Origin of the sequence: Cryobacterium suzukii, assembly GCF_004403185.1 — a bacterium.
Classification (GTDB): Bacteria; Actinomycetota; Actinomycetes; order Actinomycetales; family Microbacteriaceae; genus Cryobacterium; species Cryobacterium suzukii.
The window spans coordinates 1-115,343 of record NZ_SOHJ01000007.1; the positions used below are offsets into that span (position 1 = coordinate 1).

Here is a 115,343-nt window from a genome sequence, read left to right on the forward strand (position 1 = left end):
ATCGTCCTTCCGGTGGTAATGACCGCGCTCCGTACCGGGGTAACTCTGATCGTCCTTCGCAGGGTGAGCGTCCCCCGTACCGGGGTAACTCCGATCGTCCAGCGCAGGGCGGGGAACGCAAGCCGTGGGCTAAGGATGGCGCACGTCCCGAGCGCAGCGATCGGCCCAGCAGCGATCGACCGCGCTCCGACAACGACAGCAAGCCGTGGACCCAGCGCGGCGGTTCGCCGAACCGTGCCGGCGCCCCGCGCGTGGATGCCGGCAAGAAATTGTGGACCCGCGACGGCGCCCCGGCCCGTAACGACCGCGATGCCCGCGTCGTCGAAGAGGAGATGACCGAGGAGCAGCGCATGCAGCGTGAGCTGCGTTCGGTGCGGCCGCGCCACGACGACCCGGAACTTCCCGACGACGTGTCGGCTAACGACCTGGACCGCATTGCCCGCAACGAGCTCAAGACCCTGACCAAGGAGAATGCCGAAACCGTCGGACGCCACCTAGCCATGGCTGCTCGCGTCATCGACGAGAACCCCCAGCTCGCCCACCTACACGTGATGAGTGCTGCCCGCCGGGCTGGGCGCATCGGTGTGGTGCGCGAAAGCCTGGCGATTACCGCCTACGCCACGGGTGACTTCGCTCTGGCCTTGCGCGAACTGCGCACCTACCGTCGCATCTCGGGCTTGAACGATCAGCTCCCCCTTATGGTCGACAGCGAACGCGGCGTCGGCCGTCCCGACCGTGCCCTCGAGCTGGGCCGTTCGGTTGACCGCGCCACACTGTCCCCATCCGTCCAGGTGGGCCTGGCCATCGCCATGTCTGGCGCACGCCTCGACCTCGGTGAAACAGATGCCGCACTCGTCGAGCTCGAAATTCCGCAGCTTAATCCCAACACGGCCTTCTCTTACAGCCCCGAACTGTTTGCCGCCTACGCAGAGGTGTTGACCGAACTCGGCAGGGAGAGCGAGGCCGATGAGTGGCTCGAACGCGCTTCGCGCGCCGATGCTGCCCTCGGAGCCTCCGGTGACGATGACGAAACCATCGAAATCGAAGAAATGGAAGAGGATGACGATGCTGCCCTCGCGTACTTCGCCGCTGACGCCGGGGATGACGACGATGCTGATGACGCCGTTACCGAAACTATGGACACCGCAGACGCAGAGGCCGACGTTGAGATCAACGTGACCGACGCCGAGGCCGACACCGCGGCAACCGCTACGCAAGACGATGAAACGGAGCCGGATGCTGCATCGCCGAAAGCCTGAGTCGGCGACGCCGCTGGCCGGTGTAGACGTACTTCTGGCAGACCTTGACGGTGTGGTGTACGCCGGCCCGGCGGCGATTCCCCTCGCCGTCGAGAGCCTGAACCGTGCCGCCGAGACCATCCGCGTGGGCTACATCACCAATAACGCCGCGCGCACCGACCAGTCGGTTGCCGACCACCTCACCCAGCTCGGGTTGAGCGTGGCGGCAGCGGATGTTGTCACGTCGCCCCAGGCGGCTGTGCGGCTACTGGCCGAGCAGGTGGAACCCGGCGCGAGCATCCTCGTCATTGGTGGTGACGGGCTCGTCGACGAGGTTCTCAAGGCCGGATTCGTCGTCACTCGGTCGGCCGACGACAAGCCCGCCGCCGTGATTCAGGGCTTCGCGCCAGAGCTCGGCTGGGTGCACCTCGCCGAGGCGGCTTTCGCGCTCAACGCCGACGGTGTCGGCACGGGCATTCCGTGGATCGCCACCAACACCGACTGGACCATTCCGGTCGCCCGCGGTATCGCCCCCGGCAACGGCACGCTCGTTTCCGCCGTGCATGCCGCCGTCGGTCGACTTCCACTCGTAGCTGGGAAACCCGAAGCGGCTATCTTTCTGGAGGCCACGCGGCGCTTCAGCGCGCAGAATGCGCTCTTCATCGGTGACCGACTCGACACGGATATTCTGGGCGCCAATCGGGCCGGAATCCCCGCCGTGCTTGTGCTCACCGGCATCGACCGGGCCAAACAGGCCCTCGCCGCCGACAAAGACTCCCGGCCGACGTTCATCATCGAAAACCTGCAACAGTTGCACGAGCCGTACCCGGAGACTGTGTTCTCCAAGGACGGCTCGACCGCCACGGTGAATGGAGCGAGCGTGCGCATCAACGGCAACGACGTGCAAATCGTCAAAGAGGGCGACGGCGGAATCAACCTGCTGCGCGCCGCGTGCGCCGCGATCTACCGATCCGGGCGCGCGATCTACGGGCTCAACGTTCCGGAGCGACTGTATCTCGCGCAGTAGCCTAGACAGTGTGAACCCCGAGCCTGTCATGCCCGAAGAAGAATCGCTTGATCTCGCGCCGCAGCTGGCCGACATCGAGACCCGGCCGCTCGAGATGCGCGCCGAAGCGTTCAAAGCGCTGCATGAGCAGCTGCGCGAACAGCTCGAGGACGCTGATATTGACGCGGCAGGCCGGGCATGACCGGCGCTGATACCCCCCACGACCATGAAACAGACACACCCATGCCTGAGTACCACGCTGATTCTGAACTGAACGACGCCGACCCGCTTGACGGGCTTCCAGAACGGATGCCCGACTCCCGTCTCGACGCCGCCCTGGCCGATCGTGGGCTGGTTCGCTCCCGCACCGCAGCGGCCAAACTCATCGCCGACGGCCTCGTCACGGTGAACGGTGTCCCGGTCGTGAAGGCCAGCACCAAAGTCTCAGCGGACGCCGTTCTCGAGGTGGCCGCGACCGACCACTACGTCAGCCGGGGCGCCCACAAACTCAACGCCGCGCTCGATGCCTTCAACCTCAGCGTCACCGGCCGTACGGCGCTCGACGCTGGGGCGAGTACCGGCGGTTTCAGCCAGGTACTGCTCGAACGTGGCGCCGCTCAGGTCATTGCTGCCGATGTCGGCCACGGCCAGCTTGCCGCGCAACTGCAGACCGAGCCGCGGCTGAAGCTGGTCGAGGGGTACAACATCCGCTATGCCACCCCGGAAACCCTCGCCGGAGCATCCGGAATCGACACCAGACCCGACCTCGTCGTGGCCGACCTGTCGTTCATCTCACTCACCACCGTCTTGCCGGCCCTCGTAGCCACGGCCGCACCGGGCGCCGACTTCGTGCTTTTGATCAAACCGCAGTTCGAGGTAGGCCGCGGTGGTATTCGTGAGGGCATCGTGCACGACAAGGGCCTCCGAAGCGACTCCGTGGCCGGTGTACTCTGGGCCGGCTGGGACCTCGGCCTGAAAACCTGCGGAGTCATCGCCTCGCCCATCATCGGGGCGGCCGGAAATCACGAGTACCTGTGCTGGATGAACGCCACGACCGGCACAAATCCGACAGAATGGATGGACCGGATCGAAACCATGGTGGGGGCGTGACGAAGTGAGCGAGACCCCGCGGTACTTTCTTATCGTCGCCCACACCGGCCGCGCCGACTCTGTCGAAGCCGCCTCGACGGTGTGTAAGCAGCTTCTGGCCTCCGGGACCGTGCCGGTGCTCGCCAGCGATGAACGTGCTGACCTTCTGGCCGCCTGTCCGGAGTTGAATGGTCATATCGCGATTCTCGGTGAGACGGTGCAAACTTCCGAGCTTGAGCTTGTCATCGTGCTCGGCGGAGACGGCACCATTCTGCGTTCGGCCGAACTCGTGCGTGGTTGCTCGGCCCCGCTGCTCGGAATCAATCTCGGTCACGTCGGTTTTCTCGCCGAGAGTGAGCGGGACGACCTCGGCGAGGCCGTGCGCCGCGCCCTCAAGGGCGACTATGAGGTCGAAGAACGACTCGCCCTGTCGGTGCGGGTCAAGGTGGCCGACGAGGTCGTCTACGAGACCTGGGCGTTGAACGAGGTCACCGTTGAGAAAGCCAGTCGCGAACGCATGATCGAGGTCGTCGTCGAGGTTGATGGACGCCCGCTTTCGTCGTTTGGCTGCGACGGTGTCGTACTCTCTACCCCGACCGGCTCGACCGCGTACTCGTTCTCGGCCGGCGGCCCCATTGTCTGGCCCGGCGTCGAAGCGCTGCTGCTGGTTCCGCTCAGCGCGCACGCACTGTTTGCGAGGCCACTCGTGGTCGGTCCGGACTCGTCACTGGCTGTCGAGGTGCTGTCCCGCACCGGCGCCCGTGCAGTGCTCTGCGCCGATGGTCGTCGTACTCAGGACCTGCCAACCGGCGCCCGTGTGATCGTGCGCCGCTCGGGCGTTCCGGTGCGATTGGCCCGCCTGCACATCGGCCCCTTCACCGACCGACTGGTCAACAAGTTCAACCTGCCGGTCACCGGCTGGCGCGGCCCGGTCGGCCGCGAGTGATCGACGAGCTGTTTATTCGCGACCTCGGCGTCATCGCCGAGGCGACGCTGCCGCTCGGCCCCGGTTTCACCGCCGTGACCGGGGAAACCGGCGCCGGCAAGACCATGGTGGTCACCGCGCTCGGACTCCTGCTCGGCGATCGAGCGGATGCTGGCACCGTGCGCCAGGGCCAGCCGCAGAGTTTCGTGCAGGGGCGTTGGGTGATCGACCCCGCCAGCGCGGTCGCCGACCGGGTGCGTGACGCCGGGGGAGACCTCGACGGACCCGAACTCATCCTCGGACGCTCCGTCTCGAGCGAGGGACGCAGCCGCGCGATGGTCGGGGGACGCGGAGCTCCGGCGAGCGTGCTCGGTGATCTACGCAACGACCTCGTTGTCGTGCACGGCCAGAGTGACCAGGTGCGTCTGCGCTCCGCCGCCGCCCAGCGTGACGCCCTCGACCGTTTCGCCGGACCCGAACTCGCCGCCGTGCTCGGCGACTACCAGCATGCCTTCCACCGCTGGCAGGCCAACCAGGTCGATCTCGACCGGCTCGTCACCGAACGAGACCTGCGAGCCCGCGAGGCCGACGAACTGCGCAGCGCGCTGACCGAGATTGAAACGGTTGCCCCACAACCCGGCGAGGACGCCGAGTTGGGTGAACGCGCCGAACGCCTCGGCAACCTCGAAGAACTACGCCTGGCCGGAGAGCAGGCCCGCCAGCTCATCTCCGCCGAAGACAACCCCGATGACGTGCCAGACGTCGTGGCCCTGCTCGAAGCCGCCAGGCGCGCCCTCGACCGGGTCGCCGCCCACGACGTGGCCCTGCCGCCGCTCGTCGCCGCCATCTCCAACGCGGGTTTCGTCGTTGCCGACATCGCTGCCGAACTCTCGAGCTACCTCGCCGGCCTCGATGCCGATGGTGCCCGCGAACTCGAAATCGTGCAGGAGCGGCGGGCCGAACTCGGCATTCTCGCCCGCAAGTACCCGGGCGGCCTCGAGGAAGCCATTGGGTTCCTCGACACCGGCAGCGCCCGCCTGCTCGAGCTCGATTCCGACTCTGACCGCATCGAGCAGCTCAGCGCCGAAGCGGATGCCGACCAAGAGCTCGTCACCGATCTCGCCGCTGCCCTCACGGCGTTACGCCTGGCGGCCGCGGTGCAACTCGGTGTTCGGGTGACCGCCGAACTCGGCGCGCTGGCGATGCCGGACGCCGTGCTGCTCGTGCAAATTGAAGCAGGCCCGGAGTTCACCGTCACTGGTATCGACCTCGTGCGCCTGCTCTTACAGCCGCACGCTGGCGCCGAGCCAAGAGCCCTGGCGCGCGGGGCATCCGGCGGCGAACTTTCTCGGGTGATGCTCGCCATCGAGGTCGTCATCAACGCGACCGACCCGGTTCCCACCTTTGTCTTTGACGAGATCGATGCCGGTGTGGGCGGAGCCGCCGCGATCGAAATTGGCCGCAGACTCGCGCGACTGGCCGAAACCGCCCAGGTTATCGTGGTCACCCATCTCGCCCAGGTCGCAGCGTTTGCCGGTAACCACCTCAGCGTCGTCAAAGACAGCGATGGATCCGTCACTGCCTCGAGCGTGCGCCAGCTTCGCGGCGACGACCGTGCTGCTGAAATGGCCCGCTTGCTTTCTGGCCTGCCCGACTCGAAGAGCGGTCTCGAACATGCCAGGGAACTTCTCGACCTTGCACAGCCCAACTCTCGTCCCCCTAAAAAGTAAGCGACAAATTTTCTGGTGATAGCATTGAAGCCCGTGGTGGAAAATATACTTACGGACAGATCAGACGGCACGACCAAGCACATCTTCGTGACCGGGGGCGTGGTTTCCTCGCTCGGTAAGGGCTTGACGGCGGCCAGTCTCGGTAATCTACTCACGGCACGCGGCCTGCGAGTCGTCATGCAGAAGCTCGACCCCTATCTCAACGTCGACCCGGGAACGATGAACCCGTTCCAGCACGGCGAGGTCTTCGTCACCGACGACGGCGCCGAAACCGACCTCGACATCGGGCACTACGAACGCTTTCTCGACATCAACCTCGGCCAGTCGGCCAACGTGACGACCGGGCAGATTTACTCGCAGGTCATTGCCAAGGAACGTCGCGGCGAGTACCTCGGCGACACCGTTCAGGTTATTCCCCACATCACCGACGAGATCAAGCGTCGCATGCGCCTGCAGGCCAGCGATGAGGTGCGCCCCGACGTCATCATCACCGAGGTCGGCGGCACGGTCGGAGACATCGAGAGCCAGCCGTTCCTCGAGGCCGCCCGCCAGGTGCGCCACGAACTCGGCCGCGGCAACGTCTTCTTCGTGCACGTGTCGCTCGTGCCGTTCCTCGGCGCAGCCGGCGAGCAAAAGACCAAGCCCACCCAGCACTCCGTCGCCACTCTGCGCTCGATCGGAATCCAGCCCGACGCCCTCGTGCTGCGCAGCGACCGGCCGGTGTCCGAGTCGAACAAGCGCAAAATCGCGCTCATGTGCGACGTCGACGAAGACGCTGTCGTGAACGCCGTCGACGTCGCCTCGATCTACGAGATCCCGACCATGCTGCACGACCAGGGCCTCGACAAGTACATCGTCACCGCCCTCGGCCTCACCGCGGACACGGTCGACTGGACCGGCTGGGAGAACCTGCTCGAAGCCGTGCGCCACCCCAAGCACGAGGTCACCATCGGCCTGGTCGGCAAGTACATCGACCTGCCGGATGCCTACCTCTCGGTCACCGAGGCGCTGCGAGCCGGCGGCTTCGCCAACCAGAGCAAGGTCAAAATCGTCTGGATCGGCTCGGACGATTGCGAAACCGACGAGGGAGCTGCCCGGCTGCTTGGTGAACTCGACGGCATTTGTGTACCCGGTGGGTTCGGAATTCGCGGAATCGAGGGCAAGCTCGGCGCCCTCAAATTCGCCCGCGAGAACGGCATCCCTGTGCTCGGCCTGTGCCTCGGTTTGCAGTGCATGGTCATCGAATACGCCCGGAACAAGGCCAGCCTGCCCGGAGCATCCTCGAGCGAATTCGATCCGGAAACCGAATTTCCGGTCATCGCGACCATGGAAGAGCAGGTCGAGATCATCGCCGGCGGAGACCTCGGCGGAACCATGCGCCTCGGCCTCTACCCGGCCACCCTCGCCGAAGGCTCTCTTGTCGCCGAACTGTACGGCGCCAATGAGGCCTCCGAACGTCACCGCCACCGCTATGAGGTCAACAACGCTTTCCGCGACCAGATCGCCCTGGCCGGCCTGTGGTTCTCCGGCACCAGCCCCGACCGCCACCTGGTCGAGTACGTCGAGCTCAAGCGCGAGGAGCACCCGTTCTACGTTGGAACCCAGGCCCACCCGGAGCTGCGGTCACGGCCGAACCACGCCCATCCGTTGTTTCGCGGTCTGATCAAGGCCGCGCTCGACCGCCAGGAGGCCAGCCGCTTGTTCGAGGTGAAAGAAGAGCTCAGTGCCTGAAGATCTGCTGCAGGATGACGTTGTACCGGTTCAGGTAACCGCGAGCGAGGTCGTCTTTGACGGCGCCATCTGGAACGTGCGCCGCGACTCGTTCGCTTACAATGCCGCGAGCATCACCCGCGAGTACATCGATCACCCCGGCGCGGTCGCTGTGCTGGCCCTCGACGAACAGGACCGCGTGCTCTTGATCAAGCAGTACCGGCACCCGACCGGCCTGCGCGGCTGGGAACTGCCGGCCGGGCTGCTGGATATTGCCGGTGAGAACGCCGTCGTCGGCGCCCAGCGCGAGCTGGCTGAAGAAGCGGATGTCGTCGCCACCGAGTGGGCGCTGCTGACCGAGTTCTATACCTCGCCGGGTGGCAGCAACGAAGCCATTCGGGTTTACCTCGCGCGGGGAGTCTCGGCGATCGCCGCATTCGAACGCACCCACGAAGAAGCCGATATCGAAACGCGCTGGGTATCGCTCGACGAGTGCGTCGACGCAGTGATGGCCAGGCGCGTCTCCAACCCGATTATGATCGTGGGCATTCTGGCCGCCCAGGTGGCTCGGTCACGCGGCTGGAGCGCGCTTGCACCCGCGGATTCGCCGTGGCCGCGCCATCCGCGCAGCACTCAGTCGCCCGGCCTGCACATCACGGTCTGAGCATGACGACCGTCGGGACGGCGGTGGACTCCTACCTGCGGCACGTGGCGGTCGAACGCGGCCTCGCCGTGAACACCGTCGCGGCCTACCGCCGCGATCTCGGGCTGTACACGGCGTGGCTGGCGGTTGATTCTCCAGACGATCCACCCAGACCGATCACCGACCTGCGGTCGGTCACTCGGCGTCACATCTCATCGTTTGTGCAGCATCTCGGCCTGCGCGCGGAAGCCCCGCTGACGGCGGCGTCGATCGCCCGTGTCCTCTCGACCGTGCGCGGATTCCACCGCTTTCTGCTCGATGAGGGCCTCGTCGAAGCCGATGTCGCGCACGACACCAAACCCCCCAAACTCGCCCTGCGCCTACCCAAGGCGATTTCGATCGAACAGGTCAGCGCGCTGCTGGCGGCGACCGACGGCGACGACGTTCAGCGGCTGCGCGATAAGGCCCTGCTCGAACTGCTCTACGCCACCGGCGCCCGGGTGAGCGAGGTGGTCAACCTCAACGTCGATGATGTGCTCGTGGAGGTGTTTGACTCGGTGCGCCTCACCGGAAAGGGCGACAAACAGCGCATCGTGCCGGTCGGCAGCTTCGCGCGCGCCGCCGTCTCGGACTACCTCGTGCGGGCCCGGCCGATGCTGTCGGCGCGCGGACGCTCGACGCCGGCCCTGTTCCTCGGCCTGCGCGGACAACGGGTCAGCCGACAGAACGCCTGGCTGATCATTCGCGCCGCCGCCGAGCGCGCCGGGCTCACGGTGCCAGTGTCGCCGCACACCCTGCGACACTCGTTTGCGACGCACCTGCTCGCCGGCGGCGCCGACGTGCGTGTCGTGCAGGAACTTCTCGGTCATTCCTCGGTCGCCACCACCCAGATCTACACCCTGGTCACCATCGACACCCTGCGTGACATGTACACGACGGCCCACCCGCGGGCGCGGTAGCCACCTCGGGGCTACTTCAGTTGGCCGCGAATTTCGCCGCCAGGGAACGTGGGTGTGTGCACGTTGATGTAGTAAGCGCGGGGGTTGGCGCTGATGGCCTGGAGCAGGGCGGGGTCGGCGGTCGCGCAACTCTGCACCGTCCAGCTGGTGCCGGAGCCGACAATAAGGGGGATGACGACCGGGCCGGCGACCGTACGGGGCGCCAGGTGTACGTGGCCCGCCACAGCAGGCACCGACAGGTTTCGCGCCGTCATGGTGTAGCACAGTTGGTCACCGCTGATGGAATAGCTAAAGGAACCACTCGCCCCAGTGTCTGCCCCAGTCGTTTCCTGACCGTTGTTCAGCGGGATCGCGGGTCCGCCATCCGGTCTGGCCACGGCGACACCGGTGTTGGCCGCGGTCAGAGCCGCCACGGCCGCCACGATCGCGAGTGCCTGCAGACCGCCAAATTTCTTCGTGCTCATGATTCGTCCTCTGGTCGATGAAAGTTCTCAGTGCCGTCACGCTACCCGCGGTTAGCGCGGTGCGCAACGCGTGGTCGTGTCCCGGCGGTGCCCGGGAAACATCACCGTGAAAAGCAGCCTCGGCGGGTTCGCGTCTCGAAACGTATCGCTCAAATAGTCGCGGGTGCGCTCCAGCCACAACGGCGACGGATGCTGCCGGCTGAGTCGCCGAGACGGGGCTACGCGGCGATCCTTGCGGCGACCAGCCGTTGCACTCGCTACAATCGACCAAGTGATGGGTGCAGGACAAATCAAGGACGGGCCAGTGACGCGTAAGTTGAGCGAGCGAATTTCGCTACCCGGTTTCGACGACGCTCCGGTAGGTCCGACGGGACGTGAAAAACACGAATTCACCGAACCGGTGCCGCTGAAGAGCCACGGTCCCGCTCGCATCATCTCCCTCTGCAACCAAAAAGGTGGCGTCGGTAAGACCACGACGACCATCAACCTCGGCGCAGCTTTGGCCAGCTACGGCCGTCGCGTGCTCGCCGTCGACTTCGACCCGCAGGGCGCACTCTCAGCCGGTCTCGGCGTGCCCACCCACGACGTCACCACCATCTACGACCTGCTGCTCGATGGCAAGGTCGACCCGAGAGACGCAATCCAGCCGACTTCGGTCGAGGGACTCGACGTCATCCCGGCCAACATCGATTTGTCCGCCGCCGAGGTGCACCTGGTCAACGAGGTCGCCCGCGAGCAGATCCTGGCGCGGGTGCTGCGCAAGGTCTCGGGCGACTACGACGTCATCCTCATCGACTGCCAGCCGTCGCTCGGCATCCTCACGGTGAACGCGCTTACCGCCAGCCACGGCGTGCTGATTCCGCTCGAGTGCGAATTCTTCGCGCTGCGCGGCGTCGCGCTGCTCATCGAGACCATCGATAAGGTGCGCGACCGGCTCAACCCCGCCATCGAACTCGACGGCATTCTCGCCACCATGTACGACTCCCGCACCCTGCACTCCCGCGAGGTGCTCGAGCGCGTCGTCGACGCCTTCGGCCACAGCGTGCTGGAGACCGTCATCGGCCGCACCGTGAAATTTCCCGACGCGAGCGTGGCCGGGGTGCCCATCACCGACTTCGCGCCCGAGCACGCTGCTGCCAAAGCCTACCTGCAGGTGGCCCGCGAACTGATCCACCGTGGCGCAGTCGCCTAGCGCGGCCGAGAAGCCCGCGTTTTCGGTCGCCCTCGGCAACTTCGAGGGCCCGTTCGACCTGCTGTTGAAACTCATCACCCGGCACGAACTCGACATCACCGAGATTTCGCTCAGCCAGGTGACCGACGAGTTCATCTCGTACCTGCGCGGCCTCGACGCGGCCGAGGAACTTGACCAGGCAACCGAATTTCTGGTCGTTGCCGCGACGCTTCTCGATCTCAAGGTGGCCGGCCTGCTGCCACAGGGTGAACTGGTTGATGCCGAAGACGTGGCCCTGCTCGAAGCACGTGACCTGCTGTTCGCTCGCCTGCTGCAGTACCGCGCCTTCAAAGAAGCCGCGACCTGGTTCACCGGCCAGCTCGACATCGAGACCCACCGTCACGTGCGGTCGGTGCGGCTCGAGGAGAAGTACCGTCAGAAGACCCCAGAGCTGGTCTGGACGCTCTCGCTCGCCGACTTTGCCGCGCTGGCCGCCGTAGCCCTTGCACCACGCGAGCTGCCCGTTGTGGGCTTGGAGCACCTGCACGCGCCGCTGGTCAGTATCCGCGAGCAGGCCGCCTACGTCGTCGCCATGCTGCAGCCGGGGGAGCCGGTCTCGTTCCGGGCGCTCATCGCTGGCGTTGACCTGAAGGGTGTCATCATCGCCCGCTTTCTCGCGGTGCTCGAGCTGTATCGCCATGGTGCCCTTTCTTTTGACCAAATCGAGCCCCTCGGCGAGCTCATCCTGCGCTTGAGCGGCCGGTCGCTCGACGGGCGCGAGTGGTCCGACGAAAATCTCGCTTCGCTCGGAGCTGACTATGACAACTGAGTTCAGAAATAATGCAAACCAGGCCGCGGACGCCCGGTCGCGCACCGGGCAAACGGATGCCGCAGCATCCGTTTCGCACCAATCCCACGCCCTCGACCGCCAGCTCGAAGCCGTCTTCATGATCGCCGACGAGCCCCAGGGCCTGGTGCACCTCGCGACCGCAGTGGGGCGGCCGATCACGGAGGTGGCGCAAGCCGTTGCCCGCCTGGTCGCCGATTTCGATGGCGTTAAGGCACCGGACGGTACGTCGACGGTGCGCCGCGGTTTTGAATTGCGCGAGGTGGCCGGCGGCTGGCGCATGTACGTGCGCGCCACGCACGACGAGCTCGTGACCGACTTTGTGCTGACCCAGAATCCCAGCCGGCTCAGCCAGGCAGCGCTCGAAACCCTCGCCGTGATTGCGTACAAGCAGCCGATCAATCGTGGGCAGGTCGCGAGCATTCGCGCCGTCAGTGTCGACTCCGTCGTGCGCACCCTGCTCGGTCGCGGCCTCATCACCGAGGCCTTCACCGACAGTGAAACCGGCGCGATCAACTACGCCACCACAGACTTGCTGCTCACCCAGCTCGGAATCAACTCGCTTGACGAGTTACCCCACCTATCGCCGTTACTCGACGGCGGCACCGACGGATTCGAGGATCTACTTTGACCCAGGACAACACGCCCAGCGCCAATCCGACCAATGACGGTGCGCCCCGCGACCCCAACTTCAATCCAGAGGCAGCAGCCGACGGTGTGCGGCTGCAGAAGGTGCTCGCCTCGGCCGGAGTCGCCAGCCGCCGCGTCTCCGAAGACCTGATCACCTCGGGCCGCGTGCGCGTGAACGGCAAGGTCGTCACCGAGCTCGGCCGCCGCGTGCATCCTGAGACCGACCAGGTCGCCGTCGACAATGTGGCGGTGCAGCTCGACACCACCCGTCGCTACCTCATGCTCAACAAGCCGGTCGGCGTCGTCTCCTCGATGCAGGACGAAAGCGGACGACCCGACCTGCGCGAATTTACCGACCAGTTCGACGAACGTCTGTTCAACGTGGGCCGGCTCGACGCCCAGACCAGCGGCCTGCTCATTCTTACCAACGACGGTGACCTCGCGCACGTGCTCGCGCATCCGTCCTTCGGCGTCTCCAAGACCTATATCGCCAAGGTCGAGGGCCGTGTCTCGCCGCAGACCATCGGTCAGCTGCAAAGCGGCATCGAGCTCGACGACGGCCCCATCCACGCCGACAAGGCCCGCATCCTCACGAGCCCTCCCGGCGGTGGGCACAGCATGGTCGAGCTCACCCTGCATTCCGGCCGCAACCGTATCGTGCGACGGATGCTCGACGCCGTCGGTCATCCCGTGGTCGACCTCGTGCGTCGCCAATTCGGACCGTTGAACCTCGGCACCCTGCAGCAGGGTGCCGTGCGTGAACTCACCCGCGAAGAACTCGGCCAGCTGCTCACCGTGTCCCGTCAGGCGCCGAGCGCGCGCCCTGACGCGAACTAACGACAGCGACGGGAGGACATAACCATGGCTGAAAGCCGCCTCGTCGGCCCGGTGCGCATCGTCGGCGTCGGCCTGCTCGGAACCAGCGTGGGCCTCGGCTTGCGGGGTCGCAAGATCGAGACGATTCTTGCCGACGCGTCCCCGACCAACCTGCGCATCGCCATCGACTATGGCGCCGGCCGCGCCGCGCAGCCGGGCGACCAACCGCAACTGATCGTGGTGTGCGTGCCCCCCGATGTCACCGCCGAAATCGTCGCCCGCGAGCTCGAGGCTTACCCGGGCGCGATCGTGACGGATGTCGCGAGTGTCAAGCTCGCGCCGCTCGCCGAGCTGCGCGAGCGCGGAGCCGATATCAGCCGTTACATCGGGTCGCATCCGCTCGCCGGTCGGGAGAAGGGCGGCCCCCTCTCCGGCCGCGCTGATCTGTTCATCGGCCGCCCCTGGGTTGTGGCCGCGCACGACGCGATCAGTTACCAGCAGGCCGGTGCGCTCGACGACCTCATCCTCGACCTCGGCGCGATCCTGGTCGAGATGACGCCGGAAGAGCACGACCTCGGCGTTGCGTTGGTTTCGCACGTGCCGCAGGTCATTTCCAGTCTGATGGCCCGCCGCCTTACCGGAGCGGCACATTCTTCGCTCAACCTGGCCGGCCAGGGCCTGCGCGACGTGACCCGGGTCGCCGCGAGCGACCCCGATCTGTGGGTGCAGATTCTCGGCGCTAACGCCGGCCCGGTGCGTGATGTGCTGCTGGCCTACCGTGATGACCTCGACCGGTTCATCGACGCCCTCGAAGATCCGGCCGCGCCCGGATCTCAGCGCCAGGTCGCCGAAGAACTCGCCGGCGGAAACGCCGGGGTGGCCCGTTTGCCCGGTAAACACGGGCAGGACCGCCGGTTCTCCTCGATGGTCGTCATGGTCAACGACCAGCCCGGCCAGATCGCTCGCCTGCTTAACGACATCGGAGAACTCGATGTTAACCTCGAAGACTTACGCTTGGAACACTCGCCGGGCGCCCAGATCGGTCTCGCCGAAATCTCTGTCCTGCCCGGCGCCGTCGCTCGCCTCGCCGAAGAGCTGGCCGCGCGCGGCTGGCGGATTGCTGGTTAACCTACATGGCACGTCACACCCTCCCCACCCTCGTCGCCATCGATGGGCCGGCCGGCAGCGGCAAGTCGAGCGTGAGCCGTGCCGCCGCACGCCGCCTCGGTTTCGCCTACCTCGACACCGGCGCCGCCTACCGCGCGCTGGCCTGGTTGGCGCTTGAGCGCAAGACAGACAACACCCAAGCGGATGCCATCACCGCGCTCCTCAAAGACTTCGATTATTCGATCGGTACCGACCCAGACGAATACTTCGTCACGGTGGGGCAGACCGACGTGACCGACGCCATCCGCTCACCGGAGGTCAGTGCAGCGGTCAGCGCTGTCGCCCGCGTTCCCGCGGTGCGGGGCGCGCTCACCGAACTGTTTCGCAGCATCGCCGAGAACGTGGATCGGCCCGGCGTCATCATCGAAGGACGCGACATCACGACCATCGTCGCCCCGGAGGCGGAGGTGCGCATTCTACTCACGGCTACCGAAGAGGCTAGAATGACTAGACGCTCTGCGGAAATAACGACCCAATCGGCTGAAACCGTGGCAGAACAGCTACGATCACGCGATCGCGCTGACTCACAGGTTGTCGATTTCATGAGCGCTGCAGACGGTGTCATAACCGTCGACTCCACCCATCTCGACTTCGAGCAGACCATTGAAGCGGTCATCGACGTCTACCACACATGCACGAAGCGGGCTTTGAATGAGTAACGAATACGACGACACGAGCACAGCGCTCGACACCGAGCTGGCCGAACGACTCGCCAACCTCGATGAGGAACTGGCCACCCGGCGTTCCGCCGCGCTGCGCACGGACCTCGACAACTACGACCTCGACGAGGAAGACCTCGACGTACTGCAGGCCGTCACCGACGACCCCGACGCGATCCAGTACCTGCCTGCCGTTCCGGTGATCGCCATTGTCGGTCGTCCGAACGTGGGCAAGTCGGCGTTGGTCAACCGTATTCTCGGCCGTCGTGAGGCCGTCGTCGAGGACACACCCGGCGTGACGCGTGACCGCGTCGCGTACAAGGGAGACTGGAACGAACGCAAGTTCAGCCTGGTCGATACCGGTGGCTGGGAGCCGGACGCCAAGGGCATCGACGCGTCCGTCGCAGCCCAAGCCGAGATCGCCATTGACCTGTCCGACCTGGTCATGTTTGTCGTCGACTCCAACGTGGGCCCAACTTCGACCGACGAGGCCGTCGTACGCATGCTGCGCAAGAGTGGCAAGCCGGTCTTTTTGGTTGCCAACAAGGTCGACGACGTGCGCCAGGAGCCCGAAGCGGCCAGTCTGTGGTCGCTCGGCCTCGGCCAGCCGTGGCCGGTCTCCGCCCTGCACGGTCGTGGTGTTGCCGACCTGCTCGACGCGATTCTGCTTGTGCTGCCCGAAATTTCCAATGTCGCCAAGCAGGAGGTCGGCGGCCCGCGCCGCGTGGCCATCCTCGGCCGCCCGAACGTCGGCAAGTCCAGCTTGCTCAACAAGGTTGTGGGGGAGGAGCGGGTTGTCGTCAACGAGCTCGCCGGCACGACCCGCGACCCGGTTGACGAGCAGGTTGAACTCGGCGGTAAAGTCTGGCGTTTCGTCGACACCGCCGGCATTCGCCGTCGTGTGCATCTCTCGCAGGGCGCTGACTTCTACGCCTCCCTGCGCACCAGCGCCGCTCTCGAAAAGGCCGAGGTTGCCGTTGTTCTGCTCGACGTGACCGAGGTCATCAGCGAGCAGGATATTCGCGTCATTGACCTCGTCATCGAGTCGGGCCGCGCACTCGTGCTCGCCTTCAACAAGTGGGACCAGATCGACGACGACCGCCGCCGCTACCTTGAGCGAGAGATCGAGCAGGACTTGGCGCACGTGGCCTGGGCCCCGCGTGTGAACATCTCGGCCAAAACCGGTCGCCACATGGAAAAGCTGGTTCCAGCGCTCGAGCTCGCGCTCGAATCGTGGGACACTCGCATCGCCACGGGCAAGTTCAACGCCTTCCTGGCCGAGCTCGCTGCCGCCCATCCGCACCCCGTGCGCAGCGGCAAGCAGCCTCGAATTTTGTTCGGCACCCAGGCCTCGAGCCGCCCGCCGACGTTTGTGGTGTTCACCACCGGATTCCTCGACCCGGGCTACCGCCGCTACATCCAGCGACGCCTGCGCGAGATCTACGGCTTCGAAGGCAGCCCGATCAACCTCAGCATGCGCGTACGCGAGAAGCGCAAACGCTAGATTCCCAGATTCCAAGCGGCCGGCCCTGTTAACGCAGGTCCGGCCGCTTTTTTGAGCGCGGAGTGCCCGTCGCGGCTGCGAAACGAGTTCAGTCGATTTGCGTGCGCACCCTAAGTGGGTAATGCTCATTGGGTACATTTGGCCCCCTACGGCCGATCACCTGCACGCCCCCGACGTGTGCGCGACAGAGAATATACGTAAATAAACAATGGCCTTGAGAAATACCCGCACACCGCTATCGAATAAAAATTCAACTCGTACCACCCGGGCTGTCTTTAACCGCACGCCGCGCACGGCCCCACGGAAGGCCGCTCTTTCGGCTTTGGCGGTTTCCGTCGTCGCCCTTTCAGGCCTCGCCGTGAGTCCGGCTTACGCTGGTTCCAGCAGCGCCGACACGCTGAGCGCCTCGATCGTGATTCCAGAGCGCGAAAAAGTCACCACCGACTTGGGCACAGTGCCGTCGGGCCTGAAGTCCGTCGAAATAGAGTTCTTCACCTCTGAGGTCGCAGCCCGAACTCAGGTAAAAATTGCAGTTGGTCCCAAGGGCTCGAAAACGTACTCGTTTACCGCGCCGGCTGGTACCAGCAAAACCAAGACCATATCGGTTCCAGTGACTCCGGAGATGGACGGCACGGTCACCGCTGTCAGTAGCGTCGCCGACGTCAAGCTCAACCTTTCGGTCGACGGTTTTGAGCGCGCCGAAAGCAGTCCTGCGCCGACACCGGAGCCCGCACCAGTGGCGGCACCTGCGCCGACACTGACACTGACACCAGCACCGGCTCCCACCCCGGAGCCCGCTCCAGTGACGAGTGGGACGCCCGGCGCCTCCAACACGGGAGTTCCATCCGGAACTGCTTTGACCGTGCACAACGGTGACATCAACGTGACCAAGCCGGGCACCGTGCTGAGTGGCCTCGATGTTCGCGGCCTGATCAAGATCAGCGCCCCCGATGTAACCATCAAGAATTCCATCATTCGGGGTCGCACCATGAACGGTCCAGGAGCGCTAATCAATAACCTCGGCGGGCACCGGAACTTGGTCGTTACCGACACCGAACTGTCCCCGAGCTCCGCTTCGCCCGACGCCAATGGGATCTACGGCTATAACTTCACGGCAACGCGCTTGGACATCAATAACGTCATCGATGGCATTCACATCACGGGAAGTAATGTGAGCCTGCAGGACTCCTGGATCCACGACCACATGCATTACCTCAATGACCCGAATCAGGGCGGTTCGCCCAGTCACGACGATGGCATACAGATTCAAGCTGGAAACAACGTGACCGTAACCGGCAACCGACTCACCGATTCACACAGCGCTGCCGTGCAGATCACGCAGGACCGGGGACCGGTTTCCAACTTCACTTTCAGCGACAATTTCGCTAATGGTGGAGCCTGCACCGTGAACATCGCGGAAAAGTCCTACGGCCCGATCATGGGAGCGGCCATTACCGACAACAGTTTTGGTCGTGATTCTCGCCTCGCCAACTGCGCAGTGATCGCCCCGACGACCACGAAGATTGACTTTGCGAGCAACTACTACGTACCCGACGACACTCTCGTCACGATCAAAAAGGGGTAGTCCTGATCGCTGTCATGGCGATGGATCCGTGTCAGCTACAGCGTTGTGATGCTTGAACTCGAAATCCCTCAAATGGATGCGGCTGGGCCTGCTATCGCAGGTCCGGCCGCTATTTGTACCGATTTCGAGCGTGTCATCTATCCCTGAACGAGGGGTGGACCTGAGAAAGACGGCGGACTTGCTCTGAGGTACTTGGCCTCTGAGCTGCTGCGGATATTTTGGACAGTGTGCTCGGCCGCTCACTACCCGGCCTGAGGAGATCCTTGGACAAGAGTAGGTCCTCGCGAATGATGGTGTTTTTTGGCCGCCGGCTCTGCTGGCGCCGTAGGGATGCTTAGCCTAGATCAGTACGAGATTGTTGATGACGTCAGCGGCACTTCTGTGCATGGGCTCTTGACGCGAACGGGCGTGCGCGCGGAGACGTTTAAAAGCCTCATCCATATTGATGTTGTTGCGTGCCGCAATGACACCTTTTGCCTGCTCGATAAAAACTCGGCTGTTCAGTGCGTGCTGAAGTTGAGCATTCACCGTCGCGTTTTTTCGAGCTGTGCGTTCGTGCAGGAGAGTGATGGTTGCCACGTCGGCCAGCGCCTGCCCGATGACAGCATCCTCATCACTCAAGGCGCCTTTCCGATTTCGAAACAGATTCAGTGCGCCGATTGTATTTGGACGAAAGCGCATCGGAATGGCATGTACGGATAGAAAACCTTGGGCCAGTGCCGCCGCCTGAAAATCGGGATAGTCGTTACCGTCCGCTGCAATATCGCTCAGCGTGACTACCGTGCCGGATCGATAGGCGTCAACGCACGGACCGGCTCCGGCCTGGTGTTGCAGGACTTCGACTCGGCGACTTTCTTCGCTCGTGGAGGCGATGACCTGAAGAATGCCATGTTGGTCCGCCAGTAGGAGGCCCGCTGCTGTGGCGTCGAGCAATACAACACACTGATCGACCAAAGTACGCAGGAGATCAGCGGAATCGTACTCTCCCACCAGAGCATCAGCCAGTTGCACAAATGCGCCGCTTACCAGCGAGGCGCGAGACAAGTTCGTCATGCCTGCCATTCTGGACTTCATCCGATACTTGGTCACGGGCTCCGCCCGAATCTCAGTGTTTTGGAAGGTAGGCGACTGTCGCGGCTGCTAATTGCTTGTTCCCGTAGCGGCAGGCAGTAAATTGCGACGCTCCTGCACAGCGTGCGCGAGGTCGGCGATGGAGAGGTCGCCGTGTACCGCGGCGCCCGCCATAACCCCTGAGGCGGCTGAGCTGGCGATCATCCCGGATAGGTCCGTAGCGTTCCCAGCGGCCCAGACGCCGGGTACGGCCGTTGTACCGCGCGCATCAGCTGTGATCTGCTCGCCGTATGGTGTCGTCGTTAGCGCGCCCCCAAGCGCTTCATACAGTGCGGTTTGCGCGACGAATCGCGGCGCGACGACGACGGCGTCCATGTCGAATGATCGCCCGCCCGTGATTTCAACGGCTCGAACTTGTGTGCCATTAACAACCAGGCGCTCAACTCGCGGAGTCACGACACATACTCCCAGCGCCGCGAGCTGTTCCCATTGCTCGTCGGTTGGTTCTGGAGCGTCGTGCAGGAAGAGCGTGACGTTGTCACTGAGCTGGCGAAACAGCATGACCTGGTGCAACGCGTTCTCGTTGCGGCCGAGAACGGCGATGCGTTGGTCGCGCACCTCCCAACCGTGGCAAAACGGGCAGTGCAGCACGCTGTGGCCCCACGCTTCGGCAATGCCCGGCACGGCGGGCAAGTCGTCCTTGAGCCCGGTGGCAAGGATCACCCGACGCGCGCGGACGCAAACGGCTCCGCTGTCCACTTCGATGGTGAAGTCGTCGACCATGCCGGAGGCACCGGTCGCTTTTCCAGGCACGATCCGAACGCCGTAGGCCTGGGCCTCAGAGCGCCCGCGCGCGAGCAACTCCAAGGGGGCGACGCCTTCCTGGCCGAGGACATTATGTGCGCCATCGGCTGGGGCGTTGCGTGGCGTGCCGGCGTCTACGACGATGACGTCACGGCGAGAGCGGGCGAGGGCGATGGCGGATGCCAGACCAGCGGGGCCGGCCCCGACGACTACCACGTCGGCCTGCAGCGCGGCGGTCATCGCCGCGCCTCGGTCTCGGTCTCCCGCTGCTTGTCCTCGATGGCGTTGGTGCTGTCCGTCGCGGCAGCGGCCAGTGGGTCGACATTGTCTGGCCGGACTGCCGACCAGAACGCTCGACCAGATGCGACTCGAACGTAAGACGTTCCCGCTTTCAGCGCTGCAGTCGCAGCGTCGAGCGCCGCGAGGTCATCGCCGTCCAGGTCTTCCCGGAGGAACTCCCGATTCCGTGTCAGATTCAACTCGAGGTAGCGCGCACCATCCGAAGTCTGCGCCGATGCGGTGAGTGCGGCGGCAGTGCGTTGGACCGGGGCAAAACCAGCGGCGGTGAGGGCGGTCATCCACTCAGCAGTGACGGGATATCCGTGCGCGGCAAGTGCGCTGACGACACGGTCGCCGAGGCCATCGCGCCCCGTTCCGAGGTCTGCGGGGTCGTAGGTCGTCACGTCGGTGAATTCGGTAACGATCAGTACTCCGCCGGGACGCAGTACGTCGAATACCTGCCGCAGCACCCGGGCGGGATCTGTGACGTGGTGGAGCGACAGGGCAGCCCAGGCGAGGTCCACGCCGCGGGGTACGACATCGGGCCAGTCACCGTCGAGGTCGACGAGATGCGTCTCCACCCGATCGGCGACTCCTGTCGTCGCCGCCGTGACAGCAAGTCGTTCCAACATCTGGACCGAGGCATCGAGGCTATGAACCCGTGCGTCAGGGAAGCGAGTCGCCAGTGCGATAGATCCAGTTCCCGTTCCGGCGCCAAGATCGACGATGCTGCGGGGTGCGGCGTTGAGCGCTGTGTAAGCGGCGTCGAGCGCCGCGGCCAGGACGGGGGCGCCCAGCGCCGCATCGAGATCGAGCAACTCCGGCAGGACGGAATCGTTCTCCGGGGCGGGGCCGTGGCCGGGCCGGTCGTGGTGAGAAAAATTCTGGGCACTGTGAGTATGCGTCATAGGGACAACCCTACGTGCAAAATGCATTAATAGCATAAGCTCTTGCGTATGACGCAAGAAGTGATCGATGACGTGGTTCGGCAACGTATCCGAAGCCTGCGCCTCGCGCGGGGCTGGACGCTCGACACTCTGGCTACCCGCTGCTATCTATCTCCGTCGACCCTGAGTCGCATTGAGACGGGGCATCGACGCATTGCCCTGGACCAACTCGTGCCCATAGCTCAGGCGTTGGGCACGACCCTGGATCAGCTCGTCGAGCCAGCGGGTGACGATGACGTCGTCATTCGCCCCGAGCCCGAGATGGGCATCGGCTCGACGGTGTGGCTGCTCTCACGCGAACGCGACCGGCGCGGCGTCACGATCGCCAAGATGCGATACACGTCTGACCGCGTAGTGAGTGAGTCGCAGATACACCCAGGGTACGAGTGGTTCACGGTGCTCAGCGGTACCGTCCAGCTACGACTGGGGGAGCGAACGATCCTCGTTCGGGAGGGGCAGGCAGCCGAGTTCTCCACGATGACCCCGCACGCCATCGAGGCGTACGAGGGACCCGTGGAACTACTCACGATCTTTGATCACGACGGGGAGCGAGCCCACCTGCCCGGCCACCGACATCCCAAATAAAGGTGACGGTGCGCTTTGGCAGCGAATCGGGCATGCGCAGGTGGGTCCAATCTCAAGTGGTCGTCTGGCGATAGCGGCTGAAACCGTCGAGATAAGGTCGGATTGACCCTATGACTATGCAGGCAGCTAGTGGTGCTGTCGATAAAATCATCAACTCTGATCATCGTTTGTCAGAATGCGCGTGCTCCCCGGACGCCTATGCGTGCCATGTCATGGGACTCCGTGTCAAACGGACGCCTATCGGGATGACTGTCCGAGGAAGAGGCTTGACACACGGCGCGAGAACTCGGAAACTGAATGCTGGCACCTGACACTCCGTGTCACGCATCAAAGAGCCATTCCATGACACAACAAAGGAGTTGCAGCCATGTCATCGACCGCATCGAACCACGCGACGATCTCCGTCGCCACTATCGTCTCTGAGTCCGCACGCCGCCAGGGCGGCAAGATCGCTCTGATCGTCGGCGACGAGAAGGTGAGCTATGCCGAGCTGTGGGACCAGATTCGCGCCTACGCGGGAGGGCTTCGATCGCAGGGCGTCGGCCGGGGCGATCGGGTGGCTATTCTTATCCCCAACGTTGCCGACTTTCCCCGCGCCTACTACGCCATCCTCGCCATCGGTGCGACAGTCGTACCGATCCACGCGCTCCTCAGCGCCGACGAGATCGAGTACGTGCTGAGGGACAGCGGTGCTCATACCATTGTCATCCACGCGGGACTTCTCGCTGCGGGCGCTCGCGGCGCAGCCCAGGCCGGTGTTCCCGTGCTATCGGTCGCTGAGGCGAAAGGCAACGGGACCCAGCTTCGGCTCGAAGACGTCGCGGCAGAGGCGAGTCCCATCGACGGTGTCACCCCGACTGACCCGGGCGACACCGCAACCATCCTCTACACGAGCGGGACTACCGGCACGCCCAAAGGAGCGGAAGGTAGCCATTTCTCGCTCGTCGAACAGGTCAACGCGCTCCTCGTCTCAACCTTTGACCTGCGCGCGGGCGACACCATCCTTGGCACTCTGCCTCTTTTCCACACGTTCGGACAGACCTGCGTTCTGAACGCGGGTTTGCGAACCGGCGCCACCATCGTGCTCGTGCCAAAGTTCGACGGAGACACGGCACTCGCACTCCTGAATAAGCACGAGATCGACGTATTCTTCGGCGTACCGACCATGTACATCGCCCTGCTCGATGCGGCGACGCGCAACCAGGAGCGTCCGCGACGGATGCGCTATGCCGTCTCCGGGGGTGCATCCATTCCGCAAGCAATCATCGAACGTTTCAAGGACGTCTTCGACGTCGACATCCACGAGGGATACGGACTCACCGAGACGTCACCGGTCGCGACCTTCAACCACGTTGGCACCGCGCCGCATCCGGGGTCGATCGGAACGCCGATCTGGGGCGTCGACGTTGAGATCGCACGCTCGGACTTGGAAGAGGCCATCGAGCTACTGCCTCGCGGCGAGCTCGGCGAACTCGTTATTCGCGGGCACAACATCATGAAGGGCTACCTCAATCGCCCTGAGGCGACGGATGCCGCAATTGTCGACGGATGGTTTCGGACCGGCGATCTCGGAATCAAGGATCACGACGACTACATCCGGATCCTGGATCGAAAAAAGGATTTGATTATCCGCAATGGATACAACGTGTACCCGCGGGAGGTCGAAGAAGTACTCTCCCGGCATCCTGAGATCGTGGCCGTCGCGGTCTTCGGGATTCCCGACGAGATCCACGGTCAGGAAGTGGCGGCAGTTGTCATCCGCGTGCACGGTGCTACCGTCACCGCCGAGGACATCATCGAGTATGCCAAAGAGCGCATCGCACTCTACAAGTACCCAAGGTCGGTCGAGTTCGTCGACGCGTTCCCGTTGAACGCCAGCGGCAAGGTTCTGAAGCGAGAACTCTCCGCTCGGTTCGCGGAAGGGCTGCCCCTGAACGCCTGATATTTTCTCCGTCGTAGCCGACTAACCGATGCCGCTCGGAGAAGCCGGAGCGGGTTCTTGCTTTTCGCGCTTGAGATAGCCGCGGGACTCCATTCTCGTCAGCAGGTGGGAGAGTCGCGTCAAAAATGGGATGAGCAGCGACGGTCGTCACTCGGAGAGTGGTACGCCTTCCCCGGACACAATGTTGCGGATGACGGCGATCGGTAGTTTGGGCTGCCGGTTCGCGTCGGTCAGCCCGTTGGTCTCCTGCATTGTGTCCGTCAGCTGGGTGTAGCAAAAGCCGGAGAGCAATGGGTTGTCCCGAAGGCTGCCCACGAGACCTGACACTCGACTTTCGAAGTCCTCATGGCTCGTTGCTGTTGTATAACCCCAGGAGTCACCGGCAGCGTCGGGCGCGAAGCTGACCCCGCCGAATTCGGTGACCATAATCGACTGACCATCGACCTCCCGGGGGATGAGCTGTAGGCGGCGGCCGGCTGGGCCAATTCCCGCAACGAGGGCACGGATGGCGTCGATGTCCCTGTAGCTGGCATCGAGCTGTTCGGCCGTACCGGCGTAGTCATGGATCGTGAGGATGTCAGAAGTGGCGTGTTCCCAGCCGTCATTGGAGATGACGGGACGGCTCGGATCGAGCGATCGAGTCAGGTGGTAGAGCGACTGGGCGAAGTTCATCTGCGCGTCGTCGTGAGCGATCTGTTGAACGCCCCAACTCTCATTGAGGGGAACCCACGTGACTATGGACGGATGCGATCGGTCACGGCGCACGACATCCGTCCATTCGCGGGTGACTCGCGACACTGCCTCTGAAGAGAATTCGTAGGTGCTCCCCATTTCACCCCAAATGAGGAGTCCGAGCCGATCCGCCCAATAAAGAAATCGGGGATCCTCGACCTTTTCGTGAATTCGTGCTGCGTTGAACCCGAGGGCCTTGATGAGCTCCACCTCGGCGCGCAGGGCTTCGGCTGAAGGGGCAGCGAGGTGCGATTGTGGCCAGTAGCCCTGCTCGAGCACCGATCGCACAAAATAGGGTCGGTCGTTGAGTAGGAACCTACCGCCCGCGACGCTGACGCTGCGTAACCCAAAATACGAATAAGAATCGTCGAGAACGCTCCCGTCGTCGGCAATGATTGAGACATGCGCGTCGATAAGCCGCGGGTTTTCCGGCGACCACAACAGAGTCTCGAAGGCCTGACCGTTCGACTGTCGCGCAATCTGAATGGTTGCCAGAGATCGCGGTTCCAGGGTCAAGAAGGACTGCCTGGCAAGGATTTCGCCGGCGATGGACAATTCAACCTGCACCGTTACGCCGGTCGCCGGTCGCCGGGTCAGGTCCACCTCGATCTCAACGTTCCCCGCCTGCGCATTCGGGGTCCAATTCAGTGCCGCGATGCGCTGATCTGGCACGGACTCGAGCCAGACCGGTTGCCAAATGCCGGTCGTACGGTGGTACCAAATCACGTGCGGTTCTTCAAGCCAATCCTGTTTGCCGCGCGGCTGAGCGACATCGTGGGGGTCGTCCTCGGCACGAACCACGAGCACGCAGTCCGTGTGGAGCGTCAGTGCTTCGGTAACGTCAAACGAGAACGGCGTCTGGCCGCCCTCGTGTGACCCAATGAACTGGCCATCGATCCAGACAGATGCGCGGTAGTCGACCGCTCCAAAATGCAATATCACCCGGTCACGTTCTAAAGATCGACCGCTCGCGGCCACGTCTTCTGAGCTGATGACGCGTGAGTACCAGACGACCGGGTGAAAGCCGGGGTCGCTGATTCCCGACATCTCCGACTCGGGAGGGAACGGAACGGTGATGACCCGGCTCAGCTGCGAAGCGTTTGCGAACCAACGCTCGCTCCTGCCGGTGTCGTGGTCGTCGTGTTCAAATGCCCACTCGCCGGCGAGGTCGTGCCAATTCGGGCGGACGAGTTGGGGGCGGGGGTACACGCCACCCTGGGCACTGGCAGAAATGGAGAGAGGACGCGACATACCGCAATCATGCCGCCAAATTACAGCGCTGTAAAGTTTTGCGCGGTTGGAATCGCTAGGGAGTGCGTGGCGCACTCTCGCGCAGCTCGAGCGAATGCCCCACGATCACGTGTCGGCCGACGCCCCGGTATCCAGCAATCCGCTCCTCGAGAAGATCGAAGGCAGCCGCGACCAGTGCGGTCTTCTTCGGCGCCACCGAGGTGAGCGTCGGGGACGTGTATGCAGCCAGGAAGGTGTTGTCCCAGCCGACCACGGCTACATCTTCGGGTACCGATCGCCCGGAGTCATGCAGGGCCTTCAGCGCGCCGATCGCGAACCGGTCGTCGCGGCAGACCACGCCGTCGAAACGCATCCCGCGTTCGATTGCTTCAGTGACTGAACGGAGGCCGGCTTCCGCCGTGAATTCCTGCGCGGTGAATACGAGCTCAGGATCCAATGGAACGTTTGCCTCCAACAGGCCCTGTTGGTAGCCAAGAAGACGCTGCTTCGTCGAACCAGTGATGTCGGCCGCGATGACTCCGAGAAAAGCGATCCGGCGGCATCCGCTCGCCAGGAGATGCCGCGTAGCATCGAGAGCGGCCGCGACGTTGTCGATCATCACGTGGTCGGTCATGACTGGCATTGCGGCCTCGCCGAGTAGAACCAGGGGAGTGCCAGCATCGAGCTTGGCAATGTCGAGCGTTTCCATGCGGACGGGGTGAAAGATCACGCCGTCAACCAGCCCGGCTTCGCGATCGCTGAGTACCGCTCGTTCCAAATCAGGATCGCTCAAAGTCTGCTCGATGATGACGCGGTATCCCCGCCGAGTCGCTTCCTCGGCCATATGACGGGAAAGCTCTGAAAAGTACGGATGGTCGATCTCCGGGATGGCCAGGGCGATCATCCCGGTTTTTCCGGTAGCCAGACGCCGTGCCGTCAGGTTGGGGCGATATCCGAGCTGGTCGATGGCTGCTTGCACCTTCTTGCGAAGGGCGGGGGCCACGTGGGGGTAGCTGTGGACGACGTTCGAGACGGTCTTCATGGACACGCCCGCAAGTTCTGCAACGTCAATTAGTCGAACCCGTGCCATGTCTATTCCGTCCAGTTCGGTCCGGTCCATCCTAGGGCGACTGCGGCTGGCGCTGGAAACGCCCTATACGTGGGATTTGCCAGGTGTAGACAAATCTCTTTCCAGCGCTGTACATTATCGGAAGGCACTCGTTTGCCGCACCGTTACGTGCGGGAAGAATGTGGCCGGCTTTGCGCACGGGTCGCGGAGCGATGTTTTCGATGAGGAGGACGAACGATCATGAAGCAGAAAGACTTCTTGGGGCGGCGAGCGATTACAGCCACCGCACTTGGTGCCGCATTCATGCTGGTACTTGCCGGATGCTCTGCGGGTGAGACCGGGCAGACGGTGAGTGCGCCCTTCACCGGTGAATACACCGGACCCGAAGTCGAGCTGTCCTACTGGAACGGATTCACCGGCGGTGATGGCCCGTTCATGGAGACGATGGTCTCCGAGTTCAACGCGGAGCACGACAACATCAAGGTTGTCTCAAACACGATGCAATGGGTTGACTTCTACCAGCGCCTTCCCGCCGCGGTGACCGCGGGAGAGGGCCCGGACGTCGGCGTGATGCACCTGGACCAACTAGCGACCAATGCCGCGCGAAACGTCATAGTACCCATCGACGATCTCGCCGAGGAGTTGGGTCTGACGTCGGATGACTTCACCGAGGAAGTGTGGGATGCCGGCGTCTATAAGGATGCCCGATACGGCATCCCGCTCGACGTGCATTCCCTCGCCATGTACTACAACACCGAACATTTCGCCGCTGCGGGGATCACGGAGGCCCCGACCGACGCGGCTTCCTTCCAAGATGCGCTCGACAAGCTCCAGGCAGCTGGCTTTGAAACTCCCTTCTGGATGCCGACGCGGTGGCCAAGCCACCTCATGAATCTCTCCTTGCTCTGGCAGAACGGCGGTGAACCGTATGGCGACGACGGAGCAACGTTTGATTCAGCGGCCGGGGTTGAGGCACTTGAATGGCAGCGCTCTATGGTGGACGACGGCTATAGCCCGAGTGACGTCGCCATCGACTCTCAATACGTCGCTTTCAAGAACGGTGAGACCTCGATTACCTGGGACGGCATCTGGCAGATCAACGATCTCGCCCAGTCCGGTCTTCCGTACGCGGTCGCCCCGATTCCCACAATCGGCGAAACAGACGCTGTTTGGGCCAACTCCCACAACTTCTTCCTCCCGCGCCAAAGCACAGCCGACCAGAACAAGGTTGACGCGTCGAAGGTATTCATCGCCTGGATGAGCGAGCAGTCGGCTGAGTGGGCAGGCTCGGGCATGATCCCCGCTCGTCAGTCAGTGCGCGATGCGGGCGCCCTCGAGGGGCTCCCGCAGGAAGTAATCGCGGGGACGATCGATTCGATGCGTTTTTTGCCGCCCATTCCTGGGATCGGCGGAGTGCAGGCTGAGACCCTCGAAATCGCCGTCGCCGACGGGGTTCAGGGAGCGACAACGCCGAGTGAGGCGCTCAAAAAAGCCGCCGACTCTGCGACGCAACTCATGGACGACAACAAAGCCTCGTTCGGGGGCTGACGAATGTCGACGAAGGTAGGTGAGCGCGCACTTCCTGCGGGGAGGGCGCGCCGCCCCTCGGCTTCTCAACCGGAGTCGCAGAAAAATCGTGGGGTGCGAGCGGGCAATCGGCAACAGGGGATAGCAACGCCCTGGCTTTTTCTCGCGCCCTATCTGCTGCTGTTTGGCAGCTTCGTCGTCCTTCCGGCAGTTCTCGGGGTGTGGATCAGTCTTCATTCCTGGGACTACACGCTGCCGAACAAACCCTTTGTCGGCCTCGACAACTACGCCGCCTTGTTCTCGCCCGGATCGACGGTTTCTGGCCCGTTCTGGGGATCTATGCGGGCCACCGCAATCTTCACGGTACTCAGCGTGCCGCTGCTCCTGATCGTCCCACTCGCCGTTGCGTTGCTCATGAGCAAGAAGTTTCCCGGACGAGACTTTCTCCGAGCCATCTACTTCGCCCCCTACGTGCTCGGCGTCGCCGTCATCTCGGTACTCTGGCGATACCTGCTCGATAACAATATTGGACTCGTGAACCACTATCTGGGACTTCTCGGACTCCCGGACGACACGGCGTGGACAACAACGACGCCCGCGGCCTGGGTCGCGCTCGTGGGAGTGACTGTCTGGTGGACGCTCGGATTCAATGCCGTCATCTACCTGGCCGGCCTTCAGGACATCCCGGTCGAGCTCTATGAAGCCGCGCGCGTTGATGGGGCCGGACCGTGGATGCAGTTTCTGCACGTGACGATTCCGGGGCTCAGGCCCATCCTGTCGTTTATTACGATCATCACCCTCCTCGCGTCCGCCAACATGTTTGGTCAGTCATATCTCATGACCCAGGGCGGCCCCGGGCGTGAAACGCGCACGGCCATTTATCAGATCGCCGACACAGGCCTGCGCAACTTTCAGATGGGCAGCGCAGCAGCGATGAGTTACGTGCTCACCGTCTTCCTCATGGCGATCAGTGCCTTTGTCTTCTATATTTTTCGCGAGAAACAGCCCAGGAAGCTCGAGAAGGAGGTGCGCTCGTGAGCGGTTTCACGACGACGGTCCGTGCGGGATCCCGAACACGCCGTGCACGCCAGCGGAGTGGCAGTATCGCTCGAGTCGTCGTTCTCGGCGCAATCGCAATCGCGTTCATCAGCCCGATCGTCTTCATGATCGTGACCAGCCTCAAGACCCGGGCCGACGCGACTGCTATTCCACCGTCGTGGATCCCCAATCCGATTTCTCTGCAAGCGTTCGCGTCTATCCTGGCTCCCGGGACCGCGACTCCGGTGCTGCAATGGTTCGCAAACAGTATGGTTGCAGCCGCCCTGAATGCCACGCTGGTCGTCATCACAGCGTCACTCGCGGCGTATCCGCTCGCGCGTATGCAATTTCGCGGCAAGAATTTCGTCTTCGTTATCATCGTCGCGACTTTGCTGGTGCCGCCGGTGATTCTGGTGATTCCCAATTACCTCATCGTGAGTGAACTGGGGTGGCTCAACTCCCTCGTCGCGATCATCATCCCAACGGCTGCATCCGCTTTTGGAGTGTTCTTCATGCGACAGTTCTTCGTGGGTCTGCCCGTGGAGTTGGAGGAGGCTGCCCGGCTCGATGGGGCGAACCGATTCGTGATCTTCACGCAAGTAGTTCTGCCGCTCGCCAAACCAGCTCTCGCAACACTCGCGTTGCTCGCCTTCCTCGGCAACTGGAATGACTTTCTCTGGCCCGTCTACGTCTTGTTCAGCCCGGAGGTACAAACCCTGCCCGCTGGCCTGTCCACGCTTCAATCCGCAAATGCCGTGCGCTATGACCTGCTGATGGCCGGCGCGGTCGTCGCGAGCGTGCCGGTGCTCGCGCTGTTCATCTTTCTCCAGCGCTTCATCATTGAGGGCGTTTCTCGCTCCGGCGTTAAGGGATAGCACCCGATGAAGTCGGCTCGCCGCGCAGCGTTTGCCTCGGTGTCGGCAGCAATGATGACCGCCCTCGTGGTGACCGGCTGCACGGCGGCCGCAGAGCAATCGGCGCCCACGGCGCTCGCCGCAGAAGCAGGTGCCCCAGTTCTCAACGTGAATTTTGCTGACCCCGACGTGATGAAGGTGGACGGCACGTACTTTGCGTATGCCACCAACGACAACAACCGCAACGTGCAGGTCGCTTCCTCCACCGATCTTCTCGATTGGGAGGTCCTTCCCGACGCGTTGCCGGAGCTGCCGAGCTGGATCATTCCGGGGAAGACCTGGGCACCCGAAGTAACGAGGCTCACCGACAATTCCTTCGTTATGTACTTCACGGCGACGAATTTTGCGCCAACACTGCAGTGCATCGGGGTTGCTACTGCCACCGAACCGGCCGGACCGTTCACCGTTCAGGGCGACGCCATGATCGTGTGTTCCGAAGACCAGGGCGGTGCAATCGATGCGAGCACCGTCGTCATCGACGACGTCCTGTACCTCGTCTGGAAAAATGACGGGAACTGTTGCGAACTCGATACTTGGATTCAGGCGGCTACGCTCTCGCCCGACGGACGCAGCATCACGGGGGACCCCATCAGGATCCTCAGGCAAACCGAAGATTGGGAGGGCGCCCTTATCGAAGCTCCGACCATTGTGGCTCGAGGGTCAGGACTTGTGATGCTCTACTCCGCGAATTCCTACGGAGGTGACCAATACGCCGTCGGTGCGGCAACGGCTGCCTCAATCGACGGCCCGTGGACGAAGGAAGTTGGTCCGATCCTCTCGACCGACACTTCGGGCGGTCTATATCGCGGGCCCGGTGGCCAAGACTTGGTCATGGATGTGGGTGGCAAGGACTACATCGTTTTCCATGCGTGGGACAAGGACTACACATATCGCGCATTGCACGTTGCTGAGGCAGATTGGGATGCCGACATTCCCCGGATCGTGATCCCCAACCAAGCAATCCAACGCTAACTGAATGGCGCCCCATGGAAAACTCTGTATCGCTCAGGCCGCTGTCGGGAACACAATTCGTTCTCGAAGCTAACGGATACACCGCCTCGATCGCGAGCATCGGGGCGAGCATTCGATCGCTCCAGTACCACGGGCGGAACCTCATCGTGCCGTTCGATGCCGACCAAGTGCGACCGTTCTTTCGCGGCGCAGTGCTGGCACCGTGGCCGAACCGAGTCGTTGATGGAAGGTACTCATTCGGTGGCGTTGAGCAACAGCTGAGCATTACCGAACCGCTGAGGGGACACGCTCTCCATGGACTCGTGGCATGGCTGGACTTTGCTGTGGTGAGGCAGACGACCCGTCGGCTGGTTCTCGGAGCAGCTATCGAAGCGCAACCTGGATACTCTCACCGGGTGACACTAGAGGTAGCTTTTGCGCTTGACGCCGGAGGCCTTCGAACGACAGTGACGGCAGCGAATGCCGGCCCAACTGCTGCCCCGTTTGGTATCGCTCCGCACCCCTACCTTGTCGCGGGCGACGGCCGTGTCAACGACTGGACGCTCGAACTCCCCGCCAGGCAAATACTGACCGTGACTCCCGACCGTCTCATTCCCCTTCACCTTCGCGACGTCAACGAAAATGATCTCGCCGCCTTTGATTTTCGCGCGCCACGAACTATCAATGACACCTTCATCGACCATGCCTTCACTAGCTTGGACCGGGACGAGGAAGGTAACGCCACAGTTCGAGTCACGACGAGCGCGGGCAGTGGAGTGGCGCTGAGCTGGGATGGCGAATGTCCCTGGGTTCAAGTGCACACCGCTGACCAACCCACACCCGCCATTGACAGAATCGGACTAGCCGTCGAACCAATGACCTGTCCGCCGGATGCCTTCAACTCCGGGGTGAACCTGAACGTCCTTGAGCCAGGCGGCTCGGCAGGCGCCTCCTGGACAATTCGAGCCATCGACTAGTTGGCTGACGCCGGGTCGACGATCTCGTCCGTAAGAGGGTGCGAAAGCAGTTCCTGACTCGGCAGAAACGCACCGTGGCATTGTGGTCGAGTGACGGGCAGGAGGACTCCCGGCTCCGCCCCAAAATCAGACGGTGGGAATGATGCCGCCGTCCACTCGGAACTCTGCTCCGGTGATCCACTTCGCTCGATCGGATGCGAGGAACGCGACCAGCTCGGCCGCGTCGCCGGCGGATCCGGGCTTCGCCATGGGGACCTTCAGAGCAAGGGCGAGCTCGCGCTGCATCTGCTCGAGGGAGATGCCTCGTTCGGCGGCCATCGTGCTGTGGTGCGCGATGGCGCCGGCCGTGGCGATGAATCCGGGCAAGACGTTGACCACCCGTACGCCCTTTGGCCCGACTTCGGCGGCGAGAGTGCGGCTGTAGGAGTTCATTGCCGCTTTGGACGCGGAGTACGACGACTGCTGTGGCTGGGGATAGTGGCTCGCGATCGAAGAAATGTGCACGACAACCCCTCGGCCGCGGGCGACCATGCCGGGAACGATTTCCCGGTCGAGGCGCACCGCTGCGAGCAGGTTCAACTCCAGGTCTTTCGACCACGCCTCGTCGGGGGTGTCTAAGGTGTCGCGAGCGCTGGATGCCGCACCGGCGTTGTCGACCAAAAGGTCAACCTCGATCTCGCTATCCGCAAGCCGCCGGGCGAGTGCGGAGACTCCTTCTGCGGTGCCGAGATCGGCCGCGAGCCAACGCACCCCGACCTCGGATTCGTTCGGAGCGGTCCGGGAGGCGATCCAGACGTCGGCGCCGCCGGCAGCGAGCCGAGACGCGATCGCGGCTCCCAGACCGCGCGAACCGCCTGTCACGAGGGTTGTGCGGCCGGAAAATTCGGTGGGGTCGATGCTCATAAGCGTCCAATGATTGATGTTCGTCGAACATCAATCATTGCTAGAATCGGAGAATGCGTCAAATCGTTCACCCCGAATTAGACACGGTGTCCCTTGAGAGCGCGCTGTCCGCCCTGGGTGATCCGGTGCGCCTCAGCGTCGTCAGAGTCCTCGCCGATCGGGAGGAACATCTTCAGGCGGATTTCGACGTCCCAGTATCGGCTTCGACGTTGAGCCACCACATGAAAACCCTCCGTGAGGCAGGCATTGTCCAGAGCCGACCCGCCGGCACTCGCTGCTATGTGTCCCTACGGCCGGACTTCGAAAACTGCTTTCCAGGTCTGCTCGAGACGGTCCTACGTCTTCGTAACGACCGGTAGTCGTTCCCCCGAGCACTGGGTACGTGCTTGATCGGTGAGGCACCGGGGAGCCGCCAAGCGAAGCCACCGAACCCCCAGCGTCCAATGAGACCGCCGGAACTCGCCGGAGATCCGTGGACGCCGTTCGCGCGGGCGCGGCCCTCCTCCACCAAAGACATCTTGTCGAAAGTCCATCCGGGCAGCAATCCGACAGGGTAGAACGGTGCGAGATCAGCTCGCATGAAATCCCCGCGCTCCTGCCGGACATGCGTCAGTATGAGAGTTGTGACGGACACAGCGCGCGAGAAACGGATGCGCGACCTCGTCGTGCTCATCGCCGACCCGGTGCGCCGCTACCTGCACCGCCGCACCGACCCCGCGACGGCCGACGATGTAATCGGCGACACCCTGCTGGTGTGCTGGCGCCGCCTCGACGAGGTGCCCGACGACGCACTCCCGTGGGCGATCGTCGTCGCTCGACAGTGCCTCAGCAACGCCCGCCGCGCCGAGCGTCGCCGCACCCGGCTCATCGGCCGCATTATTGCCATCGATCCGCCGTCGGCCACTGCGGACGAGAACCCCGCGGCATCCACCGTCGATGGCGCCGTCGATGGCACCGCCGAAGCGGACCGAGTGACCACCGCCCTGGCCGGCCTGCGTCGAAACGACGCCGAGATCCTGCGGCTGTGGGCGTGGGACGAGTTGACGAGCCCGCAGCTTGCCGTTGTGCTCGGCATCAGCGCGAACGCAGCGGCGATCCGCCTGCACCGTGCGAAGGCGCGCCTCAAGCAGGAGCTACTGAAATTCGGCAGCCCGACCGGACATATGACTTATGACGAAGGGAGCGAAGATGCACGACGATGACCGTGCGCTGCGCGACCAGCTGCGCGCCGCCGATCCGGCCCGCGCGCTGCCCCCTGCCTCGCCGACGTGGCTCGACCACAGAATGGAGCAGATCATGACCGACCAGACCGCTACCACCACATCCGTCACCCCCCAGGCGCCGCGACGCGCGTTCCGGCGGTGGATGCCGGTGGTCGGCGTTGCCGCCGGCCTCGCTATCGCCGCTGTGATCGTCGTGCCCCTCGTTCTCGGTGGCCCGGAACCCACTGTCGAGTCGCTGCAGCCTTCCATGGGCGGAGGCCTCGCGAGTGGCAGTTGCCTCGTGCTCGAGCCGGCGACCGTCGCGGCGCAGGAGCAGGCGTTCGCCGCGACGGTGCTGCAGATCCAGGGCGACACCGTTTTGCTGGAGGTCACGGAGCGCTTCGTCGGCGACGTCGCCGACCGCGTGGAGGTGGCGCAGGTCGACGCGACGTCCTCCGACTTCTCGGGCGTTCCCTTCGAGGTCGGCCAGACCTACCTCGTCGCCGCCGTCGAGGGAACGATCACCGGTTGCGGCGTGACCGGGGCCGACAGTGCCGAACTTCGCGCGGTGTACGACGCAGCGTTCCCGGGCTGATCCGGGGCTGCGAGAGCGGTCGGGAACGGTGCGTGGAATCGTCCCATCGGCGTCAGACGGTGGGGAGAGGCTCACACAGCATCCGGTTGAACGAGAAATCGCTCCGGGTCGATTCAGGTGGGTACATGATGGGCGTTTGCTTGATCCTGAACAGCAACCATGGCCATAACTTCTTGTCGCGAGCGTCGCCCGCCACAGCGAGAATCACCTGGTGCATAATTTTTCAGGTTCAGGCTGCCTCTGCACCAATAAGCGCGGTCTACCCACCCGACATCGTTTTACGCCGACCATCGCGAGTTCTGGCACTACATGGACCTCGTCGTCGATCTTGTCTTTATGTGCCCGATGAAGGTTAGCTCCTCGTCGAACAACAGTTCCTGCTGTTCACCCTCGCCGACATGGAGACCGAGCTGCAAGCGGCGAGAGGACTGCTTCGACGCGCGGCCTGGCGTCGGCGGCGGACTTTGCGATCGCCGAACCAATTCTTGCCACGATGGGGGCGCGCATCGTGCACTGCGGCGACCCGAGCGCCGGACAAGCCGCAAAGATCTGCAACAACATGATCCTCGGCATCTCGATGATCGCCGTCAGCGAAGCATTCGTGCTCGGTGAAAAACTGGGCCTCACCCACCAAGCGCTCTTCGATGTCGCGTCCACGGCATCCGGTCAATGCTGGGCACTGACCACCAACTGCCCCGTTCCCGGCCCGGTACCCACCAGGCCAAGCCCGGACGCAGCGGAGCGGCTTACCAATCCACGGCTCGTCACTCACGGGAGCTCACATCGCGGGTATCGGAATTTCTCGGACAGCATGGCCCTTGTACCAGCTATGACTACTATCGCAATCATCGGAGCTGGCTCAGGACTCGGGGCCGCCGTCGCGCGGCGATTCGGGGCCGAAGGCTTCACCGTCGCGCTCATCGCCCGCCACCAGGGACGCGTAGATGCCCTCGCCGCCGAACTGCTGGCCGAGGGCATCACAGCACACGGCTTCGTCGCCGACGTGCGCGATCCGGCCTCCATCACCCGCACTCTCGAACAGGTCGCAGAAACTCTCGGCCCGATCGAGGTACTGCAATACAGCCCGTTGCCGCAGAAGGACTTCATGCGCCCGGTTCTGGAGACCACTCCCGCCGACCTCGTTGGCCCAATCGAGTTCTCCATCTACGGACCCGTCGCCGCTGTGCATCAGGTCCTCCCCGGCATGCGTTTCCTCGGCGCTAACCGCGGCACCATCCTCTTCGTCAACGGCGGATCCGCCGTGACCCCGGGCCGCAATGTCACCGGCACGTCAATCGCATTCGCTGGACAGGCCGCCTACGCGCAGCTGCTCAACGAGGCCCTCGGAGAAGAAGGAATCCAGGTCTCCCAGCTCATCATCGGCGGCCGCATCATCGCCGGCGACCCCGAGAAGGACCCGTCAGTGCTCGCTGAGCACCTCTGGAACCTCCACAGCCGTCGCGATCGCTTCCGCCACCAGATCAGCGCTGACTAGAAAGCGTCGTTCACTGTCAGGACCCGCCAGAGCCGGCACAGGTAGCCGATACGTCGATCGGTTCGGGCGGTCGCAGAATCAGATTGCAGGCGACCTCACCGGTGCCGTTCCAGGCGATCCTGCCACCACGATCGGGGTCACCGCACAAGACGTCGGTGGCGTGCAGGGCACGCGGCCGGGCCAGACCGTCAAACGCGGAGTTGATGCTGAGCTCCGCGACGACACAGCCGACCAGCCCGGTTGGTTATAAGTTCAGGACGCGAATTTTCCGGTACCAGGCGGTTGCGTATACTCGTTTTCAGCGACACGGGGTGCCGACTGCATGACGGTCGGCTGAGATGACACCCGTTGAACCTGATCTAGTTCGAACTAGCGAAGGGATGTCACGGAGAATTACGTGCACTGCTTTGGTGCCGGATCTCGTCCTTTCGCCTTACCCAAGGTGAAGAAAATCATGCAAATAGCAGAACAGATTGTCTTGGTCACTGGCGGCGCACGCGGCCTGGGTGAAAGCATCGTGCACGCTTTCGCGGCTCAGGGCGCTCGGGTGGTCATCAACTATCGCAACAGCGCCGCAGCAGCGGAAACCTTGGCTTCCGGCTATGGGCCTGAACACGCTCTTGCCGTACAGGCCGACGTCACCGACCCGACCCAGGTCGCCGCAATACTCACGCAGGCGCAGGCACATTTCGGCTCCAGCGTGACAACGGTGGTCAATAACGCGTTGGTCGATTTCAGCTTCAACGGCGACGCCCGCTCCGGCGCTGCCGACATCGGCTGGGACGAATTCCAGGCGCAATTCTCGGGCAGCGTCCGTGGCGCCCTGAACACAACCCAGCAGGCGCTGGCAGGCATGCGCGAGGTCGGGTTTGGCCGCATCATCAACATCGGTACCAACCTGTTTCAGAACCCGGTGGTGCCCTACCACGACTACACGGCCGCCAAGGCCGCCCTGCTCTCCCTGACCCGCACCCTCGCCTCAGACCTCGGCCCGCACAACATCGCCGTAAACATGGTCTCCGGCGGGCTGCTGCGCACCACGGATGCCAGCGCGGCTACCCCCGAGGACGTGTTCGACTTCATCGCCGCCTCCACCCCGCTACGCAGAGTGACAACCCCGGCCGAATTTGCGGATGCGGTACTCTTTTTTGCCTCCCCCTGGGCGCGGTCGGTCACCGGGCAGAACCTGGTCGTCGACGGCGGCCTGGTAATGAACTAGGGCAGCGCCGGCCAGGCCTGGTGCACCCACACCAGTTCCCGCCGGTGCCCGGTTCGCGGTCCCACCCGGACCGTTCGACAGCGATCTCGTTGCCAGTGGCGTGGCCCATGTGCTCGCGGGGGCATTCGACGCGCCGGCTGCACCCTTCGCAACGTCCTTCGATGCTGACCACACCTCGTCAAACTCTGTCGGCGGCGGGTACTCAACCCCCGGGGGAGTGACCGACTTGCTAATGGTGAGACCGGGGCGGCGACGGCCGGAAGTCTGCGAGGTTGACCGCGATCCTGATGCGCGGGCTGGCGGGCTGGCTGGCTGGTGGGCGGGTGACGTGGTGACGAGCAGCCTCCCGGCGAGCCAGGATACACTCCTCGACACATGGAACTGAATATCGATGGCGCACCAGCACGATGCGCTCCGGTTACCGTGTGAGCACGTGGATCTCCGCTGAGACAGCGTTCCTGACGATCTTGTGCCGACCTGGATAACGGCCATGGCGACCGCAATTGCTGTCGTCGCCGCCAGCTTGTGTACCTATCGGTAGATTCGGTTTACATCTCGCCAAATGCGTGAAGCTGCGACCACCGTTCCATTACTGGCCAGACCCCGGTTAGGCGCGGGCGGTAACCGGCAAGGATTCGGAAACCTCATCGGACGGTAGATCCTTACGCGCCCAGTAGCTGGCGAGCACCGAACCCGATACGTTATGCCAGACCGAGAAAATTGCCGCTGGCAGCGCGGCTACCGGGTTGAAATGCGCCACGGCTAGGGCGGCAGCCAGGCCGGAGTTCTGCATGCCCACCTCGAAGCTGAGAGCTCGGCGACTGGCGACCGGAAGCCCGAACAGACGCCCAATGTAGTACCCAAGCGTCAGTCCGAGGGAGTTGTGCAGGATCACGGCGACGACCACGAGCACGCCAATCGACAACAGCGTGGAGGCACTCGCGGCGATGACGGCCGCAACCACGACGGTGATGCCGGCTACCGACAGCAGAGGCAAAACATCGAGAAAACGCTCCACCAGGCGCGGCACGATCATGCGCAGCACGAGCCCGATCACTACCGGAACCAGCACGATCTGCACAATCGACACGAACAAAGCGCCAGCATTAACGGGCAGGGACTCTCCGACGAGCACCAGCACGAGCAGCGGCGTCAGCACGGGGGCCAGCAAAGTCGAGACGGACGTCATCGCCACAGACAACGCGGTATCGCCCTTAGAGAGGTAGACCATCACGTTGGACGCTGTACCTCCGGGCACAGAACCAACCAAAATCATGCCGGCCGTCAGCATGGGCGAAAGCCCCAGCGCGACGGCAATCCCGAAGCCGAGCAACGGCATCACGAAGAACTGGGCCGCAACGCCCAGCAGAAGCGCCCACGGCCGCCTGGCAATAATCGCGAAGTCAACCGGGCGCAGCGTCATACCCATTCCCAGCATGATCACGGCAAGTAGCCATGGGATCGCCACGGTCAGGCCGGAAAATGCGTCGGGGACAGCAAGCGCCAACGCTCCCGCAGCCAAAACAATAACGGCGAACCAACGCCCGACGAATGCGCTGACAGTTCTGATGCGGTCCATGATGAAACAATACCCACAATGGGCAGAAACCTCATGGCCGGCAGGTGCGATGGTAAACAGGAACGCGCGAACAGTTTGCCCACGATTCTGACCGGTTTCAAGACGACAAAGATGCCCCCTGCGCAACCTCACGCCGGCCTGGTTCGGGTACACGCCGAGCGAGACTAGGTGTGTGCTCCCGTTCGAGGTGGTCAGCTCCACACATAGATAGTGCTCTTCCGGCGTGATTCCCTCTCGCACAGCGTTAGCGAAGGCGTTGCTGTCGAGCTGTTCCTCGATCGAGACGACCGGGTCGAGGTTGATCCAGACGTCGTCGGTCGTGGCATGCACGTAGGGACGGAGCCGGGAGTCATCGCGAGCGGAAAAGTCATTCAGGGCTGCTTGGGCGGCGCGTTCGGCCCGCCTTGCGGCGCGGTGCACGGCGATAGCTGCATACCCTGCTGCGGGTGTGTGCACATCGAGTGAACAGTAGGCCAAATTTGTGTCATAACGATAGGGTCGAGTGAGTCCCCGCCGTAGCGTGGTGATGTCAATGTCGAATCACAGGTTTGGCTCGGGGGCGACTTTTTGGTTGTACCGGGCTCAGAAAAGGACAACCAATTGAATAAGCGCACCATCACCGCGAGCTCCTTCGCGCTCGCCCTGTTGAGCACCGTGGTATTGACCTCGTGCAGTGCCGAGACCGATACTGCCGCTTCCGGCGACGCTACTGGAACGCTCATCGTGTACACGAACTCCAACTCTGATGGGCGTGGCGAGTGGATCACGGAGCAGGCCTCCGCTGCCGGCCTCGACATCGAGATCGTGGGCCTCGGCGGCGCCGACCTCGCAAACCGGATCGTGGCCGAGAAGAATAACCCCGTGGGCGACGTGGTCTTCGGGTTAAACAACATGTTCTTCGAAACGCTCAAGGCCGAGGAGGCTGTCTCCGCGTACACACCGGCCTGGTCCGGCGAAGTCGACAGCACCGCCGGCGACGCGGAGGACGGCGTATTCTGGCCGTTGGTTGAACAGGCCATCGTCATGGCCTACGACACCAACACGGTCAGCGCAGCCGATGCCCCCACCGAGATCGCCGACCTCTGGGACGGCGACCAGTACACCGGTAACTACGAAGTGAACACTGCCCTCGGCCAGGCGACACCACAGCTGGTGCTCGCGGGCCTTCTCGCTCCCTACGCGGACGAGGACGGCGACCTGGGTATATCCGACGATGGCTGGGACCAGGTGCAGGCATACTTCGGGCACGGTTCGCCTGCTGTCGAGGGCACCGACCTGTATGCCCGGTTGATCCGCGGTGAGGTCGATTTCGGCGTGATTCCGAGCAGCGGTATCACGAGTCGTGATACCGAGTACGGCACGGTCACCGGAGTCATCAGCCCCGAAGACGGTGTTCCGTACGTCACAGAGCAGATCGCCGTAATTAACGGCACTCCGCGCCAGGAGCAGGCCGAAGAGTTCATTGACTGGTTCGGCAGCTCCGACGTGCAGGGCCAGTTTGCGGCCAAATTCGCCGCTTACCCCGTGAACACCGAGGCCCGCGCTCAGGCGCTCCCCGCGGTCGTCGAGCTGATCGAATCACTGCCCAAGCAAGACATTGACTGGGCACTGACCCGGGAGCACATCGGCGAGTGGGTCGAGAAGACCGAGCTCGAGTACCTGCCCTAACGGTCATCCGCGCCGACGAGCGCCGACCTCCATCACCCGCCACAAGTCGCCGGGTGCGGCTTCGTCAACAGCCGCACCCGGTGGGAGTTCACATGATTAGATTTGACCACATCGAAGTGCGTTTCGGCGAACACACCGCCATTCCCGAACTCAATTTGGAGGTGAAGCAGGGTGAGTTCTTCACCCTGCTCGGGCCGTCCGGATGCGGGAAAACCACCGCGCTGCGCACCCTCGCCGGCTTCATCGAACCGACGAAAGGCGAGATCTATATCGATGGCCAGGCCGCGACGAAGCTTCCGAGCGAGAAGCGCAGCGTGGGAATGGTGTTTCAGAACTACGCCCTGTTCCCGAGTATGAGCGTGTGGGAAAACATCGCCTTCGGCCTGAAGGTGCGCAAGACAAAGAAGATGCAGACGGGTGCCCTCGTCGCGGAAATAGCCGGGCAGGTGGAGCTTACATCGGAGCAGCTCAGCAAGAACGTCTCCGAACTCTCCGGCGGCCAGCAGCAGCGCGTGGCCATCGCGCGCGCGCTCGTGCTCAAGCCGCGCATCCTGCTGCTCGACGAACCTCTCTCCAACCTCGATGCGAAGTTGCGGGTGCAGCTGCGCGAACAGCTCAAAAACCTGCAGCGCGAGCTCGGCATCACGACGGTCTACGTGACCCACGACCAGGAGGAAGCCCTGACGATGAGCGATCGCATCGCCGTGTTCAATCATGGCGTGGTGGAACAGGTGGGAACTCCGGAGGAGATCTACAACCGCTCGAGCACAGAGTTTGTGTGCACGTTCGTGGGTGCCATGAATAAGTTGTCGGGCGAGGTGGTGCAGCGGCTGCAGCGTGGTGGCGGCACCGCTCTGCACCCAAACAAGGCGTCATACCTGAGGCTCGAGAAGGTGTCGCTGCAGCCTCCTGCAAACGCGGCCGACAGCATCCGTCTTGAGGGAACCGTCGCTGAACGCGCGTACCACGGCGCGCACAGCACCTACACGATCGACTGTTCCGGCAGCATGATTCGCGCGCTCGTACCCGAGGGCGGCGCGGCGCCGCTTGCGCCCGGTTCGCGAGCCGAGCTACACATTGACCCCTCGTCGATCCTGCAGTATTAGCATGCGCACCTCCTCTTGGCGTTCCATGCTGCGGTCGCCCCTCGTGCTGATCGTGGCCCTGGTGACGGTGTGGTTCATCGCCACGTTCCTGATCTTTCCCAACGCCACCCTCCTGATCGGCACGTTCTTCCCCGACGGCCAGCTCAGCTTTCGCGCGTTCGAGAAACTGGTCAGCTCAGAGCGGGCCATGAACAGCCTGTGGCACAGCTTTCTGCTGGCCGGCACGCTCGCCGTGACGGTGAACGTGGTGGGTATTTTCATCGTGCTCGTCACCGATTATTTCGCCATTCGGGGTGCCCGGATACTGTGGCTCGGCTACGCGACAACCCTCATTTACGGCGGCATCGTGCTCGCCGCCGGGTACAACTTCATCTACGGTCGTTACGGCTTCGTCACGAACGCGGTGGGCAACTGGTTTCCCGACATCGACCGTGACTGGTTTTCCGGATATTTCGCCGTCGTGGTCGTGATGACTCTCGCAACGACCACCAACCACATGCTTTTTCTTGGTTCGTCACTCGCCAAGATCGATTACCAGACGATCGAGGCGGCCCGGAATATGGGGGCGGGAACCCTGCGCATTCTGTGGCGGATCGTGCTGCCGGCCCTGCGCCCGATGATCTTCGCCGTGACGGTGCTCACGTTCCTCACTGGACTTGGTGCGCTGACCGCTCCGATCGTGCTGGGCGGTACCGACTTTCAGACGGTTGCCCCGATGATTCTGACGTTCTCGAAGAGCAGTAGCTCACAGGATCTGGCCGCACTGCTCGCCATCATCCTGGGCCTGGCCACGATCGTGCTGCTGGCCATGATGAACCGGGCCGAGAAGTCCGGGGTGTATTTTTCTGTCGCCAAGGTGGCCACGCCGCTCCAAAAGCAGAAGATTCCCAATCGGGTCACCAACGGCGTCGTGCACGTGCTTGCCTATGCCTTGTTCGTGGTCTACGCGACGCCGGTACTGCTCATCGTACTGTTCTCATTTCTCGACTCGACCGCCATTCTGCGCGGGATGATCACCTGGGATGCATTGACCCTCGACAATTACGCAACCGTTTTCGGCACCCCGTCGGTACTGCGCCCATTCATAGTGAGCGTCGTCTACAGCGCGCTGGCTTCGGCGATCGTGGTACTGGGCATGTTGTTCGTCGCAAGGGTGTTACAGAAATATCGCAACCCAGTGACCGGGTTGCTCGAATACCTCCTCCATATCCCGTGGATCCTGCCCACGATCCTGATCGCGCTCGCGCTGGTCATGACGTTTGACCGGCCGCAAGCGCTCGTCGGCGGCCAGGTACTCACCGGCACCACCAGCCTCCTCCTGCTGGCCTACATCATTGTGAAGATCCCGTTCACCCTACGGCTGCTGAAAGCGGCGTTCGCGTCGGTGCCAGAGTCGCTGGAAGACGCCGCGCGCATTCTCGGAGCGGGATCAATGTTCACCCTGCGCAAGGTTCTCTTTCCCCTCGTAATCCCGACCGCAGCCGCGATCACGGCGCTCAACTTCAACAGCCTGCTCGACGACTATGACGCCGCCGTGTTCTTATACCACCCGCTATACCAACCATTGGGAATCGCGATCAAGGCCAGCACCGAGGGCGAAAACAACCTGGATTCGATGTCGATCACCTTCGTGTACACCGTGCTCCTGATGATCATCATGGGCCTGGCGATGTACCTCGTCTACGGGCGCAGCGGAGCCGCGACGCGACGCGCCCGCCGCCGCGCAAGCCGCAACTGATTCCTCCAACCGATACCTCGGCACGTTTCAAGTTGTGCGGCCGAGGTGGCTTGTGAATTCGTCCGACGCCACGGTCTGTAGCGTGTGATGTTCGGTAACGATCGTTCGCACGACACTCCCAGCGCGCTGCTTTAGTCGGCGCCGGGGGAGTCGGATCGAAGGGTCCGGATCCGTTGCCCGGGCGGTCGCGTGTGTTCCCTGGGATGGATGGGTGGTCGGAATCCTCACCCTGCGCGGGTGCGGTACCTTGGTATTGCTCGACACCTGGGGGAACTGTTCTCGTCGTCGCCCATAAACATCACGTTTCATCACACCACTGGACCACGTCACCCGGCGTCAGGGCATACCCTTTCGGCATGAAGCACGAACTGACCACGCTGCTGTCGCGGCTACCGCAGGAGCCGCTGCCCGCCACAGACCAGCCATTCTGACCCGTGCCAGCGAATCCGATGGATCTCGACGTCAGGTGGAATCACGGGGCGCCGCCGTTCCGGCGCTCCACGGACCCGCTCATCCAGACCCACTGGATTGACGCGAGCACCATCGTGCTCAGGCAGAGCATGGCCATCAACTACGAAGCCCCCTTCCTCTATCTGATGTTCGGCGAGGCCCGCGCGCTACTGCTCGACACAGGAGCGACGTCCGACCCTGCGTCGTTCCCCCTCCGAGAGCTGGTCGACCGGCTGTGCAATGAATGGCTTGCCCAGCATCCACACGATGACTACGAACTAGTGGTTGCACACAGTCACTCCCATGGCGACCACATCGCCGCCGATGGGCAGTTCGCAGATCGACCACGTACCGTCCTAGTTGGGCACGCGCCGAGCGACGTCGCCGAGTTCTTCGGACTCATCGACTGGCCCGCTGGGGAGGCGCATTTCGAACTCGGTGAGAGGCGGCTGGCGGTCCTTGCCATCCCCGGTCACGAAGCCTCGTCGATCGCGATCTGGGACCCCACCACCGAACTACTCTTCACGGGTGACACGGTCTACCCCGGCCGGCTCTACGTGCACGACATCGCCGCATTCCAGGACAGCGTCGCCCGGCTCCTCACCTTCTCAAAGCTCCACCCAGTGAGTCGAGTCATGGGAGCCCACATCGAAATGTCGAACCGCCCTGGCCGCGACTATGCACGCAGCGTCGCCTACCATCCCCACGAAGCGCCGCTCCCGATGACCGTCGACCAGCTACGAGCGGTGGTCACTGCCACCCGCACGGTGGCCACCCGTCCCGGCGCGCATCGCTTCGACGACTTCGCGATCTTCAACGGGCCGTGCGAATCCGAAATGGCACGACAGGAGCTGCGCGCCAGGATCCGAAGGCTCTGGCCATTCTGACCCCGGCGCGCTGCGAAATGTGCGCACCCGGGCCACTCAGTACAGGCACCCCAAATACGGTTCTGATGGCCTTCTTTAGGTCGCTGTGGGCGTCGAAGATGACGAGCCTGACACCGTCCAGGCCGCGGAATTTCAATGAGCGCACTACGTTGACAATCCAACGAATTAAACCCCGGAAATTACACCACCCAGGGGACGCAACCGTGCGTTGGCGCGTCCCGCCCGCTGGTGGGGCCGCGTGGTCAGCGCGCCGAGTACCCGCCATCGACGAGGTGGTAGCTGCCGGTGATGAAACTCGCGTTTTCTGACAGCAGGAATATGACCAGGTCGGCGACCTCATCCGCCGTTCCCAGTCGGCCGATGGGGTGCAGGCCTACCAGCCCGTCGTACGTTTCTTTGGGCAGGGTGCTGAGCAGTGGAGTGTCGATATAACCGGGGCCAACGGCGTTGATGCGGATGCCCTTGGTCGCGTACTCGAGGGCGGCCGCCTTCGTCAGTCCGACGACGGCATGTTTTGCTGCGACGTACGATGAGGCGTTGAGTTCACCGTTGGTGCCGAGGACGGACGACACGTTCACGATGGAGCCACCGCCCGATTTCTCGATGGCGGGGATTTCGTAGCGAAGGCTGTAGAGGACGCCGTTCAGATTGACGTTGATGACCTTGTCCCAATCGGAAAGGTCGAGTTCGCCGACGGGGGCTGGGGCCGGGGCGATTCCCGCGTTGTTCACCGCGAGGTGAAGTGCGCCGTAGGTGTCGATCGCGAACTGTACGGCAGCATCCGCTTGCGCCGGAACGGTCGTGTTCTGCTCGACTGCTGCGGCGGAGTGCCCGGCGGCCGTGATGTCTTCGGCTACCTTCAGCGCGGCGTCGAGCCTGAGGTCACTGACCACGACCGACGCGCCTGCCGAGGCCAGCTTTCGTGAGATGGCCGCCCCGATGCCGGAACCGCCGCCCGTGACGAGTGCCACTTTTCCCTGAAAATCAGTCATCGTGTTGTCTCCTTGTTGCTTGTCTGAGCTATGCATTCGCCACCCTACTCGGGCCAGCTCACCGAGGGCTCCGAGGCGCACGGCCACTGAGCGGCTGCAGAGCGGCGTCGCCGGCGCCTGAAAACCAGCGGCGATCACACGGGCCTGCCGTGCAAGACCCTTAGGAACACAGTCGGCCAGTTATCGGAGAGGGTCTCCGATAACTAACCGACTCGACCGTGAGCCGGTAGCCGCAGACCTGCCGGGGTCACCCCGCAAAACCCGATCGAACTAGGCCGCTACCACGGCGCAGGGGAGTTGCTCACGAGTTATCTTCGAGGATAAGTTGTGCCGCGTGCCAGGCGAGAGCCTGAGTCGGGGCATTGTTGTTGCCCGATGGCATGTGTGGGAAGACGGACGCGTCAACGACTCGGAGTCCTTCCACCCCGCGAACACGAAGCCGTGCGTCGACGACGTCGTCGTCATTGGGTCCCATCGCGCACGTGCCCAGCGTGTGGTAACCGGTTCCGCCGCGGTTAAGTGCGTTTTCGAGTATCTGCTCATCCGTTGTGTAATCAGTGCCAGGGAGGGTTTCCTCTCGCACGAGTCGACTGATCGGACTCTGGGCCATGATTTCGCGCCCCTTCCGTGCCCCGAGAACGACCAGGCGGCGGTCGTGCTCGGTTTCGAGGAAATTCGCGATAACCGTCGGCTTGTTCGACGGCAAGTTGCCGGTGATGTGGATGGAGCCGGTGCTCGTCGGGCGAAGCGGATACGTCAGGAACATCATTCCCGGGTTTTTGTCGACCTTGACTTTGCCCGAGGTCAACGATGCCGCCGCAGTGGAGATGGGTGTGAAGAATCCCTGCGTGTCCGGCCGGTCGGATTTCGGATCCGACTTGTAGTACATCAATACGTTATAGCCACCGAACGACATGACGCCGTCACGTTGCATCAGATACTTCGTGCCGGTGAGCACCTGCCGAGATACGTTGGAGAGCTGCTTGTTGTACCCGTCTGCGCCCTGCATCGAGAATTGAAAGCTGGTGCCGTGATGCTCGTGCAACCGTTCTCCGACGTTGGGGCTGTCCACGACTACTTTCACCCCGGCGGAACGTAGCTGATCTGGATCTCCGATGCCGGAGCGTTCGAGGAGAAGCGGAGTGTCGAGCGAACCGCCGGCCAGGAGCACTTCTTTACGGGCGGAGTAGTCGACCGTCACGCCCTTGCGCTCAACGCGCACGCCGGTGGCACGCTTCCCATCGAAGAGGACATATCCAACCTCCGAATGGCTTAGCACCGTCAAGTTGGGGCGCTGCCGAACCGGATGTAGATAGGCTTCCGCAGCGCTGACACGCAAGCCGTTCGCGATGTTCGACGATACGTATCCGACGCGCTCATTGTCGCTCCCGTTCAGGTCGTCTTCCCGGTTCATCCCGAGCTTCCCTGCGGCGTCCATGAAGGCCTCACTGACTTCCTCGGGCGGCGAAGCCACGGAAATCCCCACGGGACCGCCGACGCCTCGAGTATTCGACGCGCCAAGTGCGTGGTCTTCAATGCTCTTGTAGGCACCCACAAAGGTGTCCCACCCCCAACCAGGATTTCCCGCCGCTTCGATCGAGTCGTAATCGGGCTTCCATCCACGATTCCAGACCATGCCGTTCACCCCGGTGGAACCGCCGATCATGCGACCGCGCGACCACTGCTCTACGGAACCGGTTCCAAACGGTTGAGTGGCGAACTTCTTCGTATATTTCGGGTCCGTCATCGTGAAATAGAACCCCTTCGGCACGAGAATCACCGGACTACGATCGGAGCCTCCAGCCTCAAGCAGCAACACCTGATTCGCGGGGTCCTCGCTCAACCGATTGGCCAGGACACATCCCGCTGCTCCAGCGCCGACGATAATGTAGTCAAAATTCATGCTGAACTTCCTCTTCTTTGTGGATGATCAACGGACGCACCGATTCATGCGTCGAAGACACTTCATTAATTACACTCAGTGTTCTAATTCAAGTATTGCCAGAGAGTAGGGTCGAGTCAATGGCTACCCCCGACATCGCAGAGAGTCGAGGGCGAGGACGCCCCCCGACAGTGTCAGTGGATGCCGTCGCCGAGATCGGTCTTGGCCTATTTTTAGCAAACGGCTTCGACGAGACAACGATGACCAACATCGCCAGCGCCGCTGGCATCGGACGCAAAACCTTGTTCAACTACTTTCCGAACAAAGCCGACATCGTCTGGAACCGTTTCAACCGGCAGCTTGAAGACCTCACCAATGCGCTGGAGCATGCTCCCATCGACATCGTCAGCACCGATGCGGTCGTAGCAGCCGTACTCTCCGGCCTGCACACCCATCCCGCTGTTCTGCCCATCATGCGCGCCGAAGTCACCCTCATCCAGGCAGTTCCGTCCCTACAAAGTTACGCGTACATGCAGGGTCGACCCTGGCGGGATGCCATCACCCGCTTCATCGCTGACCGAGAGGGACTCGACCCAGATGACACGTTGCCGGAAGTTCTCGGCCACGGCTACTGGCACGCCATGTTCGTCGGTTTCCGCAAGTGGCTCCACTCAGGGCAATCGTCCCCCTTGCCATATGTGGAAACCGCCCTCCGGGACTACTCCAGAGCCCTACAAGCCGCATTCGCACACGAAAAGACTCAATAAAGCTGTTGCATCTTTCGGGAGGCGGCCAGTTGCCCGCGGCTCGAGCTGGCTCACCGCCGATCGGTGGCACTCGGCTGCCCCGTGCCGGCGGTGGGCCATGGAGCCGCACCACCGCCGAACACAGATTTTAGGCGTCTTTCAGGTCGATGCCCTTCGTTTCCTTCATGATGAAACAGGCGATCCCCGTGCACGCGCAGAGAACAATGATGTACACGCTGGAGAGCCAGCCAACATCCAGCGAGTTTAGGAGGGCATTTAAGTAGGGAGCGGTGCCGCCGAACACAGCCGCTGAAATGGAATAGGCGAAACCGATGGCCCTGGTGCGAATTCTGGTCGGAAAATTCTCAGAGAGGATGGCCGAAAGCAAAGCACCGGGTATGGCGACGATCACTAGAGCGATCGCCGAGGCGAGCAGGAGCGTCCACCCCGCCGAACCGATCATGGCAGTCAGGGGGAGGGAAAGCGCCATCATGAGAACGGCGAAGATCAGCATCATCGGGCGCCGACCGACTCGGTCGGAAACCCAGCCCCAGAGCGGCAGAGTTGCCAGGGCGATCAACTGGGCCGTCAGAGTCATCCAGAAGGCGGTGCCCGAGTCCATGCCTTTCTGGGTGATCGCGTACGTGGAGGCGTACGAGGTCCAGGTGTAATGAGCCGCTGTCACCCCAGACGTCATGGCGATCATCAGCACAATTGTTCGGGCAACCTGAGCTTTCGGGAGCGGGGCCGGCTTTTCGGTGCCGGCCGTGTGGTCGTCGAAGACCTCACTCTCGCCCATGTTGCGTCGCATGTAGAGAGCTGCAAGGGCGAGGAAAGCGCCGAGGATGAACGGGATACGCCATCCCCAGGCCGCCACACTGTCGTCGGGCATGATGCTGGTCACACCGCCAGCGACACCGTAGGCCAATACAGACCCGCCGAAGATGGCGATGAAGACGGCGCTGCCCCAGAGTCCGCGATGGCGCCGCGGCGCAATTTCGGCCACGTAGGTATAAGCGGTAGCGGTTTCTCCGCCGTGCGCAAACCCTTGAATGACCCTGACCGCGAGCAGCAGGAATGACGCCCAGGCGCCGGCATTCTGATACGTCGGCATTACAGCCATGGCCAGGCTTCCACCGGCCATCATGAGCATTGTTGTGACCAAGACGAATTTGCGCCCGCGCCGGTCGGCGACCAGGCCGAAGACGATGCCGCCAAGCGGTCGCATCAAGAAGCCGACGGCAAATACTCCCAGAGTGGAGAGGAGTCCGGAGATGGGATCTTCGGGGTTGAACATGGCAGCGGCGATGAACGGCGCAAAGACCGCGTAGGCGCTCCACTCATACCATTCGAGAACGTTGCCGAGAGTGCTGGCGATCAGGTCCCGCCGTTTCGACCGTTCGGCGACGCCGGTGGTTCCTCTGGCCGTGTCGTTGTCGGTCTCGTCAATCTGGGTCATCAGAAAAGGCTCCTTTGCCTCAAGGTATTCACGTCAGTGCACCCCAAGCGGGATGTCGATGGATCGCAAGCCGGACGACTTTGTCGTGCGGGTAGATCCCGCAGGGGAATGGGTTCAGGATGCGACGGTTGAGCTGACGCCGGCAAAGTGCCGGGCACCGTCCAGTAGCCTCGGGACGCCTTCTTCCAGCGAGGGGCCGAAGCCGGTGTCGCCCGGTCGTTCACCCTTGAGCCAGCGGGTGTAAATGGCTTCGCAGAAGATGGATGCCTTCCACAGTGCCAGCGTCTGGTACCAGGGCAGCGCATCCAAATCCACATGCATCCGCTCGCGGTACCGCGAAATGAGCTGATCGCGGGTGAGATATCCAGGTTCGCGGGTCACGCTGGTCAATTCGAGCGGCGTAGGAAAACTTCCGGGTTCCGAGTAGGTTGCCGTGAGATAGCCAAGATCCGCCAACGGGTCACCCACCGTGGCCATTTCCCAGTCCAGAATGGCCATCACGCGTGCCGGGGACGACGGTTCGAACATCAGGTTGCCGGCCCGGAAGTCGCCGTGGATCACTGTGGCGGCCTGGCTGGTGGGAATATTGCGTTCCAGCCAGCCGCCGATGCTGACGACCGCGGGCAGATTCCGGGTGGTGTTCACCTCCCACAGGGCAGAAAAGCGCTGGACCTGTCGCTTTAGGTAGCCTTCCGGGCGCCCGAACGCGGCCAGTTCTCCGGCGGAAACATCCACCTGATGTAGCTGCACCAGCGTGTCAACAACGGCGGCGCTGGTCGCCTCGCGCTGTGCCATGGTGCCGAGGTAGCCGGGGATTCGATCGGTGATAACGGTGCCGCCCAGGAAAGACATGATGTAAAAGGGAACACCGAGCAGCGACTCGTCTTCACAAATGGCGAGAATTTCGGGAACCGGCACCCCCTGTTTTCTAACCAGCTGTTGGATCCGAGCCTCACGAACCATGTCATGGGTGGATCGCGGCAGGGGCGGACGGGGGCCGCGGCGCAACACAAACACCTCGATGCCGCGCTGGAGACGATAGGTGACATTGGACTGGCCGTCACCAATCCGACACCAGGACAGCGGCCCGAAACCGAGCCCGTTGGCATCCATGAACTTTTCGACTGCGTCAAGGATGAGAAGCGGCGGCAAGCCCAGCCGCGCTGCGTCGGCGTGGTTGGCGACGACTTCGACGCCGTCGGGAGCGGTGTGCATCAACGGATTCCTGCCAGCTCAGTGTTGAGATCAGCGCCGTGCAGATCGGAGCCGTGCACGTCGGCCAGGTACGGCTCGCCCGCATCGACAGCCCGCTTGCGCGCCGCCGAGGCGCGTCGGGAGATGGCCCATTTATGGGTTTCGTTGGCGCCGTCGTAGATCCGGAACGGGCGCACCTCGTTTAGGTAGGAGGCCAGGGGGAGCCCGTCTGAAACACCGTCGCCGCCGCAGAGCTGGATGGCGCGGTCGACCACCCGGAAGATCGCTTCCGAGCAGTGCACCTTTGCGATAGATGACATCGCGGATCCGGCCCGTGGATCCGTTGCGAGCAGCGCGGCGGTCTTCTCGATGATGGCATCGGAGGTTTCGATGTCGATCACGGACTGGGCGATCAGTTCCTGGGCAAGGCCCAGGTTCTTCATTGGGGAGCCGAACATTTCGCGGCGCTCGATTCGGTCCAGCGCAATGTCCAGCGAGCGCCGGGCCAGTCCGAGCCAGCGCATGCAGTGTGTGAGACGGGCTGGGCCAAGGCGCACTTGGGCATATTTGAAGCCGAGTCCGACGGCACCCAGTACCGCATCATCCGCCACAAAGCAGTCGTCGAGATAAATGTGGGGATGACCGCCAGCGATGGCACGGTCCATGGTGTGGATGCTTTCGCCGAGCCGGATGCCTGTGTTGTCGAGATCAACCAGGAACATGGTGGCACCGGTCGGAGCGTCTCCGACAGCCTCGGTGCGGGCCATCACGATGCAAAAGGCTGCGCCGTCGGCGCCACTTGTGAATCGTTTGTGACCATTTATGGACCATCCGCCGTCGACCTTTGTCGCCTCGGTGAGCAGGGCGGCCGGATCTGAACCGGCGCCAGGGTGCGGCTCGGTCATTCCGAAGCAGGACCGCGACGTGCCGGCGGCCAGGGGCACAAGGTAGCGCTGCTTCTGTGCCTCCGTGGCGATCAGATTTAGCATGTGCATATTGCCTTCGTCGGGCGCCATGCAGTTGAGCGCGGACGCGCCGATCGGGGAATATCCGGCCTCTTGAAGGATCGCGGACCAGTGCTGAATGGGGACGCCCTGGCCGCCGAATTCCTTAGGGACGTGTGGGGCAAAGACATTGGCGGCCTTTGCTGCTGCTTGGAGTCGGTCCCGGGTGGACTGGCCCAGGCGCTCGCCCGGCCTCGGCTCGGCGGGAATGACCGTGCTGCGGATGAATTCGCGGGTACGGATTCGCAAATCTTCGATATCGGCGGGCAGTGACTCGGTGCTCATTGTTCTATTTCCTTTCGCGGCCGGGGCCGATGAGTGGGGGTGTTAAGCGGTGCCGCCGGCCGCGAGCAGGCCGCCATCAAGGTTGATGACCTGACCGGTGATCCAGGCCGAATCTGAGGACGCGAGAAAGGCAACGGTGGCGGCAATATCCTCCGGGTTGCCAAGGCGTCCCAGAGGATATCTCGCGGCCACTTCCGCCTCCTTGCCTTCGTAGAGGGCCTGAGCGAATTGCGTCTTGACCACCGCCGGTGCAACCGCGTTCACTCGTATCTTCGGTCCCATTTCGACGGCGAGGGTGCGGGTCAGATGCGCTATTGCGGCCTTGGTCACGCCATAGAAACCGATGCCCGGTGCCGGTGTCTGCCCGGTGACCGAAGACACGTTAATGACGGTACCGCCGCGGCCGGCGAAATCCAGCGCGACGTGGCGGTAAGTATCCTGGATCCAGGCCAGGGTGCCGAAGACGTTCACCTCGGTGATCTTGCGCGCGGCGGACAGATCTAGATCCATAACCGAGCCGTAGACGGGGTTGATGCCCGCATTGTTGACGAGGACGTCCAGCTGGCCGAATGTTTCGGCGACGGCGTTGAGCACCTCGACGCGGTGGTCCGGATCGTGGGCTTTGCCGGCGAGGGGGATCACAGATCCTTTCGGAAACTGGGCGGCCGCATCGTTTAACGCCTCGGCGTTACGGGCGGTGATACAGACCCGGGCGCCCTCCGCCACCAGCCGCAAGGCGATGGCCAGTCCGATACCGCGACTGGCGCCCGTGACGATGGCCGTCTTGCCCTCAAGGCGGTGCGCTTGGATGGGTTGTTCGCTCATAATTTGTCTTTCTGGGACGGTACGCCCTGGGCTGCCGTGTTTTCATCACGGAGCTCCTGGCGGCGAATTTTTCCGGTCTGTGTCTTGGGTAGGTCGTCGATGATGTGGACGATGCGGGGGTACTTGTAAGCTGCGAGGCGCTCTTTGGTGAATGCGATGAGCTCGGTTGGAGTGGCCGATAGACCTGATTTCAGGGACACGAAAGCGACGACGGTTTCGCCGCGGTAGTCATCCGCCTGGCCAATCACAGCGGCCTCATGGACTGCGGGATGTTCATACAGCGCGTCCTCGACCTCGCGGGGCCAGACCTTATACCCGGAGACGTTGATCTGGTCTTTGAGCCGGTCCACTAGATAAATCCAGCCTTGTGCGTCGATGATGGCCACGTCGCCGGTGCGGAACCTGCCTCCGGGCATTGCGTGGGAGGTGGCATCCGGATTATTCCAGTAACCCGGGATAATTTGGGGACCAGATAATTCCAGCTCACCCTGGGTGCCCGGGGGAACGGATTGACCATTCTGGTCGATGACTCTGGCTACAACGAGCGGTAACGAAATGCCGATAGACAGCGTGCCGCTGGAGGCGTCGACCGGCGCTTCGGCACCCGGAGGAACGGCAATTACACCGGACGTGCTTTCGGTTAATCCATAGGCATTGTGGATGTAGACGCCGAAGCGCGTTTTGAAGCGTTCCACGGTGGCCGGCGGGATTGGCGCCCCGCCGGAATACAAAGTCTTGACGGCGGCAAAATGGCTGGCATTGGCATGCGGAAGCGCCAAAATCGCGTTAAACACGGTAATCGAGCCGATGGTATAGCTGACCCTATGCTCGGCGAAGGCCTCCAACACGACATCGGGGTCAAAGCGGCCCGTAAAAACCAGGGTTGTGTCGGTGAATAGAGAGATCGCAGCGTTAATTACGGCGCCAGTGATATGAAACAGTGGGGCCACGGCCATGACGACGTCACCGGGGACCAGCCGTGCAAATCGGGCAAACGTCGTGGCGACGGCCAGGACGTTTTCGTGGGTGTTCATGGCGCCCTTTGGCGGCCCGGTCGTACCAGAGGTATAGGTCAACAGCGCCACGTCGTCGCGGGTCAGATCAATGTCAGCGGGTCGCAAGCCGTCGAATTCGCGAATGAGAGCCGCGACGTCCCCATCAACCGAAGCCACCGGACGCGCCGTCATGTCACAGCTACGCGGATCGTTTCGGGTTTGAAAGTCACGTGCAGAGGTGCTGATGAGCCAGCGAGCCGTGCCTCCGGCAAGCGTTTGACGAGTTTCCGACACAGCGGTATCGGCACAAATAATACCGATTGCACCCGAGTCGTCAACGAGGCGACGCAGTTCTCGGCGTTTGTACATGGGGTTCAGCAGCAGTGCGGTCGCCCCCAGTTTCCAGAGGGCCAGCAGGGCAAGCGCGTAGTGGGGGGTGTTCTGGAGGTAGATGCCCACCCGTGCACCGCGAATTGTGCCGCGGGCCACGAGCGCTACAGCGAGAGCGTCGGAGGCACGGTCGACTTCGGCGGCAGTCATCCTGCCATCGAAATAGCGTAATGCGACGCGCTCCGGATTGGCGGCGACGCGGGCCTTCCACGCCTCTACGGTCGACTCGTACCGCAATCCTGCGTGTACTTTCCTGCTCAGCAGGTCTGGTGCGGTCTGAGAATTCTCTCCGGTGTTGATCCCAGAACGACTCTGTACGGACGAGCCGATCTCACAACGGTTGGTCACAGATGAACGAGCCACGGCAGCCGCCCCCCTCCGGCATCGTCGCCGGAATTGACTTTACTAACTCCTACCGAGCGATCGCTCGGTAGGAGTTAGTCTGGAGTAGACGTCATCATCTGTCAAGACAGACAATGGCAATCTGGCATTAACAGGTGAAGGAGTATTCGTGAAAGTTGAGACTGCGAAAAAAGTCGAGGATGCGGCCGCGTGGCGCAAATACTCCGAAAACGTGCTGCCACCCCTGCTGCAAGCGGCTCTCGATAGCTTTGTGGAGCACGGATATCACGGCACGACAATTCGCACAGTGGCCGCTCGGGCCAAGCTCTCCGTACCGGGCCTGTATCACCACTACGCCTCCAAGCAGGCACTGCTCGTGGCGATCGTTCAGTTTGCGATGACGGATTTATTGGTTAGGAGCGAAGATGCCGTAGCGGAGGCAGGTTCTTCGGTGGAGGAACAGTTTCGACTTCTCATCGAATGTCTGGCGCTCTTTCACGCTCATCGCAGTGAGCTCGCCTTCATTGCGGCAAGTGAGATCCGAAGTTTGGAAGGCGAGTCGCGAACGGCGCACATCAAATCCCGCGATAAACAGCAGCAAATGGTGGACGACATCATCAATCAGGGTATGCGGGAGGGGGTCTTTGACGCGGAGCATCCCAAGGACACCAGTCGAGCCATCGTTACTATGTGTACCGGTATTGCGCAGTGGTACCGCCGTGACGGTGAGCTTTCGCCCGAAGAGCTGGCCGTCAGGTACGCCAACATCGCCCGGATGACTTTGGGTGTTGGCCCAGGCTCTCGAAGAGAGAGTGTGCTCACTGCGCCCACGCCTGTGCTAACCGATGCGCGAGGCAGGCCAGACCGCGGCTGATCCAAGTACGGGTGGGCCTCACGGATCCGCGATTCGCGCCTGTCCTTGCGTCGCTCACTGATCGCGCCCGAGCGAATCACCGCCCCGCGTAAGTCCGCCTACTCTGCGAGGGAACCCGTAGCGTATCGAGCGCTTACAGTGCTTTATGTCGGGGCGGCCGACGCTGACAGAATTACAACACTGAGCGCAGCCCTTACCGTGAAGGCTGGTTACAGCGACATTCTTGCCACCCGAGGGGATCGTCGAATGGTTCGCGCGAGCTCCGCACCTCATCGGTACGCCGGACCTCGTCGCGGAGGTCGAGGCCGTCGTCGCCTCGCGCGGCTCGATTCTGTTAATCCTCTCACTCGGGCTCGACTTCGAGTTCTCTGGCGGTGTGCCGAAGGTGCCGCCTGTCCCGGCCGGTGCCGTCGCGGAAGCCCCTTACTGCAGGAAAATGCCGCGCCTCATCCAGAGGAGGGGGCATTTTTCGTGGTTTGGCACCGCGCTGAAAGTTAGAGCCTTGCCAACAATTCCGCCTTTTTTTGGGCTGAACTCTTCGTCGGTGAGAACACCCGCTGTTCTCAAGTCGACCAGCTTGGAAAGCTGCACTGTCACGTCGGCTTGGGGTGCTGCTGCTCGGGCAGGAGCAACTGCTGCCAAGTCCTGCGCCGTTTTTGACGGGTGCGTGCCCAGTATTAACTTAGTTAGGACGCTCTTGACCTGCGCCGCCTCGGCATGGGAATCACAGAGGTCGACGGTATTTCCTGAAGTAATCACTGATACTTTCGTGTTTATAAACCCATCTAACGACGTTGTGACGCCTCACAGGCTCTTGACGGGGATCATTTCCGTGCCACTGTTGCCGTTCTTGAAACCCGCGTGTGCTTCGCATTTGGAAGGGCTACAGGTCGCCATAGCGGTAAACGTAAACTGCCTGAGGAGCAGAAGGAAAAGCTCCTGGACGAAGTCCCCCAGCGCGGCGAACGCGCCGCCGCGCAGATCGCTGCACTCGTCAGCGTCACCAGATTCACGGTATACCGAGCAATCCAACGAGCCGTCGACGGCGCAGAAGCATAGGCAAAAGTCGATCTCAACATTTCATAGTTCTATATCTTAAATTAATGATGAAATCATTGACCTCGGTCGTGAAAGGGACCAAAGTTAGGTCGATTGAGTCTCACTGACGAGACTCGGAGATTGGGAACCATGACTCGAAACAGAGTTCACGCCCGCCGCGCTGCGCTAGGTATGGCCGTTTGCGTTAGCGCGTTGCTCGCGCAGGTGGTGGCACCGTCGCCGGACTTAGCGCAAGCATTCCAGCCGTCGACCAAGGCTGCCGTCGTGCAGTACCTGCAATCCATCACGGGTACGGGCATCGTCTCTGGACAGCACAACAAAGAGCCAGCGAGCGCCCCGGGGCAGTACACCCAGCAGGTGAAGGACATCACAGGCCAGTATCCCGGTCTTTGGGGTGGCGATCTATTCTTCACCGCGCCCGATGCGGCTAATCGGCAGCTGGTCGTCGACCAGGCTAAGAGGGAGTGGGCCAATGGATCCCTCGTGACTCTCGCGTGGCACGCCTGCTCACCAACGGGACCGAGCACGTGCAATTTTGAGGGGGGAGTGAAGACTTCCATCTCCGATGCGCAGTACCTGCAGATCGTTACGGGAGGGACCGCGCTGAACGCCACTTGGCGGCAGCGGATGGCCGAGGTGGTGCCGTACCTGCGACAGCTCAAGGACGATGGCGTTCCTGTTCTGTTTCGGCCGTTTCACGAGATGAACGAGACCTGGAATTGGTGGGGTGGTCGGCCCGGTGTGAATGGCAGCTCGAAGATCTATCAGCAGATGAAGGATTACTTCGATTCGCAGGGACTTACCAACCTGATTTGGGTCTGGAACGTTCAGGACAATCCGCAGGGCGGTTGGTCGAACTACTATCCAGGCAATTCGTATGTGGATGTTGCTTCTCTCGACGTCTGGTACAAGAACTACCCGAGCTCGAGCGATTACCAGCAGATGCAGTCAATTGCCGGATCAAAGCCAATAGCGGTCGCGGAGATGGGGAAGGTTCCGGACAGCGCCTTGCTGGAGAGTCAGACACGCTGGTCCTACTTCATGATCTGGTCCGAGCAACTTCGCGGAAATAACACGAATGCGGAGATACAGAGCACCTACTTTCACCCGCGTGTTCTAAACCAGGGTGAGCTGACACTTCCATAACGTGTTGACTGGGCGAGGCCCCAGACCTAACCGGTGGCGCTCGCAAGCAGGGAGGTCACCAGGCCGGTGCCCTCCCTGTCGTCCATCCAACGGGTGGCGGAGTGTCAACGGGTTGTAGCGAGCGTGATACTCCTTGGGTGGTGGATCAGATGTGGTCGGTGGATTAGGGCCGCCGCGCCGATCAGTGGGCCGTCGCTTGCTAGACCCGATGAGTTGATCGAGACGTCGCGGGAATAGTCGAAGATGGCATGATCACGCGCCGAGTTGCGGACGATGTTCAGGTAAGCAGGGGAGACATTGAAGAACCCTCCGCCAATGGCGACTGCTTCGAGGTCGAGCAGTGTGGCGACGTTCGCGATGGCACGTCCCACTGCGGTGGCCGAACGATGAATTGCGGCGATCGCGGTGGCGTCGCCGGCTGCTGACGAACGCCCAAGGTCCTCACCAGTCTGTCCGGTCCATCCGTGCCTTTGGGCCCAGTCGACACTTTTGAGCCCCGAAGCGATGCCTTCTAGCGTTCCGCCGTCCGATGTCCCGTCGTCAGAGCGGTCGAGGTGGATCTGTCCGATGTGGCCGGCGTTGCCGGAGCGGCCAAAAACTATCCGGCCGTCCAGCATGATGCCGCCGCCAACACCGGTCGAAACGACGATGCTCATGGACGATTCGGTCCCACGCGTCGCACCGATCCAGTGTTCGGCGAGTGCGAGGCAGGTTCCGTCCAAGCGGAGTTCGATAGGACGGTCGGGGATAAGGTCCTGAACGAAAGCTCGGACTTCAAAGCCGTGCAAGAGGGGTAGGTTCTTCGGGAGGATCCTTCCTGCGGCTAGATCGATCGGGCCTGCGGATCCGATCCCTACACCGACGATCACCGCATTGCCCAACCTCGCCGTCGACGCGGCGAAGCAGACCTCCAAAGCGCAGCCGAGGTCGTGCGGAGTAATATCCCGGCCGGTCGGGAGGCGATGCCGGGTATCGGCGACTATGCATCCGTCATCGTCGACGAGGGCGGTCTCGACCTTAGTCCCGCCGATATCGATTGCTAGTGCCAGTTGGTTGAGCATCGGAGTTCCTTGATTTAATGACTTATCCGGGCGCGCGAGGCCTGGCGGTGGCAAGCACCTGCCAGACCTCGAGTGACGGGCTTTTCTAAGTCCAGTCGGCCACGAGCTGGTTGGCGGTGCGCAGCACCCGGTCGGAGACCAACTGCTGGGCGTCGATAGGGCGGTCGGTGGTGACATGGAACACGACGGACTCACCCGGAAGCAGGGTGATGAGTTGATCGTCAACGACTGCCTCCGGGTCGACCTTGTCGACTAATAGGGAGATGTCGCGGACGAGGTTGTCCGCTTTTACCGTGACGTCCACACCTCCGTCGACGATCTCGACGGCGGTGGTCAGACGGGCGGGTTCGAGTGCGGAGTCGCGGTATTCGGCGAAGAACCAGAACGCACGCGTCGCACCGAGGTCAACGACCAGCAGTTCGTCGTTGGCGTCGCCGGGAGTCCTAGTCGCTGCATCGATCGTGACCGTCGCTGCGGAACGCGCCTCAACTCGCACGTCCTGCCGGTTCTCTGCAAGGACGGTCCCGTCGAATTTGAGGCGCCGGATCACGTACTCGCCGTCCCAGTCCTCGGCGCTGTCGTTGACGGCGACGACGGCGAGGGAGTCTTGGCGCGGCTGGACTGTCAGCAGTCTGTCTTCATACGCGTGTTTGAGCGCGTACAGCAGGGGCTTGGCGACACCGTAGCCGTCGACGGCGGCCCAAGAGGTGACGGGCCAGCAGTCGTTGAGCTGCCACACCACGGAGCCCATGCAGCGAGGGCTCTCCGATCGCATGTGCTCGATTGCGAGGGTGACCGCGAGCGCTTGGTTCAGAGACATCGCCCAGTGCCAGTCTTCGGTGTCATCCGGGAGAGGCAGGTGCGCGACTAGCCCATCGGTGAGTTTGTCGTTGCCATCCGTTGCCTTCTGGTGATGAATCATCCCGGGGGACTCCGGCGTGAGGGGGTTGTCGGAAATCGATCGCTCAATACTTGACCAAGATGCCGGGCCCTGCCAGCCAAACTCGGCCACGAACCGGGCGTGGATGTCGCGGTATGCCGGGTAGTCGACTCGGTTCCACAACTCCCACAGGTGGACGGAGCCGTGGTCGTAGTCATTTGCGAGGATCTTCGTGTCGCCCGACCAGGGGCTTCCCGGCGTGTAGGCGCGGCCCGGGTCGAGTTCTGACACGAGGCGGGGAAGGAGATCAAGATAGTAGCCCAGCCCCCAGGTTCGTCCCTGCAGGCGCTTGGCCCATCCCCATTCTTCGTATCCCCAGATGTTCTCATTGTTGCCGTTCCAGAGGGCGAGGCTCGGGTGCGGCATGATGCGCGTCACATTGTCGCGCACCTCGGCCTCAACCTCGCTCCAGAGTGGTTCCTCCTCGGCGTACGCCGCGCAGGCAAACAGGAAGTCCTGCCAGACGAGGATGCCACGTTCGTCGCACAGGTCGTAGAAGTCGTCGGACTCGAAATAGCCGCCGCCCCAGATGCGCAGCAGGTTCATGTTGGCGAACTCGGCCTGGTCCATTCGCCGTGCCAGCCGGGCGCGGTCGACGCGCGTGATGAAGGCATCATCCGGGATCCAATTTGCCCCCCGGATCCAGACGGGTTCGCCATTCACGACGAATCGGAATGAGGTGCCCTCGTCGTCGGGATCGAGTTGGACCGCGATAGTGCGGAAGCCGACTCGAGTGGTCCAGCTGTCGACAAATGCGCCGTTGACGCTCGCGTCGACGGCCAGGTGGTAGAGCGGCTGGCCGCCGTGACCACGTGGCCACCACAGGTCGACGTCGGCGATGGTGACGTCGATGGTTGCAGTCGTGGTCCCGGCCGGGATAGTGGAAGCGAAGGTCTCTCCGGCGATAGCTGCGGTAACAACCACTGCCTCGTCACAGGCGCGGTCGATGTCAACGTTCACGCTCACGCGTCCAGTCGATCCTTCAACGCTCACCACTGGACGCACGGTGGAGAGCCGCGCCGTGCTCCAAGCGTGCAGGGAGACTGGCTTCCAGATGCCGACCGATGCCGAATCCAGCCCCCAGTCCCACCCGAAGTTGCAAGCGGCTTTGCGGATGGCATTGAACGGGTGGGAGTAGGTGTGCGGGCGGTAGCCGAGGGCGAGGCTAGCGCGGTCGGCTTCGGCGACAGGGGAGGCGAAGAATACGGAGAGCTCGTTCTGTCCATCGATGAGGACTTCGTGGACGGGGATCCGATAGGTGCGGTGCTGGTTGCGGGTAGTCGCGATCCGGTGCCCGTTAAGGGTGACCGTTGCGATGGTGTCCAAGCCCTCGAAGACCAGTTCATGACGGTCGTGCGCATCTGCGGACCAGGCGAACATTGTGGTGTACTCCCAGTCGCTTTCGCCGATCCAGGTCACCTTCTTCTCGTTTTGGTCTAGGTACGGGTCAGGGATCAGGTTTGCCTTCAGGAGATCTGTGTGCACCAGTCCGGGAACGGTTGCGGGGATCGACTGGCCGTCTATGGAGGCGGGGATAGGACCGCGATGTGCGCGGACGCTCCAGCCGTCGTGCAGGGGGCGCACAGTCGCGCCGGTGATGTTCAGATCCGGAATGGTGTTAGTCACTTGGTGGCTCCTGAGGTGAGTCCGTTGTAGATGAAACGCTGGAGAAAAAGGAAGGCGATGAGGGTGGGAACGATGACGAGGATGGTTCCGGCGGCGATGACCTCCCACTGCGCCCCGAACGGGCCCATGAACCGAAAGAGAGAGGTGGAGATCACGCCGAGGTCCTGAGAAGGCATATAGAGGAAGGGGATATAAAACTCGTTGTAAACGGCAATGCCTTTGATGATCACGACTGTCGCCACTGCGGGCTTGAGCAGCGGCAGAATGATCCGCCAGTAAACAGTGAATCGGTTGGCCCCGTCGAGCATCGCGGCTTCGTCAAGGGAGATCGGAATCGACTGCATGAATTGCAGGAAGATGTAGATCGCCACGATGTCGGTGCCGGTGAACAGCAGGATGGCCGACCAGCGGGTGTTGAAGAGATCCAATGCGTTAATGACTTGAAATGTCGCCACCTGAGTGGTCACGGAGGGGACGAGGGTCGCCAGTAGGAACAGTCCAGACACCAGGGAGCGGCCGCGGAATCGGAACCGGTCGATGGCGTACGCAGCCATGGTGCCGATGAGCACGGTGCCGGTGATCGAGATGACAAGGATGATTCCCGTGTTCACGAATCCGATGATCATGTCGCCCTGGGTGAACGCGATGACGAAGTTGTCGAAGTTTAACCAGTCACTGGGCGGTACGAGTGGACCCGTCCCTCGGTATTCCTCGGACGTCTTGAAGGCGAGCATGAAGATCGTGCCGATCGGGATGAGCGCGAACAGGCAAGCCACGATGAGGGAGGCGTACTTGCCGATCGTGCCCACGGCGGCGCCCGCCGGCAGGCGCCGCCGGGAGGTCGTTATAACCGGGCTGGAAGACGCAGGAAAGTCGCCGACGGGCATACCCGTGACGTCAACTTCGCGGGGTTGGGTGCTAGTCATTCCTGGTCCGCTTTCTCGTCGGGGAAGACGCGTCGTTGCACTGCGGTGATGATGAGGACGATCGCTAGGAGAACGACGGCCATCGCGGAGGCGAGACCGACCTTGGAATAGCGGAAGGCGGTGTCGACGGTCTGGATGACGAAAGTTTCTGAGCCGTTGGCGCCGCCAGTCATGATGTACGGCATCTCGAACGCCGACAGGGCACCCGCGATCGCGAGGATGAACGATAGTCCCAGGATGCGCCGGATGCTCGGCACGATGATGTACCGAAACTTATGCCATGAACTTGCTCCGTCAAGGTCGGCCGCCTCGTACTGCTCTGCCGGGACCGATTGGATCGCGCCGAGGAACAACACGAAGTTCAATCCCATATACCGCCAGACCGAGGTAGCAGCCAGGGAAACGTTGACAACGGATGGGTCGCCGAGCCACTGCGGGGTCTCCTGCACCCCGAATGCGCCGAGGACGGCGTCTAGGGTTCCGTCCGGGCGGAAGAAGTAGAGAAACATCAACCCGATCGCGACTCCATTGATGAGATAGGGGAAGAAGATGACGCCCTTGAAGAAGTTGCGGAAGCGTGTTTGGAAGCTCAACAGGGCCGCAAAAAAAAGTGCGAGGCCGAGCTGAGCGATGGCCCCCGCGAGGTAGAAGAGGCTGACGAAAAACACTCGGAAGATCTCCGGGCGGGTGAAGATCTCGATGTAGTTGTCGAGGCCGACAAGAGTCTTCTCCGGATCCAGGCCGTCCCAGTCAGTGACGCTGTACCAGAACATGTTCGCGACCGGGATGTAGGTCAAGACGAAGAGGAACGCGAGCGGCACCGCCAGGAACAGCCATGGCATGATGCGTCGGCCGGTGAGTCGCTGTTTGCGGCCGGGACGAATCGGTTTGCTGGCCCCGACCTCGAGAGGAGGGGCGTCAGTGATCGCCATGACGATCCTTTCGGCATCTGAGTGGATGCGGTTGAAGATGGGGGAGGGATGGGCGGCACACTAAAAAGCGTGCCGCCCATCGGGTCGCTACTCGGAGATTGTGGCGCGGGCTGTGGCCCAACGTTCGTTCAAATCATCGAACAGGGATTGCTTGTCGCCGTCTCCGGCACCGCGGGCGGCGTCGATGATCTTCTGGCGGTACGAGTTGCCGAAGAGGTCGATTTCAGCCTCGTTTGCGATGTCCGTGATGACGGCCTCCTTGCCGACAGGGTCCGGTGCGAGTTCGAGGTACTCCACGCCCAGTTCGGTGAAGTCGGAGAGGGTGTCGGGCGCGTCCGCGTCGATGACGGGGCTGATCGCGCCCTGGCTAGCGGCGAATCCAGACTCGTCTGTGAACCAGTCGACCCAGGCGCGAGCGGTGGCCTTGTTGTCAGAGTTCTTGTTGATCGCGAGGAACTTGTCCGAGGCGGTCACTGAGGTGAATGTGCTGTTCTGAGCCCAGGGCATCGGCCAGAATCCGATGAGGTCACGCGACTCGCCGGCCTTTTCCGCGGCATCCTGCATCTGAGCGACGGCCCACGAGCCGAGAATCATCGAGCCGATTTCGCCGGTGGCGAGGAGGTCTTTGGATTCTTCCCAGTTCGTGGTCGTGGGGTCGTCTTCGCTGTAGCCAGCGGCCACGGTGTCGTAGAGCAGCCCGTCGATGTTGTACTGGTCGTTGCCCTCTGTCCAGGGGGCATCGTCTGCGATCATCTGGCTGCGCACGTCCGCGCCCTGGACGGTCCCGAGATTGCCCTCAATAGTCGCCAGGGGCCATCCGTCCTTGTAATTGGTGTAGTACGGCGTTACGCCGTTTTCCTTGATCTTCCCCAAAGCCGTCAGGTACTCAGCTTCCGTGGTCGGGGGAGAGGTGATGCCGGCAGCGGTCCAGACGTCACGGTTGAACACGTAGCCCATCGCGGAGCCGAAGGTCGAGATGCCATAGGCGGTGCCGTCGAAGGAACCTTCGTTGGTGAAGCGGTACTCCTTGGACAGCTCGTCCGTGGAGCCGAGGGGCTCAAAGTAGTTCGCGTATTTGTCTTTGGTGACGTTTGAACTCGGGATGAGCAATACGTCGCCGTAGTCCTTGGAGTTCAGGCGAATCTTGGTGTCGCCTTCGTAGTCGGTGAGGGCCTCGAATTTGACGGTGGTTCCCGGATACTTCTTTTCGAAGGTCGCGGCGTAGTCGGCGAAGGTGGTGTCGACGAGGTCGGTGCGGTTGGTGAGCACGGTGATCTCGCCGGCTGGTTCGCCGGAGTCGTTGGCTGCGGAGTTGCCGGCGCATCCGGACAGGGCCAGCGCGGCGGTCACCGCGATGGCGGTAGCGCCCATCAGCGCGGTCCGGCGGATGTGTTGCGTGTGTTGCACGATTTTCTCCTAGGTTTGTCGTCGCCGCCATTGGCGACCGGGTGTGCGGTTCGGGATAAAGAGGGGATGGAAGTGAGGCGGCGCTAACGGCCGACCACGACAGTGGCGACGTCGTCGATCGTCATGGTGCCGGTGCCAGTCCCGTTGATATACAGCGCGTACTGCGTGACGGTGGTGAGGTCGAGGTCGATCTGTGGCGCCCACGACGGGGATGCGAAGTCAGTGAAGGGAATGGTGAATGTTTGAGATCCGTTCGTTGGCGGCGTTATCGACGCCTCCCAATAGGCGCCGTTCGCGACGAATTGAACCGAGAGTGAATTGCTCACATCGGCATTCACGTTAAGCGTCAGACCGGAGTACCCCCACCAGTTTTGCGCGGTGCCAAAAGTGTTCACGGTGCCGGCATAGCCGGCGGTGCCGAGGTCATAATCGAACCGAGCCGCCTGGCTACCATTCGCATCCTGAGCGGTGAGCGAAGGCGTGATAGCGCCGCCGCCGGTGTTGCGGACGTAGGCGGCCTGCAGGTCGGCATCGGCGGCATAACCGTCGAAGTCGTCTACAACGATAGGTTCAGAGGGACGGGCAGCAGTGGAGAAGCCGCGTCGCTCCGAGGTGGTCGAACCGATGCCATTCACCGCCGTTACCTGCCAGGAGTAGGAAGTTTCCGGGTCAAGTTCGAGAGCCGGGCGATAGCCCGTGGCGATTAGGCCGGTTGCGGAGATAACGAGCGTTCCGGGATCGTTCGTTTTCCACAGTTCGAACCGGTAGTAGGCGGCAGAGACGGCGGTTTCCCAGGAAAAAGTCGGCGTGGCGGGGACTGATACCGCACCCGTTTCGGGAGCTCCAAGTTCGACTGCGCCGGGCGCAGTCAGTGGTGCCGCATTTGGGGAAAATAGACTGATCGAGCCGATCTGGGGGGTCCAAATCTCGCCGGGCAACTGGGGCCAGGACACTCGGAGGTGGTTGATGCCGGTCAAGCCGTCGACACTGTACGTATACGGCTTCCAGTTCCCTTCACCGGCGCGCGTCTGCGTTTGGAGAGTTGTCCAGTTGGCCCCATCGGCAGACCCCTCGACAGTGAGAGGGGTGATGGCCTGGTCGGGCCAATACCACGCGTCGATGTCGGCGCCACTGATGTCATCGAACGCCCAGGACAGGCTTGCCGGATCGGCGCTGTCGCGTTTCACGCGAGATGCGTCGCCTCCGAACGCCGAAGGGTTGCTGCTGTCGAACGAGAGGTTGCTGCTGTGTTGCTCAGTTTTCGAGAAGTCATTCAGGGGGTCGAAGAGTGCGACAGTCTCGACTGCGCTGGTGATGGTGGCGCGTTCGACTCTGCCGTTGCCTCGCCAGCTAAGGCGGAGCGCGCTTCCGGAGAGGCCGTCGGCTTCTACGAAGCTGTGTCCACCACGCACAATGGTCTCGGTCGGTACCACTGTCCAACTCGTTCCATCGACGCTCGTCGACACGACGGCGGATTTCGGGTCGGTGACTTGGAACTTCGCCCGAGTGAGGCCTTCGCTCTGCCACGTGATATTGGCGGTGCCGCCTTTTGTTCCCGCGGCGACGCCGCCGGCAGGGGTGGCGAGTATGTCGGCTCCTTCGTGGGCTGAGGTGAGTAACCAGCTCTCGAGCGGGTCGACGAGGACATCTCCTTCGTCGGGTGCCGTGACGGCATCGGAGGCACTCCGGCGACGGTCATCGGCGTCGACTGGGACTACCCGGTAAGCGGCGCCGTCCGGTGTTTCGTAATCCGTGACGGGGGACGCTGAGGCGGACACCGCCGTGTCAGTCACGTCGACCCACTTGCTCCCGTCGGTCGACCGCTGCACGATGTACTCGGCAGCGCCCGCAGTCCCGCGCCAGGCGACAACGTTGATGCCGTAGTTCTGAGTGATCGCGGTGATCAGAGGAGTGCCGAGTTTAAGGTGTCCCGGCTTGCTCCCTGTCGCGGCGCTGTAGCGCTGGATGGCGTCAACGTTCTCCTTCGCGCGCTCCGAATCTCCTGGGTAGTGAAGGGTGAACCCGTCGTCGTGCTGGACCTGGGCACCGCGATCGTTGTTACCGAAGAGCGACCAAAAGAACATTCCCGAGACGTTCGGATCGGCGGCCGCGGCGTCCATGAGTTCCGCGGTCGCGGCCGTGGAGGCGTACTCGCCCGCGATATACACCTTGTCGGCGGCAGCTACAACGGCGGCGTCTGCGGAGACACGTTCGGCAGTTGGAGGGTAGTAGTGCACATCGACGATGTCGAGGTCGGGGGCTGCAAGGGTGTCCGGGTCGATGTCGAAGCGGCGGCCCGCTGCTACGAGCTGTTGCGGCGCCTGATGTTTGATGTGGGCGACCTGGGTATTGATCCAATCGAGAGTCATGCCCTCGAGTTCGTTGCCGAGCTCCCAGGCCATGATCGTCGGGTCATCGACGTAACGGGTACCGGTGATCGAGTTCGTGTGCGCGAGGATGTAGTCGACGTAGTCCTGATACGCGGTGATCGCGGACGGGTCGCTGTAAAACTGGTCTGCGTCGAGCCCGAGCGGCGTCGTGAAGTCGCGGTGGCCGCCGTGGTAATACTCCCACTCGTCGGTCAGAGGTAATACGAGGCGGATGCCCAGCGTTCCGGCGTAGGCGACGGCGAAGTCGATGGTGCGGAAAGCTTGTTCGTTGTACTGACCGAGTGCAGGCATGAGGGCCAGCGGATCTGCATTGTCCTGACTGGTGGAAGTAGCCATGTGGGAACGCACGACGGTGATGCCCATCTCAGCGGCGGTATCCAGCGCATCCTTGATGCGGAAAAATGTCGGATAGTTGACTCCACCGACGTTTTCATCGAGACCCAGCCAGTAGATGTTGGTTCCGCTGGCGCGGAATTGCTCGCCATTAAGCATAAGAGAGCTGCCATCGCGCTGCACGAAGTCGGTGTTTTCGTTCTTCCAGTCGGAATTTTGCGCGCTGGCACCCGCAGGGGAGCCTGCGACCAGGGATGCGGCCGTGATGGCAACGAGAGCGAGTCCTGCCACGGATGAGCGAGGGTGCTGCCGCGGTGATGCGGACGGGTGGGGGGCACGTTTCATTCTTGCCAGGGCTCCTTCGACCGGGGACGTGTCTTCTTGCCGAGCGACCCTGCGGGTGCGGGATCCTGTGACGCCACCTCATCGTTGCCGATGTCTAACCCCACTGTCAAGCACATACATAAATTATTTATGTAAGAATTGATGAGTGGATATCCGCTGGCTGGAGGCCGATAGCTTAGGTCGTTATAACAGGGAGCGGAGCCCCGGTCGACTCGCGCGTGATGATCACCACCGGGGGGCTGGCAATCGATTGGGCCGATGCCAAGACAATCTCCGCGAGAATCCCCTGACCGGTCAGCATCCCAATCACCTGGACATCATGCGACACAGCCGACAGCGGCGGTTCGCTCAATTGGCACTGAGCAGAGTCGTCCCATGCAAGCAACGAGAAACCTCCGGGAACCGAAATTCCCAGCTCCCGCGCTGCATCGAGCGCCCCGAGCGCCATCAGATCATTGTCGAGGATCGCGGCAGTCGGTTGTTCCCGATGTGCGCACAGCGTCCTCATGCAACGTTCACCCGATACACGGGAGTAATCCCCATTTTGCGCGACCGGCTCGATACCGAGGCGCTCGCACTCCCGAAGGAAAACGTCGCGCCGGATCCTGGTATGCAGCAGCGTGTCTGGGCCGCCGACGTGAGCGATCCGGGTATGGCCGAGTCTGGCAAGATATTCGACAGCATCACGCATGGCTATGTCGTCGTTTGTCCACACGGCTCGGAAGCCCGAAGCTGCGCTGGGTGGGCCTACGACAATCGCAGGCAGACCCAGCGAGCGGACCAGCTGCGGACGCGGGTCATCAATGGCGAGGTCGACGAGGATGACGCCGCTGACTTCGCCGTCGGCGCTCCAGCGGCGGTAGGTCGCAACCTCCGCAGTGGAATTTGGCAGCACATTCAAGAGGACCGAATACCCAGCTGGGCGCACAACCTGTTCTATTCCGGCGATGAACTCATGGAAGTACGGCTCCGCACCCATGATTTCCGTCGCCCGTACCAGGGCGAGGCCGATCGGGCGCAGCGGGGGGTGGTCAGTCACGGGGGCCTTCTTTCGGTAAGACAGCTCCAGCGTAGATGCCTACGGCCCCTCTGCCATCGCATTCGGCGGGACGGTGGGGCACCGATCCCAATTGAACTCGCCAGTGCGCCTGTGGCTTTACCGTACGCTAGCGAGCAGACCGAGAGGAGTAACAGTGGCCCGTCCTGAAGCGACTCCGGCGGCTCCGGGCAGTCGTGCCCTGGTCGTCGACCTCATCCGTTCCTCCGGTCCGATTAGCCGCGTTGAACTGACCGCGGCGACCGGGCTAACGCAGCCGGCGATCTCCATGATCGTGCGCAAATTACTTACCGATGGAATAGTCCGATTGACCGGATCCACCGCAACTGGGGGCAAGCCGCGGCAGATGCTCGAGATTAATGCCCGCGCCCGCATCGGAGTCGGTATTCAACTCGCTTTCGAAGCGATCACCCTCGTTGCTACGGACACTTCTGGCGGCGTCATCGCACGTCACCAGATTGACGGTGCGGCACTGGCCCCGCCCGAGAAAGTCACCCGCCGCATAGTTCAAGGGTACGTGGACTTCGTGCGTGGGAGCGGGCTCGATCAAACCACGATCGCCGGTGTCGCTATCGTCGCCCCGGGACCGATCGACCAGAAAGCTGGACGTATACTGGGCCCGCCAACCCTCCAGCATTGGCGAGACTTTCCGCTACGCGAGGAAATCGGCTCGGGGGTCGGCGTACCGCTACTCGTCGACAACGACGCCGCTGCTGCCGGGATAGGCGAGTTTTGGAGCCGAGGTGTTTCGCGGCACGAGACTTTCGGCAGCATTTACATCGGCTCGGGAATCGGTGCCGGGGTCGTGCTCGACGGTGCGCTGTACCGAGGTGCCAGCTCCAACGCGGCCGAGATCGGTCACGTCACGGTCGTTCCCGGCGGCCGCGAGTGTTTCTGCGGCAATTTCGGCTGCCTTGAACGCTACGCCGCCCCATCGGCCGTGCTGAGTGAAGCGTCGGCGAATAAGCGGGCGTTCGACGACCTCGACCTCACCTTCGAGGTCGAACGGAACGCTCGCGACTTCGACGTCCTAGGACTCGCCGCGATTAACGGACACGCTGCAGCCCGTACGCTCATACAACGATCCGCGGTGTATCTGGCCGAGGGCGCCGTAACACTGGCTAACTTATTCGACCTCGATGCCCTGATCTTGACGGGGCCCGGCGTCGCCATTGCCGGATCCATGTACACGCGAGCGATTAGAACCCGGCTCGAGTCGCAACGATTCGCCCGCAGCACACACCCCATCAGCGTTGAGCTCTCAGCAAACCCGCGTGACGCAGCCGCCATCGGCGCGTCGTCTCTCGTCCTACAAAGCACCCTTTCGCCTGGCCACGGACCAGTCCTACATCGATCCGCCCGCGATCGTGGCTGACAGCTCAACGTCGCAGGTCCACACGCCCGACGGTATCCTTCGAGGTCGTGTGGTCAATACCCCAGATGGCATAGCGACCGCATTCCTCGGAATCCCGTACCGTGTCGCGACGGAACGATTTCGGGCCGGCCGCGCTGTCAAACCGTGGAAAGGAATCCGTAACGCCATCGAGGCCGGACCGGCATCTCCTCAGCAAGAAGACGACTCCGGAACACTGATCATGTGCGAGCGCGACTGCCTGAACCTGAACGTTTGGACCGCAGATCCGTCAGCGAACAATCTGCCCGTCCTCGTCTGGATACACGGCGGCCTACACGTCGCTGGGTCCAATGCCGAACCACTTCGCGACGGCGCACGGCTTGCTGCTTTTGGCCGAATAGTCGTCGTATCGATCAACTACCGTCTTGGCGCCCTCGGATATCTCACCCTTGACCACCTCCTCGGATCCGACTACCACCAATCTGGCAACCTGGCACTGGTCGATATCATCTCCGCCCTTGAGTGGGTGCGCGACGCCATCGCCAACTTCGGCGGAGATCCCCTGAACGTCACCGTCGCCGGTCAATCAGCGGGGGCGACCATGGTCGCCACCCTTCTCGCGTCACCGAATGCAGAAAGGCTGATGCGCCGAGCAATCGTCCAGAGCGGAGATCCCGAGCGCGTCGGCTCTCGCGACCACGGAGAGGCCGTCACCGCCGAACTTCTCGAACTACTTCAACTCGGCGACGATCCCGCCGGATTGATTGACGTGCCGTGGCCAGCGATCATTGGGGCACAGCAACACCTGATGGCCCGGCATTCCGCCGGGCACCCCCAACCAACTCCGGTGTTCCGCCCCTCGATCGATGGGCGCCTGCTGCTCAGCACACCCGTGGCCTCAGTCGCCGCGGGTTCATCGTCGTCCATCGACCTGATCGTAGGAACCAACGTGAACGAGGCCAGCGGACTCGTGGACTTACTCGGACCGGACACTCACGCATCACGCGCACTTCTGGATACGTGCCTTAGTAGGCTGCTGCCCGAAGAAACGCAAGCGAAAGATTCCCTCAGCCGATTTGAGGCTTTCCGGGAAGCGTTCCGACGTGACGTTGGCCGCGAGGCAACACACGCCGAATTGCTCGAAGCCTGCCTGACAGAGACGGTATACCGGCAGCCTAGCCAGCGCCTTCTCGATGCACGCGCGAACGCGACCGGCTCAACTAGGTCCTATCTTTTTTCTTGGGAACAGCAGTGCACACCTTGGGTGCGACGGGCGGGACATTCCCTCGAGTTGCCGTTCCTATTCCGCCACATTGACGACTCGCAGCGCGCCCGAAGTGAGTTGGGGTCCAACGCCCCGCTCCCTTTACGCGACCGACTTAGCCAGAACTGGGTCGCCTTCGCGACCGCAGGCAACCTCGATGACGACTGGCCAGAATACGAGCCTGACCGTCGAATCACACTGATTCTCGACAATCCCACCCGGCTCGCAGAAGCTCCGCGTGACAACATTCGCCGACTGGTCGCCGCAGCGCGCGTGACCGAAGTACCCGGTCGAACGCGTCATTCATAAGTGGCAGGTGACGCATCGGCATTGTTCCCCTTCTTGTCGACCACCGCGATCTCGCATCCACTCGGTGTCGCGACTACGGAAGCAAGGAATGGGCAGTGTTCCATACCCACGCGCGAAACAGCATCGAATCGCTCAACTACCAGGTGAAGAGCGGCGGCACCGAAGACATCGAATCTGCCAGCCGCCGCCGCGTCCGCGGCTTTGGTGCCGCTCAAATCATCGTCACGATGCTGCTCACCAACTTCAACCTGCGCAAGATCGCGGCCTTTATGAGCGACAAGATCAAAGACGAGGCCAAGAAGCAGGTCAACGGTGAACCTCGCTTCGCCCCTCAGCGACGCCGCGATCGCGAATTCCACAACGCCTACACGGACACCTACCCGTCCGATGTAGAGCGACCCACTAAACCCAAACGATCAGACGGCGACGAGACCGGCGGACCACCGCGAAGAACCTAAACGGCCACATACGCCGCCACTACCGCCCAAGAGGGCACGCCTCCCCGCATTCCGAACAATCTGACGCGCCCCAAAACACAAAAAACCACCGGCGACACGGTCTCGGTCGACGAATCGCCAACACAACCCCACGAATACCCCGCTTAAACCAGAAATCGCCCCTGAGAATCCCCAGGAGCGATTTCTTTGTTCCGACCGGGCCGTTTCGTGAACAGTTTCGCGAACGGCCCTTTGGTCGTTGCCGAATGTCTCCGAAAACCCTCGGATTCCCTTGTGTTTGCAGGGAACCGGGGTTCGCTGCCTCCAATTGTACGTCATCGTTTTGGGTCATTTAGTGATGAATGTGATGGGTAAATGATGACCTTGTAAACCGCTTTGGCGGGCGTATGTCATTGCCGACGCTGACCGGCGCACCGCGCATCGCCTCGGCAGCCGCGTTGTAAACCCCGCCCACGCGCTCGTTGCCGGCCGAGCCGTTTCATGAAAGAAGCCCCGGTTCGCCGCCACTGGGGAGAACACCGAGCTCGGGCAACTCGTTATCTAAACTTGTCCTAGTACGAACGAAAGGAACCACCATGAGCATGGAAGGCGCGGCCTGGAGCTCGCTGCACAAGATCTCTACCGCCAGGGACAGCAAACGCGGCTTCTCCCGTGAGTCCGTGCGGCGGATCATGACGTTCGCGGTGCCCTACCGGTCTAAGCTGCTGATCTTCATCACCCTCTCCACCGTGGGAGCTTTCCTCGCGGTCGCGACGCCGGTACTCGCCGGCCAGGTGGTCGACGTCATCGTCGCCCAGGGCGCGGTCACCACGATTGTGTGGCTCGCCGTCGTCATCGCGCTCGTGGCGGTGGCCGACGCCGCCGTGTCACTCGTGACGCGCTGGTACTCGGCGCGGATCGGTGAAGGCGTGATCCTCGACCTCCGCACCGCCGTCTTCAACCACGTGCAGAAGATGCCGATCGCGTTCTTCACCCGCACACGAACGGGCGCCCTCGTGAGCCGCCTCAACAACGATGTGATCGGCGCTCAGCAGGCCTTCAGCGGCACGCTGTCCGGTGTGGTCACGAACGTCGTGGCGCTGATCCTCACCCTGGTCGTCATGCTCAGCACGTCCTGGCTCGTGACGGTTCTCGCCGTGATTATGCTCCCCATCTTCCTGGTACCCGCCCGCCGCATGGGAAGCCGCCTCGCCGCGCTCCGCCGCGAGGCCGCCGACCACAATTCCGCCATGAGCACGCAGATGACCGAGCGCTTCTCAGCGCCCGGCGCCACCCTCGTCAAGCTGTTCGGCCGGCCCGACGAGGAGGCCGAGGAGTTCCGCGTCCGCGCCGCCCGTGTCCGCGACATCGGGGTGCGCGCCGCAATGCTGCAGTTCGTCTTCTACACCGCACTGATGCTCGTCTCCGCTCTCGCCCTCGCGCTCGTGTACGGGCTCGGCGGCGCCCTCGCACTAGCCGGCCAGCTGAACACCGGTGACGTGGTCACCCTGGCGCTCCTCCTCACCCGCCTCTACGCGCCGCTCACCGGCCTCGCAAACGCACGGGTGGAGATCATGAGCGCGGTGGTCAGCTTCGAGCGCGTCTTCGAGGTGCTCGACCTTGACCCGCTCATCAAGGAGAAGCCCGACGCCGTCTCCGTGCCCGAAGGCCCGGTGTCCGTCGAGTTCGACAACGTGCGCTTCGCCTACCCGTCCGCGGACAAGGTATCTCTCGCGTCTCTCGAGGAGGTTTCCACATTGGACACCCGCGGCGGCGAGGAGGTGCTGCACGGCGTGTCCTTCAGGATCGAGCCGGGTCAGACCGTTGCCCTCGTTGGTTCGTCCGGTGCCGGCAAATCCACGATCGCGCAGCTCCTCTCGCGCCTGTACGACGTCGACAGCGGCGCCGTGCGCCTCGCGGGGACGGATATCCGCGACGTCACGTTCGCCTCCACGCGGCACACCCTGGGCATGGTGACGCAAGACGGCCACCTGTTCCACGAGACCATCCTCTCCAATCTGCGCCTCGCGAGGCCGGAAGCGTCCGACGATGAGGTGTGGGACGCCGTCCGCCGTGCGCGGCTGGAGCCGCTCATCCGGTCCCTGCCCGACCAGCTGAACACCATGGTGGGCGAGCGTGGCTACCGATTGTCCGGGGGTGAGCGCCAGCGGATGACCATCGCGAGGCTCCTGCTCGCCCAGCCGCGCGTCGTCATCCTCGACGAGGCGACGGCGGCGCTGGACTCGACGTCTGAGGCCGCCGTGCAGGCGGCGCTCAGCGAGGCGCTCAAGGGACGGACAGCGATGGTGATCGCACACCGACTCTCCACCATCCGCAGCGCGGACCTGATCCTCGTGGTTGAGGACGGCTCGATCGTGGAGCGCGGTACGCACGAGGAACTGCTGGCTGTGCGTGGGCGGTACGAGGAATTGCACCGGACCCAGTTCGCCGTGCAGAAGAATGTTGCGGCGGATGCGGAAGCGCTAAGCGGGATCTAGTCACTGAGCACTTCGCCACCATGCGGTCCGGCGCCTGAGCCGGACGACCGATGAGTCGGTGGCGCTGGTAATCACGGCCGCGTAACCGACTCCGGCCCGATGGCCTCACGTCAAGCGTGGGCGGAGCGCGACGTGAGTTGGCGAAGGGTGGCTTCGATGCCGGCGGCGTTCTGCCGAGGAAAGCCGAGCAGCTCGTAGACCTTTCCCTGAACGGCTGGGACGGTGCTGTAGTCAAACGTCTCAGTAACGCGCGTAGACGTGGGCGTGAGCGGCGTGAGTTCCCAGCGCCACCGGTGTCCCGCGGGGTGACGCCACTCTACAAGCCGACCGTCTTCGATGCGCGTCACCGTGCTGGTGATGCGATAGGGGACGCCGAACTGCTTCATCGCTACCGAGAATTTTGCGCCCTGGGTGAGCCGCCGCGGACCCGACACCGTACCGCCGACGGTGCCCGATCCGTCCAGCTCACCGTGACGGTGCGGATCAGCCACCAACGCGAAGACGTCTTCGGCCGAGGCCGGCACCTCAACAGTGCGCGCGACTTGGCGAGGCCCTTGCTCAACCTGTTCGACCGTCATACTGCTCAGCCTAGGTGGAGGCTGTCTCTTAGACGGTGTTTCCGGCCTGACGCGCTGCACGTGGGTCTTTTAGGAGCGGCGTCGATGCAACGAATTGCCGCTACGCGGGGTCGACAAGAGCGCCGTCATCCTCGTCGCTCCAAGACTCAACAAGCGTGATTCGCCCGCGCGAATCGCGAATCGAAAGCACGAGCGCAATGATCGCGGTCGCGATTCCGATAACGCCCAGGGGGTTCGCGATACCAATAGCGATATCCAACGCAGGCTGTGTGGGTCCGCTGATGATTGTCTGCAAACCGCGAGGTGTTGAATCTGGAAGCGTGAGCCCCAACAAGAGTCCGATAACGCCTGATACAAGAAAAAACACGTATGTTATCGCGCGAGTTTCGAACCCTCGACGTGCCGTGCGTCGTACCGCGAGCCCCGTGAACACCAGCAAGGCGGCAAAAATCACACCCAGCGTCGCCGCGTAGATGATGGTGAGGTCGCCACCGATCCCGAAGAGGTGGCGGCCGAAAGAGATCCACGCGGCCACCGCGATACCAGCAACCACGACCACGCCACCCATGTGCCCTGAGCGCGAGGCACTAGGCGTCGCGCGAACTCGAATTACGCTGTACGTCATCACGCGCTCTCAATCACTGTGCTCGTTACAACCGTAGCCATGGAAGTGCTTGCGCGTGCGCACCTCCACAGATGGACAAGCCCGCGAACCGCGAAATACGCGACGCTATCCGACAACACACCGCTGCGTGCTTTCTCTAGACGGAATCTGGCAAGATGCCGCAAGCCTGAGTTTCATCCTTTCCGTGCTCCGGTACCGCGATGATCTCGGCGTCAGCGGCGCGGCCGGCTTGCGCGCTCAGCAGTATTCTGAATGGCGCGGTTCAAGTCGACGATCAAACGCAGTGCGGGAGCCCCCTTGTTGTCCAGCAGCAATGTGTCCGAGCGGACCAACCCATTCAGAGCGACGAGGACATTCGCAATCGCCCGGGGTGATCCGCAGACCTGTCGGACGCACTCGGTGATGTCGTGCCCTTCATCGATGGTCCGAATCTTCTCGACTGTCTCCACGACAGTGCGGTCGACAATTCGCACGTGAAATGCCTCCGGTTTACGAGCCCGTCTGTCGTCGTGTGCCGCTTTGCGGCAGGCAGGTCCACAAAAGACGCGCGGTCGTCCGGTGATCGCGGCCGGCGGCAGCGCCGCGCCACACCGGACGCACTGGGTCGAGGTCATTCGTTGGATGTTGAATTTCTGCAGGTCGCTCACACGTTCGCGGTCGTCAATGGAGTGCCGTCGCGGGACTGAAACAGCAGCCCATCCAGGCCCAGGCTCCCGAATTTGGCGAGCCGCCGGCGCACGGCGTCGGCGGTGAATGTCGGCAGTGCCACAACACGCGTGGACTGCGCGGTTTTGGGATGGTTTTGCCGGAAGGTCAGTTCGCCGTTGCGACTGACGATGGTTCCGGCCAGACGAATGGAGGGCACGGCACTGGTGATGTCAATGTCCCGGCGTCGGATGGCGAGGACCTCACCGATCCGGGCCGAGGTTCCGAGCATCACCTCGATGATCGCGCCGAGCTGGCCATCGGGTTTGGGGCCAGAGATATGGTTGGCGGCGCTCTCCCATTGCGCGATCGCCGCGCGGATGACATTCACCTCTGGGGCGGTGAGGGCATTTGGCACGTGTGGCTCGCGGTGGAGGCGGGAGACATGGTCCATTGGGTTGCGGGGGAGTACCTCGTGCCGCACGGCCAGTTCCAATGCCAGCCGCAGCACGACCCGCGCCTGTTTCGCTCGGCTGTAAGAGAGCTTCGCGAGTTGCTTGATGAATTTGTCGCACCGGGCCACGCCGATCTCCCGCAGCGCCAAGTTGTCGAAGCTCGGTGAGACCAGGGTGCGCATGTTGCGCTCGTACACGTTGCGGGTGGTCCGGGAGATGCGATCCTCCAAGTCGATGTCGTCCAGCCAGTACGTCACCAGGTCTTTGAACAGGCTGTCGGGCGTCAGCGCCGTGTCGGCGGGTTGGAACAGGTCCCGGTCGGCGAGCTTGGCCTTCAACGCCCGCTCGGCGGCGTTGGCCGTGACACCGGTGGCTTGCACCAGGCGCGCGTGTCCCAGTCCCGGTAGCGGGTTCGCGCCGCGTACCTGCCGGTCGGTGTCTGGCGGGTGTTGATGTCGCCGAAGGTGCCGATCGTGGGCCTCTGCCGGGCCATCTCAGCTCACCGCCGATCGGTGCGCCTGGGCTCGCTGGAGGAGGGCTCGCGCTGCTGGGCGATCCAGGCTCGCACGTCGGAGATGGCAAACTTCAGATGCTTGCCGAACCGGTAGGCCGTGGGGCCTTTGCCGTGCACCCGCCAGTCGTAGACCGTGGAGATGGGGATGCCCAGGTAGGCCGCCAGCTCGGCAACGTTCGAGCCCCCAGTCGTCGGTGGGAGGGGAGGTTAGCTTGTCGTCGTGGATACTCATGCCCAGAAGGTGTGCACGACGATCCCGAACGATCGGGAGGTACCGAAACCGACGTCGGTGCCTCGGACGACAGAGCCGAATCACCGGCTCTGGAACGCTGAAAGTGAAGACGTAGTGATGACTTAATCAAATCTTTAACCTAAAAAGTCCCGGAAACCCTTGAGCTTCCGGGACTTTTGGTATCTGTGGGCTGTTTGCGGAACCCAGCAGGGCGCGGATGGTCGGTGACTGTGGAATTCATTTTCCTCTGCAGTCCCCATTCTTTTCCTCCAGCGCTGCCGGGGCACGATCTCTGGCTTGCTCAGATCGGATCGAGTGCGAATCGCGATTTCATTCGCGGCTCAGCGGTGTTAAAGACAAATGCAGCTTGTTTGAGGTGGGATAGCGGGATCGCTTCGCGTCGAAGTCAGCATCCGTCGCGTAGATCACATTCGGGCGGCCCCCCGGCAACCATCCCGGCACGATCGGACCTGCCCAGTTCGCGCTGATGGAGGCGCTAGCACACGATTGCGGTGATCGCTGCCCATTCTGCTGATTCGCCGTTCCCTGGGTCAACGAACTCAACTGGGAGATCCGCGACAAGTGTCACGACCTGTGAATGGGAACTGACAGGATCTCCGTCCAGGGTTTCAGAGAATTCCACAGTCACCTCAGCGGCCTGACAATCTGTTTCCGAGGTAAGCGTCCATGACCAACACCCATTCTCGGCTGAGCACAGACGGGCGGTGGCTGCCTCATCCAGATCTTCTTGAAGAACGCTGTCGTAAATATCGACATTTGACGTGGCATTGCCAGCATTATCTTGTTCAGTAGTTGTCGATTGGCTGACGCCTACGCCCACAACTATCAAGACGATGATGATGAGGATCAGTGCTACCCAGCCTCCGCTTATTCCACTTTCTGGTGGTGTCGAATCGGCTCGCGCTTGGGGTGTGGTGCGGGGATTCACCGACCAGGCCTGGGCATCACGGACGCGGACAAAGTCTTCAAAGCTCATCGGTTGCGGTTGCGGCGGGCGAGGTTCGGGTGCGAGCAAATGTGAGTGGAGGACGTTTCGGGCTTCGGTGACGCGGACGAACTCTGCTGTTGCAGCTCTGATGTCTGCTGCGGGCGCTCCGGCGAATCTATCTGGGTGCGACATGCGTGAGCGCAGCCTGAACGCCTTGTCGATCTCCGTTCGGGGTGACGAGGTACTGATATTGAGGATCGCTGCAGCGGTGTCGGGGGTCATAAACGTGTTCCCTTCGACTTTAGATATTCTTGGTACGCAACCAGATCCAGGTCGTGTTTGATTGTGAGGGCAGCCTGCCGAATGTTGTTCATGAGTTGAACGTTGATCTGTCTGATTCGCATTGAGCCCCGGATAATCTGGATCGGGCCCCAGACAATGGCACCCCAGAAGACCAGTGAGACTCCGCCTCCTGATTCTGTTGCGGCCGCATGGCCCGCAAGGGTGAGTGCAATACCGCCAACAAGGAATACTGATCCAATCCAAATGGACCGGTGGGCCGGCGCGAGATGCTTCCGGGCAAATCCCGGCCATACGGCTTCGTTCTTGCGCCAGAACACCCATCCCAACGGAGCTTGAGGGCAGCCAGGATTTGGAATCCACCCCAGCGGAGATGGAAAGCCTAAGTGGCCGGTAACCCAGGCCGCTGACGGTGTTGGCCAATTAGGAGGGGTCTGAAACAGGAGGGGAAGATCGTTAGTGAGCACGGAATCGTCGGGCATAAGGTGAGGCTAGTGGATTGGACGTTGCGAGTGGGGACTCGCAAGTCAACGCGCGCTTCTCAACTGTTGAGCTAGCTAAATGCCAGCACTCGTGAACCGGCGTTATCCTGCACTCGCCCGGCCCTTGACGCGGCCCGCATCGCATTGATCGAGGCAACCTCGACCGCTGACCTGACGGCCACTCCGTCAAAATAATAGGACCGTTCCGCGGATGACGACGAGAGAGAGTTTTCGCGGATTATGGCAAGAGCTACGCGCGCAAAGCGTCAGCCGAGAGCCATATTTCTGTCGCGACTGTTGCAAGTTCGAGCGCTCTGGCACTGATGCGGCTCTCATCCCACGAATCGCTATTAGCGACAGCGAAGTTGCTGACTAGCGTGTTCTGCTTCGCGAACTCGGTTCGTTTCACTGACCACGCAACATTTGAAAGATGTCTATTGAATGATCCTGTGACGAGTGTCAGGTTGCCGAGGCGATTCACTGCTCGATTGCGCTCATCGCTAGCGTTCAGCCAGGTTGGATCGTTTTCGTCTTTCATTATCGGCATACCTTTCTCCAAGAATGGCCAGTTCGATTCCCAGGACTGCGGCATCACGTGTTCGACCTGAAGTTTGGAGTAGTCGATGCTTGCGGACGGCTGGTGGGGGTCATTCCTTCGAAGATGTACGTCGATCGCCGATAGCAGCAACGCTATTCGAGGTTGACCGATATACCCGTAGAAACGATTGTCTCGAAACGCAGCTCCTACCTCGCGGTCAGTCGGCCACGCGTGCGCACCTCGTTGGAGGGAATCGATGATCGCGTTGGCGACATCGCTCTCAGCCTCAATGGCCCGTTTGGCATCATTCAGCACACGGGTCAAGTGCGCCCCATACCCACGCGTCTGGAGTCCGAGAAATGCACGACGCAGGGCCCAGGACTCGATCGCATGAACAGCGCGTACGTGATCCGCCGAAGTAAGCCGGTCAAGAGGTACCGCCCGCAGCCAAGCTAGGAGCGGGACAGCCGTTGCAATGTCGAGGTTTCGTATCCGCTCGTAGGCCGTTTTGAGTTCAACTTCGGCCACCGTAATGTGGCCATAGATTGCTTCATACGCGGTGGAGAAGCGAGCAAGACTTTGAAGCACTTCTTCTGTGCTCGGTCCGTCGTTGAGATATGCACGTGCCTCGGCGTATAGGTGGCTGACACTTGCTTCTTTGCCCAGTTCAGCTGTAAGCCACACGGAAAGGAGGACGTCTCGGCGTCCACGCTGGGCGTGGCCGCGGCCGACTTCTTCCTTCCACCAGATGTCGTCGAAATGGGCCCAGTATTTGTCGTACAGCGTCTCGACGTCGGCGGCGGCCAGCTCGCCGCGGAGAAACAAGAGATTTTTTACCAAGTCGATTGCTGACAGTGGCGTTTGCCGACCATTCAGCACCTCGAAAATGACCTGCGCATCGTCGTTGTCTTCGAGATCGATGACAACCAGCTTGAAGAGCGTAGATAGGGCATCAGCGAGTGCGTCCACTCGCAGGGTATCGACGCCCTCGTCGTCGGCAACGTACTCGCGTGTCTTCGTCGCGAAGAACGATCGCGCCTGAAGATAGAGGTGATCCGAGTCGTCATACGAAGGTATGGCGTCATCGATCGCAATCGGCCAAACTAGACGATCATTTCGGCGAGGCCAGAGCTTGAACTTCTCCTCTTTGGCCACAACAAGGTACTCCTTGTTAAAGAGCATCTCGCGAAGTTGATGCTGCTTCAGGGAGCCCTCGGCCGTGAGGACGTCGAGTACGCCGCGAACTAGCAACTGGGCTGTAGTGAGGCGCTGCTGCCCGTCAATGACAGATCGCAACGTGATTCCGCCCGCGGGAGAGAGGACCGAGGCCACAACTATCGCGCCCAGAAAGTGCGGCGACACGGTCGTTTCCCTCGCGAGCAGTGCGGAGTCAGTCGCGCCGCTCGTGCGTACGTCGATGAGACGATCCGCTGTCGCCGCAAGGTCTTCAAAAAGCAGCTCCCACTGTCCGTCGCGGCTCCACTCGTAGTCACGCTGAAATGTGGGAATCAGATAGCGGCGGTCCGGCAAAAGGATTTGGCTCAGTGGGTAGGTGTTTGCTTGCACTATTTGACCATATCGGGAGAGCCTCACATTTCCCTTCCCGTCGCTTTTGGTTTCTGCGCTGCGGGTGCCGCCGGCTTGCCCGGCGATGACTCGGGCCAGTGGTTGATGATTTTGACCTTCGGGTTCTTCATCTTCTGGATACCCGGGCCGAAGTTGCCGATTCCTGTTAACGGAGCAATGCGACAGGGCGTCGCGGAGTCGCATTTTTACAGCGCTCCGGTGGTACTGCAACCTTCTTCGCGACCCTTGCCCTTGGAATCAGCAACATGAGTCGGCCGTTCCTGCCCTGCCGATAAGTGCGGTTATGTCAGCACGGCCGAAACCCGCTCGGCCTAGGTACGCCGGTAAAGCGACCGTGCGCTGGCCCTCTTGCCTCGAGGTCTGATAGCTTCATCTTGACCGCCGGGCATCGACGCCTAGCGCAGTCTGGCCACTGCAGTGCAGGCCCCAACCCCATCCAGGAAGGGATTGCACTGCTGTGCCAACCACCAAATGCATCAAGCGCCCGTACCGCTCACCCCGCGCCGCCGCCAAAGCGCTGCACGCCGTTCGCTCCCGCGGAGGCGAATCGCTCCCCGTTGGAATTCATCCGTGCTCTAGCTGCCATGCTTGGCATGTCACTTCCAAACGAACCCGCGGTCGTGAAAAGTGGTGGGACCACCTTGTCCTTGAGTCTGCAGAGCGGGTCGGAAAAAGCCCCACGGACTTGTCGGCTAGGTTCAGCTCACGATAAGACATTCAGGCGGATGCCAGCCAGCCGACATCGATGGCGCCGGCTTGTCACTCCCTTGGAAGAGACGGGCGCGACAATCGACCACGCAGAGCATTGAAGTGGCAGAATCCTCATGAGGTCTTCAACGCCGCCGTTCTTGCATTGACCGCTTGAAACTGTCAGCGCCCACGGGCTACTTTTCAAAGAGCGTCGACACAGCGCGACCGTGACCTTTCGAACCTTGGGAATTGACCAGACCGCGTCCGTTTTTACTTAGGTTCCCACATCACCCGGCGCATCCATGCGCATCCAGGCCGAAGGGTGGCGGAGTGAACGATCTGTTGATCTTCCGGCCGTTGGAACCGCGGTGTCTACGGACCCAACGAAACTGGCGAACTCATCTCGCGACCCCAGCGCCGCATCGCGAGGCCTCTGGTGCGTTGCGACGAGCTGCCGCTTTGGCGTTCCCGCGCCGACCCGCCAGCGCTATTCGGGTAGGGACCTGCAACTACCGATCCGGTGGAACGCGGCTCCTGCCTAAACCCTGGGACGACGGCCGCGGGCTGGACGGAAAAGGATGCAAAACTGGACGACAGGACGGGCAGTGCGTTGATTCACATGGGCGTCCACCCGCCGGCCAAAAGCTAGCGGTCGAGCTACTCGTATTTAGTGGCGACGGCCGTTCGGGGCCCGAATCGCGCCGCTGGTATGTCGCCGTAAAGACGAAATTTCTACTGGCCACGCACAACTAGAATCTCTGGTCGGGGGCAGGCTTCTCGTTTCGGACCAAAGCAGGGCGTTCGACAGTCGAAACTCACACCGTTGCGCGGTGCAAACCGCGGTGCTCCTTACGTTCGGGAGCCATCAATAAGCGCCGCAAGGTCTCCCGGCTTGATCGACGCAACACCAAACTCAGTGGCCTTGGCGGTGACTGCGTTGTCATTAGTGACAAGCACCCAAGTATCGGAGAAGAACATTCCATCGCCGGCTGCAATTGTTGCAAGGATCAAGGCAATTAGCCCCGGGTCAGCAGCGCCCTTGTTCTTATAGAGGTCGATCAGTCGCGTGTCGCCGGGCAGCACGGTGCCCATGACCGCACGAATTTGCTCAAGAACCTCTGGTGTGGGCTCGTGTGCGATCTGAGCGATCGCCGCCTGCTCTGGATTCAGGTCGGCCTCGAACAACACGTCAGCGGTCACTCGGCAGAATGCGTGGAAGAAGTCTGTGCGGATTCGATCGCCTTTCAATGCGACAAGCGCGTTGTTGTCAACAAGATACTTGGTCTCATTCAACCGACGGCCGCCCTGAACTCGTCGATCTGGGAAGAGGAAATCTTATTCAAAAGTGCAATCCGTCGAAATTCGGTTCTGTTTAGTTGCCCGGCATCCAACATCGCGAGCATCCGTCTTGAACACTCAAGGCCGTTGTACTTCTTGAGGGCGTTTACCGCCCGCGGGCTCCGCGCCTGTGACTTCGTTCGGAGCCCGTACTCCGCCTTCAGCGCATCCATGTAGTTTTCAAAAACCTCTCTTGTTATGCAACCAAGTCGGCGTGCACGCATTGCAATGGCGCTTGGTGTCACCTTGAACTCGTCAGCAGCATCTTTCACCGCTTGGAGATCGGGGAAGCGCATGGCTTGAACTATTCCTGCTGGCATCAATAGTTCTGCAGTGAGTTGGTACTCCAACGGAGACGTTTCGTCCTTGGTATGGCCGTTGTAGTTGACCGGGGCGAAAGTCTCGCGCGCGATCAGGACCGTCAGTAAAACGAGAGTGAAAAGCTTGCGACCAGCAGGTTCCAAGTGCTCGCCTTCGTCTCCGGTGGCCAGGAAAATAAACGGAACTTTCTTATCCTTGATCGTCATCCCGCTGAACTTCGCGTGCCTTGGCATTCCCTGCGGCATATGGTCCTTTGCGCTGCGTGACACGAAGATCTGTTTGGCCTCAAGTCGGACGATCAGCAACTCGAGGGCAGCTTCTTTGTTCTTTGCCGCTCGAATGTCGGCTCCTGTCAAGCTGATGGCGTCCATCAGGCGGTTCGCGTCGTCTTGCACTGTCCCACGCGAATTCCTAAGGAGTCCGACAATGGGATTCTTGACCAAGCTGGCGTCGTTGACACGGAGCAGTTCCTGCTTGCGCAGTAAATCCTTGACGATGAGCTCGACATCGCACAATTCGACTCGGTGACGAGAGTGCATCGAGAACGAAGCTTTGGTGAAGCCTGACATGAGCTTCTTGGTTTTCAGCTTGATTTGAGCCTCGACAACGCTCAGTGGGGCGAAAAATAGCGGATACGGGATCTCCGCCTGTCTGGCGAGCTGGAGAAATTCATTGAACGGAAGAGGTCTCCCTTTAAGCGCGTGGTTCACGCCGGCGCGCTCGGACACGACTGAGTTTTTGAACAAGGCGACGAAGACCTTTCGCTCAAGAGTCACCGGCGTTCCCTTCAGTGTCAAAACAACTGTCATCACGGCCCTCCCTCGTGGAATTTGTCCCAACTTCAAAACATATGGGCTATCAGATTCCGCTGCCCAGTCGACACACCTGACGAGCACCCCCCATAGGGCCAGCATTGGTGCAAGCATGCCGTGTGAGCTGCCGGAAACACCTCATAATGCGAGCGTGCGCATGTTGCGCTCATACAGAATGCGGGTGGTCTTGGAAATTCGATCCTCCCCTTCGTTGTCGTCCAACCAGAACGTCACCAGGTCAGGGAACGGGCTGTCTGGAGTCAGAAAGACGTTCTTTGGCTGTACCTGACTCCGGTCAGCGACTCTGCCCTTCAACGCGCGCTCGGCTGCCTTTGCAGTGGCGCCCGTGGCCTGCACTCGGCGAGATTGGGCATTCCAATCCCGGTAGTGGGTTCGCGCCTCGAACTGGCCCGACGGCCTGATGCGGGTGATGATGTCGCCGAAGGTGCCGATCGTCTGACGCGGCCGCGACATCAGTTCACCGCCGAGCAGGGGTGCGGGGCTGCCCAGACGGTTCGCGCTGCTGTGCCATCCAGGAGCGCACGTCTGAGATCGCAAATTTCAGGTGCTTGCCGAACCGGTACGCGACGGGGCCTTTGCCGTGCACGCGCCAGTCGTAGACGGTCGAGACCGGGATGCCGAGGTAGTTCGCCAGCTCGGCGACATCCATCAGCGGCTCCAACGAGACGGCGGTTGAATTGTTTTCGTTCGTGTTCATATTCCGTAGGTGCGACCGGCGTACCTAAGCAATCAAAGGGGAACAAATGTGACGTGGTCGTCTCGCGCGCCTGAGCCGCCAGAGGGCAATCTCGGAGGGGTTTTTGATGGGTTTTCGATGGGATGATCAATTCTTTAACCTAAAAAGTCCCGGAAACCCTTGAGTTTCCGGGACTTTTGGTAAATGTCGGGCTGACAGGATTCGAACCTGCGACCCCTTGACCCCCAGTCAAGTGCGCTACCAAGCTGCGCCACAGCCCGCTACTTCCACAACGCGATTTCAACTCTCAAAACCTGCGGAAGACAACTGTAAGAGCTTACCGCCTAATGGGAGTCCTCTTGAACACAACGTCTGAACGCTCACCAGCGCTAGCATCTGCTCATGACAGAGACAGCGGATGCGGATCCCAACGACGGTCGAGACGAATCACCCGTTGAGCGCCTCGATCGCAATTGGAGCGACACGCTCCAAGAGCTCCGAGTCACGCAGACCGGTACCCAAATCATCACGGGTTTTCTCTTGACGCTGGCTTTTCAGAACAGATTCACCGACCTCGACCGTGATCAAGTCTTCATCTACCTCGTGCTCGTGGTGCTGGCGGCCGTGAGCACGATCCTGGGTCTGGCCCCCGTGAGCCTGCATCGAACCCTGTTCCGTAAGAAGGCCAAGGCCGAGCTGGTCGCCACCGCCCATCGGTTGCTCATCGCCACTCTGGGTGTGCTCGGGCTCGTCGTTGCCGGCGTCGTGCTGCTCATTTTCGATGTCGTCGTTTCGAGAGGCGCCGGTTTCATTGCGGGTGGCGCAACACTCCTCGTCATCATCGCGATCTGGGTTCTCCTTCCGAGAGCCGCTCGGCCTGATCGAACCTCACAACATCGTTGAGCGGATGCTGGGGGAGCTGCCCGCAGGCCAGCGCGCCTCGCTCGGCCTCGCCATCTAGAAGCGCGGCTATTCGGCCGGCTGCGCGCCCCGCCGGACTTAGCGTCTGATTTCAGCTTCGGGGCGCAGTCGGATGAGCCGCTGCGGGCCATCCTCTTTCAGCTCGGCCAGGTCGCTGCGCGAGGAGAGAAAGTCGGTGAAAGACCGGAAGCCGAGCGGCTTCTCGTTGAAGGAGGGGTCCATGCGGCGCATCTGATTTTTGATCGTGCCCGTGTTGAGCCACTCGTCGGCGTCACCCTTAGCGTGACCGATCTGCAGCGCACGCACCAGGAGCTCCGTGGCCAGCGTCTGTGGGTCAATATCGTCGCCGGCCTCAGGCTCGTCGAACTGCGCGTCTTCGGTGTGCGAAAACATGGGATTAGTGGCGAAAAGACGGGCCTGGATGGGCGCCGGCTCGGGTGCAATCTCGGCAGCTTCCGGGGCCTTCCTGCTGGCCTTGGGCCTTTCCGTAATGGTCGTGACGGTCGCCTTGCCAATTCCGGGCAGCGAGTCGTAGTCCTCGAACTCGTCGCACGCAGCGGCGAGTGAGGTGCTCGTTGAGCCCGCAACGCCGATGCCGACCACGAAGCGACCGAGCCGCTTCGACTTTTGGGCGAGGGCGATGTAGTCGGAGTCGCCGGCGATGATGATCACGTGGGTCAGGTCGGGCAGTCGAAAGAGGTCTTCGACCACGTCGACGGCCAAACGGATGTCGGCACCGTTCTTGGTTCCGCGGGTGGTCGTGGTGAACAGCTGGGTTAGGTCTACCGCGCGAGACATGAGTTGGCGCTGGTAACTCGCATTGACGGGCACTGACCAGTCGGCGTAGGCACGGTTCACAACCAAGGTGCCAAACGACGCTGCAAAGTCGATGATGGCGTTGAAGTCCACCGTCGCGGCGGCGAGCCGTGCGGCGACCTCGGGGTCGGCATTCGGACTCGACTTATTGAAATCACGGATGCCGTCGCGCTGAAAAGCGTTACGCCCGTGCAACTGCTGATAACGCGAGATGACGATGTTGTCGAAGTCGATATAGAGGCCGACGCGCGCATCGTTGGGTTCAGTCATAGTGAGCTCCTTAGCCACAGGCGGAAGACTCAGTTGCGATCCGGTATGTCCAGTCTGCGCCGCGCGGCGGGGGCAAGGCAACTCGGCTTCCCACTTGCACCAGCAATCGACTGCTGCCATGAGGCGTCGTGGGCCACCAGAATTTGTTGAGAACCGGTGAAAGACGGATGCTTGAACCATGAAGCACACGAACGAGACCTCACCCATCGAGACCGACCACGATGCGGAGGCGGCATCCGCTGTTCACGCCCCTCGCGATCCCGGCACGGTCGAGGAATTCTGGGACGAACGCTACGCCGACATGGCACAGCTGTGGAGCGGGCAGCCGAACGCGACACTGCTGACTGAGGTGCAAGGATTACCGGCCGGCCGCGCGCTGGACGTCGGCTGCGGCGAAGGAGCGGATGCCCTCTGGCTGACGGAACACGGGTGGCGCGTCACCGCGCTGGACGTGTCGCGGGTGGCGCTCGACCGGGCAGCCGCCCAGGCCGCCGTTCGCGGAGTGCAGGTGAACTGGCTACACGCCGGCCTGGTCGAGGCGGCGCTACCGCCGGCAACCTTCGATCTGGTTTCTGCGCAGTACCCCGCGTTGCTGCGCACCGACGAGAATGTTGCCGAGCACGCGTTGCTCGCGGCGGTCGCCCTCAATGGTGTGCTGCTCTTTGTGCATCACCCCGCCCCGACGGAAGAGGAGGCCGCGGCCCACGGTTTTCATGCCGACGACTATGTGGGCCCGGCCCAGGTCGCTGCGCTGCTGGACGACAACTGGCAGGTTGAGGTCGATGAGACCCGGCCGCGCCATGTAGCGTCCGGTGCCGGGTCGCATCACACCCACGACGTTGTCCTGCGGGCTCGACGACTGCGCTGATCGGCCACGTGTAGATTGTGGCCGGCGCTCCGCGGTCGCAGCGAGGTTTGGCAAGTACTTTGGGCAGCCCCGGCCCGCGAGCAGTCTGCCGATAGGGTGATCACTATTATGCAGATTCGCGACATTGGCCTGTCGGCGCTCAAGGGCGGCCCACACACGACGCGCAAAAACGTGCTGCTCGAAGCATACGGTCCGGTGGGGGACCGGCTCTTCGCGGTCGTTGACCTCGCGAACGGCCGCGTGTTGAAAACCGTTGAGCATCCGTTATTGATCACCTGCCGAGCCCGGTGGCATGACGGGGAGTTGTCGGTCAACATCGGCGGGCAGCAGATTGCCGCGAAACCCGAGTTCAACGGTCAAAATGTCACACTCGACTATTGGGGTCGCTCCGTTGGCATGCAGGTGATTGACGGGCCGTGGGCCCGGGCATTCTCTCGTTTGCTCGGGAAGGATGTTGCTGTGGCACAGATCAACGCCCCAGGCGGCGTGGTCTACGGCGACTCCGTCACCATCGTGACGACGAGTTCGCTTCGCCGGCTCGCCGATGAGGCGGCCACGACCGTTGATGCTCGCCGGTTTCGGGCGACGTTCACAATTGACACGGGCGACGCGGCTGCACAGGTTGAAGATTCCTGGGCTGGTCGTGAACTCGACGTGGGCAGCGCACGCCTGCTCGTGGGCGCCGGCATTCCTCGCTGCGCGGTCATCGATCTGGAGCCCGACACCGGCGCGCGCGGCACGAACCTGCTGAAGACCCTCGCCCGCTTGAATGGGAGTGACATTCCATTCGGCGTCTACGCCCAGGTCATTCGCCCGGGAAGTGTCGGCTGCGGCGACCAGGTGCGATTAGTTCCCGGTAGCTGACGGGAGGCCGGGCTCACAGCGACACTGTCCGTGGATCGTATCGGTGCCGGCCTCGAAGCGGCAACAGGTCAGGGAGCGATCTGCTTGACCGGGCGCATGAGAATCTCCTGGATGAGCACATTGGCCGGCTGCGCAAAAGCGAAGACCAAGGCCCGGGCTACGTCTTCGGACTGCATCGCTTCCAGCTGGGTGCGGCGGGTCAGGAGGGCATCGCTGACGTTCTCGCCGAACTCGGTCCAGACGGCGCCCGGTTCAAGAACTGAGACGCGGATTCCCTCTTCGCCAAGTTCTTTGCGCAGGGCATCGTGAAAACCGACGACGGCATACTTCGTCGCGCTGTACACCGACCAGGTTGCTGCGCCGTATCGGCCGCCGACGCTCGAAACGGAGCAGATCATTGCGCCGGCGCGACCGCGCATGAGCGGGATGGCCGCCTGGGTGCAGTTCAGCACGCCATACAGGTTTGCATCGATCATTGACTTCCAGTCAGCGGGGTCGCTGCTTTCAAATGGCGAGCTGATGCCCAGGCCGGCGTTGTTGAAGAGCAGATCCACCCCACCGAAACGACTCTTGATCGTGGCGAACATCGCAGTGACCGCGGCGGCATCCGCGACATCGAGCTGCATAACCGTGGCGGAGTCTCCGAGCTCGGTGGCCAGCTCCTGCAACCGTTCCACGCGCCGGGCGACCAGGATGACGTGGGCACCCTCTTCGACCAGAAGACGCGCTGCGGCTGCTCCAATTCCGCTGGAGGCTCCCGTGATAACAGCGATTTTTGCGGTCAGATCCTGCATTTTCATGTGTGTGGCTCTCTTGCTCGTGAGGAGGCAAGAATGGCGACCCGGCGCTGATCCATCAGGCGGTGGAAACAGAAGACACGGTGCAGCTTTACACCCGACAGACGCTGGAGAGCCCAGACTTGCACGAATACTCAATTGTACAGTTCATGATTCCAGCCAGCAGCGCTCGCCGCTGCCCATACGCTGAGCTCCTGATCGACGACGGGCGGGCCGCCGTGTCGGCATTTTCGGAGCATAAACGCCAGTTGTCGGGCCGCCTCCCAACTTCGACGCGCGGTGGCGGGAGATACTGGAGTGATGGACGACAAAGATACCCTCGCGGATTTTCTGCGCTCAGCCCGGGCCCGCCTGACGCCGGCCGATGTCGGCCTGCCGGTCAACCCCCACGCGGCCGCCCGACGGGTACCCGGACTGCGCCGTGATGAAGTAGCCGGCCTAGCCGGTGTGAGCGTTGACTACTACGCGCGTATGGAACAGGGCCGGGTGACGCAGGCATCCGATGCCGTTGTCAATGCGCTCGCCGGGGTGCTGCACTTGAATGAGGCGGAGCGCAGCTACCTGTTCTCGCTGTTATCCGCCTCGACCGGCGGTCGCATCCAGCAGCGGCGGCGCACCCACGCGGTTCGGCCGTCGGTGCGCACCATCATGGATTCCTTCACGACGCAGCCGGCATTCGTGCTCGGCGTCGGCATGGATGTGCTGGCCATGAATGACCTCGCCAAGCTGCTGCTGAAGGACTTCACGAAGAGCTCGGGACTCGGGCGCAGCATGGCCAGATGGACCTTCCTCGACCCGTCGGCGCGCACGCTGTACCTGGACTGGGAGATCGTGGCGTGCGATGTGGCGGCTATGCTCCGTCACGATGCGCGGTCTCACCCCAACGACCGGGCCCTCAATGAGCTGATCGGTGAGTTGACCGTCAAGAGCGACGAATTTCGCGCGTGGTGGAGTCAGCACCGCGTGTGGGAGTGCACGTTCGGCGTGAAGCGCTTCGTGCACCCGATCGTGGGCCGGGTCGATGTGGACTACGAGACCTTCCCGGTTCCGGGCGAACCAGACCAGCAACTCTTCGTTTACAGCACCCAGCCGGAGTCGGCCTCAAGCGACGCGCTGCGCATTCTGGCCTCCTGGCGCACAGATCAGACGGATGCCGCCGCGCTCGAGTCCTTTCGCTGAAGGTCTAGAACCCTTCGGGCAGACGCGGAACATACGATGCCTCAAGGCGCGCGCGCTCGTCGGCGCTGAGCTCTAGGTCGAGCGAAGCGATGGCATCGTCGAGGTGCTGCGGCTTCGTGGCGCCAACGATCGGCGCCGTCACGGCGGGGTTGCCCGACACCCAGGCCAGGGCGACCTGCGCTCGCGGCACTTCGCGTTCAGCGGCGATTGCGGCGACGACCGATGCAACAGCACGATCGCCGTCCTCTGCCTGTGCGTATAAGGTCTGGCCGAACAGGTCCGTCTCGGTGCGGGCGGTCGTTTCGTCCCAATCCCGAGTGAGCTTTCCACGCGCCAGCGGGCTCCACGGGGTGAGGCCGATGCCGGCATCCACTGCGAGGGGGAACATCTCCCGCTCCTCTTCTCGGTTGATCAGGTTGTACTGGCTCTGCATCGACACGAACGGGGTCCAGCCGTTCACCTGCTGCAGGCGCAGCGCCTTGGCAAATTGCCAGGCAAACATCGAGGAGGCGCCCAGGTAGCGTGCCTTACCGGAGCGCACCACATCGTGCAGGGCTTCAAGCGTTTCCTCGAGGGGAGTGAATGGGTCGAAACGGTGCACGATGTAGAGGTCCACGTAGTCGAGGTCGAGGCGGCGCAGGCTATTATCGATCTCCTGCAGCACCGCTTTGCGTGACAGGCCGCGCTGGTTGGGGCCCTCGCCGACGGGCGCGTAGACCTTCGTCGCTACAACGACCTCGTCCCGGTTCGCGTACTCCTTGAGTGCGCGGCCGAGGATTTCTTCGCTTGACCCGGCCGAGTACCCATTCGCGGTGTCGAAGAAGTTGATCCCGGCTTCAACGGCCTGACGGATGAACGGCCGGCTGGTCTCCTCGGTCAGCGTCCAGGCATGGTTGCCGCGTTCCGGCTCGCCATAGCTCATGCAACCCAAGGCCACCGGCGAGACATCCAGACCGGTGCTGGCGAACTTCACGTACTTCATGGGACTCCTTTAATGACGGATGCCCCGGGCCGCGTTAAAATCTGCGGCCCGGGGCGGTTCGTACCTGGGTTTTTTATCGACCTGCGCGGCTTATGCCGCGCAGGTCGGGGCGCCTACGCGTCGGCGCGGGTCTCGTTCGCAAACGTGGCCACGTCGATAACGAAACGGTAGCGCACGTCGCTGCGGATAACACGCTCGTATGCCTCGTTCACCTGATCGACCGAGATGATCTCAATGTCGGCTCCGATTCCGTGGGCGGCACAGAAGTCGAGCATTTCCTGGGTCTGGCGGATGCCGCCGATCTTGGAGGCTGCGATGGAGCGACGCTGGGCGGCGAGCCAGACCATCTTCACGCTGTCGGGCTCGGTGGGGATTCCGACGTGCACGAGTGTGCCGTTGAGGGCGAGCAGCTTCAGGTAGCCCTCCAGTTCGAGGTTCGCGGCCACGGTGTTCACGATGAGGTCGAAGTGGTTCTCGAGCTCGGTGAAGGTGGTCGGGTCGCTGGTGGCGTAGTAGTGATCTGCGCCGAAACGCAGGCCGTCTTCCTTCTTGCTGAGGGTCTGGCTGAGTACGGTGACCTCGGCGCCGAGCGCGTGGGCGATCTTCACACCCATGTGTCCGAGGCCGCCCATTCCGAGGATGGCGACCTTCTTGCCGGGGCCGGCCTTCCAGTTCGTTAGGGGGGAGTAGAGCGTGATGCCGGCGCAGAGCAGGGGAGCGGCCTCGGAGAGCTCGATGCCGTCGGGAATGCCGAGCACGTAGTTCTCATCGACGACGATCGCGGTGCTGTAGCCGCCGTTGGTGGGAGTGCCGTCGTGGTTGCGGTCGTTGTAGGTACCGACCTCGCCCTTCAGGCAGTACTGCTCCTCGCCGGCGAGGCAGTTGGCGCACTCGCGGCAGGAGTCGACGAAGCAGCCAACGCCGACGCGGTCGCCCACGCGGTAGCGGGTGACGTCGCTGCCGACGGCGGAGACGATGCCGGCAATCTCGTGGCCGGGAACCATCGGGAACAGGCCAACGCCCCACTCGTCGCGAGCCTGGTGGATGTCGGAGTGGCAGATGCCGGCGAACTTGATGTCGATCGCCACGTCGTTGGCGCCGGGGGTGCGCAACTCGATCGTGGTGCGAACGAGGGGCTGGTTGGCCGCGGGGGCGGCGAGGGCAGGAACGGTGGTCGTCATAAATAAATCTTTCAGTACCGAAGATGAAATGCGAGGGAACCCCGTGCCGGAGCACGTGTCGACGGTGACATCCGCTCGCACAACGTTACGCGGTGCCACCGACCTGATCGTGGCTGGAACGTGGCACTGTCTGACCTACCCACGGGTCGGCGAAGGCTGCGGCCAGTGCCCAAGGCTCAAAGAGTTATTCTGAATAGACATCGCATCTTGTCTGCGTGCCTGTCGTCGGACGGCGATTGGTTCTTGAAAGGTCTGCCTGCAATGCCAGAAATATTGCGTGAATCGCCCGCAACTGCACCAACAATCCACCTCCTCGGCATCACCGCCTGCCCCACGGGCATCGCCCACACCTACATGGCCGCTGAAAAGCTCGAGGCGTCCGCCGCTGAACTGGGCTATTCCATGAAGGTTGAGACGCACGGTTCCGTTGGAGTCGAGAATACGTTCACGCAGGCCGATATCGACCGAGCGGATGCGATCGTCATCGCGGCCGATACCCAGATCGACCTCGACCGCTTCGACGGCAAGCGCCTCATTTCCGTGCCGGTGGCCGACGGCATCCACCACCCCGCCAAGCTCATTGCGGATGCCCTGGCCGCCGAGCCGCGCATCGGAACGGCTGCTTCGCCCGGGTCAACGGCCGGGGCGCGTCCGACCGGTGGTTCTAACTTCGGTGCCACGCTGTACCGGTCACTCATGAATGGCGTTTCATTCATGATCCCGTTCGTTGTCGTCGGGGGACTCCTGATTGCCGTCTCTCTCTCGCTCGGTGGAGTCGCGACCCCACAAGGGCTGGTCATCCCCGAAGACAGCTTCTGGTTCACGATCAACAGTATCGGCGCGCTGGGGTTCACCCTCATGGTGCCCATCCTCTCGGGCTTCATCGCCTACGCGATCGCCGACCGCCCAGGGTTGGCCCCCGGGATGATCTGCGGCTGGATCGCCACGACCGGTTCGTTCTACAACTCTGAATCGGGCGCCGGATTCATCGGCGGCATCGTCGTCGGCTTCCTCGCCGGCTTCGTGGCCCTCGGAATCAAGAAAATCCCGGTGCACCGCTTCATTCGCCCGATCATGCCGATCCTGGTGATCCCGGTGCTGACAACCGTGATTGTGGGCGGCGCTTTCGTGCTCGCCCTCGGCCAGCCCATCAGCTGGGTCTTCGAAAGCATGACCACCTTCCTGACCGACCTCGAGGGCGGCAGCGTCGTGGTATTGGGCCTCATCCTAGGCGCCATGGTGGGCTTCGACATGGGCGGCCCGGTCAACAAAACCGCGTTCCTTTTCGGCGGGGCACTTATCGCGGCGGGCAACTCGGCGCCCATGGGAATGGTCGCCGCTGCCATCGCCGTGCCACCCCTCGGCATGGGGATCGCGACGCTCATCCGTGGTCGCTACTTCTCCAAGCCCGAACGTGAGGCCGGCATCGCGGCCCTCTTCATCGGTTTCTTCGGAATCACCGAGGGAGCCATCCCGCTTGCTGCCGCCAAACCGCTTCAGGTCATCCCGGCCAACATGATCGGTGGGGCGATCGCCGGCGGTATCGCCGCCTTATTTGCGGTGACCAACGCTGTGCCCCACGGCGGACCAATCGTTGCCGTCTTCGGCGCCGTTTCCGGGATCCCCATGTATTTCGTGGCCATGCTCCTCGGGTCGGTTGTGACCGCGCTGGTCGCGGTTCTGTTGCTTGGGATCTCAGCGCGCAGGGGTGTACGGCGGGAATCGGCCAGAGCATCCGTCGCCGGTGCAGCTGTGGCCGACGCGCAGCCACTCGCCGCGCAGCCCCAGCCCGCGCCCGCAGTGAAAAAGACGGTTCTCGACTACATCGATGAGCGCACGATCGTGCTGGACCCAACGGATACCGACCGCGACGACATGATCCGCACCCTCACTGGGCTCATGAGCAGCACGGGACGGGTAACCGACGAGGCACTCGTGGCACAGGCCGCATTCGACCGGGAGGCGAGTGGGACGACCGGTATCGGCGACGGAATCGCTATCCCGCACGCGAAGTCCAACGGCGTGAGTTCACCCGTTCTCGCCTTCGCGCGCAGCCGCGACGGCATCGACTGGAACTCGCCCGACGGCTCGAAGGCGCGGCTCATCTTTATGATCGCCGTGCCGGAGGCTGCGGCCGGAACCGAGCACCTCAAGGTGTTAGCTCAGCTCTCCCGAGCGCTCATGAAGCCGGCCTTCCGGGCTGCGATCCAGTCCGCTGAGACTGCGGCCGACGTGCTCGAGGCGCTCAGCGTTCAGGTGGGGGTGCCCGTCGCCGCCGCCGTGAAGCGACCCTAGAACGCACCGCGACGACGCGGCGGCTGCCGGAGGCGGTGCGCTCGCGTTGTCACGGCATCCGCTCGTCACTCGCAGGATTCTGGTTCACATCGAGGGAGGATGGGGTCATGGCAAACAATGAGCACGCGCAGTGGGTCAAGAACTACCAGCCGGGCGTTCCCGCTGAGATTGAACTCCCCACGGAGTCCCTCGTGGCTATGCTCGAGCGTTCAGTGGCCGAGGCCGGCACCCACCCTGCTCTGGAGTTTTTCGGGCGTCGAACGAGCTACACCGAACTTGGCGACCAGATCGACCGGGCCGCGGAGGGATTGCGCCGTCTCGGGGTGCTAGCTGGTGATCGGGTGGCCCTGATCTTGCCGAACTGCCCCCAGCACGTCGTCGCTTTCTACGCGGTGCTGCGCCTGGGAGCGGTGGTGGTGGAGCACAACCCGCTCTATACGTCCAGAGAATTACGCCACCAGTTCGAAGATCATCAGGCCCGCGTCGTTATCGCCTGGGACAAGGCGACGGACGCCGTGCGTGAGTTTCCGGCCGACATCGAGATTGACCACGTCGTCTCGGTCAACCTTCTCACGGCGTTTCCCGCCCTGAAGCGCCTCGCCCTGCACCTGCCGGTGAAGAGCCTGCGCGAGTCACGCGCGGCGCTGACGGGCCCGGCTCCGGGCACGATGTCCTGGAAGAAACTGCTCGCTTTCGGCGTTATCGATTCCGAGCATCCGCGACCGTCGGTCGATGACCTGGCCGCCATTCAATACACCTCGGGCACCACCGGAACCCCCAAGGGGGCCATGCTCACCCATTTCAACCTGTATTCCAATGCCCTGCAGGGTGAGGCGTGGATGCACGGAGCGCAGTACCGCAAAGAAATCTTCTATGCGATCCTGCCGATGTTCCACGCATTCGGAATGACTCTCTACCTGACCTACGGCATCCGCAAGCAGGGCCTGCTCGTCTTGTTCCCCAAGTTTGAGCCCGGGCTGATTCTCGCCGCCATGAAGAAGTCGCCGGCCACCGTCTACTGCGCGGTACCGCCGATCTACGAGCGCACGGCGCTCGCCGCGAAGGAAAAGGGAATCTCGCTGCGCTCGTGCAAGTACTGCATTTCGGGCGCCATGAATCTGCCCGATCACGTCGTGGAACTGTGGGAGTCGGTATCGGGCGGACTTCTCGTGGAGGGATACGGCATGACCGAGTCGTCTCCCGTCGCCCTGGGTAATCCGTTTCATGCCAGCCGGCGCACGGGCACTATCGGTGTGCCGTTCCCCTCGACCCTGATGAAAGTGGTCGATCTGGATGACCCGAGCACAGAGGTGCCGGCGGGGCAGCCGGGCGAGTTGTTGTTGAAGGGACCGCAGGTTTTTCAGGGTTATTGGAACAATCCGGAGGAGACCGCGAAGACGCTCTTACCCAATGGCTGGCTGCGCACCGGCGATATCGTGACCGTGGATGAGGATGGCTTCACCACGATCGTAGATCGCGCCAAGGAGCTGATCATCACGGGCGGTTTCAACGTGTCGCCCTCTGAGGTGGAGGCCGTCTTGCGGCTGCACCCGAGCGTCAGTGACGCCGCCGTGATCGGCCGACCGCTCGAACGGGGCGGGGAGATGGTCGTCGCCGCGATCGAACTCAAGGCCGGTGCCACCCTCGACGAGGAGGCATTGCGGGCGCACTGCCGGGAACACCTCGCGGCGTACAAGATTCCGCGACGGATCGTGCAAATCGAGAACACACCGCGTTCGATGCTCGGCAAGGTCTTGCGTAAGCAGGTTCGTGAGCAGGTTTTCCCGCTGCTCTGACATCGGGGTCAACGGTGTTGAGGCCTGGTGGCAGTAGCCCGCCGCAACACGCTTCTTTTCTTGAAGTCGCTCGGGTACCTATGCATCGATTCCACAGACCGAGTGCAGGCGATCGCTTGAGTACTGAGGCTCGTTCGGCTGGTCACATTGACACACGTTCGCTCAGCGACCTAATATGGAATCGATTCCATGGAATCGATTCCACGACCACAATGAGGTGAAAATATGGCGGACATCACGATTAAAGACGTAGCCGCCCGCGCTGGTGTTTCTGCGGCCACCGCGTCCAGAGTGCTCTCGGGCAACCCGGCCACCTCTCCCCAGGCGCGGGAGAATGTCGCCGCTGCCGTCATCGAGCTGGACTACCGGCCCAACGCCCAGGCCAGAGCGCTGCGCTCGACCCACAGCGACTCGATCGGCCTGCTGGTGCCGGACGTGCGCAACCCGTTCTTCGCCGACCTCGCCCATACTGTCGAGCAAGAAGCACTCTCCGCGGGCTACGTCACCCTGCTCGGGAATGCCAACGAGCAGAAGGAACAGCAGGACCGGTACCTGGACACGCTGATCTCCCGGAGGGTGGACGGCATCATCGTGGCGCCGCTCGGTGACGGGAGCGGCAGCATCCATTCCCTGATCGAGCGCCAGATCCCGACCGTTTTCGTGGACCGCGCCGTCGACGGCATCGACGTGCCGAGCGTGACCACCGACAGTGAGGTCGGCATCCGTCAGACCGTCGAACACCTCGCCTCCCTCGGGCACACCCGGATCGGGTATATCTCCGGCCCGCAAGCCACCTCGACCGGACGCGACCGGTTCGCCGCATTCACTTCGACCGTGGCCGCCGCCGGTCTCAGCCAGGACCCCGACTTGGTCTACTTCGGAGACTTCCAGGCGGCGAGTGGCTCGGCCGGCCTGCACGCGTTGCTCGGGCTGAACGACCCACCCACGGCATTGCTTGCCGCGGACAGCCTAATGGCCGTCGGCGCGATCGCCATCCTGCACAAGCTAGGTCTGCGCATAGGCACGGACCTCGCGCTGGTTGCCTTCGATGACATCGAGTGGTTCGCCCTGCTCAACCCGGCCCTCAGCGTCATCTCGCACAGCGTGGAGGACATGGGCCGGATCGCCGTTGACCTTTTGCTTGAAGTCGTCGCCGGGAAAACCCCCCAATCGGTGGTGCTCCCGAGCGAACTGGTCATCCGAGCCTCGTCGTCATTGCCCATCCTGCCCGCATCCAGCCGAAGGAAGAACTAACATGACTCAACAACCGCTGCTGACCCTGCAGAATGTGAGCAAGGTCTTTGGGCCGGTCACGGTCATCAACGATGTCACGGTCAGTGTGTATCCCGGCCGGGTTCAGGTGTTGCTCGGGGAGAACGGTGCCGGAAAATCCACCCTGATCAAGATGATGGCCGGTGTCTACCAGCCGGACTCCGGCCACATCGTCGTTGATGGGAAAACCGTCACCCTGCCGAACACCCGCGCGGCCGAGGCGGTGGGCATCGCCACGATCCACCAGGAACTCAACCTGGTTCCCACCATGAGCATTGCCGAGAACGTCATGCTCGGGCGGATGCCGACCAGGCACGGTCTCGTGGACCGCCGGGCCCTACGTCAGCAGGCCCGTGCCGCCCTGGCCCTGATCGGGTTGGATATTGACGTTGATGTCCTGGTCGGAGACCTGGGCATCGCCCGGCAGCAACTGGTCGAGATCGCCAAGGCGCTGAGCATCAACGCCCGCATTTTGATCCTCGACGAGCCGACCGCGGCGCTGACGCGCCATGAAACCGAAAATCTGTTTGCCGTCATGGCCGACCTGCGCCAGCGGGGCGTCGGCATGCTGTTTATCAGCCACCACCTCGACGAGATCGCCGAAGTCGGAGACACCGTCACAGTGCTGCGCGATGGTGAATTCATCGGAGAGGTTCCTGCCTCAACATCCGAGGACGAGCTCGTCAAGCTGATGGTCGGCCGAGGCATTGAGGACCAGTTTCCCCGGTTGTCCGAAAACCTTGGTCAGGCCGCGGAGGTGCTCACCGTGGATAACCTCACCTCGGCCGGCTCGTTTCGCGACATCAGCTTCACCATAAAAGCGGGCGAGGTACTCGGCATTGCTGGCCTGGTCGGCGCCGGACGCACCGAACTTATCCGGGCCATCGCCGGCGCCGACCGGTACACCTCCGGCACGGTCGCCGTGCGCGGCCAAATTTTGCCGAAGGGCAGCATCAAAGCCGCTATCGCTGCGGGCATCGGGCATGTGCCGGAGGACCGCAAGGGACAGGGGCTGGTGCTCGACGCATCAGTTAATAACAACCTCGGCTACGCAACCCTTGCGTCCACCGCGAAGTTGGGAATGGTCGACTTTGCCGGCCAGCGCAGCCGGGCATCCGCGGTCGCGAAGAGACTGCGCATCCGCATGCACACCATTGATCAGCCGATCGGCGCACTCTCTGGGGGGAATCAGCAGAAGGCCGTCTTCGGCCGCTGGATCATCGCCGCCTCCACGGTCTTGCTGCTCGACGAGCCCACGCGCGGCGTGGACGTGGGAGCCAAAGTCGAGATCTACGAACTGATGAACACGATCACAGCGGCCGGGGGAGCGATTCTCATGGTCTCCAGCGAACTGCCCGAGATTCTCGGCATGAGCGACCGCATTCTGGTGATGCGTGACGGACGCCTCGCCGGCGAGCTCAGCTCCGCAGAGGCCACCCAAGACGCAGTTATGACACTCGCCGCCCGCGATGTCGACGAGACGCACGAACAGAGATAGGGAAGCACCTCATGTCCACCACCACCCTGCCGACGCCGCGCCGCGGCCTCGACTACAAGAAGTTCCTCGCCAACAACGGCGCCCTGGTCGGCCTGGTTGTTCTCTGCCTCGCTCTGTTCATCGCAACCCCGGACTTTCTGACCGGGCCGAACCTGCTCAACATCGGTATCCAGGTATCCACTGTTGCCGTTCTGGCCTTTGGGATGACCTTCGTCATCGTCGCTGGAGGGATCGACCTGTCCGTCGGCAGCGTGGCGGCACTGTCGGCCATGTCTTCGGGTTGGATGTTCGCCAGTGCTGGCCTCCCCGGCTGGCTCGCCCTCGTGGGCGGTCTGGTAGTCGGAGCACTCGCCGGAGTTATCAATGGTTTGGCGAACGCCTACGGAAAGCTGCCGTCGTTCATCGCCACCCTCGCGATGCTCAGCGTGGCCCGCGGACTGACCCTGGTCATCTCCGACGGCCGGCCGATCAAGACCGCGCCCGAGGTCTCCTTTCTCGGGGGCAACCTGGGACCGGTACCGATGCCGATCGTCATTCTCGTGATCGCTGCCTTGGCCGCGTCCTTCCTGCTCAACCGCACCGTGATCGGCCGATCGATGTATGCCGTCGGCGGCAACGCAGAAGCGGCCCGGCTCTCCGGGCTGCCCGTCAAGCGCATCCTCGTCACCGTCTTTGCCCTGGCCGGACTCTTCGCTGCCCTCGCCGGGCTGCTGCTCGCCGGGCGCCTCGATTCCGCGCAGCCCCAGGCTGCCGCCGGTTACGAGCTCGACGCTATCGCGGCCGTCGTGATCGGTGGCGCCTCACTCTCCGGTGGTCTCGGCCGAATTTCGGGCACCCTCGTGGGCGCCCTGGTTCTGGTCGTTATCCGCAATGGCCTGAACCTGCTCAATGTCACCTCGTTCTGGCAACAGGTCGTGATCGGTCTCGTGATCGCCCTCGCCGTGGGCATCGACGTGCTTCGCCGCAAGACTCGCAATAGCTGACCGCTTTCAGCGAACTTTCCGCTCCATCCGCCTCACCCAAAGGAAACACAATGAAGTCATCCTCGTTCCTCAAAATCGCGGCCGTGACCGCAACAGCGGCCTTGATCCTGGTCGGAACCACTGCCTGTGGGCGTGGCGGCGGCGCTGAGGCCTCCGGCGACAAAATCGTGATGGCCATTTCCACCCTGAACAACCCGTTCTTCGTGGAATTGCGAGACGGTGCAGAAGCTGCTGCCAAGGAAGCCGGAGTGCAGCTGAGTATCGTTGACGCCCAGAACGACTCGGCCACGCAGGCCAACCAGCTCGCGACGGCCGCCTCCAGCGGTGCCAAGGCCGTTATTGTGAATCCGGTGGACTCGGATGCCGCCGTCTCGGCAGTGGATGCCTTGATCACGTCCGGAATCCCGGTCATCGGAGTCGACCGCACCGTCACCGGCGTCGACCTGGCATCACTCGTCGCGAGCGATAACGTAGCCGGCGGCCGTCAGGCAGCCGATGAGCTGGCCAAAGCCATGGGCGAAACGGGCACCGTTATCCACCTGCAGGGCGTAGCCGGAACGTCTGCCAGTCGGGAGCGCGGCGCTGGCTTCGACGAGGGCATGCAGGCATACCCCGACATCACCGTGGTCGCCACCCAGACGGCCAACTTCGACCGTGCCGCCGCGCTCGACGTCACCACCAACCTGCTGCAGGCCAACCCGGGCGTCACCGGTATTTTCGCCGAGAATGATGAGATGGCCCTCGGCGCCATTCAGGCGCTGGGAGCACGGGCCGGCTCCGAGGTCTTCGTCGTCGGCTTCGACGGCACGGCCGACGGACTCGCCGCAATCGAGGCTGGCACCCTGGTCGCCACCATCGCCCAGCAACCGGCCGAGCTCGGCAAACTCGCCATCGAATTCGCCATCAAGGCCATCAACGGCGAGACGATCGCGAAGACCATTCCGGTCGAGGTCGTCTCGGTCACCAAGACGAATGTCGGCGACTTCGCCAAGTGAGTCACCTCGCCACTAGTGCCCTCACCCCGCCAGCCAGCACGGCCGCTCCCGGCTTGGTCGTCGTCGTTGGATCCATCAACCTCGACCAGCTGATCCGCGTGCATCGCCACCCCAAGCCGGGCGAGACCCTCATCGGAACGTCGATGGAATTCTTGCCCGGCGGCAAGGGGGCCAATCAGGCCGTGGCCGCGGCCCAACTCGGTGCCAGCGTGCGCATGGTTGGCGCTGTCGGTCGGGATTCGCAGGCCGACGTCGCCACCGCGATCCTGACCGATGCAGGTGTTGACCAGTCGGCCGTGCGAACGGTCGATGAACCCACCGGGCTGGCCCTGGTCAGCGTAGATGATGACGGGGAGAACACGATCGTCGTCGTCCCCGGTGCCAACGCTCTGATGGGTGCCGAGACCGTTCAGGCCAGCGCGGGCATCATCGCTGCTGCTGCCGTGGTGGTTCTCCAGGGTGAGATCCCGGCCGACGGAATCGCCGAAGCGGCGCGACTGGCGACGGGACGCGTGGTGCTAAACCTGGCCCCAGTGATCGAACTGGATGCCGAGACGATCCGGCGCGCCGATCCGCTCGTCGTCAACGAGCACGAGGCCGCCCTCGTACTCGCACAACTGGAACCGCACCGCGTTGTCCCAACCGATGATGGTGAGCTGGTGAGCCGGCTGCTGGAGACGGGCGTCGCATCCGTTGTGCTGACGCGCGGCGCGAAGGGTGCCATCTGTGCCGATGGCGATGGTGCCAAAACCGTGCCATCGCCGACGGTCGTGGCCGTGGACAGCGCGGGAGCTGGCGATGCATTTGTGGGAGCGCTGAGCGCGCAGCTGGCGGGCGGGATGAGCCTGCATGAGGCCGTTCGTCTGGCCGTGCGAGTTGGGGCCTTCGCGGTGCAGAGCCGCGGAACCCAGACCTCGTATCCGACAATGGCGGACGTGCTGCCGACGGTGAACGCATGAAAAGGCGGGGCATCCTGAACGCTGAGCTATCGGGGGCACTGGCCCGGCTCGGTCATACAGATGTCGTTCTGCTCGCGGATTGTGGCATGCCGATCCCGCAGGGGGTTCCCGTCATCGACTTGGCTGTGGTGCACGGTATCCCGCGGTTCGAACAGGTTCTCGACGCCCTGCTCGATGAGATGGTGTTCCAGGGGTGCGTCGCGGCGGAGGAAGCCAAAACCGCCCCCGCTGGAGTCTGGCTGGCTGAGCGCTTTAACGAAATCGAGTACATCAGCCACGCGGAGTTGAAGACGTTCTCCGCCACGGCGAAGCTGTTCATTCGCACGGGGGAAGCAACGCCGTTCGCCAATGCGGCGCTGGTCTGCGGGGTGTCGTTCTGACAGCGGTCATCTACTTCGTCGCGGATTGCAATGGCACATTCTGGGGCGTCTCCGGCTGCTGCTGGCGATCGTCTAGCCCGGCTACGTCACCCATCTCCTGCTGCTGTTTATAGGCGCATGATCGCCGCAGCGCAGCGCGCGGCTGGGCCACGTACGATCAGTGGATGCCCCCGCGTTCTCCGCTCCCGCAACGTCACGGCCTCGATGCCGCGTGGGTGTGCACGCCGGAATGGGCGAAGCATCCGCTTTGGAAGACGATGGGCGCCTGGCTCGACGAGCGCTTGTCGGAATTCGTCGACGTGGCCGGCTTTCTGGTTCGGGGGCGTTTCGTCTACGAGTCGGGCACCGCAGTCGGCGGCCACGATCCGTACCGGCCGTACACCTTTGTGTGGTTCCACCGCGATCTGGCCGAGGAATCAGTTGTTCCGGGGCTTATCCACGTGATCTATCGCGACGAGCGGATTGTGGTGATCGACAAGCCCGCTTTTCTCTCGTCCATTCCCCGCGGGCGCCACGTCGTACAGAGTGTGGTGGTGCGCCTGCGCGCAGAGCTGCAGCTTCCGGAACTTTCCCCGCTGCATCGGCTGGACCGGGTGACGTCGGGGGTGCTGGTTCTCGCTACCGAGCGACGTTGGCGCGGGGCGTACCAGTCGATGTTCCAACGCCGCGAGGTCGCTAAGACCTACCGCGCGCTGGCGCCGCTGCTACCGGGCCTCGAACTCCCCGTGACGGTGCGCAATCACCTCACGACGCGCCGTGGTCGGTTGCAGGCCGAGGTGCTGCCGGGCGCGTCACCCAACGCAGAATCGTTGATTGAACTCGAATCAGTGATCGACGACCAGGGCAGCTACCGGCTGACACCCCGCACCGGTCGCACTCACCAATTGCGCCTGCACATGCTCGGCTTGGGGATTCCGATCAGCGACGACCCGCTGTACCCGATCGTGCAGGATGTCGCGCTCGATGATTTCACCCGCCCACTGCAGTTGCTTGCGAACGAGGTGCGCTTCACCGACCCCATCGACGGGGGCGTGCGCCAATTCGTCAGCGTGCGAACGCTCCCATTGCGCAGCGAGATCAGCTGAGCGGAATCAATGACGCCTGTGCTGGTTAGTAGCGGCGGTTCGACGGCCGCAGTGCATCCATTTGCCGACGCTGGCAACGGTGGCCGGGGCGGCCCGCAGGCATCGCGCAACTCTCGCGTCTAAAATACGGACATGCCCCAAATCGTTCATGAGTTCGTCTGGCCTGACCGGGTCGTCATCGGTACCGTTGGCCTGCCCGGGGAGCGTACGTTCTATCTGCAGGTGCGAAGCGGCACGCGGATCGTCAGCATCGCATTAGAGAAACAGCAGTCGGCGCTGCTCGCCGAAAAGATCGACGAGATTCTCGACCAGCTGATCACCTTCGAGGGCAACCCGTTTAGCATCCCGACCGGTACACCCATCGAGCTCGTCGATAACGACCCGCTTGAGCAACCGGTCTCCGAGGAATTTCGCACCGGCTCGATGAGCCTGGGCTGGGATCCATCGACGGTTCAAGTGGTGATCGAGGCCTACCCGATTGTCGACGAAGACGAGGAATCGCTCGAACCGCTAGAAGCGGCCAATGTACTGCTCGTGCGCATGCCTGTCGGAACCGCCCGCGCATTCGCGATGCGCACTCGAGAGGTCGTGGGCGCCGGGCGGCCGATGTGCTCCCTCTGCGGTTATCCCATTGACGCCGACGGGCACACCTGCATCGTTCCCGAGGACTGATGCCGATTCCCGACCTGGTCGACGGCGAGTTGAAACTCACCGGCCGAATCACGACGGCCTCGAATGCGACCTTCCTGGGCAGTATCGATGGCGCGATGGTCGTCTACAAACCGGTGGCGGGGGAGCATCCGCTGTGGGACTTTCCCGACGGCAATCTCGCCGGCCGCGAGGTCGCGGCGTACCTGGTCTCGCAAACGTTCGGCTGGAACATCGTGCCGCGTACCTGGCTGCGCGATGGCCCGATGGGCGAAGGTATGGTGCAGATCTGGCAGGAGCCTGACCCCGCCCAGAGCCCCGTCGACCTGGTGGCTGCTGACGCCGTTCCTGAAACCGGGTGGCGACACATTCTCGACGGGCGAGACGAGCACGAGCGGATGGTCACCCTCATTCACGAAGACAGTGCCCCGCTTCGGCGGATGGCCGTGTTTGACGTCGTCGTGAACAACGCCGATCGCAAGGGCGACCACATTCTCGCGATGACCGATGGGCACCGACACGGAGTCGATCACGGGCTTACTTTTCATGTCGAACACAAGCTGCGCACCGTGCTGTGGGGGTGGCTGGGCGACGCGCTCACCACCGACGAGCTCGACGGCATCGACCGGGTCAAAGCCGGACTTTCCGGCGAACTCGGCACCACCCTCGCTGGCCTGATCAGCGCCGAAGAACTCACGGCATTCGCCGCGCGTTGCGACCAATTGCGCTCTGAAGCACGATTCCCGGCCCCGAGCGGCGACATGCCCGCTGTGCCCTGGCCGCTGTTCTGAGAACGCCACTGTTCTGAGCCCCCGTAGCGAAGGGTTTGATGCGTATCGTGCGCGCGGGATCTTGGGGTGTGCGACGCTAGGGGCATGGATCTTGAGGTGTCGGCAGCGCTGACCATTCCCGAGCGCGAACTCGGCTGGCGCTTCTCGCGATCGTCCGGTCCCGGTGGTCAGCACGTCAACACCTCCGACAGCCGGGTTGAACTGTCCTGGAACGTCGCCGAGTCCACGGTGCTTTCCGACGACGAGCGGATGCTGCTGCTCACCCGCCTCGAGCACCGTCTCGTTTCCGGGGTGGTCACCGTCGCCGCGAGCGAGCAGCGTTCCCAGCTGCGCAATCGCGAGTCGGCCCTGCGCAAGCTCGCCGACTTGGTGACACAGGGACTAGCCGCGGAGCCGGCCAAGCGCCGCGCGACTAAACCGACCAAGGGCTCCGCTCGGCGGCACCTCGCCGTCAAGCAGCAGCGCTCAGCCACGAAGCAGAACCGCCAGCGTCCGGCGGCCGAGTAGGCCGGCGACCCACCGGCATCCGCTCGAAGGGGCCGCTACCGAACGAGCAGCATCTGCCGAAAGTACGCGGCCAAATCCGCGGTCGCCGTCAGCGGCAGCACGTTCGCGACGTACTGGTCGGGACGCACGATCACCACGACGCCGGCGCGACTGATGCCGCGGTGCTCAAAGATGTCATGATCCGGGTCGGTGGCGTAGACCTTCTCGTAGTCGATCAGCCCGAACGGGCCCGTTTTCGGCAAAAATGCCTCGTCAACCTGGCCGAAGTCAACCTCGGTGTGCGGCTGTTGGTAGACCACCTTCACGTCGAAGACGCTATCGATGTCGCTGTCGGCCGGGGTGTGCGCGCGCAGCGGCGAATCGAGGGCGGTGCGCATCCACTCGGCCCAGGTAGCCAGTGCTTCAGCGGATGCGTCAGCGAATGCATACACGCGCCAGCGGCCGTCGGCGCGGTGGTGGTGGCCCAGCTGCACCGGGTTGGCGTCGCCCACGCGCACCACCGGGGCGGACTTAAACCGTTTGCCGATCGGGAATCCGGTGGCGAGGGATTGGTGGGTCGCCTCGCCGATGAGCATCGACGGCGGGTATTGGGTCATGAAGCCCGCCGGAAACTCGGCTGTCTGAGTGTAGAAATCCTCGAGCGGAACCTTGAGGTCTTCCGGCTTCGCCGCCATCAGGCTCGACCACTCCTTGTCGAAGTCGATCAGGTTCTTCGCGATGACCTGACGCTCGGCGGAATAGGTGCTGAGCAGGCTTTCCGGGCTGCGGCCGTCGAGCACGTAGGCGAGCTTCCAGCCCAGGTTGAAGCCGTCTTGCATTGAGACGTTCATGCCCTGGCCCGCTTTGGCGCTGTGGGTGTGACAGGCGTCGCCGGTGATGAAGACCCGTGGCGAGCGGATGCCGATTTCTTCGGGAAGAAGGTCGTCGAACCGGTCGGTGAGGCGGTGGGCGACCTCGTACACGCTGTGCCAGGCGACGTTCTTCACGTCGAGTGTGTAGGGGTGCAGAATGGCATTCGCCTTCACGATGATCTCGTCGATCGTCGTCGTGCGCACGGCGCCATTGTCGTCGGCGGCCACCTCGCCGAGGTCGACGTACATGCGAAACAGGTAGCCGCCCTCGCGCGGAATGTGCAGGATGCTTCCGCCGGATCCGGACTGGATTGCGCACTTGGTGCGGATGTCGGGAAAGTCGGTGACGGCGAGCACATCCATGACACCCCAGGCGTGGAAGGCCTGGTCACCGGCGAGCGTGCACCCGATGGAATCGCGCACGTCGCTTCGGGCGCCGTCGGCGCCGACCACGTACTTGGCGTGCACGGTGCGCTCCTGGCCGGTCAGCTCTCCGCTGGTGTGCCGGAGCGTCACGGTAACGGGGTAGTTGCCCTCTTTGGTGTTGGTCAGGTTGAGCATTTCATAACCGAAATCCGGGGTCATGCGGGTGGGCGAATTGGCCATCACCTCGGCGAAGTAGTCCAACACGCGCGCCTGGTTGACGATGAGGTGTGGAAACTCGCTGATGCCGGTGGGGTCATCGATGGCGCGGGCCGTGCGGATGATGTTGGCCGGGTTGGTGGGGTCGGGCTTCCAGAACGCCATCTCGGTGATGCGGTAAGCCTCGGCGATGATGCGTTCGGCGAAGCCGAATGCCTGAAAGGTCTCGACGCTGCGGGCCTGGATTCCGTCGGCCTGGCCAATCGCGAGACGTTCGCCGCGGCGCTCGACGATGCGGGTCGTGATGCCCGGAAACTGGGAGAGCTGGGCGGCGGTGATCATGCCGGCCGGGCCCGTTCCCACTATGAGAACGTCGACCTTGTCAGGGAGCTCAACGGGGCGATCGATGCCGACCCCGGCGGCGTCCTGGGTGCGGGGATCGGTGGACACGTATCCGTGGTGGTGAAATTGCACGGCTTCCTCACTTCTGTGTGTGGTTTCTCGGTGTGATCTCTCGGCGCGGCGACTCGAATGCCAGCCCAACAACGTGTTCGATAATAGAACTAGTCGTTCTATTATCGTGTTCTAAATCATATACGACCGTGTGAGATGCGCAACCCGCGCACGGCTAGGCATCCGCTCGAGGCGGTCGGCTTGGTTCGTCGCTGAAGTTGGTTCAAGCTCTTTCCGAGTGGTGACGGCGCGGGTAACGTACTGAAAATGACTATCGAACCGAGACTTCTCGACTGGATGCTCGACTCCGACCCGGCTCTGCGTTGGCGCGTCGAGCGTGACCTCGTCGGCGCACCGGCGGAGGTGTGGCGGGCAACCCGGACCCGGGTGAACACTGAGGGGTTCGGGGCGCAACTTCTGGCCCTGCAGGATAGTGATGGTCAGTGGGCGGGCGGCGCGTATTTTCCGGGAGACTTTGATTTTGATGGCCCCGATGCAGCCGCCGATGCGGGGCAGCCGTACACAGCGACGACCTGGGCGCTCGTCGATCTGCGCGAGCTGGGCGTCGATGCAGCAATGCTCGCTGGAACAGCCGAGCTGCTCGCCGCCAATAGTCGGTGGGAGTACAAAGAACTGCCGTACTGGGACGGCGAAGTCGACTGTTGCATTAACGCCTTCACGCTGGCCAACGGCGCGTGGCTCGGCGTGGACGTCTCGGACAACGCCCAATGGTTTGTCGATCACCGTCAACCCGACGGAGGCTGGAACTGCGAATGGGTGGAGGGCTCGACCCGATCCTCGTATCACTCGACGCTAAATTCCTTGAAGGGGTTGCTGTATTACGAAATGGCGATCGGCGGCACCGAGGAGCTGCGTGCCGCCCGCCACGCGGGAGAGGAGTATTTGCTGCAGCGTGGACTGCTACACCGGCTGTCCACCGGTGAGCAGGTTGCCCCGTGGGCGACGCGGTTTGCCTACCCGTTTCGCTGGTTCTACAGCGTGCTCAGCGCCGCGGATCACTTTCGAGCTGCGGCCCTGCATGACGGCACCGTGCCTGACCCCCGACTCGCCGAGGCGATGGACCTGATCCGTGCCGCCAGGCAACCGGACGGCACCTGGCTGCAGGAGCGCCGTCACCCCGGGCGGGTGTGGTTCGAAGTGGATGTGCCGGCCGACGAACCTTCGAAGTGGCTCACGTTCTACGGCACCCGTGTGCTGGACTGGTGGGACGGCGCCACCGGCTCGTAAGTGCCCCTTGACACAGTGCGTCTTCTCGCAACGATGGAAGGGAGCTCGCAGGGCGCGGGCGCCTGATTCTGGGTGCTGCCAGCTAGAACTGCCAGGGGAAAGGCGACCAGTCGGGTTCGCGGTGTTCCAGGAATGCGTCTTTTCCTTCGACGGCCTCGTCGGTGCCGTAGGCCAGGCGGGTGGCCTCACCAGCGAAGATCTGCTGGCCAACCATTCCGTCGTCGACGGCATTGAACGAGAATTTCAGCATGCGGATCGCGGTCGGCGATTTTGTCAGGATGGTGTTTGCCCAGTCCAGAGCGGTCGTCTCCAACTCTGCATGGGGCACCACAGCGTTCACGGCGCCCATCTCGTAGGCACGCTGGGAGTCGTACGGACGCGCAAGAAAGAAGACCTCTCTCGCGAACTTCTGCCCGACGTGCTGGGCAAAGTATGCGCTGCCGTAGCCGCCGTCGAACGAGCCGACGTCAGCATCCGTTTGCTTGAACATGCCGTGTTCTTTGCTGGCGATCGACAGGTCGCAGACCACGTGCAGGGAGTGTCCGCCGCCGGCCGCCCAGCCGGGGATGACGGCGATGACGACCTTCGGCATGAACCGAATGAGGCGCTGCACCTCGAGAATGTGCAGGCGCCCTGTGCTCGCGACCCCGTCGCGGTACTGGTAGCCGTCGCGGCCGCGGATACGCTGGTCACCACCGGAGCAGAATGCCCAGCCTCCGTCCTTGGGGCTCGGCCCGTTACCAGTGAGCAGCACCACGCCGATTCGTGTGTTCTGCCTGGCATCGTCGAGCACCCGGTAGAGCTCATCGACAGACTGCGGGCGGAACGCATTGCGCACCTCTGGCCGGTTGAATGCCACGCGGGCGACCCGCCCGGCATTGTCGTGGTGGTAGGTGATGTCTTGCAGCGCGGAGAAGCCGTCGACGGGCTTCCACAGTGAAGGATCAAAAATTTCGGAAACCTGAGTCATGGTTTCAGCTTAGGTGTGCTCGAATGCCTGGACAGCGGGCATGCTGACAACTCTTCCGGCCTAACTAAACGGATTGCACAGGCAATAAGTGAAGTAGGTGCTGACTGCGGCGGCCCTAACTCCCGAGGCCAACCGGTCGCGACGGGCTGTTCGAGGGTACGCTGTGCGGCATGAAAGCTGCCGTGTACCGCCACTACGGACCACCGAGCGTCGTGCACGTCGAGAATACGCCGCAGCCGATACCCCAGCCGGATGAACTCCTTGTGCGGGTATTCGCCAGCACGGTCAACCGCACCGACTGCGGCTTTCTGAGCGGCAAGCCACTCGTGGTGCGGCTATTTAGCGGAATGCGGGCACCTCGGGCGACCGTTCTCGGCTGCGAGTTCGCCGGCGAGGTCGCCGGTGTCGGCGCCGACGTCAGTACGTTTACGGTCGGCCAACGGGTGTTCGGCTACAGCGGGGTGAAATTTGGTGGTCACGCTGGCTATCTGACCGTCGCCGAGATGGGACTGGTCGCCGAGATTCCGGTAGGCGTTTCTTACGTAGAGGCGTCACCGATTTTGGAGGGCGCCCACTACGCGATCACCATGCTTCGCGCGGCACGGGTCACCGCCGGACAGAATGTGTTGGTCAACGGCGGCACGGGTGGGATCGGATCAGCTGCAGTGCAACTGCTCGTGAACCTCGGCGCTCGCGTCACAGCGGTCTGCGCCACCGCGCACCTCTCCATGGTGCAATCGCTCGGGGCCGAGCGGGTGGTGGACTACACGCGCGAGGACTTCACCGCGCTCGAAGACCAGTTTGATGTGGTGCTCGACGCGGTCGGTAAGAGTTCTTTCGGACGCTGTCGTCGGCTGCTGGTTCCCGACGGAATCTACATCTCGTCCGAGCTCGGAACCCTATGGCAAAATCTGATCCTGGCGTTAACCACGCCGGTATTGAGGAGGAGGCGCGTATTGTTTCCGATTCCCAAGGACACCCGCAAGGATGCATTGTTCCTGCAGGGTCTGGTCGCATCGGGCGAGTTTCGGCCGGTAATCGACCGGACCTATCCGCTTGAGGAGATTCGCGAGGCCTACGCGTATGTCGCGACGGGGCAGAAGATCGGCAACGTCGTTATTCGCGTGCGCGACGAGGCAGTTATGGAGTAGAGCCGGTGGACTGGCGCTCACGGAAGGCGATCATGTTCATGCGGTTGCCGCAGCGCACACTGCAGAAGCGCTTGGACCCGTTGCGGGAGAGGTCGAGAACCAGCCCGGTGCAGGCATCCGCCTCGCAGATTCGCAGGCGACCCATCGCGTCGCCGCGAATGACGTCGATCAGCGCCAGCGCTGCCTCGACGCGCATGCGTTCTCCGAGCGGAGCCTCGGGCACGGTCGCGTGCAGGTGCCAGTCCGAGACGTCATGGCGGGCGAGTTGGGGGAGCGCCCTGGCCTCGCGCAGCATACGGTTGATCTCCGTGACGGCGTCGTCGCGGTCGAGAGTCCACACCCGGCGGAGCAGGGCGCGGGTCTGTCGCACGTCGAGCAGTTCGGCATTATCCCCGTCAATGCGACCGGTGAACGGAATGGGGGCGAGCATGGCGGCGAGGTCGGCGAGCGTTTCGAGTTCGTCGCGGCCGCTTCGGGAGGCCCCGGGGTCAGTGGAGCCGAGCATCACCACAAATTCGAGCGCTTCCTCGGTGTCAGGGGCAAAATGCAAGTTGACTCCTTCACTCTTCAGTTCTACTGTCAGTGGTATAGGCCAGTTTAGACTCTGACAGGCCGACGTCGTCTGAAGGAGCAGCATGAGGATCTCGTCCCTACCGGGAGGCGTGATTGTTGCCGCCATTGCTGCCATCTCGTTCGGAACCTCCGGCGCGCTGGTTAAGCCGATGCTCGAGGCTGGCTGGTCACCGTCGGCCGCCGTAACCGCCCGCGCGTTGACCGCCGGGCTCGTATTGCTGCCGCTCGCGCTGTATTCGTTGCGCGGGCGTTGGGCCGCCCTGTGGCTGGGCCGCTGGCGGGTGCTCGGAATGGGCATCGTCGGTGTCGCGTCTACGCAACTGGCCTATTTTGCCGCGCTGCAGACTATTCCAGTCTCGACCGCGCTGCTGATTGAGTTTCTCGCTCCGCTGCTCCTGGTCGGCTTCGTCTGGGTGACGACTAAACGGATGCCGCGCCGCACGGTGCTGCTCGGCTCGGCTCTCGCCGTCGGCGGGCTGGTGCTCGTGATCGGGCCCGGCGCCATTCGGGCCGTGGACCCGATGGGGGTGCTGTTCGCCTTCGGCGCAGCCATCGCCTGCGCGGTGTTCTTCGTCGTGGCCGCGCGCCCTGCCCAGGGCTTGCCTCCGATCGCGCTGGCGGCCTTCGGGCTGCTGGTCGGGGGAGGTGTGCTGGGCTTGCTCGGCCTGACCGGATTGCTCCCCTTCACCGCATCGCTTCGTGACTTGTCCCTGCTCGGCACGGTTGTGGACTGGTGGGTGCCGCTGCTCGCGCTCTCCGTCATCAGCACCGCGATCGCGTACGTTGCGGGCATTACGGCGGCGGGAATTCTCGGGTCGAGGCTCGCATCCTTCGTGGGCCTGCTGGAGGTCATCTTCGCGTCGCTCTTCGCCTGGCTGCTGCTGGGCGAAGTGCTGACGCCGCTGCAGCTGCTCGGTGGGCTGCTTATCCTGGGTGGCATCGCCGCTGTGGGGGAGGAACGCGTCGAGCTGGCCGCCGAGACGCTGCCGCCGGACGAGCCGGAATTGCCGCACACCCACAGTGACGGCGAGGTCGCCGCCACCGATGAGGCGACGGCTGTGGCATCCGCTTAGGCGATCAGGACCGGGGGCGGATCGTCGATTGTCGGCGGGTTCAGAACGACCTCGAGGGTGTCAGCCCGGCTCAGCGAGCCGGGAAAGTTGTAGCGGGCGAAGCGCCCGGTGGGGTCGTTGGGCGTCTGCGGCACGGCGATCGACGAACGGCGAATGATCTCCGCAACGACGTCGGTCACCGCGGCGGGGAGTGTCTGTCCCGTGCGACCGCGTAGGCGAACGGATGCCCGCGGCCCGCCCTCCGCCCCGAACCGCAGCGTGAGCATACGCGTGTGGGCGCGCTGACGGTCGAACATATCGAGGCGGGCCCAAATGATGTCAGCCAGCGGCACGACTCGGCGCCCGGCCCGCAGTTCGTCCGTGTCGAAGTTCACCCACGCCTGCGGGTAGCGCAGCCGCTGCACGAGGTAGAGCACCAAGAACACCGGCACGACAGCTCCGAGGGAGAGCAGGAATCCCCACCAGATCGAAATATCGAAACTTCGAGCGAACGTGGATCCCAGGTTAATCGGCAGGATGCCCAGAAGAATGCCATTCAGCGGGGTAACGGCGAAGGTGCCCCACCAGCCCGCCCGGTCGAGTCGCAGCCAGCCGGAGGGAAGCATCGCTGGGCTCGGCGCGCTGGTTTCGCTCATCGTCGTAACATATCAGTCGCCCTGCTTTGCCTCACGGTGTGGCTGGTGTCAGACGAGGTCGGCCCCACCCGACCCAACCCGGCGAGCCGCCAGCTTGGCTGCAGCGCCCCGAAAGTTCATGGCGAATCGTTACGCTGCGAGATAGAAATCTGCGCGAAATTTTGGGTCTGGGCGATCTAGGCTGGCAGCCATGACCGGCAAGAAGGACCCCAGCGACGCGCAACCCAGCGACGCCCGACTCAACGTGGCCCGATACCAACTCAAGCGGATGCTGCCGCCCGATCAGGCAGACTCCGCTGCGACAGAAGTGAACGACCCCGAGCAAAACACCGCCGGGCAATCCATGATGGAAGCCCGAGCCCAGTATGTGGAAATGGCCATTCAGCAGGCCATTCGTCGTGGCGACTTCGACAACCTGCCCGGCGCCGGCAAGCCGCTGGCGAACCTCGACCGTGCGTATGACCCGGACTGGTGGATTCGCCAGAAGATCGAAAGCGAGAAGATCACCGGGCTCGGGCCGCCGGCCCTCACCCTGCGCACCGAGAACGCCGAGCTCGACGCCCGGCTGGACAGCGTGCAGTCTGAGGTTGCAGTGACCGAGATTCTCAGAGATTTCAACAGCCGAGTGGTCGCGGCACGCCGACAGTTGCAGGGCGGGCCGCCCGTGGTCACCCCCACCCGCGATGTGGCGGAACAGCTCGCACTCTGGCGGGAGCGCCGCGCCGCGCGCAGCGAGGCCGCCAGGCAACAACGCGAGAGTGAGGCCGCGGCGCTCGCCGCCATGACCTGGCGGGAACGCCGCCGCGCCCGCTCCCAGTGACCGCGGGAGTCGCC

The 115,343-nt window shown here is 62.8% G+C and carries 101 protein-coding genes, 1 tRNA gene, 3 pseudogenes and 1 riboswitch; of the genes and pseudogenes, 61 read left to right on the forward strand and 44 right to left on the reverse strand.

Annotated elements, in window-relative coordinates; translation table 11 throughout:
* The 9 genes and pseudogenes from E3T39_RS06995 to xerD all read left to right on the forward strand — a co-directional run.
* Nucleotides 1-1,259, forward strand: a pseudogene (locus E3T39_RS06995) (primosomal protein); the annotation flags it as partial.
* Nucleotides 1,237-2,265, forward strand: coding sequence for an HAD-IIA family hydrolase (locus E3T39_RS07000; RefSeq protein ID WP_134514015.1), 1,029 nt, complete (start codon nt 1,237-1,239; stop codon nt 2,263-2,265). The pseudogene E3T39_RS06995 and the gene E3T39_RS07000, both read left to right, overlap by 23 nt.
* 10 nt (nt 2,266-2,275) lie before the next feature.
* Nucleotides 2,276-2,446, forward strand: a complete 171-nt coding sequence (locus tag E3T39_RS16145) for a hypothetical protein (RefSeq protein WP_166784074.1) — start codon at nt 2,276-2,278, stop codon at nt 2,444-2,446.
* Nucleotides 2,447-2,553: 107 nt separating this feature from the next.
* Nucleotides 2,554-3,354 carry a TlyA family RNA methyltransferase gene (locus E3T39_RS07005; RefSeq protein ID WP_134514170.1) on the forward strand — a complete coding sequence of 267 codons (801 nt, stop codon included), beginning with the start codon at nt 2,554-2,556 and terminating at the stop codon, nt 3,352-3,354.
* 4 nt (nt 3,355-3,358) lie between these two features.
* Complete coding sequence (locus tag E3T39_RS07010) at nt 3,359-4,279, forward strand: NAD kinase (RefSeq protein ID WP_134514016.1); 921 nt, start codon at nt 3,359-3,361, stop codon at nt 4,277-4,279.
* Nucleotides 4,276-5,988, forward strand: a complete 1,713-nt coding sequence (recN, locus tag E3T39_RS07015; RefSeq protein WP_134514017.1) for a DNA repair protein RecN — start codon at nt 4,276-4,278, stop codon at nt 5,986-5,988. Before E3T39_RS07010 ends, recN begins: the two co-directional genes overlap by 4 nt.
* A gap of 33 nt (nt 5,989-6,021) precedes the next feature.
* Nucleotides 6,022-7,719 carry a CTP synthase gene (locus E3T39_RS07020; protein WP_241979569.1) on the forward strand — a complete coding sequence of 566 codons (1,698 nt, stop codon included), beginning with the start codon at nt 6,022-6,024 and terminating at the stop codon, nt 7,717-7,719.
* Complete coding sequence (locus E3T39_RS07025) at nt 7,712-8,362, forward strand: NUDIX domain-containing protein (protein WP_134514018.1); 651 nt, start codon at nt 7,712-7,714, stop codon at nt 8,360-8,362. Before E3T39_RS07020 ends, E3T39_RS07025 begins: the two co-directional genes overlap by 8 nt.
* Nucleotides 8,363-8,364: 2 nt before the next feature.
* Complete coding sequence (gene xerD, locus E3T39_RS07030) at nt 8,365-9,300, forward strand: site-specific tyrosine recombinase XerD (RefSeq protein ID WP_134514019.1); 936 nt, start codon at nt 8,365-8,367, stop codon at nt 9,298-9,300.
* A gap of 11 nt (nt 9,301-9,311) precedes the next feature.
* Here xerD and E3T39_RS07035 read toward each other — a convergent pair whose 3' ends face one another.
* Nucleotides 9,312-9,764 carry a CHRD domain-containing protein gene (locus tag E3T39_RS07035; protein WP_134514020.1) on the reverse strand — a complete coding sequence of 151 codons (453 nt, stop codon included), beginning with the start codon at nt 9,762-9,764 and terminating at the stop codon, nt 9,312-9,314.
* Nucleotides 9,765-10,038: 274 nt separating this feature from the next.
* Here E3T39_RS07035 and E3T39_RS07040 point away from each other — a divergent pair, with 274 nt between their 5' ends.
* The 8 genes from E3T39_RS07040 to E3T39_RS16150 all read left to right on the forward strand — a co-directional run bounded on the left by E3T39_RS07040 (nt 10,039) and on the right by E3T39_RS16150 (nt 18,143).
* Nucleotides 10,039-10,956, forward strand: a complete 918-nt coding sequence (locus E3T39_RS07040; protein WP_134514172.1) for a ParA family protein — start codon at nt 10,039-10,041, stop codon at nt 10,954-10,956.
* Nucleotides 10,940-11,764, forward strand: a complete 825-nt coding sequence (locus E3T39_RS07045) for a segregation and condensation protein A (protein WP_134514021.1) — start codon at nt 10,940-10,942, stop codon at nt 11,762-11,764. The genes E3T39_RS07040 and E3T39_RS07045 overlap by 17 nt, the downstream gene beginning before the upstream one ends.
* On the forward strand, nt 11,754-12,413 hold the full coding sequence (scpB, locus tag E3T39_RS07050; RefSeq protein WP_134514022.1) for an SMC-Scp complex subunit ScpB: 660 nt from the start codon (nt 11,754-11,756) through the stop codon (nt 12,411-12,413). Before E3T39_RS07045 ends, scpB begins: the two co-directional genes overlap by 11 nt.
* An 86-nt stretch (nt 12,414-12,499) precedes the next feature.
* Complete coding sequence (locus E3T39_RS07055) at nt 12,500-13,249, forward strand: pseudouridine synthase (protein ID WP_241979591.1); 750 nt, start codon at nt 12,500-12,502, stop codon at nt 13,247-13,249.
* Between the two features lie 24 nt (nt 13,250-13,273).
* On the forward strand, nt 13,274-14,356 hold the full coding sequence (locus E3T39_RS07060) for a prephenate dehydrogenase (protein ID WP_134514024.1): 1,083 nt from the start codon (nt 13,274-13,276) through the stop codon (nt 14,354-14,356).
* 5 nt (nt 14,357-14,361) lie between these two features.
* A complete protein-coding gene (gene cmk, locus E3T39_RS07065; RefSeq protein ID WP_134514025.1) occupies nt 14,362-15,054 on the forward strand; it encodes a (d)CMP kinase in 693 nt (230 codons plus the stop codon).
* Nucleotides 15,047-16,558, forward strand: coding sequence for a ribosome biogenesis GTPase Der (gene der / locus E3T39_RS07070; RefSeq protein ID WP_105034556.1), 1,512 nt, complete (start codon nt 15,047-15,049; stop codon nt 16,556-16,558). The genes cmk and der overlap by 8 nt, the downstream gene beginning before the upstream one ends.
* A gap of 358 nt (nt 16,559-16,916) precedes the next feature.
* Nucleotides 16,917-18,143 (forward strand): right-handed parallel beta-helix repeat-containing protein, encoded by a 1,227-nt coding sequence (locus E3T39_RS16150; protein WP_166784075.1) that lies wholly within the window; start codon nt 16,917-16,919, stop codon nt 18,141-18,143.
* A 339-nt stretch (nt 18,144-18,482) separates the two neighbouring features.
* On the opposite strand, the gene E3T39_RS07085 is transcribed toward E3T39_RS16150, so the two are convergent.
* The 3 genes from E3T39_RS07085 to E3T39_RS07095 form a co-directional block, all read right to left on the reverse strand.
* Nucleotides 18,483-19,196, reverse strand: coding sequence for a GAF and ANTAR domain-containing protein (locus tag E3T39_RS07085; RefSeq protein ID WP_134514028.1), 714 nt, complete (start codon nt 19,194-19,196; stop codon nt 18,483-18,485).
* Nucleotides 19,197-19,283: 87 nt separating this feature from the next.
* A complete protein-coding gene (locus tag E3T39_RS07090; protein WP_134514029.1) occupies nt 19,284-20,258 on the reverse strand; it encodes an NAD(P)/FAD-dependent oxidoreductase in 975 nt (324 codons plus the stop codon).
* A complete protein-coding gene (locus E3T39_RS07095; RefSeq protein ID WP_166784076.1) occupies nt 20,255-21,205 on the reverse strand; it encodes a class I SAM-dependent methyltransferase in 951 nt (316 codons plus the stop codon). The genes E3T39_RS07090 and E3T39_RS07095 overlap by 4 nt, the downstream gene beginning before the upstream one ends.
* 48 nt (nt 21,206-21,253) lie before the next feature.
* On the opposite strand from E3T39_RS07095, the gene E3T39_RS07100 reads away from it, so the two are divergent.
* Nucleotides 21,254-21,829, forward strand: a complete 576-nt coding sequence (locus tag E3T39_RS07100; protein ID WP_134514031.1) for a helix-turn-helix domain-containing protein — start codon at nt 21,254-21,256, stop codon at nt 21,827-21,829.
* Between the two features lie 367 nt (nt 21,830-22,196).
* Nucleotides 22,197-23,771, forward strand: a complete 1,575-nt coding sequence (locus tag E3T39_RS07105) for a long-chain-fatty-acid--CoA ligase (protein WP_134514032.1) — start codon at nt 22,197-22,199, stop codon at nt 23,769-23,771.
* 147 nt (nt 23,772-23,918) lie between these two features.
* Here E3T39_RS07105 and E3T39_RS07110 read toward each other — a convergent pair whose 3' ends face one another.
* Both E3T39_RS07110 and E3T39_RS07115 read right to left on the reverse strand, forming a co-directional pair.
* The gene (locus E3T39_RS07110) at nt 23,919-25,754 is read right to left on the reverse strand and encodes a glycoside hydrolase family 2 protein (RefSeq protein WP_134514033.1); all 1,836 of its coding nucleotides are present in this window, start codon (nt 25,752-25,754) and stop codon (nt 23,919-23,921) included.
* A gap of 55 nt (nt 25,755-25,809) precedes the next feature.
* Nucleotides 25,810-26,823, reverse strand: coding sequence for a LacI family DNA-binding transcriptional regulator (locus tag E3T39_RS07115; RefSeq protein ID WP_134514034.1), 1,014 nt, complete (start codon nt 26,821-26,823; stop codon nt 25,810-25,812).
* A 219-nt stretch (nt 26,824-27,042) separates the two neighbouring features.
* On the opposite strand from E3T39_RS07115, the gene E3T39_RS07120 reads away from it, so the two are divergent.
* From E3T39_RS07120 to E3T39_RS07140, 5 genes are all read left to right on the forward strand, one after another.
* Nucleotides 27,043-28,350: an ABC transporter substrate-binding protein gene (locus E3T39_RS07120; RefSeq protein ID WP_134514035.1), complete on the forward strand. Its 1,308-nt coding sequence runs from the start codon at nt 27,043-27,045 to the stop codon at nt 28,348-28,350.
* 93 nt (nt 28,351-28,443) lie between these two features.
* Nucleotides 28,444-29,367: a carbohydrate ABC transporter permease gene (locus E3T39_RS07125; RefSeq protein WP_241979571.1), complete on the forward strand. Its 924-nt coding sequence runs from the start codon at nt 28,444-28,446 to the stop codon at nt 29,365-29,367.
* The gene (locus E3T39_RS07130) at nt 29,364-30,242 is read left to right on the forward strand and encodes a carbohydrate ABC transporter permease (RefSeq protein ID WP_241979572.1); all 879 of its coding nucleotides are present in this window, start codon (nt 29,364-29,366) and stop codon (nt 30,240-30,242) included. The genes E3T39_RS07125 and E3T39_RS07130 overlap by 4 nt, the downstream gene beginning before the upstream one ends.
* Nucleotides 30,243-30,248: 6 nt before the next feature.
* A complete protein-coding gene (locus E3T39_RS07135; protein WP_241979573.1) occupies nt 30,249-31,253 on the forward strand; it encodes a glycoside hydrolase family 43 protein in 1,005 nt (334 codons plus the stop codon).
* A 14-nt stretch (nt 31,254-31,267) separates the two neighbouring features.
* Nucleotides 31,268-32,209, forward strand: a complete 942-nt coding sequence (locus E3T39_RS07140) for an aldose 1-epimerase family protein (RefSeq protein ID WP_134514037.1) — start codon at nt 31,268-31,270, stop codon at nt 32,207-32,209.
* A gap of 126 nt (nt 32,210-32,335) precedes the next feature.
* On the opposite strand, the gene E3T39_RS07145 is transcribed toward E3T39_RS07140, so the two are convergent.
* Nucleotides 32,336-33,112 carry an oxidoreductase gene (locus tag E3T39_RS07145; protein WP_134514038.1) on the reverse strand — a complete coding sequence of 259 codons (777 nt, stop codon included), beginning with the start codon at nt 33,110-33,112 and terminating at the stop codon, nt 32,336-32,338.
* 53 nt (nt 33,113-33,165) lie between these two features.
* Between E3T39_RS07145 and E3T39_RS07150 the strand changes: the two genes are divergently transcribed.
* The 6 genes and pseudogenes from E3T39_RS07150 to E3T39_RS07180 all read left to right on the forward strand — a co-directional run bounded on the left by E3T39_RS07150 (nt 33,166) and on the right by E3T39_RS07180 (nt 37,623).
* A complete protein-coding gene (locus E3T39_RS07150; RefSeq protein WP_134514039.1) occupies nt 33,166-33,471 on the forward strand; it encodes an ArsR/SmtB family transcription factor in 306 nt (101 codons plus the stop codon).
* Nucleotides 33,472-33,735: 264 nt separating this feature from the next.
* Nucleotides 33,736-34,314 (forward strand): RNA polymerase sigma factor, encoded by a 579-nt coding sequence (locus E3T39_RS07155; protein ID WP_134514040.1) that lies wholly within the window; start codon nt 33,736-33,738, stop codon nt 34,312-34,314.
* A complete protein-coding gene (locus E3T39_RS07160; RefSeq protein WP_134514041.1) occupies nt 34,301-34,909 on the forward strand; it encodes a hypothetical protein in 609 nt (202 codons plus the stop codon). The genes E3T39_RS07155 and E3T39_RS07160 overlap by 14 nt, the downstream gene beginning before the upstream one ends.
* Before the next feature lie 460 nt (nt 34,910-35,369).
* Nucleotides 35,370-35,636, forward strand: a pseudogene (locus E3T39_RS07170) (NAD-binding protein); the annotation flags it as partial.
* A gap of 84 nt (nt 35,637-35,720) precedes the next feature.
* Complete coding sequence (locus E3T39_RS07175) at nt 35,721-36,404, forward strand: SDR family NAD(P)-dependent oxidoreductase (RefSeq protein ID WP_338145264.1); 684 nt, start codon at nt 35,721-35,723, stop codon at nt 36,402-36,404.
* 297 nt (nt 36,405-36,701) lie between these two features.
* Nucleotides 36,702-36,802: riboswitch (TPP riboswitch) on the forward strand.
* 56 nt (nt 36,803-36,858) lie between these two features.
* Nucleotides 36,859-37,623 (forward strand): 3-oxoacyl-ACP reductase, encoded by a 765-nt coding sequence (locus tag E3T39_RS07180; RefSeq protein WP_134514042.1) that lies wholly within the window; start codon nt 36,859-36,861, stop codon nt 37,621-37,623.
* A gap of 607 nt (nt 37,624-38,230) precedes the next feature.
* Here E3T39_RS07180 and E3T39_RS07185 read toward each other — a convergent pair.
* Nucleotides 38,231-39,658, reverse strand: coding sequence for a bile acid:sodium symporter family protein (locus E3T39_RS07185; protein WP_241979574.1), 1,428 nt, complete (start codon nt 39,656-39,658; stop codon nt 38,231-38,233).
* A gap of 144 nt (nt 39,659-39,802) precedes the next feature.
* On the opposite strand from E3T39_RS07185, the gene E3T39_RS07190 reads away from it, so the two are divergent.
* The 4 genes from E3T39_RS07190 (at nt 39,803) to E3T39_RS07205 (ending at nt 45,051) form a co-directional block, all read left to right on the forward strand.
* Nucleotides 39,803-40,870 (forward strand): extracellular solute-binding protein, encoded by a 1,068-nt coding sequence (locus tag E3T39_RS07190; RefSeq protein ID WP_134514043.1) that lies wholly within the window; start codon nt 39,803-39,805, stop codon nt 40,868-40,870.
* Nucleotides 40,871-40,962: 92 nt separating this feature from the next.
* The gene (locus E3T39_RS07195; protein WP_134514044.1) at nt 40,963-41,976 is read left to right on the forward strand and encodes an ABC transporter ATP-binding protein; all 1,014 of its coding nucleotides are present in this window, start codon (nt 40,963-40,965) and stop codon (nt 41,974-41,976) included.
* A 1-nt stretch (nt 41,977) separates the two neighbouring features.
* On the forward strand, nt 41,978-43,714 hold the full coding sequence (locus E3T39_RS07200; protein WP_134514045.1) for an ABC transporter permease: 1,737 nt from the start codon (nt 41,978-41,980) through the stop codon (nt 43,712-43,714).
* A gap of 434 nt (nt 43,715-44,148) precedes the next feature.
* A complete protein-coding gene (locus E3T39_RS07205; protein ID WP_198416100.1) occupies nt 44,149-45,051 on the forward strand; it encodes an MBL fold metallo-hydrolase in 903 nt (300 codons plus the stop codon).
* A 52-nt stretch (nt 45,052-45,103) separates the two neighbouring features.
* On the opposite strand, the pseudogene E3T39_RS16400 reads toward E3T39_RS07205, so the two are convergent.
* The 3 genes and pseudogenes from E3T39_RS16400 to E3T39_RS07220 all read right to left on the reverse strand — a co-directional run.
* Nucleotides 45,104-45,196 (reverse strand): annotated as a pseudogene (locus E3T39_RS16400) (transposase); the annotation flags it as partial.
* Between the two features lie 97 nt (nt 45,197-45,293).
* Nucleotides 45,294-46,043, reverse strand: coding sequence for an SDR family NAD(P)-dependent oxidoreductase (locus E3T39_RS07215; protein WP_198416101.1), 750 nt, complete (start codon nt 46,041-46,043; stop codon nt 45,294-45,296).
* A gap of 301 nt (nt 46,044-46,344) precedes the next feature.
* Nucleotides 46,345-47,946, reverse strand: coding sequence for a GMC family oxidoreductase (locus E3T39_RS07220; RefSeq protein ID WP_134514048.1), 1,602 nt, complete (start codon nt 47,944-47,946; stop codon nt 46,345-46,347).
* 170 nt (nt 47,947-48,116) lie between these two features.
* On the opposite strand from E3T39_RS07220, the gene E3T39_RS07225 reads away from it, so the two are divergent.
* Nucleotides 48,117-48,692 carry an acyl-CoA-like ligand-binding transcription factor gene (locus E3T39_RS07225; protein WP_166784078.1) on the forward strand — a complete coding sequence of 192 codons (576 nt, stop codon included), beginning with the start codon at nt 48,117-48,119 and terminating at the stop codon, nt 48,690-48,692.
* Nucleotides 48,693-48,819: 127 nt separating this feature from the next.
* On the opposite strand, the gene E3T39_RS07230 is transcribed toward E3T39_RS07225, so the two are convergent.
* The 5 genes from E3T39_RS07230 to E3T39_RS07250 form a co-directional block, all read right to left on the reverse strand.
* The gene (locus E3T39_RS07230; RefSeq protein ID WP_134514050.1) at nt 48,820-50,130 is read right to left on the reverse strand and encodes an MFS transporter; all 1,311 of its coding nucleotides are present in this window, start codon (nt 50,128-50,130) and stop codon (nt 48,820-48,822) included.
* Between the two features lie 114 nt (nt 50,131-50,244).
* Nucleotides 50,245-51,345, reverse strand: a complete 1,101-nt coding sequence (locus E3T39_RS07235) for a phosphotransferase family protein (protein ID WP_198416102.1) — start codon at nt 51,343-51,345, stop codon at nt 50,245-50,247.
* Complete coding sequence (locus tag E3T39_RS07240; RefSeq protein WP_134514052.1) at nt 51,345-52,613, reverse strand: acyl-CoA dehydrogenase family protein; 1,269 nt, start codon at nt 52,611-52,613, stop codon at nt 51,345-51,347. Before E3T39_RS07240 ends, E3T39_RS07235 begins: the two co-directional genes overlap by 1 nt.
* A gap of 42 nt (nt 52,614-52,655) precedes the next feature.
* Nucleotides 52,656-53,438, reverse strand: coding sequence for an SDR family oxidoreductase (locus E3T39_RS07245; RefSeq protein ID WP_134514053.1), 783 nt, complete (start codon nt 53,436-53,438; stop codon nt 52,656-52,658).
* On the reverse strand, nt 53,435-55,186 hold the full coding sequence (locus E3T39_RS07250; RefSeq protein WP_198416103.1) for a class I adenylate-forming enzyme family protein: 1,752 nt from the start codon (nt 55,184-55,186) through the stop codon (nt 53,435-53,437). The genes E3T39_RS07245 and E3T39_RS07250 overlap by 4 nt, the downstream gene beginning before the upstream one ends.
* 148 nt (nt 55,187-55,334) lie before the next feature.
* On the opposite strand from E3T39_RS07250, the gene E3T39_RS07255 reads away from it, so the two are divergent.
* On the forward strand, nt 55,335-56,039 hold the full coding sequence (locus tag E3T39_RS07255) for a TetR/AcrR family transcriptional regulator (RefSeq protein WP_134514054.1): 705 nt from the start codon (nt 55,335-55,337) through the stop codon (nt 56,037-56,039).
* A gap of 423 nt (nt 56,040-56,462) precedes the next feature.
* On the opposite strand, the gene E3T39_RS07260 is transcribed toward E3T39_RS07255, so the two are convergent.
* Entirely contained in the window at nt 56,463-56,798 is a 336-nt protein-coding gene (locus E3T39_RS07260) for a hypothetical protein (protein WP_134514055.1), read from the reverse strand.
* 429 nt (nt 56,799-57,227) lie between these two features.
* Here E3T39_RS07260 and E3T39_RS07265 point away from each other — a divergent pair, with 429 nt between their 5' ends.
* Nucleotides 57,228-58,244, forward strand: a complete 1,017-nt coding sequence (locus E3T39_RS07265; RefSeq protein WP_134514056.1) for a glycoside hydrolase family 26 protein — start codon at nt 57,228-57,230, stop codon at nt 58,242-58,244.
* A 104-nt stretch (nt 58,245-58,348) separates the two neighbouring features.
* On the opposite strand, the gene E3T39_RS07270 is transcribed toward E3T39_RS07265, so the two are convergent.
* The 7 genes from E3T39_RS07270 to E3T39_RS07300 all read right to left on the reverse strand — a co-directional run bounded on the left by E3T39_RS07270 (nt 58,349) and on the right by E3T39_RS07300 (nt 69,243).
* Nucleotides 58,349-59,227: an ROK family protein gene (locus E3T39_RS07270; protein ID WP_241979592.1), complete on the reverse strand. Its 879-nt coding sequence runs from the start codon at nt 59,225-59,227 to the stop codon at nt 58,349-58,351.
* Nucleotides 59,228-59,390: 163 nt separating this feature from the next.
* Nucleotides 59,391-61,871 (reverse strand): glycoside hydrolase family 2 protein, encoded by a 2,481-nt coding sequence (locus E3T39_RS07275; protein WP_241979575.1) that lies wholly within the window; start codon nt 61,869-61,871, stop codon nt 59,391-59,393.
* Nucleotides 61,868-62,797 (reverse strand): carbohydrate ABC transporter permease, encoded by a 930-nt coding sequence (locus tag E3T39_RS07280; protein WP_241979576.1) that lies wholly within the window; start codon nt 62,795-62,797, stop codon nt 61,868-61,870. The genes E3T39_RS07275 and E3T39_RS07280 overlap by 4 nt, the downstream gene beginning before the upstream one ends.
* Nucleotides 62,794-63,729: a carbohydrate ABC transporter permease gene (locus tag E3T39_RS07285; RefSeq protein ID WP_134514058.1), complete on the reverse strand. Its 936-nt coding sequence runs from the start codon at nt 63,727-63,729 to the stop codon at nt 62,794-62,796. Before E3T39_RS07285 ends, E3T39_RS07280 begins: the two co-directional genes overlap by 4 nt.
* Nucleotides 63,730-63,816: 87 nt before the next feature.
* Entirely contained in the window at nt 63,817-65,136 is a 1,320-nt protein-coding gene (locus E3T39_RS07290) for an ABC transporter substrate-binding protein (protein ID WP_241979577.1), read from the reverse strand.
* Between the two features lie 83 nt (nt 65,137-65,219).
* Nucleotides 65,220-68,150: a carbohydrate binding domain-containing protein gene (locus E3T39_RS07295; protein ID WP_166784079.1), complete on the reverse strand. Its 2,931-nt coding sequence runs from the start codon at nt 68,148-68,150 to the stop codon at nt 65,220-65,222.
* A gap of 229 nt (nt 68,151-68,379) precedes the next feature.
* A complete protein-coding gene (locus E3T39_RS07300) occupies nt 68,380-69,243 on the reverse strand; it encodes a LacI family DNA-binding transcriptional regulator (RefSeq protein WP_134514060.1) in 864 nt (287 codons plus the stop codon).
* Between the two features lie 154 nt (nt 69,244-69,397).
* On the opposite strand from E3T39_RS07300, the gene E3T39_RS07305 reads away from it, so the two are divergent.
* The 4 genes from E3T39_RS07305 to E3T39_RS07320 all read left to right on the forward strand — a co-directional run bounded on the left by E3T39_RS07305 (nt 69,398) and on the right by E3T39_RS07320 (nt 75,123).
* Nucleotides 69,398-70,636, forward strand: a complete 1,239-nt coding sequence (locus E3T39_RS07305; protein WP_174845102.1) for an ROK family transcriptional regulator — start codon at nt 69,398-69,400, stop codon at nt 70,634-70,636.
* On the forward strand, nt 70,536-72,188 hold the full coding sequence (locus tag E3T39_RS07310) for a carboxylesterase/lipase family protein (protein ID WP_166784080.1): 1,653 nt from the start codon (nt 70,536-70,538) through the stop codon (nt 72,186-72,188). The genes E3T39_RS07305 and E3T39_RS07310 overlap by 101 nt, the downstream gene beginning before the upstream one ends.
* 95 nt (nt 72,189-72,283) lie before the next feature.
* Nucleotides 72,284-72,646 carry a hypothetical protein gene (locus E3T39_RS07315; protein WP_134514062.1) on the forward strand — a complete coding sequence of 121 codons (363 nt, stop codon included), beginning with the start codon at nt 72,284-72,286 and terminating at the stop codon, nt 72,644-72,646.
* Nucleotides 72,647-73,221: 575 nt separating this feature from the next.
* Nucleotides 73,222-75,123: an ABC transporter ATP-binding protein gene (locus tag E3T39_RS07320; RefSeq protein ID WP_134514063.1), complete on the forward strand. Its 1,902-nt coding sequence runs from the start codon at nt 73,222-73,224 to the stop codon at nt 75,121-75,123.
* 110 nt (nt 75,124-75,233) lie between these two features.
* Here E3T39_RS07320 and E3T39_RS07325 read toward each other — a convergent pair whose 3' ends face one another.
* The 12 genes from E3T39_RS07325 to E3T39_RS07380 form a co-directional block, all read right to left on the reverse strand.
* Nucleotides 75,234-75,701, reverse strand: a complete 468-nt coding sequence (locus tag E3T39_RS07325; protein ID WP_134514064.1) for an SRPBCC family protein — start codon at nt 75,699-75,701, stop codon at nt 75,234-75,236.
* Nucleotides 75,702-75,801: 100 nt separating this feature from the next.
* Nucleotides 75,802-76,269 carry a hypothetical protein gene (locus E3T39_RS07330; RefSeq protein WP_241979578.1) on the reverse strand — a complete coding sequence of 156 codons (468 nt, stop codon included), beginning with the start codon at nt 76,267-76,269 and terminating at the stop codon, nt 75,802-75,804.
* 269 nt (nt 76,270-76,538) lie between these two features.
* Nucleotides 76,539-76,973 carry a hypothetical protein gene (locus tag E3T39_RS07335; RefSeq protein ID WP_134514066.1) on the reverse strand — a complete coding sequence of 145 codons (435 nt, stop codon included), beginning with the start codon at nt 76,971-76,973 and terminating at the stop codon, nt 76,539-76,541.
* Complete coding sequence (locus E3T39_RS07340; protein WP_241979579.1) at nt 76,970-77,806, reverse strand: tyrosine-type recombinase/integrase; 837 nt, start codon at nt 77,804-77,806, stop codon at nt 76,970-76,972. The genes E3T39_RS07335 and E3T39_RS07340 overlap by 4 nt, the downstream gene beginning before the upstream one ends.
* Nucleotides 77,807-77,925: 119 nt before the next feature.
* Entirely contained in the window at nt 77,926-78,105 is a 180-nt protein-coding gene (locus E3T39_RS07345; protein WP_134514183.1) for a helix-turn-helix domain-containing protein, read from the reverse strand.
* 563 nt (nt 78,106-78,668) lie between these two features.
* A complete protein-coding gene (locus E3T39_RS07350) occupies nt 78,669-79,403 on the reverse strand; it encodes a J domain-containing protein (RefSeq protein WP_134514067.1) in 735 nt (244 codons plus the stop codon).
* A 750-nt stretch (nt 79,404-80,153) separates the two neighbouring features.
* Nucleotides 80,154-82,007, reverse strand: a complete 1,854-nt coding sequence (locus tag E3T39_RS07355; RefSeq protein ID WP_134514068.1) for a DUF262 domain-containing protein — start codon at nt 82,005-82,007, stop codon at nt 80,154-80,156.
* A gap of 1,560 nt (nt 82,008-83,567) precedes the next feature.
* Nucleotides 83,568-84,011: a hypothetical protein gene (locus tag E3T39_RS07360; RefSeq protein ID WP_134514069.1), complete on the reverse strand. Its 444-nt coding sequence runs from the start codon at nt 84,009-84,011 to the stop codon at nt 83,568-83,570.
* Nucleotides 84,008-85,186, reverse strand: a complete 1,179-nt coding sequence (locus E3T39_RS07365) for a hypothetical protein (RefSeq protein ID WP_134514070.1) — start codon at nt 85,184-85,186, stop codon at nt 84,008-84,010. Before E3T39_RS07365 ends, E3T39_RS07360 begins: the two co-directional genes overlap by 4 nt.
* 141 nt (nt 85,187-85,327) lie before the next feature.
* Nucleotides 85,328-85,663: a hypothetical protein gene (locus E3T39_RS07370; RefSeq protein ID WP_134514071.1), complete on the reverse strand. Its 336-nt coding sequence runs from the start codon at nt 85,661-85,663 to the stop codon at nt 85,328-85,330.
* A 4-nt stretch (nt 85,664-85,667) separates the two neighbouring features.
* Nucleotides 85,668-85,907, reverse strand: coding sequence for a helix-turn-helix domain-containing protein (locus E3T39_RS07375; RefSeq protein ID WP_241979581.1), 240 nt, complete (start codon nt 85,905-85,907; stop codon nt 85,668-85,670).
* A gap of 186 nt (nt 85,908-86,093) precedes the next feature.
* Nucleotides 86,094-86,167: transfer RNA gene (locus E3T39_RS07380), tRNA-Pro, on the reverse strand.
* Nucleotides 86,168-86,288: 121 nt separating this feature from the next.
* Between E3T39_RS07380 and E3T39_RS07385 the strand changes: the two genes are divergently transcribed.
* A complete protein-coding gene (locus E3T39_RS07385; RefSeq protein WP_134514072.1) occupies nt 86,289-86,789 on the forward strand; it encodes a DUF6328 family protein in 501 nt (166 codons plus the stop codon).
* 96 nt (nt 86,790-86,885) lie between these two features.
* Here E3T39_RS07385 and E3T39_RS07390 read toward each other — a convergent pair whose 3' ends face one another.
* Complete coding sequence (locus E3T39_RS07390) at nt 86,886-87,893, reverse strand: NYN domain-containing protein (RefSeq protein ID WP_134514073.1); 1,008 nt, start codon at nt 87,891-87,893, stop codon at nt 86,886-86,888.
* A gap of 178 nt (nt 87,894-88,071) precedes the next feature.
* On the opposite strand from E3T39_RS07390, the gene E3T39_RS07395 reads away from it, so the two are divergent.
* Nucleotides 88,072-88,761: a class I SAM-dependent methyltransferase gene (locus E3T39_RS07395; protein ID WP_134514074.1), complete on the forward strand. Its 690-nt coding sequence runs from the start codon at nt 88,072-88,074 to the stop codon at nt 88,759-88,761.
* Between the two features lie 96 nt (nt 88,762-88,857).
* Nucleotides 88,858-89,625, forward strand: a complete 768-nt coding sequence (locus E3T39_RS07400; RefSeq protein WP_134514075.1) for an MOSC domain-containing protein — start codon at nt 88,858-88,860, stop codon at nt 89,623-89,625.
* Between the two features lie 68 nt (nt 89,626-89,693).
* Here E3T39_RS07400 and E3T39_RS07405 read toward each other — a convergent pair whose 3' ends face one another.
* Nucleotides 89,694-90,419 carry an SDR family oxidoreductase gene (locus E3T39_RS07405; protein WP_198416104.1) on the reverse strand — a complete coding sequence of 242 codons (726 nt, stop codon included), beginning with the start codon at nt 90,417-90,419 and terminating at the stop codon, nt 89,694-89,696.
* Nucleotides 90,420-90,722: 303 nt separating this feature from the next.
* Here E3T39_RS07405 and E3T39_RS07410 point away from each other — a divergent pair, with 303 nt between their 5' ends.
* Nucleotides 90,723-91,601, forward strand: a complete 879-nt coding sequence (locus E3T39_RS07410; protein ID WP_134514077.1) for a helix-turn-helix transcriptional regulator — start codon at nt 90,723-90,725, stop codon at nt 91,599-91,601.
* Nucleotides 91,602-91,605: 4 nt separating this feature from the next.
* Here the strand turns inward: E3T39_RS07410 and E3T39_RS07415 are convergent, their stop codons facing one another.
* Nucleotides 91,606-92,583, reverse strand: coding sequence for an aldo/keto reductase (locus E3T39_RS07415; RefSeq protein ID WP_134514078.1), 978 nt, complete (start codon nt 92,581-92,583; stop codon nt 91,606-91,608).
* A gap of 113 nt (nt 92,584-92,696) precedes the next feature.
* Nucleotides 92,697-93,764, reverse strand: coding sequence for an NAD(P)-dependent alcohol dehydrogenase (locus E3T39_RS07420; RefSeq protein WP_134514079.1), 1,068 nt, complete (start codon nt 93,762-93,764; stop codon nt 92,697-92,699).
* Nucleotides 93,765-94,025: 261 nt separating this feature from the next.
* On the opposite strand from E3T39_RS07420, the gene E3T39_RS07425 reads away from it, so the two are divergent.
* From E3T39_RS07425 to arfB, 12 genes are all read left to right on the forward strand, one after another.
* Nucleotides 94,026-96,059 carry a fructose-specific PTS transporter subunit EIIC gene (locus E3T39_RS07425; RefSeq protein WP_134514080.1) on the forward strand — a complete coding sequence of 678 codons (2,034 nt, stop codon included), beginning with the start codon at nt 94,026-94,028 and terminating at the stop codon, nt 96,057-96,059.
* A gap of 107 nt (nt 96,060-96,166) precedes the next feature.
* A complete protein-coding gene (locus tag E3T39_RS07430; RefSeq protein WP_134514081.1) occupies nt 96,167-97,855 on the forward strand; it encodes a long-chain-fatty-acid--CoA ligase in 1,689 nt (562 codons plus the stop codon).
* A 225-nt stretch (nt 97,856-98,080) separates the two neighbouring features.
* Complete coding sequence (locus E3T39_RS07435) at nt 98,081-99,109, forward strand: LacI family DNA-binding transcriptional regulator (RefSeq protein ID WP_134514082.1); 1,029 nt, start codon at nt 98,081-98,083, stop codon at nt 99,107-99,109.
* Between the two features lies 1 nt (nt 99,110).
* The gene (locus E3T39_RS07440; protein ID WP_134514083.1) at nt 99,111-100,625 is read left to right on the forward strand and encodes a sugar ABC transporter ATP-binding protein; all 1,515 of its coding nucleotides are present in this window, start codon (nt 99,111-99,113) and stop codon (nt 100,623-100,625) included.
* 11 nt (nt 100,626-100,636) lie between these two features.
* Entirely contained in the window at nt 100,637-101,608 is a 972-nt protein-coding gene (locus E3T39_RS07445) for an ABC transporter permease (protein ID WP_134514084.1), read from the forward strand.
* Nucleotides 101,609-101,658: 50 nt separating this feature from the next.
* Nucleotides 101,659-102,603, forward strand: coding sequence for a substrate-binding domain-containing protein (locus tag E3T39_RS07450; RefSeq protein ID WP_134514085.1), 945 nt, complete (start codon nt 101,659-101,661; stop codon nt 102,601-102,603).
* Nucleotides 102,600-103,562 carry a ribokinase gene (locus tag E3T39_RS07455; RefSeq protein WP_134514086.1) on the forward strand — a complete coding sequence of 321 codons (963 nt, stop codon included), beginning with the start codon at nt 102,600-102,602 and terminating at the stop codon, nt 103,560-103,562. Before E3T39_RS07450 ends, E3T39_RS07455 begins: the two co-directional genes overlap by 4 nt.
* Nucleotides 103,559-103,942 (forward strand): D-ribose pyranase, encoded by a 384-nt coding sequence (gene rbsD / locus E3T39_RS07460; RefSeq protein ID WP_134514087.1) that lies wholly within the window; start codon nt 103,559-103,561, stop codon nt 103,940-103,942. The genes E3T39_RS07455 and rbsD overlap by 4 nt, the downstream gene beginning before the upstream one ends.
* A gap of 164 nt (nt 103,943-104,106) precedes the next feature.
* Nucleotides 104,107-105,027 carry a pseudouridine synthase gene (locus tag E3T39_RS07465; RefSeq protein ID WP_134514088.1) on the forward strand — a complete coding sequence of 307 codons (921 nt, stop codon included), beginning with the start codon at nt 104,107-104,109 and terminating at the stop codon, nt 105,025-105,027.
* A gap of 132 nt (nt 105,028-105,159) precedes the next feature.
* Nucleotides 105,160-105,699 carry a DUF3090 domain-containing protein gene (locus tag E3T39_RS07470; protein ID WP_134514089.1) on the forward strand — a complete coding sequence of 180 codons (540 nt, stop codon included), beginning with the start codon at nt 105,160-105,162 and terminating at the stop codon, nt 105,697-105,699.
* Nucleotides 105,699-106,466 carry an SCO1664 family protein gene (locus E3T39_RS07475; RefSeq protein ID WP_134514090.1) on the forward strand — a complete coding sequence of 256 codons (768 nt, stop codon included), beginning with the start codon at nt 105,699-105,701 and terminating at the stop codon, nt 106,464-106,466. The genes E3T39_RS07470 and E3T39_RS07475 overlap by 1 nt, the downstream gene beginning before the upstream one ends.
* 84 nt (nt 106,467-106,550) lie before the next feature.
* A complete protein-coding gene (arfB, locus tag E3T39_RS07480) occupies nt 106,551-106,973 on the forward strand; it encodes an alternative ribosome rescue aminoacyl-tRNA hydrolase ArfB (protein ID WP_134514091.1) in 423 nt (140 codons plus the stop codon).
* A gap of 35 nt (nt 106,974-107,008) precedes the next feature.
* On the opposite strand, the gene E3T39_RS07485 is transcribed toward arfB, so the two are convergent.
* The gene (locus E3T39_RS07485) at nt 107,009-108,880 is read right to left on the reverse strand and encodes an FAD-binding monooxygenase (RefSeq protein WP_134514092.1); all 1,872 of its coding nucleotides are present in this window, start codon (nt 108,878-108,880) and stop codon (nt 107,009-107,011) included.
* A 246-nt stretch (nt 108,881-109,126) separates the two neighbouring features.
* On the opposite strand from E3T39_RS07485, the gene E3T39_RS07490 reads away from it, so the two are divergent.
* Nucleotides 109,127-110,107, forward strand: a complete 981-nt coding sequence (locus E3T39_RS07490; protein WP_134514093.1) for a squalene cyclase — start codon at nt 109,127-109,129, stop codon at nt 110,105-110,107.
* Nucleotides 110,108-110,189: 82 nt separating this feature from the next.
* On the opposite strand, the gene E3T39_RS07495 is transcribed toward E3T39_RS07490, so the two are convergent.
* The gene (locus tag E3T39_RS07495; RefSeq protein ID WP_134514094.1) at nt 110,190-111,077 is read right to left on the reverse strand and encodes a 1,4-dihydroxy-2-naphthoyl-CoA synthase; all 888 of its coding nucleotides are present in this window, start codon (nt 111,075-111,077) and stop codon (nt 110,190-110,192) included.
* Nucleotides 111,078-111,247: 170 nt separating this feature from the next.
* On the opposite strand from E3T39_RS07495, the gene E3T39_RS07500 reads away from it, so the two are divergent.
* Complete coding sequence (locus E3T39_RS07500; protein ID WP_134514095.1) at nt 111,248-112,228, forward strand: NAD(P)-dependent alcohol dehydrogenase; 981 nt, start codon at nt 111,248-111,250, stop codon at nt 112,226-112,228.
* Here the strand turns inward: E3T39_RS07500 and E3T39_RS07505 are convergent.
* Nucleotides 112,218-112,778, reverse strand: coding sequence for a CGNR zinc finger domain-containing protein (locus E3T39_RS07505; protein ID WP_174845103.1), 561 nt, complete (start codon nt 112,776-112,778; stop codon nt 112,218-112,220). The two genes, E3T39_RS07500 and E3T39_RS07505, sit on opposite strands and share 11 nt — an antisense overlap.
* 85 nt (nt 112,779-112,863) lie before the next feature.
* On the opposite strand from E3T39_RS07505, the gene E3T39_RS07510 reads away from it, so the two are divergent.
* Entirely contained in the window at nt 112,864-113,874 is a 1,011-nt protein-coding gene (locus E3T39_RS07510; protein WP_134514096.1) for an EamA family transporter, read from the forward strand.
* Here E3T39_RS07510 and E3T39_RS07515 read toward each other — a convergent pair.
* Entirely contained in the window at nt 113,871-114,509 is a 639-nt protein-coding gene (locus tag E3T39_RS07515; protein ID WP_134514097.1) for a hypothetical protein, read from the reverse strand. The two genes, E3T39_RS07510 and E3T39_RS07515, sit on opposite strands and share 4 nt — an antisense overlap.
* 190 nt (nt 114,510-114,699) lie before the next feature.
* Between E3T39_RS07515 and E3T39_RS07520 the strand changes: the two genes are divergently transcribed.
* Nucleotides 114,700-115,329 carry a DnaJ family domain-containing protein gene (locus tag E3T39_RS07520; RefSeq protein WP_241979582.1) on the forward strand — a complete coding sequence of 210 codons (630 nt, stop codon included), beginning with the start codon at nt 114,700-114,702 and terminating at the stop codon, nt 115,327-115,329.
* Nucleotides 115,330-115,343: the final 14 nt, after the last annotated feature.

What these genes read in the sequence shown, in the direction of transcription:
- E3T39_RS07000 (WP_134514015.1), top strand. Translation starts at nt 1,237, where the DNA reads ATGCTGCATCGCCGAAAGCCTGAGTCGGCGACGCCGCTGGCCGGTGTA.
- E3T39_RS07005 (WP_134514170.1), top strand. Translation starts at nt 2,554, where the DNA reads ATGCCCGACTCCCGTCTCGACGCCGCCCTGGCCGATCGTGGGCTGGTT.
- xerD (WP_134514019.1), top strand. Translation starts at nt 8,365, where the DNA reads ATGACGACCGTCGGGACGGCGGTGGACTCCTACCTGCGGCACGTGGCG.
- E3T39_RS07035 (WP_134514020.1), bottom strand. Translation starts at nt 9,764, where the DNA reads ATGAGCACGAAGAAATTTGGCGGTCTGCAGGCACTCGCGATCGTGGCG.
- E3T39_RS07040 (WP_134514172.1), top strand. Translation starts at nt 10,039, where the DNA reads ATGGGTGCAGGACAAATCAAGGACGGGCCAGTGACGCGTAAGTTGAGC.
- scpB (WP_134514022.1), top strand. Translation starts at nt 11,754, where the DNA reads ATGACAACTGAGTTCAGAAATAATGCAAACCAGGCCGCGGACGCCCGG.
- E3T39_RS07060 (WP_134514024.1), top strand. Translation starts at nt 13,274, where the DNA reads ATGGCTGAAAGCCGCCTCGTCGGCCCGGTGCGCATCGTCGGCGTCGGC.
- cmk (WP_134514025.1), top strand. Translation starts at nt 14,362, where the DNA reads ATGGCACGTCACACCCTCCCCACCCTCGTCGCCATCGATGGGCCGGCC.
- der (WP_105034556.1), top strand. Translation starts at nt 15,047, where the DNA reads ATGAGTAACGAATACGACGACACGAGCACAGCGCTCGACACCGAGCTG.
- E3T39_RS07085 (WP_134514028.1), bottom strand. Translation starts at nt 19,196, where the DNA reads ATGACGAACTTGTCTCGCGCCTCGCTGGTAAGCGGCGCATTTGTGCAA.
- E3T39_RS07090 (WP_134514029.1), bottom strand. Translation starts at nt 20,258, where the DNA reads ATGACCGCCGCGCTGCAGGCCGACGTGGTAGTCGTCGGGGCCGGCCCC.
- E3T39_RS07095 (WP_166784076.1), bottom strand. Translation starts at nt 21,205, where the DNA reads ATGACGCATACTCACAGTGCCCAGAATTTTTCTCACCACGACCGGCCC.
- E3T39_RS07100 (WP_134514031.1), top strand. Translation starts at nt 21,254, where the DNA reads ATGACGCAAGAAGTGATCGATGACGTGGTTCGGCAACGTATCCGAAGC.
- E3T39_RS07105 (WP_134514032.1), top strand. Translation starts at nt 22,197, where the DNA reads ATGTCATCGACCGCATCGAACCACGCGACGATCTCCGTCGCCACTATC.
- E3T39_RS07110 (WP_134514033.1), bottom strand. Translation starts at nt 25,754, where the DNA reads ATGTCGCGTCCTCTCTCCATTTCTGCCAGTGCCCAGGGTGGCGTGTAC.
- E3T39_RS07115 (WP_134514034.1), bottom strand. Translation starts at nt 26,823, where the DNA reads ATGGCACGGGTTCGACTAATTGACGTTGCAGAACTTGCGGGCGTGTCC.
- E3T39_RS07120 (WP_134514035.1), top strand. Translation starts at nt 27,043, where the DNA reads ATGAAGCAGAAAGACTTCTTGGGGCGGCGAGCGATTACAGCCACCGCA.
- E3T39_RS07135 (WP_241979573.1), top strand. Translation starts at nt 30,249, where the DNA reads ATGAAGTCGGCTCGCCGCGCAGCGTTTGCCTCGGTGTCGGCAGCAATG.
- E3T39_RS07140 (WP_134514037.1), top strand. Translation starts at nt 31,268, where the DNA reads ATGGAAAACTCTGTATCGCTCAGGCCGCTGTCGGGAACACAATTCGTT.
- E3T39_RS07145 (WP_134514038.1), bottom strand. Translation starts at nt 33,112, where the DNA reads ATGAGCATCGACCCCACCGAATTTTCCGGCCGCACAACCCTCGTGACA.
- E3T39_RS07150 (WP_134514039.1), top strand. Translation starts at nt 33,166, where the DNA reads ATGCGTCAAATCGTTCACCCCGAATTAGACACGGTGTCCCTTGAGAGC.
- E3T39_RS07160 (WP_134514041.1), top strand. Translation starts at nt 34,301, where the DNA reads ATGCACGACGATGACCGTGCGCTGCGCGACCAGCTGCGCGCCGCCGAT.
- E3T39_RS07175 (WP_338145264.1), top strand. Translation starts at nt 35,721, where the DNA reads ATGGCCCTTGTACCAGCTATGACTACTATCGCAATCATCGGAGCTGGC.
- E3T39_RS07180 (WP_134514042.1), top strand. Translation starts at nt 36,859, where the DNA reads ATGCAAATAGCAGAACAGATTGTCTTGGTCACTGGCGGCGCACGCGGC.
- E3T39_RS07195 (WP_134514044.1), top strand. Translation starts at nt 40,963, where the DNA reads ATGATTAGATTTGACCACATCGAAGTGCGTTTCGGCGAACACACCGCC.
- E3T39_RS07200 (WP_134514045.1), top strand. Translation starts at nt 41,978, where the DNA reads ATGCGCACCTCCTCTTGGCGTTCCATGCTGCGGTCGCCCCTCGTGCTG.
- E3T39_RS07215 (WP_198416101.1), bottom strand. Translation starts at nt 46,043, where the DNA reads ATGACTGATTTTCAGGGAAAAGTGGCACTCGTCACGGGCGGCGGTTCC.
- E3T39_RS07220 (WP_134514048.1), bottom strand. Translation starts at nt 47,946, where the DNA reads ATGAATTTTGACTACATTATCGTCGGCGCTGGAGCAGCGGGATGTGTC.
- E3T39_RS07230 (WP_134514050.1), bottom strand. Translation starts at nt 50,130, where the DNA reads ATGACCCAGATTGACGAGACCGACAACGACACGGCCAGAGGAACCACC.
- E3T39_RS07235 (WP_198416102.1), bottom strand. Translation starts at nt 51,345, where the DNA reads ATGCACACCGCTCCCGACGGCGTCGAAGTCGTCGCCAACCACGCCGAC.
- E3T39_RS07240 (WP_134514052.1), bottom strand. Translation starts at nt 52,613, where the DNA reads ATGAGCACCGAGTCACTGCCCGCCGATATCGAAGATTTGCGAATCCGT.
- E3T39_RS07245 (WP_134514053.1), bottom strand. Translation starts at nt 53,438, where the DNA reads ATGAGCGAACAACCCATCCAAGCGCACCGCCTTGAGGGCAAGACGGCC.
- E3T39_RS07265 (WP_134514056.1), top strand. Translation starts at nt 57,228, where the DNA reads ATGACTCGAAACAGAGTTCACGCCCGCCGCGCTGCGCTAGGTATGGCC.
- E3T39_RS07280 (WP_241979576.1), bottom strand. Translation starts at nt 62,797, where the DNA reads ATGACTAGCACCCAACCCCGCGAAGTTGACGTCACGGGTATGCCCGTC.
- E3T39_RS07285 (WP_134514058.1), bottom strand. Translation starts at nt 63,729, where the DNA reads ATGGCGATCACTGACGCCCCTCCTCTCGAGGTCGGGGCCAGCAAACCG.
- E3T39_RS07320 (WP_134514063.1), top strand. Translation starts at nt 73,222, where the DNA reads ATGAGCATGGAAGGCGCGGCCTGGAGCTCGCTGCACAAGATCTCTACC.
- E3T39_RS07325 (WP_134514064.1), bottom strand. Translation starts at nt 75,701, where the DNA reads ATGACGGTCGAACAGGTTGAGCAAGGGCCTCGCCAAGTCGCGCGCACT.
- E3T39_RS07330 (WP_241979578.1), bottom strand. Translation starts at nt 76,269, where the DNA reads ATGGGTGGCGTGGTCGTGGTTGCTGGTATCGCGGTGGCCGCGTGGATC.
- E3T39_RS07350 (WP_134514067.1), bottom strand. Translation starts at nt 79,403, where the DNA reads ATGACCCCCGACACCGCTGCAGCGATCCTCAATATCAGTACCTCGTCA.
- E3T39_RS07365 (WP_134514070.1), bottom strand. Translation starts at nt 85,186, where the DNA reads ATGACAGTTGTTTTGACACTGAAGGGAACGCCGGTGACTCTTGAGCGA.
- E3T39_RS07370 (WP_134514071.1), bottom strand. Translation starts at nt 85,663, where the DNA reads ATGTCGCGGCCGCGTCAGACGATCGGCACCTTCGGCGACATCATCACC.
- E3T39_RS07375 (WP_241979581.1), bottom strand. Translation starts at nt 85,907, where the DNA reads ATGAACACGAACGAAAACAATTCAACCGCCGTCTCGTTGGAGCCGCTG.
- E3T39_RS07385 (WP_134514072.1), top strand. Translation starts at nt 86,289, where the DNA reads ATGACAGAGACAGCGGATGCGGATCCCAACGACGGTCGAGACGAATCA.
- E3T39_RS07390 (WP_134514073.1), bottom strand. Translation starts at nt 87,893, where the DNA reads ATGACTGAACCCAACGATGCGCGCGTCGGCCTCTATATCGACTTCGAC.
- E3T39_RS07395 (WP_134514074.1), top strand. Translation starts at nt 88,072, where the DNA reads ATGAAGCACACGAACGAGACCTCACCCATCGAGACCGACCACGATGCG.
- E3T39_RS07405 (WP_198416104.1), bottom strand. Translation starts at nt 90,419, where the DNA reads ATGCAGGATCTGACCGCAAAAATCGCTGTTATCACGGGAGCCTCCAGC.
- E3T39_RS07410 (WP_134514077.1), top strand. Translation starts at nt 90,723, where the DNA reads ATGGACGACAAAGATACCCTCGCGGATTTTCTGCGCTCAGCCCGGGCC.
- E3T39_RS07415 (WP_134514078.1), bottom strand. Translation starts at nt 92,583, where the DNA reads ATGAAGTACGTGAAGTTCGCCAGCACCGGTCTGGATGTCTCGCCGGTG.
- E3T39_RS07420 (WP_134514079.1), bottom strand. Translation starts at nt 93,764, where the DNA reads ATGACGACCACCGTTCCTGCCCTCGCCGCCCCCGCGGCCAACCAGCCC.
- E3T39_RS07425 (WP_134514080.1), top strand. Translation starts at nt 94,026, where the DNA reads ATGCCAGAAATATTGCGTGAATCGCCCGCAACTGCACCAACAATCCAC.
- E3T39_RS07430 (WP_134514081.1), top strand. Translation starts at nt 96,167, where the DNA reads ATGGCAAACAATGAGCACGCGCAGTGGGTCAAGAACTACCAGCCGGGC.
- E3T39_RS07435 (WP_134514082.1), top strand. Translation starts at nt 98,081, where the DNA reads ATGGCGGACATCACGATTAAAGACGTAGCCGCCCGCGCTGGTGTTTCT.
- E3T39_RS07440 (WP_134514083.1), top strand. Translation starts at nt 99,111, where the DNA reads ATGACTCAACAACCGCTGCTGACCCTGCAGAATGTGAGCAAGGTCTTT.
- E3T39_RS07445 (WP_134514084.1), top strand. Translation starts at nt 100,637, where the DNA reads ATGTCCACCACCACCCTGCCGACGCCGCGCCGCGGCCTCGACTACAAG.
- E3T39_RS07450 (WP_134514085.1), top strand. Translation starts at nt 101,659, where the DNA reads ATGAAGTCATCCTCGTTCCTCAAAATCGCGGCCGTGACCGCAACAGCG.
- rbsD (WP_134514087.1), top strand. Translation starts at nt 103,559, where the DNA reads ATGAAAAGGCGGGGCATCCTGAACGCTGAGCTATCGGGGGCACTGGCC.
- E3T39_RS07465 (WP_134514088.1), top strand. Translation starts at nt 104,107, where the DNA reads ATGCCCCCGCGTTCTCCGCTCCCGCAACGTCACGGCCTCGATGCCGCG.
- E3T39_RS07470 (WP_134514089.1), top strand. Translation starts at nt 105,160, where the DNA reads ATGCCCCAAATCGTTCATGAGTTCGTCTGGCCTGACCGGGTCGTCATC.
- E3T39_RS07475 (WP_134514090.1), top strand. Translation starts at nt 105,699, where the DNA reads ATGCCGATTCCCGACCTGGTCGACGGCGAGTTGAAACTCACCGGCCGA.
- arfB (WP_134514091.1), top strand. Translation starts at nt 106,551, where the DNA reads ATGGATCTTGAGGTGTCGGCAGCGCTGACCATTCCCGAGCGCGAACTC.
- E3T39_RS07490 (WP_134514093.1), top strand. Translation starts at nt 109,127, where the DNA reads ATGACTATCGAACCGAGACTTCTCGACTGGATGCTCGACTCCGACCCG.
- E3T39_RS07495 (WP_134514094.1), bottom strand. Translation starts at nt 111,077, where the DNA reads ATGACTCAGGTTTCCGAAATTTTTGATCCTTCACTGTGGAAGCCCGTC.
- E3T39_RS07500 (WP_134514095.1), top strand. Translation starts at nt 111,248, where the DNA reads ATGAAAGCTGCCGTGTACCGCCACTACGGACCACCGAGCGTCGTGCAC.
- E3T39_RS07510 (WP_134514096.1), top strand. Translation starts at nt 112,864, where the DNA reads ATGAGGATCTCGTCCCTACCGGGAGGCGTGATTGTTGCCGCCATTGCT.
- E3T39_RS07515 (WP_134514097.1), bottom strand. Translation starts at nt 114,509, where the DNA reads ATGAGCGAAACCAGCGCGCCGAGCCCAGCGATGCTTCCCTCCGGCTGG.
- E3T39_RS07520 (WP_241979582.1), top strand. Translation starts at nt 114,700, where the DNA reads ATGACCGGCAAGAAGGACCCCAGCGACGCGCAACCCAGCGACGCCCGA.